The sequence below is a fragment of the Micromonospora sp. NBRC 110009 genome, from assembly GCF_030518795.1.
Classification (GTDB): Bacteria; Actinomycetota; Actinomycetes; order Mycobacteriales; family Micromonosporaceae; genus Micromonospora.
Genome location: NZ_CP130427.1, coordinates 6,322,205 through 6,437,547 on the forward strand (window position 1 = coordinate 6,322,205; position 115,343 = coordinate 6,437,547).

Annotated in this window: 95 protein-coding genes (1 of these 95 cut by a window edge); 40 read left to right on the forward strand and 55 right to left on the reverse strand. The window is 74.6% G+C overall.

From position 1 onward, the window contains the following. Positions 1-122: 122 nt before the first annotated feature. The 3 genes from Q2K19_RS29875 to Q2K19_RS29885 all read left to right on the forward strand — a co-directional run bounded on the left by Q2K19_RS29875 (position 123) and on the right by Q2K19_RS29885 (position 5,918). A complete protein-coding gene (locus Q2K19_RS29875) occupies positions 123-2,231 on the forward strand; it encodes a M14 family zinc carboxypeptidase (protein ID WP_302765499.1) in 2,109 nt (702 codons plus the stop codon). 80 nt (positions 2,232-2,311) lie between these two features. Next, entirely contained in the window at positions 2,312-3,013 is a 702-nt protein-coding gene (locus Q2K19_RS29880; RefSeq protein WP_302765500.1) for a fasciclin domain-containing protein, read from the forward strand. Between the two features lie 94 nt (positions 3,014-3,107). Then, on the forward strand, positions 3,108-5,918 hold the full coding sequence (locus Q2K19_RS29885; protein WP_302765501.1) for a M14 family zinc carboxypeptidase: 2,811 nt from the start codon (positions 3,108-3,110) through the stop codon (positions 5,916-5,918). A 71-nt stretch (positions 5,919-5,989) separates the two neighbouring features. On the opposite strand, the gene Q2K19_RS29890 is transcribed toward Q2K19_RS29885, so the two are convergent. The 4 genes from Q2K19_RS29890 to Q2K19_RS29905 all read right to left on the reverse strand — a co-directional run bounded on the left by Q2K19_RS29890 (position 5,990) and on the right by Q2K19_RS29905 (position 11,078). Continuing rightward, complete coding sequence (locus Q2K19_RS29890) at positions 5,990-7,273, reverse strand: citrate synthase (protein WP_302765502.1); 1,284 nt, start codon at positions 7,271-7,273, stop codon at positions 5,990-5,992. 196 nt (positions 7,274-7,469) lie between these two features. Next, positions 7,470-9,515: a sulfatase-like hydrolase/transferase gene (locus tag Q2K19_RS29895; protein WP_302765503.1), complete on the reverse strand. Its 2,046-nt coding sequence runs from the start codon at positions 9,513-9,515 to the stop codon at positions 7,470-7,472. Further along, a complete protein-coding gene (locus Q2K19_RS29900) occupies positions 9,508-10,923 on the reverse strand; it encodes an SAM-dependent methyltransferase (protein WP_302765504.1) in 1,416 nt (471 codons plus the stop codon). The genes Q2K19_RS29895 and Q2K19_RS29900 overlap by 8 nt, the downstream gene beginning before the upstream one ends. 5 nt (positions 10,924-10,928) lie before the next feature. Further along, positions 10,929-11,078, reverse strand: coding sequence for a hypothetical protein (locus Q2K19_RS29905; RefSeq protein WP_302765505.1), 150 nt, complete (start codon positions 11,076-11,078; stop codon positions 10,929-10,931). A 182-nt stretch (positions 11,079-11,260) separates the two neighbouring features. Between Q2K19_RS29905 and Q2K19_RS29910 the strand changes: the two genes are divergently transcribed. Then, complete coding sequence (locus tag Q2K19_RS29910; protein ID WP_302765506.1) at positions 11,261-11,659, forward strand: VOC family protein; 399 nt, start codon at positions 11,261-11,263, stop codon at positions 11,657-11,659. A gap of 16 nt (positions 11,660-11,675) precedes the next feature. Here Q2K19_RS29910 and Q2K19_RS29915 read toward each other — a convergent pair whose 3' ends face one another. The 5 genes from Q2K19_RS29915 to Q2K19_RS29935 all read right to left on the reverse strand — a co-directional run bounded on the left by Q2K19_RS29915 (position 11,676) and on the right by Q2K19_RS29935 (position 18,425). Beyond that, entirely contained in the window at positions 11,676-12,413 is a 738-nt protein-coding gene (locus Q2K19_RS29915; protein WP_302772830.1) for a helix-turn-helix domain-containing protein, read from the reverse strand. An 81-nt stretch (positions 12,414-12,494) separates the two neighbouring features. Then, on the reverse strand, positions 12,495-13,724 hold the full coding sequence (locus tag Q2K19_RS29920; RefSeq protein WP_302765508.1) for a glycosyltransferase: 1,230 nt from the start codon (positions 13,722-13,724) through the stop codon (positions 12,495-12,497). 2 nt (positions 13,725-13,726) lie between these two features. Continuing rightward, the gene (locus Q2K19_RS29925; protein ID WP_302765509.1) at positions 13,727-16,141 is read right to left on the reverse strand and encodes an ArnT family glycosyltransferase; all 2,415 of its coding nucleotides are present in this window, start codon (positions 16,139-16,141) and stop codon (positions 13,727-13,729) included. Positions 16,142-16,186: 45 nt separating this feature from the next. Next, positions 16,187-17,659, reverse strand: coding sequence for a HAMP domain-containing sensor histidine kinase (locus tag Q2K19_RS29930; RefSeq protein WP_446839782.1), 1,473 nt, complete (start codon positions 17,657-17,659; stop codon positions 16,187-16,189). 25 nt (positions 17,660-17,684) lie between these two features. Then, complete coding sequence (locus Q2K19_RS29935; protein ID WP_302772832.1) at positions 17,685-18,425, reverse strand: response regulator transcription factor; 741 nt, start codon at positions 18,423-18,425, stop codon at positions 17,685-17,687. Positions 18,426-18,598: 173 nt separating this feature from the next. Between Q2K19_RS29935 and Q2K19_RS29940 the strand changes: the two genes are divergently transcribed. Both Q2K19_RS29940 and Q2K19_RS29945 read left to right on the forward strand, forming a co-directional pair. Beyond that, positions 18,599-19,420, forward strand: coding sequence for an FAD:protein FMN transferase (locus tag Q2K19_RS29940; protein WP_302765513.1), 822 nt, complete (start codon positions 18,599-18,601; stop codon positions 19,418-19,420). Between the two features lie 71 nt (positions 19,421-19,491). After that, positions 19,492-20,283, forward strand: coding sequence for an alpha/beta fold hydrolase (locus Q2K19_RS29945; RefSeq protein ID WP_302765514.1), 792 nt, complete (start codon positions 19,492-19,494; stop codon positions 20,281-20,283). Between the two features lie 7 nt (positions 20,284-20,290). Here Q2K19_RS29945 and Q2K19_RS29950 read toward each other — a convergent pair whose 3' ends face one another. After that, positions 20,291-20,515 carry a hypothetical protein gene (locus tag Q2K19_RS29950; RefSeq protein WP_302765515.1) on the reverse strand — a complete coding sequence of 75 codons (225 nt, stop codon included), beginning with the start codon at positions 20,513-20,515 and terminating at the stop codon, positions 20,291-20,293. A gap of 171 nt (positions 20,516-20,686) precedes the next feature. Here Q2K19_RS29950 and Q2K19_RS29955 point away from each other — a divergent pair, with 171 nt between their 5' ends. Next, positions 20,687-21,652, forward strand: a complete 966-nt coding sequence (locus Q2K19_RS29955) for a serine/threonine-protein kinase (RefSeq protein ID WP_302765516.1) — start codon at positions 20,687-20,689, stop codon at positions 21,650-21,652. Positions 21,653-21,739: 87 nt separating this feature from the next. After that, positions 21,740-22,168 carry an OsmC family protein gene (locus tag Q2K19_RS29960; protein WP_302765518.1) on the forward strand — a complete coding sequence of 143 codons (429 nt, stop codon included), beginning with the start codon at positions 21,740-21,742 and terminating at the stop codon, positions 22,166-22,168. 6 nt (positions 22,169-22,174) lie between these two features. Here the strand turns inward: Q2K19_RS29960 and Q2K19_RS29965 are convergent, their stop codons facing one another. Further along, on the reverse strand, positions 22,175-23,125 hold the full coding sequence (locus tag Q2K19_RS29965; RefSeq protein ID WP_302765519.1) for an endonuclease/exonuclease/phosphatase family protein: 951 nt from the start codon (positions 23,123-23,125) through the stop codon (positions 22,175-22,177). A gap of 330 nt (positions 23,126-23,455) precedes the next feature. Between Q2K19_RS29965 and Q2K19_RS29970 the strand changes: the two genes are divergently transcribed. Next, on the forward strand, positions 23,456-24,283 hold the full coding sequence (locus Q2K19_RS29970; RefSeq protein WP_302765520.1) for a hypothetical protein: 828 nt from the start codon (positions 23,456-23,458) through the stop codon (positions 24,281-24,283). Positions 24,284-24,289: 6 nt separating this feature from the next. Here the strand turns inward: Q2K19_RS29970 and Q2K19_RS29975 are convergent, their stop codons facing one another. The 5 genes from Q2K19_RS29975 to Q2K19_RS29995 all read right to left on the reverse strand — a co-directional run bounded on the left by Q2K19_RS29975 (position 24,290) and on the right by Q2K19_RS29995 (position 28,714). After that, positions 24,290-24,826 carry an ATPase gene (locus tag Q2K19_RS29975; RefSeq protein WP_302765521.1) on the reverse strand — a complete coding sequence of 179 codons (537 nt, stop codon included), beginning with the start codon at positions 24,824-24,826 and terminating at the stop codon, positions 24,290-24,292. A gap of 124 nt (positions 24,827-24,950) precedes the next feature. Next, positions 24,951-25,397 (reverse strand): response regulator, encoded by a 447-nt coding sequence (locus Q2K19_RS29980; RefSeq protein WP_302772834.1) that lies wholly within the window; start codon positions 25,395-25,397, stop codon positions 24,951-24,953. A gap of 73 nt (positions 25,398-25,470) precedes the next feature. Further along, a complete protein-coding gene (locus Q2K19_RS29985) occupies positions 25,471-25,818 on the reverse strand; it encodes an STAS domain-containing protein (RefSeq protein ID WP_302765522.1) in 348 nt (115 codons plus the stop codon). 89 nt (positions 25,819-25,907) lie between these two features. Beyond that, on the reverse strand, positions 25,908-26,957 hold the full coding sequence (locus Q2K19_RS29990; protein ID WP_302765524.1) for a cobalamin B12-binding domain-containing protein: 1,050 nt from the start codon (positions 26,955-26,957) through the stop codon (positions 25,908-25,910). Then, the gene (locus tag Q2K19_RS29995) at positions 26,954-28,714 is read right to left on the reverse strand and encodes a PP2C family protein-serine/threonine phosphatase (RefSeq protein WP_302765525.1); all 1,761 of its coding nucleotides are present in this window, start codon (positions 28,712-28,714) and stop codon (positions 26,954-26,956) included. The genes Q2K19_RS29990 and Q2K19_RS29995 overlap by 4 nt, the downstream gene beginning before the upstream one ends. A 248-nt stretch (positions 28,715-28,962) precedes the next feature. Between Q2K19_RS29995 and Q2K19_RS30000 the strand changes: the two genes are divergently transcribed. Both Q2K19_RS30000 and Q2K19_RS30005 read left to right on the forward strand, forming a co-directional pair. Then, on the forward strand, positions 28,963-29,328 hold the full coding sequence (locus Q2K19_RS30000) for an STAS domain-containing protein (RefSeq protein ID WP_302765527.1): 366 nt from the start codon (positions 28,963-28,965) through the stop codon (positions 29,326-29,328). Positions 29,329-29,374: 46 nt separating this feature from the next. Next, entirely contained in the window at positions 29,375-29,722 is a 348-nt protein-coding gene (locus Q2K19_RS30005) for an STAS domain-containing protein (protein WP_302765529.1), read from the forward strand. A gap of 68 nt (positions 29,723-29,790) precedes the next feature. On the opposite strand, the gene Q2K19_RS30010 is transcribed toward Q2K19_RS30005, so the two are convergent. Beyond that, the gene (locus tag Q2K19_RS30010) at positions 29,791-30,105 is read right to left on the reverse strand and encodes a hypothetical protein (RefSeq protein WP_302765531.1); all 315 of its coding nucleotides are present in this window, start codon (positions 30,103-30,105) and stop codon (positions 29,791-29,793) included. A 186-nt stretch (positions 30,106-30,291) separates the two neighbouring features. Between Q2K19_RS30010 and Q2K19_RS30015 the strand changes: the two genes are divergently transcribed. The 3 genes from Q2K19_RS30015 (at position 30,292) to Q2K19_RS30025 (ending at position 33,283) form a co-directional block, all read left to right on the forward strand. Continuing rightward, a complete protein-coding gene (locus Q2K19_RS30015; protein WP_302765532.1) occupies positions 30,292-31,263 on the forward strand; it encodes a DUF2267 domain-containing protein in 972 nt (323 codons plus the stop codon). 65 nt (positions 31,264-31,328) lie between these two features. Continuing rightward, complete coding sequence (locus tag Q2K19_RS30020; protein WP_302765533.1) at positions 31,329-32,114, forward strand: spermidine synthase; 786 nt, start codon at positions 31,329-31,331, stop codon at positions 32,112-32,114. Positions 32,115-32,161: 47 nt separating this feature from the next. Further along, positions 32,162-33,283, forward strand: coding sequence for an AI-2E family transporter (locus Q2K19_RS30025; protein WP_302765534.1), 1,122 nt, complete (start codon positions 32,162-32,164; stop codon positions 33,281-33,283). A 6-nt stretch (positions 33,284-33,289) separates the two neighbouring features. Here the strand turns inward: Q2K19_RS30025 and Q2K19_RS30030 are convergent, their stop codons facing one another. Next, positions 33,290-34,588, reverse strand: coding sequence for an NAD(P)/FAD-dependent oxidoreductase (locus Q2K19_RS30030; RefSeq protein ID WP_302765535.1), 1,299 nt, complete (start codon positions 34,586-34,588; stop codon positions 33,290-33,292). A 342-nt stretch (positions 34,589-34,930) separates the two neighbouring features. Between Q2K19_RS30030 and Q2K19_RS30035 the strand changes: the two genes are divergently transcribed. The 3 genes from Q2K19_RS30035 to Q2K19_RS30045 all read left to right on the forward strand — a co-directional run bounded on the left by Q2K19_RS30035 (position 34,931) and on the right by Q2K19_RS30045 (position 37,235). After that, complete coding sequence (locus Q2K19_RS30035; protein ID WP_302765537.1) at positions 34,931-36,379, forward strand: M20/M25/M40 family metallo-hydrolase; 1,449 nt, start codon at positions 34,931-34,933, stop codon at positions 36,377-36,379. Between the two features lie 89 nt (positions 36,380-36,468). Continuing rightward, entirely contained in the window at positions 36,469-37,080 is a 612-nt protein-coding gene (rpsD, locus tag Q2K19_RS30040; protein WP_302765538.1) for a 30S ribosomal protein S4, read from the forward strand. Then, a complete protein-coding gene (locus tag Q2K19_RS30045) occupies positions 37,077-37,235 on the forward strand; it encodes a hypothetical protein (RefSeq protein WP_302765540.1) in 159 nt (52 codons plus the stop codon). Before rpsD ends, Q2K19_RS30045 begins: the two co-directional genes overlap by 4 nt. 49 nt (positions 37,236-37,284) lie before the next feature. On the opposite strand, the gene Q2K19_RS30050 is transcribed toward Q2K19_RS30045, so the two are convergent. Next, entirely contained in the window at positions 37,285-37,818 is a 534-nt protein-coding gene (locus tag Q2K19_RS30050) for a GNAT family N-acetyltransferase (RefSeq protein WP_302765542.1), read from the reverse strand. Positions 37,819-38,185: 367 nt separating this feature from the next. Here Q2K19_RS30050 and Q2K19_RS30055 point away from each other — a divergent pair, with 367 nt between their 5' ends. The 3 genes from Q2K19_RS30055 (at position 38,186) to Q2K19_RS30065 (ending at position 42,880) form a co-directional block, all read left to right on the forward strand. Beyond that, positions 38,186-39,415, forward strand: coding sequence for an MFS transporter (locus Q2K19_RS30055; RefSeq protein ID WP_302765544.1), 1,230 nt, complete (start codon positions 38,186-38,188; stop codon positions 39,413-39,415). Positions 39,416-39,644: 229 nt separating this feature from the next. Then, positions 39,645-41,210: a glycosyltransferase family 4 protein gene (locus tag Q2K19_RS30060; protein ID WP_302772836.1), complete on the forward strand. Its 1,566-nt coding sequence runs from the start codon at positions 39,645-39,647 to the stop codon at positions 41,208-41,210. After that, positions 41,207-42,880, forward strand: coding sequence for a glycosyltransferase (locus Q2K19_RS30065; RefSeq protein ID WP_302765546.1), 1,674 nt, complete (start codon positions 41,207-41,209; stop codon positions 42,878-42,880). Before Q2K19_RS30060 ends, Q2K19_RS30065 begins: the two co-directional genes overlap by 4 nt. A gap of 108 nt (positions 42,881-42,988) precedes the next feature. On the opposite strand, the gene Q2K19_RS30070 is transcribed toward Q2K19_RS30065, so the two are convergent. The 5 genes from Q2K19_RS30070 to Q2K19_RS30090 form a co-directional block, all read right to left on the reverse strand. Further along, entirely contained in the window at positions 42,989-43,846 is an 858-nt protein-coding gene (locus Q2K19_RS30070; RefSeq protein WP_302765548.1) for a class I SAM-dependent methyltransferase, read from the reverse strand. Positions 43,847-43,930: 84 nt separating this feature from the next. Beyond that, the gene (locus Q2K19_RS30075) at positions 43,931-44,224 is read right to left on the reverse strand and encodes a DUF6510 family protein (RefSeq protein WP_302765550.1); all 294 of its coding nucleotides are present in this window, start codon (positions 44,222-44,224) and stop codon (positions 43,931-43,933) included. Between the two features lie 16 nt (positions 44,225-44,240). Continuing rightward, positions 44,241-45,002, reverse strand: a complete 762-nt coding sequence (locus tag Q2K19_RS30080; RefSeq protein ID WP_302765551.1) for a ferredoxin reductase — start codon at positions 45,000-45,002, stop codon at positions 44,241-44,243. A gap of 1 nt (position 45,003) precedes the next feature. Beyond that, the gene (locus Q2K19_RS30085) at positions 45,004-45,594 is read right to left on the reverse strand and encodes a sulfite oxidase-like oxidoreductase (RefSeq protein ID WP_302772838.1); all 591 of its coding nucleotides are present in this window, start codon (positions 45,592-45,594) and stop codon (positions 45,004-45,006) included. A 111-nt stretch (positions 45,595-45,705) separates the two neighbouring features. Continuing rightward, a complete protein-coding gene (locus tag Q2K19_RS30090; protein ID WP_302765552.1) occupies positions 45,706-46,722 on the reverse strand; it encodes a TerC/Alx family metal homeostasis membrane protein in 1,017 nt (338 codons plus the stop codon). 261 nt (positions 46,723-46,983) lie between these two features. On the opposite strand from Q2K19_RS30090, the gene Q2K19_RS30095 reads away from it, so the two are divergent. Next, complete coding sequence (locus Q2K19_RS30095) at positions 46,984-48,132, forward strand: CaiB/BaiF CoA transferase family protein (protein ID WP_302765553.1); 1,149 nt, start codon at positions 46,984-46,986, stop codon at positions 48,130-48,132. A gap of 9 nt (positions 48,133-48,141) precedes the next feature. Here Q2K19_RS30095 and Q2K19_RS30100 read toward each other — a convergent pair whose 3' ends face one another. Continuing rightward, positions 48,142-48,549, reverse strand: a complete 408-nt coding sequence (locus tag Q2K19_RS30100) for a DUF2267 domain-containing protein (RefSeq protein ID WP_302765555.1) — start codon at positions 48,547-48,549, stop codon at positions 48,142-48,144. A 158-nt stretch (positions 48,550-48,707) separates the two neighbouring features. On the opposite strand from Q2K19_RS30100, the gene Q2K19_RS30105 reads away from it, so the two are divergent. Next, the gene (locus tag Q2K19_RS30105) at positions 48,708-48,977 is read left to right on the forward strand and encodes a DUF2795 domain-containing protein (RefSeq protein WP_302765557.1); all 270 of its coding nucleotides are present in this window, start codon (positions 48,708-48,710) and stop codon (positions 48,975-48,977) included. An 11-nt stretch (positions 48,978-48,988) separates the two neighbouring features. Further along, the gene (locus tag Q2K19_RS30110) at positions 48,989-49,654 is read left to right on the forward strand and encodes a DUF1345 domain-containing protein (RefSeq protein ID WP_302765558.1); all 666 of its coding nucleotides are present in this window, start codon (positions 48,989-48,991) and stop codon (positions 49,652-49,654) included. A 212-nt stretch (positions 49,655-49,866) separates the two neighbouring features. Here the strand turns inward: Q2K19_RS30110 and Q2K19_RS30115 are convergent, their stop codons facing one another. From Q2K19_RS30115 to Q2K19_RS30130, 4 genes are all read right to left on the reverse strand, one after another. Next, a complete protein-coding gene (locus Q2K19_RS30115) occupies positions 49,867-50,532 on the reverse strand; it encodes a hypothetical protein (protein ID WP_302765559.1) in 666 nt (221 codons plus the stop codon). A 32-nt stretch (positions 50,533-50,564) separates the two neighbouring features. Further along, on the reverse strand, positions 50,565-51,536 hold the full coding sequence (locus tag Q2K19_RS30120; RefSeq protein WP_302765561.1) for a pirin family protein: 972 nt from the start codon (positions 51,534-51,536) through the stop codon (positions 50,565-50,567). Between the two features lie 210 nt (positions 51,537-51,746). Continuing rightward, positions 51,747-52,343, reverse strand: a complete 597-nt coding sequence (locus tag Q2K19_RS30125; RefSeq protein ID WP_302765562.1) for a hypothetical protein — start codon at positions 52,341-52,343, stop codon at positions 51,747-51,749. An 847-nt stretch (positions 52,344-53,190) separates the two neighbouring features. Further along, positions 53,191-53,499, reverse strand: a complete 309-nt coding sequence (locus Q2K19_RS30130; RefSeq protein ID WP_302765563.1) for a MazG-like family protein — start codon at positions 53,497-53,499, stop codon at positions 53,191-53,193. 132 nt (positions 53,500-53,631) lie between these two features. On the opposite strand from Q2K19_RS30130, the gene gdhA reads away from it, so the two are divergent. Next, positions 53,632-54,948, forward strand: a complete 1,317-nt coding sequence (gene gdhA, locus Q2K19_RS30135; RefSeq protein WP_446839744.1) for an NADP-specific glutamate dehydrogenase — start codon at positions 53,632-53,634, stop codon at positions 54,946-54,948. A 165-nt stretch (positions 54,949-55,113) separates the two neighbouring features. Continuing rightward, complete coding sequence (locus Q2K19_RS30140; RefSeq protein WP_302765565.1) at positions 55,114-56,481, forward strand: alpha/beta hydrolase family protein; 1,368 nt, start codon at positions 55,114-55,116, stop codon at positions 56,479-56,481. An 87-nt stretch (positions 56,482-56,568) separates the two neighbouring features. Here the strand turns inward: Q2K19_RS30140 and Q2K19_RS30145 are convergent, their stop codons facing one another. From Q2K19_RS30145 to Q2K19_RS30175, 7 genes are all read right to left on the reverse strand, one after another. Beyond that, on the reverse strand, positions 56,569-57,165 hold the full coding sequence (locus Q2K19_RS30145) for a hypothetical protein (protein WP_302765562.1): 597 nt from the start codon (positions 57,163-57,165) through the stop codon (positions 56,569-56,571). 968 nt (positions 57,166-58,133) lie between these two features. Beyond that, the gene (locus tag Q2K19_RS30150; RefSeq protein WP_302765567.1) at positions 58,134-58,877 is read right to left on the reverse strand and encodes a DedA family protein; all 744 of its coding nucleotides are present in this window, start codon (positions 58,875-58,877) and stop codon (positions 58,134-58,136) included. Positions 58,878-59,098: 221 nt separating this feature from the next. After that, on the reverse strand, positions 59,099-60,541 hold the full coding sequence (locus Q2K19_RS30155; RefSeq protein ID WP_302765568.1) for a serine/threonine-protein kinase: 1,443 nt from the start codon (positions 60,539-60,541) through the stop codon (positions 59,099-59,101). Between the two features lie 133 nt (positions 60,542-60,674). Beyond that, on the reverse strand, positions 60,675-60,878 hold the full coding sequence (locus tag Q2K19_RS30160) for a hypothetical protein (RefSeq protein ID WP_302765570.1): 204 nt from the start codon (positions 60,876-60,878) through the stop codon (positions 60,675-60,677). A 2-nt stretch (positions 60,879-60,880) separates the two neighbouring features. Next, a complete protein-coding gene (locus Q2K19_RS30165) occupies positions 60,881-61,945 on the reverse strand; it encodes a LacI family DNA-binding transcriptional regulator (RefSeq protein WP_302765572.1) in 1,065 nt (354 codons plus the stop codon). Positions 61,946-62,028: 83 nt separating this feature from the next. Next, entirely contained in the window at positions 62,029-62,910 is an 882-nt protein-coding gene (locus Q2K19_RS30170; RefSeq protein ID WP_446839781.1) for a helix-turn-helix domain-containing protein, read from the reverse strand. 121 nt (positions 62,911-63,031) lie between these two features. After that, on the reverse strand, positions 63,032-63,286 hold the full coding sequence (locus Q2K19_RS30175) for a DUF397 domain-containing protein (protein WP_302765575.1): 255 nt from the start codon (positions 63,284-63,286) through the stop codon (positions 63,032-63,034). 209 nt (positions 63,287-63,495) lie between these two features. Here Q2K19_RS30175 and Q2K19_RS30180 point away from each other — a divergent pair, with 209 nt between their 5' ends. After that, positions 63,496-64,131 (forward strand): GGDEF domain-containing protein, encoded by a 636-nt coding sequence (locus Q2K19_RS30180; RefSeq protein ID WP_302765576.1) that lies wholly within the window; start codon positions 63,496-63,498, stop codon positions 64,129-64,131. Positions 64,132-64,139: 8 nt separating this feature from the next. Here the strand turns inward: Q2K19_RS30180 and Q2K19_RS30185 are convergent, their stop codons facing one another. Further along, on the reverse strand, positions 64,140-65,144 hold the full coding sequence (locus Q2K19_RS30185) for a phosphotransferase (protein ID WP_302765577.1): 1,005 nt from the start codon (positions 65,142-65,144) through the stop codon (positions 64,140-64,142). 11 nt (positions 65,145-65,155) lie between these two features. Next, a complete protein-coding gene (locus tag Q2K19_RS30190) occupies positions 65,156-65,650 on the reverse strand; it encodes a type II toxin-antitoxin system PemK/MazF family toxin (RefSeq protein WP_302765578.1) in 495 nt (164 codons plus the stop codon). A gap of 91 nt (positions 65,651-65,741) precedes the next feature. Between Q2K19_RS30190 and Q2K19_RS30195 the strand changes: the two genes are divergently transcribed. Together Q2K19_RS30195 and Q2K19_RS30200 are read left to right on the forward strand one after the other, a co-directional pair. Next, positions 65,742-66,344, forward strand: coding sequence for a DUF4291 domain-containing protein (locus Q2K19_RS30195; RefSeq protein ID WP_302765580.1), 603 nt, complete (start codon positions 65,742-65,744; stop codon positions 66,342-66,344). A 64-nt stretch (positions 66,345-66,408) separates the two neighbouring features. Beyond that, a complete protein-coding gene (locus Q2K19_RS30200; protein WP_302765582.1) occupies positions 66,409-66,831 on the forward strand; it encodes an OsmC family protein in 423 nt (140 codons plus the stop codon). Between the two features lie 18 nt (positions 66,832-66,849). Here the strand turns inward: Q2K19_RS30200 and Q2K19_RS30205 are convergent, their stop codons facing one another. Beyond that, on the reverse strand, positions 66,850-67,587 hold the full coding sequence (locus Q2K19_RS30205; protein ID WP_302765583.1) for a class I SAM-dependent methyltransferase: 738 nt from the start codon (positions 67,585-67,587) through the stop codon (positions 66,850-66,852). Between the two features lie 53 nt (positions 67,588-67,640). Between Q2K19_RS30205 and Q2K19_RS30210 the strand changes: the two genes are divergently transcribed. After that, positions 67,641-68,159 carry an NUDIX hydrolase gene (locus Q2K19_RS30210; protein WP_302765585.1) on the forward strand — a complete coding sequence of 173 codons (519 nt, stop codon included), beginning with the start codon at positions 67,641-67,643 and terminating at the stop codon, positions 68,157-68,159. A 31-nt stretch (positions 68,160-68,190) separates the two neighbouring features. Beyond that, complete coding sequence (locus tag Q2K19_RS30215) at positions 68,191-69,432, forward strand: hypothetical protein (RefSeq protein WP_302765586.1); 1,242 nt, start codon at positions 68,191-68,193, stop codon at positions 69,430-69,432. Between the two features lie 103 nt (positions 69,433-69,535). Here the strand turns inward: Q2K19_RS30215 and Q2K19_RS30220 are convergent, their stop codons facing one another. From Q2K19_RS30220 to Q2K19_RS30270, 11 genes are all read right to left on the reverse strand, one after another. Further along, the gene (locus Q2K19_RS30220; protein ID WP_302765588.1) at positions 69,536-75,022 is read right to left on the reverse strand and encodes a non-ribosomal peptide synthetase/MFS transporter; all 5,487 of its coding nucleotides are present in this window, start codon (positions 75,020-75,022) and stop codon (positions 69,536-69,538) included. After that, the gene (locus Q2K19_RS30225; RefSeq protein ID WP_302765589.1) at positions 75,022-78,141 is read right to left on the reverse strand and encodes a non-ribosomal peptide synthetase; all 3,120 of its coding nucleotides are present in this window, start codon (positions 78,139-78,141) and stop codon (positions 75,022-75,024) included. Before Q2K19_RS30225 ends, Q2K19_RS30220 begins: the two co-directional genes overlap by 1 nt. Further along, positions 78,138-78,326: an MbtH family protein gene (locus tag Q2K19_RS30230; RefSeq protein ID WP_302765590.1), complete on the reverse strand. Its 189-nt coding sequence runs from the start codon at positions 78,324-78,326 to the stop codon at positions 78,138-78,140. Before Q2K19_RS30230 ends, Q2K19_RS30225 begins: the two co-directional genes overlap by 4 nt. A 1-nt stretch (position 78,327) precedes the next feature. Then, positions 78,328-79,281, reverse strand: coding sequence for a TauD/TfdA family dioxygenase (locus Q2K19_RS30235; RefSeq protein ID WP_302765591.1), 954 nt, complete (start codon positions 79,279-79,281; stop codon positions 78,328-78,330). Between the two features lie 27 nt (positions 79,282-79,308). Next, positions 79,309-84,774 carry a type I polyketide synthase gene (locus Q2K19_RS30240; protein WP_302765592.1) on the reverse strand — a complete coding sequence of 1,822 codons (5,466 nt, stop codon included), beginning with the start codon at positions 84,772-84,774 and terminating at the stop codon, positions 79,309-79,311. Between the two features lie 55 nt (positions 84,775-84,829). After that, a complete protein-coding gene (locus tag Q2K19_RS30245) occupies positions 84,830-88,354 on the reverse strand; it encodes an amino acid adenylation domain-containing protein (RefSeq protein WP_302765593.1) in 3,525 nt (1,174 codons plus the stop codon). After that, complete coding sequence (locus Q2K19_RS30250; protein ID WP_302765596.1) at positions 88,351-90,660, reverse strand: lantibiotic dehydratase; 2,310 nt, start codon at positions 90,658-90,660, stop codon at positions 88,351-88,353. The genes Q2K19_RS30245 and Q2K19_RS30250 overlap by 4 nt, the downstream gene beginning before the upstream one ends. Further along, positions 90,657-93,749, reverse strand: a complete 3,093-nt coding sequence (locus tag Q2K19_RS30255; RefSeq protein ID WP_302765598.1) for a thioesterase domain-containing protein — start codon at positions 93,747-93,749, stop codon at positions 90,657-90,659. Before Q2K19_RS30255 ends, Q2K19_RS30250 begins: the two co-directional genes overlap by 4 nt. After that, positions 93,746-97,204: an AMP-binding protein gene (locus tag Q2K19_RS30260; RefSeq protein WP_302765599.1), complete on the reverse strand. Its 3,459-nt coding sequence runs from the start codon at positions 97,202-97,204 to the stop codon at positions 93,746-93,748. Before Q2K19_RS30260 ends, Q2K19_RS30255 begins: the two co-directional genes overlap by 4 nt. 336 nt (positions 97,205-97,540) lie before the next feature. After that, positions 97,541-97,936 carry a DUF2267 domain-containing protein gene (locus Q2K19_RS30265; RefSeq protein ID WP_302765601.1) on the reverse strand — a complete coding sequence of 132 codons (396 nt, stop codon included), beginning with the start codon at positions 97,934-97,936 and terminating at the stop codon, positions 97,541-97,543. 74 nt (positions 97,937-98,010) lie between these two features. Then, the gene (locus Q2K19_RS30270) at positions 98,011-99,273 is read right to left on the reverse strand and encodes an MFS transporter (protein ID WP_302765603.1); all 1,263 of its coding nucleotides are present in this window, start codon (positions 99,271-99,273) and stop codon (positions 98,011-98,013) included. Between the two features lie 99 nt (positions 99,274-99,372). Between Q2K19_RS30270 and Q2K19_RS30275 the strand changes: the two genes are divergently transcribed. Further along, positions 99,373-100,686: an aminotransferase-like domain-containing protein gene (locus tag Q2K19_RS30275; RefSeq protein ID WP_302765604.1), complete on the forward strand. Its 1,314-nt coding sequence runs from the start codon at positions 99,373-99,375 to the stop codon at positions 100,684-100,686. A gap of 6 nt (positions 100,687-100,692) precedes the next feature. Here the strand turns inward: Q2K19_RS30275 and Q2K19_RS30280 are convergent, their stop codons facing one another. Beyond that, positions 100,693-101,091: an NUDIX hydrolase gene (locus Q2K19_RS30280; RefSeq protein WP_302765605.1), complete on the reverse strand. Its 399-nt coding sequence runs from the start codon at positions 101,089-101,091 to the stop codon at positions 100,693-100,695. 60 nt (positions 101,092-101,151) lie between these two features. On the opposite strand from Q2K19_RS30280, the gene Q2K19_RS30285 reads away from it, so the two are divergent. After that, positions 101,152-103,296, forward strand: a complete 2,145-nt coding sequence (locus Q2K19_RS30285) for a molybdopterin-containing oxidoreductase family protein (protein WP_302765606.1) — start codon at positions 101,152-101,154, stop codon at positions 103,294-103,296. Between the two features lie 40 nt (positions 103,297-103,336). Here Q2K19_RS30285 and Q2K19_RS30290 read toward each other — a convergent pair whose 3' ends face one another. From Q2K19_RS30290 to Q2K19_RS30300, 3 genes are read right to left on the reverse strand one after another with little or no spacing between them, the layout of a single operon-like run. Further along, on the reverse strand, positions 103,337-104,701 hold the full coding sequence (locus tag Q2K19_RS30290) for an MGH1-like glycoside hydrolase domain-containing protein (RefSeq protein WP_302765608.1): 1,365 nt from the start codon (positions 104,699-104,701) through the stop codon (positions 103,337-103,339). Continuing rightward, the gene (locus Q2K19_RS30295) at positions 104,698-105,516 is read right to left on the reverse strand and encodes a sugar phosphate isomerase/epimerase family protein (protein ID WP_302765609.1); all 819 of its coding nucleotides are present in this window, start codon (positions 105,514-105,516) and stop codon (positions 104,698-104,700) included. The genes Q2K19_RS30290 and Q2K19_RS30295 overlap by 4 nt, the downstream gene beginning before the upstream one ends. Next, positions 105,516-106,553, reverse strand: a complete 1,038-nt coding sequence (locus Q2K19_RS30300) for a zinc-dependent alcohol dehydrogenase (protein WP_302765612.1) — start codon at positions 106,551-106,553, stop codon at positions 105,516-105,518. The genes Q2K19_RS30295 and Q2K19_RS30300 overlap by 1 nt, the downstream gene beginning before the upstream one ends. A gap of 119 nt (positions 106,554-106,672) precedes the next feature. Here Q2K19_RS30300 and Q2K19_RS30305 point away from each other — a divergent pair, with 119 nt between their 5' ends. The 4 genes from Q2K19_RS30305 to Q2K19_RS30320 all read left to right on the forward strand — a co-directional run bounded on the left by Q2K19_RS30305 (position 106,673) and on the right by Q2K19_RS30320 (position 110,580). After that, positions 106,673-108,064: an ABC transporter substrate-binding protein gene (locus tag Q2K19_RS30305; protein WP_302765614.1), complete on the forward strand. Its 1,392-nt coding sequence runs from the start codon at positions 106,673-106,675 to the stop codon at positions 108,062-108,064. Further along, positions 108,061-109,017: a carbohydrate ABC transporter permease gene (locus tag Q2K19_RS30310; protein ID WP_302765616.1), complete on the forward strand. Its 957-nt coding sequence runs from the start codon at positions 108,061-108,063 to the stop codon at positions 109,015-109,017. Before Q2K19_RS30305 ends, Q2K19_RS30310 begins: the two co-directional genes overlap by 4 nt. After that, a complete protein-coding gene (locus tag Q2K19_RS30315; RefSeq protein WP_302765618.1) occupies positions 109,017-109,883 on the forward strand; it encodes a carbohydrate ABC transporter permease in 867 nt (288 codons plus the stop codon). The genes Q2K19_RS30310 and Q2K19_RS30315 overlap by 1 nt, the downstream gene beginning before the upstream one ends. 64 nt (positions 109,884-109,947) lie before the next feature. Then, complete coding sequence (locus Q2K19_RS30320; RefSeq protein ID WP_302765620.1) at positions 109,948-110,580, forward strand: class I SAM-dependent methyltransferase; 633 nt, start codon at positions 109,948-109,950, stop codon at positions 110,578-110,580. Positions 110,581-110,603: 23 nt separating this feature from the next. Here Q2K19_RS30320 and eccB read toward each other — a convergent pair whose 3' ends face one another. Then, positions 110,604-111,986, reverse strand: coding sequence for a type VII secretion protein EccB (eccB, locus tag Q2K19_RS30325; protein WP_302765622.1), 1,383 nt, complete (start codon positions 111,984-111,986; stop codon positions 110,604-110,606). Positions 111,987-112,290: 304 nt separating this feature from the next. Here eccB and Q2K19_RS30330 point away from each other — a divergent pair, with 304 nt between their 5' ends. The 4 genes from Q2K19_RS30330 to Q2K19_RS30345 all read left to right on the forward strand — a co-directional run. Continuing rightward, complete coding sequence (locus Q2K19_RS30330) at positions 112,291-112,560, forward strand: metal-sensitive transcriptional regulator (protein WP_302765624.1); 270 nt, start codon at positions 112,291-112,293, stop codon at positions 112,558-112,560. A gap of 125 nt (positions 112,561-112,685) precedes the next feature. Further along, positions 112,686-114,086: an MBL fold metallo-hydrolase gene (locus Q2K19_RS30335; protein WP_302765626.1), complete on the forward strand. Its 1,401-nt coding sequence runs from the start codon at positions 112,686-112,688 to the stop codon at positions 114,084-114,086. A 92-nt stretch (positions 114,087-114,178) separates the two neighbouring features. Further along, positions 114,179-114,778 carry a rhodanese-like domain-containing protein gene (locus tag Q2K19_RS30340; RefSeq protein ID WP_302765628.1) on the forward strand — a complete coding sequence of 200 codons (600 nt, stop codon included), beginning with the start codon at positions 114,179-114,181 and terminating at the stop codon, positions 114,776-114,778. Next, positions 114,775-115,343, forward strand: the 5' portion of a protein-coding gene (locus Q2K19_RS30345) for a sulfite exporter TauE/SafE family protein (protein ID WP_302765630.1). It continues 340 nt past the right edge of the window; 569 of the gene's 909 nt are visible here — the first part of the coding sequence; its start codon is at positions 114,775-114,777; its stop codon lies off the right edge, out of view. The genes Q2K19_RS30340 and Q2K19_RS30345 overlap by 4 nt, the downstream gene beginning before the upstream one ends.

Genomic DNA, 115,343 nt, shown 5'->3' on the forward strand with positions numbered 1-115,343 from the left:
CCGGCCGGGGTCTCCCCGGTCGATCCTCAGATCATTCTCAAGAAATCCCGCGCTGTCGACCGTGGACGGCGTGGTTGACGTGTGCTGTCCGGACCGTGTCATCCCACTGTTCTGGAGCTTTCATGAGAGACAGACGGACGACGGCCATTCTCTCCGTCCTGCTCGCCGCCAGCCTTGCGGTGGTCACCGGGCCCACGCCCGCGGGAGCCGCAGCAGGGCTGGCCGAGCCGAACCAGGTGCAAGGCCTCACGGTCGTGCAGGGCGACGGCTACGCCACCCTCGCGTGGACGCCGGTCGACGGCGCCACCGACTACCAGATCGAGCGCACCCCGGTCGCCGGCGACGACTCGGCCACCGGCCCCTCGGTGATCACCGGCGTCTGGCGGCCGAACCGCCAGATCAACAACTCCTCGCCGACCTTCGCCGACGCGGGCTTCAACCCGGGCGCCCGGTTCCAGTGGCGGGTGCGCGCCCGCTTCGGGACCACCGCGCAGCCGTACTCGTCACCGGTGGCCGGCACCACCACCCAGCCCTGGGGCGACCCGAACGTCCCGGGCGAGAACCTGCGGACCCAGTGGGAGACCACCCTTGCGGCGCAGTACACCAGCGATGTCAACGAGTACGCCTACACCGCGGAGATCGACGAGCTGAGCGACCGGGTCCGGGTGACCGAGATCGGCAGGACCGCGCTCGGCCGGCCGATCAACATGTTCGTCATCGGCTACCCCACGCCGGCGGCCACCCCGGAGGCGGTGGCGGCCACCTCGCCGCTGATGATCAACTGCAACGTGCACGGCAACGAGCCCGGCGACCGCGAGGGCTGCCTGATCATGGCGCGGAAGCTGGCCTTCAGCAACGACGCCCGGACGATCGACCTGCTGTCGCACACCACCGTCCTCATCGTCCCGACCATCAACGGCGACGGCCGGGCGGCGAACACCCGGGGCAACTCCACCGGGCAGGACCTGAACCGCGACTACTCGCTGATCCGCCAGCCGGAGACGTTCGCGCTGGTCAACATGCTGCGCCAGTACCGCCCGGTGGCCGGCTACGACGGGCACGAGTTCGGTAACTCCAGCGCCGGTGACCTGCCGATGCTGCCGCCGCGGCACCAGAACGTGGCCCAGTCGATCTTCGACGAGTCGCAGCACATGATCGAGGGCCACATGTACACCGAGGGCGCCAAGGACGGCTGGTGGCCGTGCCCGTACGGGTGTAACGGCGGCGGCAACGTGGGCCTGAGCGAGGAGACGATCCTGCGCAACACGCTGGGCCTCAAGAACGTCGTCAACTCCCTGCTGGAGCTCCGGAGCTCCGGTGGCACCACCCGGCCGGACGAGGGCAACACGGCGAACAACCGGCGGCGCAAGACGTACTCCGCGATGTGGACCTTCAACCAGTTCCTCGACTACCACCGGGCGAACCTCAAGGAGATCACCACGGCGCGGGCCGACGCGATCACCTTCCAGGTCTCGAACACCGGCCGGATCGTCTTCCGCGGGTCCCGCCCGATCGAGGCGCACCCGGCGCCGCACCCGGGTGAGGCCCCGCCGCCGCTCGACGCCCCGCGGGACGGCCAGATTCTCGACGACGCGCCGTGTGCGTACAAGCTCACCGAGGAGCAGTACCACGGGGAGCGCACCGACGGCCCGACCGGCCAGCGCACCACCGTGGCCCAGCGCCTCGCCGCGCACGGTTGGAAGGTGGTAAAGGTCGCCGACGGGTACGTGGTCCCGCTGGCCCAGCCGGAGCGGGGGCTGATCCCGCTGCTGCTCGACGGGCAGGGAGTCGAGAACCTGGTCGACGGCGAACGGCTGTACCCGACCGTCACCGGCCCGCACAGCGGTCAACTGGTGGTCTCCGGGGTGACCTGCCTGCGCGACGCGACCGTGACCGGTCCGGTCCGGGTCCGGTCGGGCGGAACGTTGATCGCCACCGGCTCGTCGATCATCGGCCCGGTGGACGCCAGCGGTGCGGCCGGGGTCTTCCTGACCGACACCGCGGTGGACGGCCCGGTCCGGATCGCACAGTCCAGCGGTCCGGTGGTGGTCGTCGACGCCACCGTCACCGGGCCGGTCGAGGTGTCGAACAACCAGGGCGACGCGCCGCTGGTGGCGGCCAACACCGTGACCGGTCCGCTGGCGTGCAGCGGCAACGCGGCGGCACCGGTCGACCTCGAGCTCGGCAACTCGGTGCAGGGCCCGAGAAGCGGGCAGTGCGCGAGCCTCTGACCCGCTGATCGTCGTACCGGCAGGGCCGGCCCATCGGGCCTGCCGGTACGACCCGCCCCCGACCGGACCTGGAGAACACCGTGGACCAGCCCGTCATCCGCCCGCGACCCCGATCCGTCCCCCGGCGCCGGCGGCCGGACCGCCGTCGTTTCCCCCGGCGCCGGCTGACCGCGCTCGCCGCGGTCGCCGTGTCTCTGGTGCTCACCGGCTGCACCCGCAGCAAGCCGGCTGCGGTCGGCGGAACGGCGGCAGCGGCGACGCCCGTCGTGAGCGGACCATTGTGCGATCTACTGCCTTCGGGCAACGATCCGGGCAACCCGGCGTCCCTGGCCGGCCAGCCGGCCGAGGTGGCCCTGCAGTGGCTTCCCGTGCTCACCACGTTCGACGCCGCGGTGCGGGCGTCCGGGCTGGCCGCCGACCTGCACGCCGGGTCGGGCCTGACCATCCTGGCCCCGACGGACGACGCGTTTGCGGCCAAGTTCTCCGAGGACAACCTGGACCAGCTGCTCCTCGTCCAGCAGGACACGCTCCGCGACCTGCTCCGCGAACACCTCGTCGCCGGTTCGCTGTCGCTGTCCGACATGGTGGCCGCCGGTGGGGTCACCACGCTCGCCGGCACCAGGATCACGGTCGCCGGTGGCGGGGGGACGGCGCGCCTGGCCGGCCAGGCCGACACCGTGTGCGCCGACTATCAGGTCGCCGGCGCGCGAATCCACATCATCAACCGGGTGCTCGGCAAGCTACCCACGACGGGCGGCGAGGACGGGCACCGCGCGCACTGACCCCCGCGCGCCCGATCTTGACCGCGGAAAAGCGCAGATCATAGGGTTTCGATCGAGATCGGTTGATCTCACCCAAGCGAAGAGAGGCATCCCGATGCGCCTGTCGAAGCGTCCGCCCGGGGCGGTCCCCGTCAAGAGAACGGCCAGCGCCGCAGCGTTGCTCCTGCTGGCCGGCATCACGCCGATGCTCGGTGGCGCCCCGGCCGGCGCCGCCCCCACTCCCCCCAGCTGCAGCACCGACCCGGCCGCCCGACTGTCCACCGTGCCCAGCCCGGAGTCCGCGCTGGGCTTCCCGCTCGGCGCCGGCCAGGAGCGGGTCGTCACCAACGACGAGGTCCGCAGCTACCTGAACGCCGTCGACGCCGCCTCCGACCGGGTGGTCACCGGCGTCATGGCGACGAGCGTGCTCGGCCAGCCGCTGCCGTACGCCATCGTCTCCAACGAGCGGCACGTCCAGCCGGGCGCCCTGCAGCAGATCGCCAGGGACATCCGCGACCTGCGGGACCCGCGCCGGACCACGGCGAAGAGGGCCGCCGAGACCGCGACCGACCGCCCGGCCATCGTCTGGGTGACCGCGAACGTGCACGGCGGCGAGAAGAGCGGCACGGACGCCGCCCTCAAGACCCTGTACGAGCTGGCCTCCGGACTGTCCTGCGCGGTCGCGGAGCGGAACGACAACCTGGTCACCGTCATCGTGCCAACCCAGAACCCGGACGGCCGCGACGCCACCCGCCGGCAGAACGAGTACGGCTTCGACATGAACCGGGACTGGTTCGCCCGTACCCAGCAGGAAACCGACGGCAAGATCGAACTCCTGCGGCAGTACCCGCCGCAGGTCTTCATCGACGCGCACGAGATGGGCGGCCGGCAGTACTTCTTCCCGCCGAACGCCGACCCGATCCACCACGAGATCGCCAGCGAGAACGTCGACTGGATCAACCGGATCGGCGAGGCCAACAAGGCCGGCTTCGGCTTCAACGGCGCCTGCGGCGAGACCGTCACCACCGAGTGCTACTTCAACTACGCGCGATACGACCTGTTCTACATGGGGTACGGCGACACCGTCCCGGCCGCCGGGTTCGGCGCAGCCGGCATGACTTTCGAGAAGGGCAGCGCGTCGGCGGTGGCCGACCGGGTCCAGCAGCAGTTCCACACCCAGTGGGCAACCCTCGGCTGGGCCGCCGCCAACAAGCACGAGGTGCTGAGCGGCTACTTCAAGATCTGGACGGACGCGCTCGCGGAGGGCAAGGTCGGCACGCTGGAGCCGAACGAGGTGGTCCAGCCGACCAACACCGTCCAGTTCCCGGTGCCGGACGTCAAGATCCGCTCGTACTTCCTGCTGCCCGACCGCCAGCTCGGCGACGTGCGCCGGCTGGTCGAGCGGCTGCGCCGGATGGACGTCGAGGTGTACGAGGTGACCAAGCCGACCACGGTCCCCACGGCCCGCGTCTTCGGCGGGCGCACCGCGAGCGACGTCGCGGTGCCCGTGGGCGCGTACTGGATCCCGATGGACCAGCCGCAGAAGCACTGGATCCAGGCGATCATGGGCGAGGACGCCTACGTGCCGTTCCCGTACTTCTACGACGTGTCGTCCTGGAGCAACCCGCTGCTGATGGGTGTGGACACCATCTACACCGGCGACGACGTCCGGCCCCAGGCCCAACTGGTCCGGCAGATCTCCGGCGGCAAGACCTCAGCGGCGCCGGCGTTCGGCTCGTACGCGTACCCGCTGGACTCCGCGGCAGCGGCTGAACTCACCTTCCGGCTGCTCGGCCAGGGTGTGCCGCTGGTCCGTGACCTCGAGACCAGCGTGGTCGGCTTCCCCGCGAAGAGCCTGACCTCGGAGCTCGACCAGGTCGCCCGGTCGCTCGGGGTGACCCTGGCCCCGAACGACGCGGCAGCCAGCGGGACCCCGGTGGACCTGCCGGACGTCGGGCTGTTCCGGGGCACCGGCATCTCCACCACCTCCGGCTCCCACGGTGAGGCCCGGTACGTGCTGGGCAAGCGGTGGGGCCTCGACCTGAAGCCGGTGACCACCGCCGACATCAACGACAACACCCCCGCGTTCACCGAGCGCACCGTGCTGCTCGTGCCGGACGGCAGCAGCGCGACCGGCGGGCTCACCGCCGCCGGGCAGGCCAATCTGCGGAACTGGATCGCCCAGGGCCACACCTACATCGGGTTGCGGAACGAGGGCACCCGGATGGCCCGGGCCGCCGGACTGACCTCGACGACGGAGAAGGCGAAGCCGGGCGGCTACCAGGTGCCCGGCTCGCAACTGCGGGTCGACGTCGATCAGGACAGCCCGGTCGCGCTGGGCCGCCCGGCGGAGGACTTCGCGTTCAACAACGACGACTCGATCCTGACCCCGAGCAGCACCGGCACCAACGTGCTCAGCTACCCGTCCGACAACACCTTCTGGTCGAACGGCTACTCGGTGGGCAGCGACGCGCTGAAGGGGACGGCCGCGCTGGTTGACGAGCCGACCGGCGCCGGCCGGGCGGTGCTGTTCGCGTTCAACCCGCTCTTCCGGGCGTACATCGAGAACGCGCAGCACCTGGTGGCCAACGCCCTGCTCTACCCGTCGGGTGCGACGAACCGCGCCGGCGCCCGCGCGACCGGCGTCGCCCCCGCCCGGGCGGCGGCCGCAGCCCAGCCGGTGGCCAGCAACCTGGGCGGCGAGTGGCGGCCGATCACGGTCGAGGTGGCGGCCGGCGACCGGGACCGCGCGGCAGCGGTGGTCGCCCGGTACACCGACACCGCCCGGGTCGCCGTGATGAACGGATCGGCCTACCTGGTGATCCCGAACCCGGACGGCCTGCAGGCCGACGAGCACCCGTTCCTGCGTGACCTGGTCAGTGCCCTCCGGGACGCGCAGATCCCGCTCCGCTCCCTGGTGGGCTGAGGCACCGGCCCACAACCGACACGAAGGCCGCCGACCCGCAGGGGTCGGCGGCCTTCGGCGTCAGACCGGGGTCAGCGCTGCTCGGCGGGGACGTAGTCCCGCTCGGCGTAGCCGGTGTAGATCTGCCGGGGGCGACCGATCTTGGTCTCCGGGTCGTTGATCATCTCGCGCCACTGGGCGATCCAGCCGGGGAGGCGGCCCAGGGCGAACAGCACCGTGAACATCTTGGTCGGGAAGCCCATGGCCTTGTAGATCAGGCCGGTGTAGAAGTCCACGTTCGGGTAGAGCCGGCGGGAGACGAAGAAGTCGTCCGCGAGGGCGATCTCCTCGAGCTGCATCGCGAGGTCCAGCAGCGGGTCCGGCTTGGCCATCCGGTCGAGCACGTCCTGGGCGGCCTTCTTCACGATGGCGGCGCGCGGGTCGTAGTTCTTGTAGACCCGGTGGCCGAAGCCCATCAGCTTCACGCCGTCCTGCTTGTTCTTCACCTTCTGCACGAAGGTGCGGACGTCGCCGCCGTCGGCCTGGATCCGCTGGAGCATCTCCAGGACGGCCTGGTTGGCGCCGCCGTGCAGCGGGCCGAAGAGCGCGTTCACGCCGGCGGAGACCGAGGCGAAGAGGTTGGCGTTGCTGGAGCCGACCAGCCGCACGGTCGAGGTGGAGCAGTTCTGCTCGTGGTCGGCGTGCAGGATGAAGAGCATGTCCAGCACCCGGGCCACCACCGGGTCGACCTCGTACGACTCGGCCGGCACACCGAAGGTCATCCGGAGGAAGTTCTCGACGTAGCCCAGCGAGTTGTCCGGGTAGAGCAGCGGCTGGCCGATCGACTTCTTGTAGGCGTACGAGGCGATGGTCGGGACCTTCGCCATCAGCCGCACCGTGGACATCTCCACGTGTTCGGAGTCGAACGGGTCCAGGCTGTCCTGGTAGAAGGTGGAGATGGCGCTCACCGCGGAGGAGAGCACGGCCATCGGGTGCGCGTCACGCGGGAAGCCGTCGAAGAAGCGGCGCATCTCCTCGTGCAGCAGCGAGTGCCGCCGGACCCGCTCGCTGAACTCGGTCAGCTGCGCCTGGGTGGGCAGCTCCCCGTAGATGAGCAGGTAGGAGACCTCCAGGAAGGAGGACTTCTCGGCCAGCTGCTCGATCGGGTAGCCCCGGTACCGCAGGATGCCGGCGTCACCGTCGATGTAGGTGATCGCGGACGAGCATGACGCGGTGTTGACGAAACCGGGATCGTAGGTGGTCATCCCAGTTTCCTTGAGCAGACTGCCCACCTTGATGCCGGCGGGGCCCTCGACCGCGGACTGCACCGGCATCGACAGCTGCCCACCGGGGTGGTCGAGCTTGACTTCCGTCATGTGTTCCTCGCTTCGCCGGCAAGATCTTCGTTGAATTGCCTTCGCTTTTACCGTAGTCACGATAGGGAGGACACCGCTCGTCGTGGTTCGAGGGTGAGGTATGCGTCACCCGATTCCCGACTTGCCGGCTGGGAAACCCTGTGGAAGCGCGCCCAGGTCGGTGCCGGCCCGACCGCCACCGACGGCCACGCGGCCATCAGGAGAGGGTGAGCCGGCGCAGGCCGCCGTCGGCGCCGATCCGGTAGATGTCCAGCCGGTTGACCCCGGCCGCGAAGAGCCGGTCGTCGGGAAGGAAGGCGGCGAACCGCCGGCCGCCCTGGTCCGGCGGGACGACCGGGACGACCGCACCGATCGTGCCGTTGACCGCCACCGCGAGCCTCGTCCCGTCCGGCACCGAGGCGGGCACGGTGCCCCAGACCAGGGCCGGCAGTTCCCCGTGCGCGGGGTCGACGGCGCGGAACGCGTCGAGGTCGGCCACGGTCGCCGTACCCCCGGCGGGCCTGTCCCCGACCCGGGTGCCGACCAGCGGGTCCGGGGCGGGCGCGGCGGGCGGGCTCGGCACGCCGCCGGTGATCTTCAGCGGCTGCCCGGGCCGGTCGTAGAAGCGCTTGTCGGCCCGCGCCCGCGGGGCCTGCTTCGCCGAGCGGCCGTCCATCCGCCAGGGCACCCGGATGTGGGTCTCGTCCAGGATCGTGGGGAGCAGGTCCACGTGCTCCCAGTTCCGGTCGTCGACCTTGCCGGCGCGCTGGCCCGGCTCCTTGACGAACATCGGCACCCAGGCCACCTGGTCGGCGGCGTGGTTGATGGCGTCCAGGCCCCGGCCCTGCCAGTCCTTGCGGAAGCTCACCCCGTGGTCGGCGGTGACCAGGATCAGCGCCTTGTCGTACAGGCCGGTGGCGCGCAGGGTGCGCAGCGTCTCCCCGATCAGCCGGTCGGTGTAGCCGAGCTGGGCCAGATGCCGCGCCCGGGCCAGGTCGACCCAGCCGACGCCGTCGTTGGGCAGGTCCTCCGGGGCGGCGTAGTGCGCCCCCGAGGGCAGGTACGCCCACGGCGAGTGCGGCATCAGCAGGTGCAGGAAGTGCAGGGTGGGCCGGGCGGACGGGCGCAGCCCGGCCAGGAAGCTGGTGAAGCGCGCCGGCTGGTTGTCGTCGAGGGTGTCCCAGCGGAACTTCGGGTCGTCGGGGACCGGTTCGGCGGCGTCCAGCCCCGCCTCGGCCCGGGTCAGTTCCCGGTACGAGTCCTCCGGGTCGGCCCGGCTGTCCACCGGCGCGGTGACCTGGCGCAGCAGCTTGCCGCTCTCCCGGACCAGCACCCCGAGCCCCTGCTGCGGGCTGACCGGCTGGTCGCAGCGGCTGGGCGGGCAGAGCCGGGTGATGCTCTCCTCGGCCTTGACCTCGTAGAGGCCGCCGAGGGCGGTGAACAGGTTGTCCGGGTACTGCGAGTAGTGCGGGGCGAACGGTTCGGCCGGGTAGCGGCCGGTCAGCATGGCCGGCAGCGCGTAGGGCGTCCAGCCGCTGACCCCGGTCGCGTCGCGATACCAGGTCGAGCCGGCGGCCAGCTCGGCGAAGTGCGGGTACCGGGTGGCGTCGATCTTCCCGTCCGGCCCGAGCAGCGAGACCAGGGGCAGCTCGTCCAGCACGATCATGACCACCGGTGGGTGCGCCCCGGCGCCGGCCACCCCGGCGGCGCCGCCGTGGCCGCGCGGCAGCACCACCGCCGAGGCGGGCGAGGCGAACAGGAACAGGCCGACGAAGACCACCGGCCCCACCGCGGCCACCCGCAGCACCCGCGTGAGCGCCCGCCACCGCCGGTGCGCGGCCGCCCCGGCGACCCCGGCCACCGCCGCGGCCAGCAGCAGCGGTACGCCCCGCAGCGGCGTGGTGTGCCGCCCGACCTGCACGGCGAGGGCGGCCAGCAGCAGCCCCACCAGCAGGGTGTGCACGGCCGCCCGGGCGACCCGACCGGCGGGCAGGCTGGCCGCGCCGAGCAGGGCGAGCGGCACCGTCGGCGCGACCGCGACCAGGGCCACCAGAAGCAGCACGTCGAGCCGGGTGGCCTGGTGGAACAGGAAGAAGTCGGGGCTGCGGCCGAGCACGTCCAGCAGCGGCTGGGTGACCACCAGGCCGACCAGCGCCAGCACCTCCGCCAGGCGGCCCAGCTCGGCCCGCCAGGTGCCCCGGCGCCGGGGCGGCTCCGGTGGGGCCGGCCGGACGGGTGGGGGCGCGAGGGTCCGTTCAGCCACCGACCACCACCTGGTAGAGCGTCCGGGTGCCGGAGGGCAGCTGGGCCCGGTGCGCGACCCGGCCGTGCCGGGCGAGCAGCGCCTCGAACGTCTCCCGCCGGTAGTCCGGGAAGAGGCCGTCCGGCTTGTTGGCCAGCAGCCGGCGGGTCATCGGGTCCTGGGGGTGGACGAACTCCACCACCAGCGTGCCGCCGGCCGCAGCCAACCCGACGAGCTGGTCCAGCACCTGGGCCAGCGGGACGTTGCGGCCGATCGCCAGGTGGTGCACCAGCGCCAGGGCGAGCACCACGTCGGCCCGGGCCCGGTCGGCGAAGGCGGCCCGCTCGACGCCCCGCCAGCCGCCGCCGGGCGACGGGTCGGCCAGGTCCATGACCAGCGGCAGGATCCGCCGCTCCCGCTCGTCCCGCAGTGCCCGGTAGAGGGTGTCGACCACGGTCGGGTCCTGCTCGACCGCCACCACGTGGTCGGCGTGCCGGGCGGCGATCCGGGCGTACCGGCCGTCGTTGGCGCCGAGGTCGAGCACCAACCCGGGGCCGGTGGCGGCCACCGCCCGGTCGACGAACTGCTCCTTGACCTGCCGGTCGGCCACCGAGTACGCGCAGCTGCGCTGGTAGTCCGCCCAGTGGCTCTCCCCGGGCCGGTGGTCCAGGCGGCGGACCAGCTTCGCCAGCCCGCGTACCGTCGCCAGGGCCAGCTCCCGGGAGTATCCGGCGGCCCGGAGCTGGTCGCGGACGTCGGTGGTGCTGGCGCGGGCGTTGCGGGCCTGCATCGCGCCGTGCAGGTGGACGTGGGTGAGCACCCCGGCCCGCAGCCGGCGGGCGCCGCCGAAGAGCCGGCGCATCTGGTCCGGCTCGATGCCGTCGATCCGGGCCCGCAGCCAGGGCTGGAAGTCGAGCCCGAGGTGGGCCTGGAGCAGCAGCGGGTAGAGCATGGTCTGGCAGAACTGCCGGTAGCCGGCCCAGGGTTCCCCGTCGCGGGCCGGCTCGAACGAGCCGATGTCGATGAAGACCGGCGCGACGCCCCGCCACTGGAGGTTGTAGGCGGAGCCGTCCTTGGTGGTGAACCCGGCGTCGAGGGCCGCCGCGAGGATCTCCAGGTGCAGCAGGGCGGCGTCGCGCAGCATCCCGTACGACCACTCGTAGGGGTGGGAGACGAACGGGATGCGTTCGTGCCGGAGCACCGCCGCCCAGGGCACGTCGACCGGGGTGGGGATCAGCTCCTCGGTGCCGCAGACCTTCCCGGAGGCGAGCAGCTCCTGGAAGAAGTCGCTGGCGGCGAGGGCCCGCCAGTCGCGGGCGGACCGGTCGTCCAGGCCGCGGAACACCTCGCCACGGCGGTGGAAGACCCGGTTGCCGGGGTCACGGAAGGAGCCCGGCTCGACGCGTACGCCGGGGTCGGAGACGGCCACGCGGGTCAGCCCTGGTCGGTGGGCTGGCGGCGGAACCGGGCCACCAGGCGACGCCAGTAGAGCTTGACGGCCACCGCGGCGCCGGCGACCCCGCCGACCACCGCCTGCACGATCAGGCTGCCGGACCCCGCGTCCAGGTAGGCCAGGTGCGTCACGGCTGCTCCCTTCCCCTCGCCCGCTTGTCGAAGCCCAGCCCGATATACGGGCTTTCGCCCCTCTAAGCCGGACTTGTCATTCACCGTACGCCTTCGGGCGAAACCGTGGGCCACAACGGTCACTCGGCCACCGTCCGATCCGTTCAAGACAACCGGACCCGCCGGCCCCTACCGTGGCCGCCATGACACCGCACTTCGACCTGATCGGCATGGTCGTCACCGACATGGGCCGCACGCTCGACTTCTACCGCCGCCTGGGACTGCCGGTCCCACCCGGCGCGGAACGCGAACCGCACGTGGAGGTCACCCTCGACAACGGCGTCCGGCTGGCGTGGGACACGGTGGAGACGATCCGCAGCTTCGACCCGGGCTTCACCCCGCCCACCGGCAGCCCCCGGGCCAACCTGGCCTTCCGCTGCACCGACCCGGCGGGGGTGGACCGCTGGTACGCGGACCTGACCGCCGCCGGCCACCACGGTCACCTGCCGCCCTGGGACGCCTTCTGGGGCCAGCGCTACGCGGTCCTGCACGACCCGGACGGCAACGGCGTCGACCTGTTCGCCCCGCTCAAGAGCGACTGACCCACCGCCGCGCCGATCAGGCCGGCAGCAGGCGGGACGGGGGTACGCCGGCGAACTCCTTCACGTCCCTCGTGAGGTGGGCCTGGTCGGCGTACCCGGCCAGCGCCGCGGTCTCGGCCAGCGGGGTACCGGCGCGGGCCAGGTCGAGGGCACGGCGCATCCGCAGGATGCGGGCGAGGGTCTTCGGGCCGTACCCGAAGAGGAGCTGGCTGCGCCGGTGCAGGGCCCGCGCCCCGAGGCCGACCTCGGCGGCGGCCGCCGCGACGGTCGCGCCGGCGGCCAGCCGGCCGGCGACCCGGACGCCGAGCGGGTCCGGCCCGCCGGCCGCCCGCAGCCGCGCCGCGGCCACGGTTTCCAGCAGCGCGGCGACCGGTTCCGCGCGGACCGGCCCGGCACGGTGGTGGCGGCCGGGGTCGACGCCGGCGACCCCGGCGATCCGGTCGGCCAGCTCCGCGGCCGCCAGCCCCCACAGGTCGGCGAGGAGCACCCGCTGGTCCCGCAGCTCGTGGGCGGGCGCCCCGAAGACGGCCGGTCCGACGCCGGGCGGGAGGCGCAGCCCCACCCACCGCTCCCCCGGCGCGCTGGCCGACAGGTGGGCGGTCCGATCCGGCCCGGCGACCAGCAGGCCGGCCCGGCTGGACCAGAGCAGGTCCAGGCAGCCGTCCGGCAGCACCCGCGCCGGCGCGCCACCGGCGGCGACGCTCTCCCACACCACCGCGCCGGCGACCCCCACCGCGGCCCGCTCCCGGTACATGCCCCCACCCTCGGCGACCATGAGGTCGTTGTCACGTCCGTCGGCGTGTCGCGACAACAACCTCATGGTGGACCGGGTGGGTCAGCGGCGGTGGTGATGCATGGCCAGGCGCAGGAGGGTGAAGCGGAGCGCGGTGGCCGCCAGGTTCGCCGCGACCAGCACGGCCAGCTCCACGGCCCGGGGTGGGGTGCCGGCGGCCGCGTGCAGGAGGGCCAACGACCCGCTGGTCAGGGCCAGGCCGAGGGCGAAGGCGAGCAGGCCCTGGAGGTGGTGCCGGGCGGCGTGCCGGCGACCCGTGACGCCGAAGGTGAGCCGGCGGTTGGCGGCGGTGTTGGCCACCGCGGTCACCAGCAGCGCCAGCAGGTTCGCCGCCTGCGCCCCGAGCGGACCCCGGGCCAGCACGAACAGCAGGAGGTACGCGAGCGTGCTGGCCACCCCGACGGCCGCGAACCGGGCGAGCTGCCGGGGCAGCCCGACCGGCACCTGGGCCGGCGGCGGGTGCAGGGGCGCCCGGCCGAGCTGCTGGCGCAGGTCCGCCACGGGCAGCGCCCCGGTCACCAGCGCCCGGCCGAGCCGCCAGATGCCGCGCAGGTCGGCCACGGCGGTGGCGACGATGTCCACCCGGCTGTCGGGGTCGTCCACCCAGTCCACCGGCACCTCGTGGATACGCAGCCCGGCCCGCTGGGCCAGGACCAGCAGCTCGGTGTCGAAGAACCAGCCAGTGTCCTGGACCAGCGGCAGCAGGCCCGCCGCCACGTCGGCGCGGATCGCCTTGAACCCGCACTGGGCGTCGGAGAAACGCACCGCGAGCGTCCCGCGAAGCAGCAGGTTGTAGCCGCGCGAGATCACCTCCCGCTTGGCGCCCCGCACCACCCGGCTGGTCCGCGCCAGCCGGGTGCCGATGGCCAGGTCGGAGTGCCCGGAGATGAGCGGCGCGACCAGCGGCAGCAGCGCCGCCAGGTCGGTGGAGAGGTCCACATCCATGTACGCCAGCACCGGCGCCGGGGAGACCGACCAGGCCGCCCGCAACGCCCGGCCCCGACCCTTGGCATCCAGGTGCAGCACGCCCACCTCGGGCAGCTCCGCGGCGAGCGCCTCGGCCACCGCCAGGGTGCCGTCGACGCTGGCGTTGTCCGCCACGGTGATCCGGAACGGGTACGGGAAGTGCTCGGTGAGGTGGGCGTGCAACCGCCGTACGCAGGGACCGAGGTCGGCCCCCTCGTTGTACACCGGGACCACCACGTCCAGCACGGCCGTCGGCGTCGTCGACCGGGCGCCCACCGCCGCCCGGGGTTCCCTCGTCCAGGTCATGGTCACCCCTGCTTTCCGCTGCTGAGGTCGTACACGGTCACGCCGTCGACGGTCGTCGCGGTGAAGTGCTCGGCGACCCAGTTGGCGATCTCCTGGGAGGCGTTGCTGCCGCCGCTGGGCCGGAACCCGCCGCCGCCGATGAAGTAGTGGATCTTCCCCTCGGCGACGTACCGCTGGAACTGGGCCAGGGTCGGGGACGGGTCGCTGCCGTTGAAGCCGCCGATCGGCATCACCGGTTCCTGGGCGGCGAGCTGGTAGCCGGAGGCGTTGTTCGACCCGACGGTCGCGGCCACCCAGGTGTAGCGGTCCGCGTCGGCTTCCAGCAGCGCCTTGAGCTCCGCGCTCGGTTCGCGGGCGTCGAGCAGCCCGCCCATGCCGCCGCCCCGCGACGAACCACCGCCGCCCGGGAAGCCGGGGAACTGCCCGTTCGGGCCGCCCGCCGGGAAGCCGGGGAACTCGCCGTTCTGCGCCGTGCCACCGTTCGCACCGCCGGGCAGTTGGCCGTCCTGGCCGGTGCCGCCGTCGCGGACCCCGCCGTCCCGGCCGCCCGGGAAGCCGCCGGGGAAGCCACCGCGACCCCCGGGACCGAAGGCGCCCTGGACGGCCGGCCCGGCGCTGGGGATCGACCCGGTGTGCGGGGTCGCCGCCGTCTCCAGCGCGTACCCGACCGGGCCGGCGAGGGCGGCCGCCGCGCCGAGCGCCAGCACCACCGGGGCGAACCGGCGCGGCAGCCGGTCGACGAGCAGCAGCAGCGCGGCGGCGGCCAGGCCGACCACCAGGACGGCACTCCGCAGCCACGGGTGCCAGTCGGCGCTGCGGCCGAGCAGGTGCCAGGACCACCAGGCGGTGACCGCCAGGGTGACGGCGAGCGTGCCGGTGGCCGCGAGGGCGCGCCGGCCGGCCGGTGCCGGGCCGCCGCTGGGGGCAGGGCGGGACATACTCGTCGCGGGCGCGGCCCCGGCCGGCGTCGCGGCCGGACCCGCGTCGGCCCCGACCGAGCCGCGATCCGTCGGCGGAACCGGGCCCGACCCGGTCGGGTCGGCGGGGACCGCCGGCGGTACCGGAGCGGAGAGCGCCGGCGGGACCGGGCCGAGCGTCGCGGCCGGCGGAATCGGGCCGGCGGCCGTGGCCGGCGCGTAGCCGGGCGTGCGGACGGTGGCCGGCGGGGTGGTCCGGGCGCGCCACAGCAGGGTCACCCCGATGCCCACCAGCGCCCCGATCGCCGGGGCCAGGGCCACCGTGTAGTACGGGTGGAAGATCCCGGACATGAAGCTGAAGATCAGGCCGGTGACCAGCAGCCAGCCGCCCCAGAGCAGCAGCCCGGCCCGGGTCCGGTCGGTCCGCGCCGCCCGACCGGCCAGCCACACTCCGGCGACCAGCAGGATCAGCGCGGCCGGCAGCAGCCAGGAGATCTGCCCGCCCACCTCGGTGTCGAACATCCGCAGCAGGCCGCTCTGGCCGGAGAACGGACCTCCGCCGCCGCCACCCATCCGGCCGACGCTGCCCTCCTCGTCGCCGGTGATCCGGCCCAGGCCGTTGTAGCTGAGGGTCAGCTCCACAATGCTGTTCTGCTGCGAGCCGCCGATGTAGGGGCGGGCACCGGCCGGGACCAGCTCCACGATCGCCACCCACCAACCGGCGGCGACGACCACGGCCAGCCCGGACAGCAGCAGCTGGCGGATCCGCCGCCAGAGGCCGGTCGGCGCGGCCAGCAGGTAGACCCCGGCGAAGACCGGGATCACCAGGAACGCCTGGAGCATCTTGGTGAGGAAGCCGAGGCCGACCAGCGCGCCGGTCAGCACGATCCACCGGGTGCTGGCCGTCTCCACCGCGCGCACCGTGGCGTACGCGGCCGCGACCAGGAGGAACACCAGCAGCGCGTCGGGGTTGTTGAACCGGAACATCAGCGTGGCCACCGGGGTGACCGCCAGCACCGCGCCGGCCAGCAGCCCGGCGACCGGGCCGTACCAGCGGCGGACGGCCGCGTACAGGACGCCGACCGAGGCCACCCCGAGCAGCGCCTGCGGCACCAGGATGGACCAGCTGCTCAACCCGAACACCCGGACGGAGAGCGCCATCAGCCACAGCGAGGCGGGGGTCTTGTCCACCGTAATCGAGTTGGCCGCGTCGGAGGAGCCGTAGAAGAACGCCTTCCAGCTCGCAGAGCCCGCCTGCACCGCCGCTGAGTAGAAGGCGTTGCCCCAGCCCGAGGCGCCCAGGCCCCACAGGTAGAGCAGCGCGGTGGCCAGCAGCAGGGCGGCCAGGGCCGGTCCCGCCCAGCGCGGGTCCCTTCGCGGCGGTTCGGCGGGCGGGTGGGCCGCCTCAGTCCGGACCGGTTCCGGGGCGGGCGCGGGGGCCGGGTCGGTCGCGGGCGACCCGGCCGTGGGCGCGGTCAGCAGGCTCTCTGTTCTGTCCATGCCGGCAAGCGTCGGGCGGCCCGCTGGTCCGGCCCGATGAACTAGCTATGCGTCGGCTGTGGAATCCGGCAGCCGGACCGTGAGCACGGTCTGCCCGGGGCGGCTGGCCACGTCGACCCGGCCGTGGTGCGCCTCCACCACGGCGGCCACGATGGCCAGGCCGAGGCCGGTGCTGCCGTGCGCGCGGGAGCGCGAGCTGTCGCCCCGGGCGAACCGCTCGAAGACCTCCGGCTGGAGGTCGGCGGGGATGCCGGGACCGTCGTCCGCGACGCTGACTTCGACGCCGTCGGCCACCGGGGTCAGCCGGGTGGTGACGGTGGTCCCGGGCGGCGTGTGCACCCGGGCGTTGGCCAGCAGGTTCGCCACCACCTGGTGCAGCCGGTGGCCGTCGCCGGTGACGCTCACCGGCTCGTCGGGCAGGTCGAGCTGCCAGCGGTGCTCGGGGCCGGCCACGTGCGCGTCGCTGACCGCGTTCACCAGCAGCGCGGTGAGGTCGACCGGCTCGGCCGCGAGGGGCCGGCCGGAGTCGAGGCGGGCCAGCAGCAGCAGGTCGTCGACGAGGCTGGTCATCCGGGTGCTCTCCGACTCCACCCGGCGCAGCGCGTGCGCCACGTCCGGCGGCACCTCGTCCCGGCCCCGGCGGGCCACCTCGGCGTATCCCCGGATCGCCGCCAGCGGGGTACGCAGCTCGTGGCTGGCGTCGGCGACGAACTGGCGTACCCGGGTCTCGCTGGCCTGCCGGGCGGCGAGCGCGGCGGCGACGTGGCCGAGCATCCGGTTGAGCGCGCCGCCCACCTGCCCCACCTCGGTACGCGGGTCGGTGTCGGCCTCCGGCACCCGCACCGACAGCGCCACCTCGCCCCGGTCCAGCGGCAGCTCGGTGACCCGGGCGGCGGTGGCGGCGACCCGGTTCAGCGGCCGCAGGGTGGCCCGGACGATCAGCGTGCCGAGGCCGCCCGCGATGACCAGACCCGCCCCGACCAGCCCCACCTGCGCGACCATCATCCACATGACCGTCTGTTCGACGTCGGAGAGCGGGATGGCGACGCTGAGCACGTCCCCGTCGGGCGTGCGATGGGCCACCGCCCGATAGTCGTCCCGGCCGCCGAGTTCGACGGTGCGGGGCCGCCCGTCGAGCGGGAGCGCGGCAAGCGCGGCGACGTCGGCGGCGGGAACGGTGTCGACCGACCCGGACTCGGCTCGGGAGGTCGCCGTCGTGACCCCGCAGGCGACCCGCATCGCGATCGAGCCGGGCGGAAATCCGCGCGGCGGCTCCGGTGCGGTCTGGTCGCAGTGGTCCACCGGCCGCCGCGGATCCCCCGGCTGACGCAGCCAGGGCGGCAGGTCGTCGGTGTCGGTGCCGGTGCGCCGGTCGCCCATGGTGAGCTGGCTGTCCACCCGGCCGACCAGGAAGTGGCGCAGGGCGACCGTGCTCACCCCGCCGATGCCGACGCTGACCAGCGCCAGCAGCGCCAGCACGGAGAGCACGAGCCGCCGGCGTAGCGACCAGCCGGCCAGCCGACGCCGCAGCCGCCCCGCCGGGTCACTCCGCCGGCTTGAGGACATACCCGGCGCCCCGCAACGTGTGGATCATCGGCTCGCGGCCCGCGTCGATCTTCTTGCGCAGGTACGAGATGTAGAGCTCCACGACGTTGGCCTGGCCGCCGAAGTCGTAGTTCCAGACCCGGTCGAGGATCTGTGCCTTGCTCAGCACCCGGCGCGGATTGCGCATCAGGTAGCGCAGCAGCTCGAACTCGGTGGCGGTGAGCGTGATCAGGTCGCCGCCCCGGCGTACCTCGTGACTGTCCTCGTCGAGGCTGAGGTCGCCGACGGTGAGCACCGCGTCCTCCCGGGCGGCGACCGCGAACCCGGAGCGACGCAGCAGGGCGCGCAGCCGGGCGATCACCTCCTCCAGGCTGAACGGCTTGGTGACGTAGTCGTCGCCGCCGACGGTGAGCCCGGCGATCCGCTCCTCCACCGCGTCGCGCGCGGTGAGGAAGAGCACCGGCACGGTCGGGGCCTCCTCGCGGAGCCGGCGCAGCACCTGGAAGCCGTCGAGGTCGGGCAGCATCACGTCGAGCACCACCGCGTCCGGCTTGAACTGCCGGGCGGTGCCGATCGCGGTGATCCCGTTGGCGGCGGTGGAGACCTGCCAGCCCTCGTAGCGCAGCGCCATCGAGAGCAGGTCGGTGAGCGTCGGTTCGTCGTCCACCACCAGCACCCGCACCGGCTCACCGTCCGGCCGGCGCAGCTCGATCCGGCCCTGCGCGGCCCGCCCCTCCATGACCATGTCCCCCATCGTGGGCCGGCCCGCTGTGCCGAGCCTGTCCCCATCCTGTGTACCAGCTGTGCAGGCCAGTCGGGATGGGTCGCGTCCACCGCCCCGCCGGCCGGAGGCACAGCGTGGTCACAGGTACGCCCCACGTCGCCTCCAGCCTCCCCGGGCACGCTGCCCGTATGAGCGTGGACGGGACCTTCGAGGTCCGCTGGTGGTGGCGGGACCGGCCGGTACGGGTGGCGGTGACCGACCGTACCGCGCTGCCGGCGGCCCGGCGTACGGTGGCGCGCCGGCTGGCCGGGCTGCGCGTGGTCGACCTGGAACTGGCCCGGGCGCACCGGGCCGCCGGCCGGCCCGTGCCGGTCGGCCCGCTGCTGCGGGACCTGCTGTCGGTGGCGCTCGGCGCCGCCGAGGCGACCGGCGGCGCGGTGGATCCGACGGTCGGCGCGGCCCGGCTGCGCCGGGCCGGGGGGCCGCTGCCGGCCTGCGGCTCCGGCTGGGGCGCGGTGGAGCGGGGCCGGGACTGGCGGGCCGTGTCGCTCCGCGGGGACCTGCTGGCGGTGCCGCCGCCGCTCTGGCTGGACCTCGGCGGGACGGCCAGCGCGTACCTGGTGCAGCGCTGCGCCGAGCAGGTGGCGGCCCGGCACGGGACCGGGGTGCTGGTCGCCCTCGGGTCCCGGATCGCCGTGGCGGGCCCGGTGCCGGTGAGTGGTTGGCGGGTGGCGCAGGGGCCGCCGACGCTGACCGGCGGCGCGCTGGTCACCGCCGACGTGCTACGCCCGGACGGCGGCGGGGTACGCGACCCGCGTACCGGTGGGTCGCCGGCCGCGGGGTGGGATGCGGTGACCGTGGCCGCCCCCGACGCGGCGCGGGCCGCGATGCTGGCGGTGGCCGCGCTGGCGCGCGGCGCGGACGGCCCGGAATGGCTGGCCGGGCAGGGCGTCCGGGCGTGGCCGCGGGCCCACCGGACGGCCCTTCCGCAGCCGGCTACCCGGTGGTAACTTGCCGGCATGTCCATCGACGGCCGTCCGCCCCGACCGCGGGCCGGGCACATCCCGCCGCAGGTGCGGCGATGAGCGCTCCCGTCGAGGTGGTCTTCGAGCGGCGCGGCGCCGGGTCGCCGCTGGTCCTGCTGCACGGCATCGGGCACCACTGGGCCGCCTGGCTGCCGGTGCTGGACCGGCTCGCCGAGGCGCACGACGTGATCGCGCTGGACCTGCCCGGCTTCGGCCGGTCCCCGGTGCCGGTGGCCGGGCTGCCGACGGACATGCCCGGCCTGGTCGCGGCCGTCGTCGAGGTCTTCACCGCGCTCGGGCTGCAGCGACCGCACGCGGCGGGCAACAGCCTCGGCGGCGCGATCGCCCTGGAACTCGCCGCCGCCGGGACGGTCTCCTCGGCCACCGCGCTCTCCCCGGCCGGCTTCTGCACCCCGGCCGAGCTGCGCTGGGCGCTCACCGTGCTGAGCCTGCACCGCAACGCCGCCCGGCTGCCCGAGCCGGTGCTGCGGTCGCTGTTCGGCTCACCGGCCTTGCGGACCCTCGCCATGGGAATGATCCTGGCCCGCCCCAACCGGATGGCGCTCGACGCGGCGCTGGCCGACGCCCGGGCGCTGCGCGAGGCGCGGGCCTTCCGCGCGGTGGCGCGCGCGGGACGGGGCTACGCCTTCGCCGGCGCGCCCACCGTGCCGGTGACCGTCGCCTGGGGCACCCGGGACCGGATCCTGCCCTACCGGCAGGCCGCGCTGGCCCGGACCCGCCTGCCCGCGGCCCGGCACCTCGACCTGACCGGCTGCGGCCACGTGCCGATGCACGACGATCCGGAGCTGGTGGCCTCGGTCATCCTCGGCACTACGGGAGCGGCCTGACCGCCGCTCACTCGGTGGCGCCGAACGGTTCGGTCCGCACGTACCGCATGGTCCAGGTGCCGTAGCCGTCGCGGTGGTCCCGTTCGTAGAGGTGGTCGGCCTCGCCTACGGCCCGCCCGTCCGGGTGGCGCAGGATCCACCGGTGCGGCGGCTCGCCGTCCGACTCGGCCGGCACCTCCCGGACCAGCTCGTCGGCGGGTCCGCCGACGAACCGCACGCGTACCAACGCCACCCCGCACCCTCCGTTCCGCAGCCGGCACCCACCGTCACGGCGGCCCTGGAGGCGAAGCTACCCCGCCCCGCCGCGCGCCGGGCCCGAAACCCCCGGCGGTTTGCCCTGCTGGGGGCCGGGGTACCGCGATCCGAAGCAGGTCGGGGGCCGGACGAGGGCGAGGAGTGGTCGATGAGGACGCTGGGCGGGCGGTACGAGCTCGAACAGCGCGTCGGCATCGGCGGGATGTCGGAGGTGTGGCGCGCCCACGACCTCGTGCTGGACCGGACAGTCGCGGTCAAGCTGATCTCCCCCGGGCTGGACGGCGAGGCCACCTCGGTGGAGCGGATCCGGGCCGAGGCGCGGTCCGCGGCCCGGTTGGTGCACCCGAACGTGGCGAGCGTGCACGACTTCGGCACCTCCCCGGCCCCGGACGGACGCGAGGTGCCCTACATCGTGATGGAGCTGGCCGAGGGTGAGACGCTCGCGACGCACCTGCGCGAGGGTCCGCTGGACTGGCGGATCGCGGTCCGGGTCTGCGCCGAGGTGAGCGCCGCGCTGGCCGCCGCGCACGCGCACGACATCGTGCACCGCGACGTGAAGCCGGCGAACGTGATCCTCACCCCGGCCGGGGTGAAGGTGCTCGACTTCGGCATCGCCACCTCGCCCGGGGCGGTCGACCACACGCCGGACGGCATGGTGGTGGGGACCCCCGCGTACCTGGCGCCGGAGCAGCTCGACCGGCAGCCGGCCACCCCGGCGGCCGACATGTACGCCCTCGGCGTGCTGCTCTACTACGCCCTGTCCGGTCGGCTCCCGTACGCCGCCTGCAGCGCGACCCAGTTGCTGGGCGAGCGCCGGCGCCAGCCGCCGGAGCCGCTGCCCCCGATCGAGGGACTGCCGGCGGAGATCGCCGACCTGTGCCGGCGCTGCCTCGCCGACGAACCGGCCGCCCGGCCCACGAGCCTGATGGCGGCGCTGCTGCTGGCCGAGGTGGTGGACGCCCGGGTGTACGTCCCGATGCTGGCGGCCATGCCCCGGCAGCGCTCCGCGGCGGTGTCGCCGTGGACCGAGCGGGCGGCCGCCGAGGCGACCGAGGCGATGGCCGTCGAGGCGCACCCGAGGGACCGGACCCGATCCTCGTCACCGGCGCACTGAGGTTCTCCGGCAGGTCAGAGCGGCCCAGCTGCGGTTTCGCCGGACGGGCGTCGGGTAGCCGGGCGGGTGACTGACGGGAGGAACGCGATGCCGGATCCGAGTTCCTGGCTGCCCGAGACGGCCACGGCGACCGCCGCCGGCGGTCACGTGCGCACCGACGACGGGGGCCTCTCCACCGCCCTGGCGTCCCCGCTGGCGCCGCACTGCACCGGCCTGACGCCCGAGCAGCTGCTGGCCGCCGCCTTCGCGTCCTGCCTGCATCACGCGGCAGTGGAGGCGGCCGGCGAGATCACCGACGAGGCGCACACGGTCGAGGTGACCGCGGAGGCGAAGCTGGGCCGTGACGACGACGGCCGGTACCGGGCCGACGTGCACGCCGAGATCTCCTCCGCCGGCCTCACCCGGGAGCAACTGGCCGACCTGGTCGCGCACGCCGATCGGCTATGGCCCTTCTCCAGCGGCGACAGCAGCCGGCACCGGCTGACCGTCACCCCCGCGGAGAACGCGCGGCACTGACCGCGCTCACCAGCGGAAGCCGGCGGTCACCGCCCGATGGTCGCTGTCCGGGGTGTGCAGCACCCCCGCCGCGGTGGGGGTGAGCCCCCGGTAGAGGACGTGGTCCGGGCGGGTCACCGGGAGGTCCGCCGGCCAGGTGAAGCCGAACCCCTGTCCGGCGTCGGCCTGCGCGTCGCGCAGCAGCCGGGTGAGCGGGACGAAGACCCGGTCGGTGGTGGCGGTGTTGAGGTCGCCCAGCACCACCAGCCGGGGAGCGTCGTCGGCCCGGACCGTGGCGGCGAGCGCGGCGAGGGTCTCGTCCCGGGTGGCGGTGTGTCCGGCCCGGGCGGAGCCCAGGTGCACCACGTAGACGACCAGGTCGCCCTGGGGGGCGGCCACCACCGCGCGGAGCGCCCGGTCCCAGCCCAGGCCGGTGTCCACGCCGTGGGACGCCCGGATCGGCCACCGGCTCCACAGCGCGACCGTCGACACCGCCGCCCGGTGCGGATAGCGGTGGCCGAGCGCCGCCTCCACCCGGTCGCCGTCGTCGACCTCCTGGAGCCCGATCAGGTCCGGGGCCGCACCGACGAGCGCGTCGAGCGTGGCGGCCGGGTCGGGATTCCCGGACCGCAGGTTCTGGCTGGCCACCCGGACCGAGGCGGGGCCGGCGCCGGCCGCGGGCGGCAGCCACACGCCGCCGTAGAGGGCGAGCCAGAGCAGCGCGGGGAGGGCCACCGCGACCAACGCCCACCTGGAGCGGCGCAGCGCCGCCGCAAGCGCGAGCAGGGGTACGCCGAGGCCGAGCAGCGGGGTGGCGCTGTCCACCAGGCTGCCCAGGCCGTGCACGTTGGGCACCGCCCGGTGGCCGGCGAGGAGCGCGGCGAGCAGCACGGCGAGGACGATGACCACCGATCCCCGCCGGCCCCGCCGGCCGGCCGGGTCATCGGCGGCCCGTTCATCGACCATCTGCTCCGTCACCGTCCGCATCGTATAGAGCCGCCCGACCGCCGGCCGCGGTGATCCCGGTACGGCCACCGCCACCGTCCCTGGCCCTCCGGCCCCCACCCGCATCCCCGGCTGAACGAGGTGCTCATGGGCCGAACGGAGGAGGGGCGTGCAGGCCGGCAGGAAAACGATCATCCGCCTGATTCGCACTCCCCTTTCCCATATTCCTGACAAATACGAAAGGCAAGAAGCGCCCCTTTCATGGATCACCGAGCGTAATGCCGGTGCGGATCATGGCAAATTGTGGCGCATGCCACCAACTACCCCGATGGCAACGGCCGGGATGCTTTCTAGCCTCGGCGGGTGCAGCCCGACGACTCCCCTGAGCAGCAGCCGACCGAGAAGCGCCCCGTTCGCCGTACGATCGACCCGGCATCAGCCGAAAGGAGGATCGGGCGGCACCGGGCCCCCGAGCCGCCCCGTCGCCGGCCCTTCTCGTCGGCCCCCGCGCGGATCGCGGTCGCCACCGGTGTGACCTGCTGCCTCGGCCTCATCGGCTTCGTCGGGGCCGAGGACACCGGCCAGCACCACGAGCCCGTCCGCGAGATGATGGCCGACCGCGCGGCCGCCGACGCGCAGCAGCGCGCCTCCCGCGACTTCGAGCGGACCGCGGTACCGGTCACCCCCCTCCCGGTCGCCACCCCGAGCCCCACGCCCACCAGGAAGGCGCCGAAGAAGCCCGTCCGGCCCAAGCACCCCCGCCCGGTCGCCGGTCTCGACCAGCGCCAGATGGACAACGCCAAGACGATCGTCGACGTCGGGCGGGCCATGAAGCTGCCGCGCAAGGCGCTGGTGATCGCCGTCGCCACCGCCATGCAGGAGAGCAACCTCTACAACCTGGCCAGCGACGTGCTGCCCGAGTCCTACGACTACCCGCACCAGGGCAGCGGCTCCGACCACGACTCGGTCGGGCTGTTCCAGCAGCGGCCGAGCAGCGGCTGGGGCACCGTCGCCCAGATCATGCGCCCGGCGTACGCCGCCCGCGCCTTCTTCAGCGCGCTCGAGGAGGTGCCCGGCTGGCAGGACATGAGCCTCACCCAGGCCGCCCAGGCCGTGCAGGTCTCCGCCTTCCCCGACGCGTACGCCCAGCACGAGCAGCGGGCGACCACGGTGGTCGCGGCGCTGGTCTGAGCCGGTTCAGGCGGCCGCGCTGCGCTCGGCGGACCCCGCCCCGGCGTCACCGGACGCGCCGGCGCCCCGGGTCGCCGGCACCCCTGCCGCCGCGGTCGCCGTGTCCGCCGGAACCGTGTCGACCCGCGCCCCGGACAGGATCTCCTCCACCCGGGCCTCCCGCCGCCGGCGGGCCAGCAGCGCCGCCTCGAAGTCGCGGCGCGCCCGCACCGCCTCGGCGTACGCCTGCTCACGCACCCGGTGGGCCTCCTCCCGGGCGGCCTCCAGCTCGCTGCGCGCCGCGGCCAGCAGCGCGGCGGCCTCCCGCTCGACGGCCGCGGCGCCGGCCCGGACGGCGGGGAGGTCGCCTTCGGCCGGCGCGGTGCGGCGGCGGAGGAAGTCGCAGAGGTGGCTCGCCTCCTGCCGGATCTGATCGAACTCGCGGCCGGCACCGGCGGCGCTCTCCGCCCGCGCCGCGAGCCGGACCAACCGGATCCCCAGCTCGTCGAGGCAGGAATCCACCTGCCGCTGGTCGTAGCCGGTCTCAACGACGGAGAACCTCATACTGTCGCCCCCCAGGCAGCTGGTGTTACTTCCCCACCTGCCGATCCTGAGGGGTGACGCCGACTCGCGCGGCCGTTCCCGCAAATTGTTCAGCATCCGCGCGCCGGCGCTACCAGCCGGCAGCTCAGGAGTGCTTGGGGAGCACGACCACGCGGCCGAAGAACTCGTCGATCCGGCGCACCACGTCGTTGAAGTCGTCCAGGTCGATCGGCTTCGTCACGTACGCGTTGGCCTGGAGGGTGTAGCTGCCGAGGATGTCGGTGTCGGCGTTGGAGGTGGTGAGCACGACGATCGGGATGGTCCGCAGGTCCTCGTCCCGCTTGACCTCGCCGAGCACCTGCCGCCCGTCCATCCGCGGCATGTTCAGGTCGAGCAGGATGACGTCCGGCCGCTGGGCCTCGCGGTGCCGGCCCTCCCGCCGGAGGAACTCGATCGCCTCCTGGCCGTCGCCGACCACGTCGATCACCTTGTCGACGTCGGAGTCCGCGAGGGCCTCCTCGATCATCAGGACGTCACCCGGGTCGTCGTCCACCACGAGGATACGAACGGGGCTCGGGGTGCGTGGGCCCATCAGGATTACCTGCTTCGTGTCGAGGGCGGAGCCGGACGCCACGATCGGCTCCCGGCCCGGGGAATCTAGCCGATCAGAGGCCCGCGGAGGAGGCCGGGTCGGGCGCGTCGGCCTCGTATCGGAGGAGGTCGGCGAGCCCGGTTATCTGGAGCACCCGGGCGACCCGGCCGGTCGCCCCGGTGACCCGGAGCCAGCCGTCGTCGGCGGCGAGCAGGTTGTCCCCTCGGACGAAGGCCGCGATGCCGGTCGAGTCGCAGAAGGTCAGCTGGCTGAGGTCCAGCAGCAGCTGCCGGCGGCCCTCGGCGATCAGCCGGTCGATGGCGTCGTTGAGCTGCGGAGCGGTGCTCAGGTCGAGCTCGCCGGCAAGCTGGAGGCAGGCGTCGCCCTCGTCCCGCTGGGCGTACGTGACGGCGAACGCCACCGTGGCCCCCCTCGCTCCCACCACAAGCGGGACGCTTGCAGTTCAGCAAGTATACGCGGATTCCCCCGCCGAGCCTGAATCCAGGCCGGTCACTGGGTCGGCTTCGCCCCCGACCCGGCGACCAGCACCCGGGCCCGCTCCAGGAAGCCCCCCGCCCGGGGAAAGTCGCGCAGCTGCTGTCCATAGTGATCGAGGGTGAGCCCGACCGCGCGCGCCGGGACGTGCCGGCTGGTCAGGATCTCCACCAGCCACTCGGTGAACTCGGTGAACAGCGTCTCGTCGTCGACGTAGAGCGCGGCAGCCAGGAAGTCGACGATGTAGCCGAGGTCGCTGACGGTCGAGTCGAGCTGCGCCGGGGTGTAGTCGCGCACGGCCGGCACCCGCTCGCGCAGGTCGGCGAGCGCGCTGTCGATCAGCTCGCCGCGCCGCTTGACCAGGCTGGCGTACTCGTCGTCGGCCAGGTGGTCCAGCCGGGCGGGCGGCACGGCGTGCAGGGCCCGCTCGTCGGCGACGAGGTCGGCCGCGGCCGGCGCCGCCGGGGCCCACGGCACCCCGAGCAGCCGGGCCCAGCGCCCGTCGTCGCCGAAGCCCCGCCCACCGACCAGCACCGGCACGTCGGAACGGCGGCACGCCTCGATCATCCGGTGCGCGTACGGCAGGCGCATCGGCAGCGCGCAGGCCAGGGCGACCGCGTGCGCGTCGTACCGGTGCAGGTAGGAAACCAGGTGGGCGGCGGGGACGCTGGCCCCGAGGAAGGTGACCTGCCAGCCGCGCAGCCGCAGCACCTCGGCCACCAGCCGGGCCGGCAGCGCGTGCCACTCGCCGTCCATGCAGGCCACCACGATCCGGCCCCGGGTAGGCCGCGGATCGGCGTACGCGGCGACGGCCGCCACCACCCGCTCGCTGATGTGGGTGGCCGCGTGCTCCTGGGCCACGCTCCACTCGTTGCGCGCCCACCGCTCCCCCACCTCGGCCTGCGCCGGGGCGACCAGCTCCAGCAGCACCCGCTCGGCCGGCACCCCGGCCGCCAGCAACGCGGTGGCCACCTCGACCGCGGCGTACTCGTCGGCCTCCTCCAGGCACTCCAGATAGCCCGGGTAGGCGGCTGCCGGGTCGGCGGCCAGGGTCCTCGCGGTCACGCGCGGGCTCCTCTCGTCTCCTGGGCGCCGGCCGGGCCGGGCACCGCGTGCAGATGTCGGGCCGGCCTGGTCGCCGAGCCGGTCGCCCGCAGGGCGAGCACTGCGATGTCGTCGTGGTCGCCGTGGGCCAGCCAGTCACAGGTCACCTGCTCGACCCGCTCGGCCAGCGCCGGGGCCGGCATCCGGTGACAGCCGGTGATCGCGTTCAGCAGCCGGTCGGCGCCGAACTGCTCGTCGCCGCGCCGCCCGCCCCGCGCCTCGGTCACCCCGTCGCTGTAGAGCAGGCACGTCTCGCCGGGCGCCAGCCGCACGGTGACCTCGCCGATGCGGGGATCCGGCACCACGCCGATCAGCATGCCGCTCAGCGGCACCGCCTCGACCTCACCGGACTCGCGCAGCACCAGCGGCGGAAGGTGCCCGCCGCCGGCCATGGTCAGGGCGAGGCTGCCGTCCCGGTGCGGGCGCACCACACCGAGCACCATGGTGGCGAAGCGCCCCTGCCCGTGCGCCTGGGTGGTCTCCAGCAGCGCGTCGTTGAGCAGCTTCAACAGCCGCGCCGGTTGGGACTCGACCCGGTGCAGCGCCTGCAGGCACTGGCGGAGCTGGCCGGTGAAGACGGCCGCTTCGACGCCCTTGCCGGACACGTCACCGAGGAAGAAGACCGAGCCGCCGTCGCCCAGCCGGTGCGACCCGTAGAAGTCGCCGCCGATCCGCAGCCCCGCCTGCGCCGGCCGGTACGCCGTGCCCCACTGCACGCCGGCCGCCGCCGCCGGTTCGACGGGCAGGAGGCTGGCCTGGAGAGTGTCGGCGACCTCCGCCTGGTCGCGGTAGAGGACCGCGGTGGTCAGCGCGGCGCCGGCCCGGGCCGCGAAGGCGCGGAGCAGGTCGACGTCGGCCTCGTCGTACCAGCGGGAGGAGCGGCGGGCGACCAGCAGCACGCCCGCCGGATCGTCCCGGCCCGGCAGCGGCACCACCCGGGCGGTCGTCTCGGCCGCCGCCAGCCCGGGCAGCCAGCCCGCCTCGATGGCCTGCTCGACCAGCCAGTCCACCGCGTGCGGCTCGGCGCCGGCGAGCCCTTCCTGGATCGCGGCGGGCAGGGCCGTGGCGGCGAGCACCCCACCGTCCACGGCCGACGCGCCGTCGTCCGCGCGGGCGGCCCGCCACCAGCGGGCCCGTCCCGAGCGGGGGGCCAGCACCAGCACGGCGACGTCCGCCGTGGTCGGCACCGCGAGGCGGACCACCGCGGCGGCGGCCCGGTCGGGGTGCAGCGGGTTGCCCAGCTTCTCGCCGACCACGGCGAGGAACGCCGAGCGGGCCCGCTCGGCGAGCAGCGCGTCGGCCCGGGTCACGCTCTCCGTGACGTCCTCGACGTACCAGCACCGGCGCCCCTTGGACAGCGGCACCTGACGCACCCGGAGCCGGCGGTCGTGGTGGGTGAACTCGGCCGGCTCGTCCCCGGTCAGCGCGTCCACGCCGGCGGCGGCGAGCACCTCGCCGGGCACCACCTCGGGGATCAGCCGCTCCGCGACGGGGCTCAGGTGACGGACCACCCCGTCGACGTCGTGGACGATCAGGCCCTCGCGGAAGTGCTCCACCACCTCAGACCAGTCGGGGCTGGCGAGACCGCGGTCCGGGGCGAGCGGCGGCAGGGCGGCTGCCGACGGAACGCCGGCGGACCACGCTGGAGCCCGTGCGGTACTCGGCGTGGCGATCCGTCCGTCGCCCGGGTCAGAATCCCTGACGTCGGCAGCAGTCACCAGCTAAGCCCCACTCCTTCTCGATACCCTCGGTCCACCGGAAACGGTGCGTGTGGTCAGATCTCTTCGCCCCACCCTACGCCGGTATGCAGGCACCGCCACCCGCGGCGAGCGGCGGCTCGCCCTGCCCGGCGCCACCGAGCGGGGCGGTTCGGGGGTTGTTACGATCCGGACAACCCTGTCCAACCGGCAGGCTGCGGAAAGGCGTGATGGTGGTATCTCAACGGAGAAGGCCGGACGCGACGCCGTTGAGCATCTTCGTGGACCGGTCCGATCCCGCGGCCCCGGCCATCCGGGTCGGCGGCGACCTCGCGTTCACCACCGCCGCTCCGCTGCGCACCGAGATCGACCTGCTGCTGGCCGACGGCCCGGCCATGCTCGTGCTGAACTTCGCCGACCTGCTGTTCATCGACAGCACCGGCCTGTCGGTGATCGTGCACGCCTGGCGCGAGGCGCAGCACGGCGGCACCGCGATCGAGCTGCGGGAATGCCCGCGCTTCCTGACGAGCATCCTCGACATGACCGGCGTCACCGGTCTGTTGGCCCGCCCGAAACACAACGGCCGCCCGGGGCTGCCCGCCGCCCGACCGTTGGGCGGATCGGCCTCGGCCTGACGACCCCGGGGTCTTCCCCATGGCGCAAGACTGGGAACATGGAGCCATGCCCTCCGAGCTGTTGACCATCCAGGTGGACCGGCTCGACGCCGGGCGGGCCCGACTGCGGCTGACGGGGGAGCTGGACTTCGACACCGCGCCGGACCTCATCGCCGCCGCCGCCGAGCTGCGCCGGGACGGCTACCAGGAGCTGCTGCTCGACTTCGACGGCGTGGCCCTGTGCGACTCCTCCGGGCTGAGCGCGCTGGTGGTGATCCACCGCGCGGGCACCCGCCCGATCCAGCTCACCGCCATGAACCCGCAGGTCCAGCAGTTGCTCGCCCGCACCGGGCTGGCTGAGCTGCTGGCGGCGCCGCCCCGCGCAGCGACCGACGGCACCCGCGAGGTCGGCTGACCCGCCTTCGGCGGGCAAGGGGTGGCCCCCGACCCTGGGACCAGGGGCCGGGGGCCGGGGAGGGTGGCTCAGGCGGCGGGCACGGGCTGCAGGCGCGGGCCGAAGTCCCGCAGCTGCCCCACCGTCGGCGGCTCGGCGTCCGCCGGCCTGCCGGAATCGGGCATCTGGAAGAGATAGCGGACGAACTCCCCACCCGCCTCGTTGTCGTCCGCTCCGGGCCACTGCCCCACGCAGTCGACACCGACGACCTCACGGCCGGTGCCGTCGGACTCCTCCACCAGGGCCCACAGCGTCACCTGGTAGGAGCGGGTGGTCTCGGGGTCGACCTGCCACCGCGCGTACCAGCCGGGTCGGGCGGGGACGATCTCGACGATCTTCTTCATGGCGACCTTCCCTTCCGCGTGCGCCGGAAGTCTCCGGGTCCACTCCGATGGTGGAGGGCCGCCGGGTGAGCGCCCCTCACCCGCAGCGAATGAAGCTCGCCCGCCGCCGACGGCACCGTTTCCTTCCCGGTAGCGCCGGGAAGGCCAGCCGCGGAAGGCGCAACCGACGAGGAACGAGGTGCGACGATGCGCAAGCAGATGGAGGGCGACAACCAACGCCGCCGGACCCTGGCCCGGGAGGCCCGGGAACGCGGTCGACGCCCGAGCCAGACCGGCGCCAGCCTGAGCGCGTCCAAGCAGGTCACCTCGCTGGACCAGCGCGAACGGTCCGGCCCGCCGCCGGCCGGGCGGCACAAGCCGGACACCACGCGCGGCGGTCCCGCACCACCGCCGGCCGGCGTGCCGGAACGCCCGCGGCCGCTGCCCGACCAAGGCCGCGGACGGGTGACCACCCTGGGCTACCGGGATCTCGTCGACGACGTCAGCCGGCGGGCCGGGGTCGACTTCTCCACCGCCAAGGTGGCGGCGGAGGCGACCGTCCTCGCGCTGGCCTGGGCGCTCGACGAGGCCGAGCGCGAACGGCTGCTCGAGGCGATGCCGATGAAGCTGCACGACGTGGTGCCGGTGGACGGCATCGAGCGCCGCCGCGACCTGCCCGGCTTCCTGGCCGAGGTGGGCCGACGCAGCCGGCTCACCCCGGAACAGGCGCGGTACCAGGCCGAGGCGACGCTCGCCGCGTTGGCCGACGCCGACGGCGAGCTGGTCGAGTCGCTGCGCGTACCGGACGGCCTGCGGGACCTGCTCGCACCGCCGGAGCCCGGCGGTGGCCTGGTGGGCCCGACGTCCGCCACCGCGCCGCTGAACGACGCGGAGCTGCGCGACGCGCTCGCCCGGCTGGTGTACTGGTCCAGCGACCGGCAGTCGCTGGTGCGCACCATCGAGCTGCCGGCCGGGAACCTGGACCGGGTGCTCGACCGCCTCGACCTGCTCAAGCTCGAGGTCGGGCGAGGCCCGCTGATCGGCCGGCCGGAACCGGACAGCGCGGTGATCACCGTACGCACCCAGCAGGTCGACGGGGTGACCGCGCTGGACGTGGATCTCGCCGGGCGGGTCGACGACGCGATCGACGAGGTGGGCGCCGGCATGAACTTCGGCTGAGCCGCCCCGGGGCCGGCGGGCGCCCCGCCCGCCGGCCCGCCGCGGTACGGGTAGCGTTGGCGGCCGTGAGCGGCACGGACCTGGAGATCGTCGTGGACCGGGCCCGGCCGACCGGGCGCACCCTGCTCGCCGCCGGGGTCGAACAGTCCTACGTCGACGTCGCCGACCCCCGATACCTGCACTTCGAGTACGTCCGACGGATGGCCGCGGTGATCGACCTGGCCGCCCCGCGCCGCCGGCCGCTCACCGCCCTGCACCTGGGCGGCGGGGCGCTCACCCTGCCCCGCTGGCTGGCCACCACCCGTCCCGGCTCCCCCCAGCGGGTCGTGGAGCGGGACCCTGCCGTGGTCGAGCTGGTCGCCCGCCAACTGGCCCCGGTGCCGCCCGAGGTCGTCGTGACGGTCGGCGACGCCCGGGACGCGGTAACCACCGCGGCAGCCGACGCGTACGACCTGGTGCTCGCCGACGTCTACCGGGCGGCCCGGATGCCCCGGCACGTGGCCAGCGTCGAGTTCGTCGCCGCGGTGGCCCGGGTGCTCCGCCCGGACGGCATCTACCTGGTCAACGTCACCGACCTACCGCCGCTGGTCTTCTCCCGTACCCAGGTGGCGGCGCTGCGCGCCGTCTTCGCCGACGTCTGCCTGATCGCCGACCGGCGGATGCTGCGCGGCCGGCGGTACGGCAACCTGGTGCTCGCCGCCGCCCACCGCCCCGACCGGCTGCCGGTACGCCGGCTGGTCGCCCGCGCGGCGGGCGACCCGGTGCCCGGCGGTGTGCTGCACGGATCGACCCTGGACGCGTTCGTCGGCGGCACCCGCCCGGCCACCGACGCCGACCTCGCCGACGGCTGACCGGACGCCCAGCGTTTCCGCCCCGCCGCGACGGGTAGCCGCGCCGGATGAGCCACGCCGACGACCGGGCGACCGCCCGGCGGGCGCTGATCGTCATCGGTCTGGTGCTGGCCACCGCGGTGGCGCTGGGGCTGGTTTGGGCGACCCGGCGGGTGCTGGTCCTGGTGATCGTGGCGGCGTTCTTCGCGGTCGCCCTGAAACCCCTGGTGGACCAGGTGGAGCGTCGGTTCGTCCGGCGCCGGGCGCTGGCCACCCTGCTGGTCTTCGCGGTGGCCTTCGTGCTGGTCTCCGCGCTGGCCGCGATGATCCTGCTGCCGCTGGTGGACGAGATCACCCGGTTCGCCGACCGGGCGCCGGAACTGCTGCGCGAGGCCCGCGCCGGCCGGGGATCGGTCGGGAAGCTGCTGCACCGGTTCCACCTCGAGCGGTACGCCAACGTCGCGGAGCTCCCGCGCTACGGCGCCCGGCTCAGCCAGCCGGCCCTCGGGGTGCTCCGCGGCCTGCTGGAGACCGTCGTCGCGCTGGTCACCGTGGTGGTTCTGGCGTACCTGATGGTGTTGGAGGCGCCCAGGATCATCGCCGGCACGCTGGCCCTGGCCGGCGACGGCACGGCGGAGCGGCTCCGCCGCATCGGTCGCGGCTCCTCCCGCGCGATCACCGGCTACCTCACCGGCAACCTCCTGATCAGCCTGATCCTGGGCGGGCTGACCTTCCTGCTGCTCTTCCTCCTCGGCGTGCCCTTCGCGGCGGTGATCGCCCTGCTGGTCGCCATCGCGGACCTGATTCCGCTGGTCGGAGCGACCCTGGGGGCGATCATCGCGGCCGGGGCGGGCTTCCTGCACTCCCCCACCACCGGCGGCGTCGTGCTGGTGTCCTTCGTGATCTACCAGCAGATCGAGAACCACCTGCTGGCCCCGGTCATCATGTCCCGCGCCGTCCGGCTGAACCCGCTGACCGTGCTGGTCAGCGCGCTGCTCGCCGCCGAGCTGGCCGGCCTGCTGGGCGCCCTGCTGGCCATCCCGGCGGCCGGCATCGCGCAGATCCTGCTGCGGGAGTTCCTTCCTCGCGGCCGGCGGGCCGTGCCGGCCCCCGAGCCGGCCCGGTCGCCCCGCGACGCGGCCGGCGGCGAGAGCCCCGGGATCGGGGATCCACCGCCGGCCAACGGCTGAACGGGGTCAGCCGCGGCGGACCACCTCGGGTGACTCGCTCTCCAGCGGCACGGCGTTCGCCGGCACCAGCCCGAGCTGCACCGCCGGCCGGGGCGTGCTGGCGTCCAGCAGCCAGTCCGCGCCGACCCGCGCCCGGTTTCCGGGCATGGCCAGCAGGTGGTATCCGCGGGTGACGGTCTTCGCCGGCAGGCCGGACAGCGGCACGTTCAGCGGGTTCGCCGCCGCGTCCTTGCCGCCCAGGTCCACCACCCAGCCCAGCTCGTGGTGCTTGTACGGCTTCCGGACGCCCTGCCCGTACGAGGCGGCGATGTTGCGGGCCGCCAGCTTGCCCTGTCGCTGCGCGTGCTGCGCGGTCATCGCGCAGACCTGGCCGGGCCGGGTGGGGTCGGGCACCGCCGCCGCGTCGCCGCAGGCGAACACCTCGGGATGGCCGGGGACGTTGAGGTACTCGTCGACCACCAGCCGGCCCCGCTCCGTCCGCAGCCCCAGCTCCGCGACGAACGGGTCGGGGCGTACCCCGACGCACCAGACCAGGCTGCAGGTCGGCACGTACTCGCCGTCGGTGAGCATTACCCCGTCCGGCGTGGCCTCGGAGACCGAGGTGCCCATCCGTACGTCTACCCCGCGCCGGCGGAGCACCCGGTCGGCCGTCGTCGACATCCGCTGGCCCAGCTCGGGCAGCACGCGCGGGGCCACGTCCAGCAGCATCCAGCGGGGGCGGACCTTCAGGTGCGGCCGCTGGGCCAGCAGCCGGTCCGTGAAGAGCTGGCCGTGCGCGGCGACCTCGGTGCCGGTGTAGCCGGCGCCCACCACCACGAAGGTGGTGCGCGCGCGCTGCTCGGCCGGATCGTCGGTGAGCTCGGCCAGCTCGATCTGACGCACCACGTGGTCGTGCAGGAAGAGCGCCTCGGGCAGACCGCGGAAGCCGTGCGCGTACTCGGTCACCCCGGGAATGGGCAGCAGCTTGTTGACGCTGCCGACGGAGAGCACCAGCCGGTCGTACGCGAGCTGGCCCTGGTCGCCCTCCTGGGAGCGGTAGCCGACCCACCGGTTCTGCAGGTCCACCCGGTCCGCCTCGCCGATCACCACCCGCACGCCGTTGAGGGTGCCGGCCAGCGGCACGGAGATCCGGGTCGGCTCGACCACCCCGGCGGCGACCTCGGGCAGCAGCGGCAGGTAGAGAAAGTAGTCGGTCGTGTTCAGCAGCACGATCTCCGCACGCTTGCCGGCCAGCCGGTTCAACGTCTTCGCCGCGTGGTATCCGGCGAACCCGGCCCCCACGATCACCACACGAGGTTTCGTCATTGCGGCCCCGTTCCCATCGCCGCCGCGGACAAACGTGGCCGACCAGTCAGTCCGCGGAAAGCCGGACGTACCCCCGCCGGCCCACCGCCTCAAGGTCCCAGCACTGCCCGAAGGCCCGGATCCGGCCGGCGGCGATCCGGCCGACCTACGGCGGGATGTCCGGGTCGAGGACCAGCCGGCCGTCGACCGGGTTGAGGTGTGGGGTCGGCCGGAGTCGGACGGGGTCCCATTCCGTCACCGTAGGAAGCACGCCCACCCGCCGTCATCACCCGCTCCGGGTGAAACCTTCCATCCACCCTCCACGATATAGACATTCACCGTGGTCCCGGCGAGGATGCCCAGATGGGAACCCACGAGACCGCCGAGGGCCGACCCACGAGGCCGACCCGGCGCACCTTCCTGACCGCTTCCGCCGCCGCCACCGCCGCCACCATCGCCGCGCCCCTCGCCGCCAGGCCGGCCGCCGCCGAGGAGACCGTCGCCCCGCCGGGCCCCGGCCACCCGATCACCCCGCAGCCGCCGGACCCCGAACTGTCCGCGCTGCTGCGCGAGGTCGACCGCGACCGGATCGAGGCCACCGTGCGCCGGTTGGCCGCGTTCGGCACCCGGCACACCCTGTCCAGCCAGGACGACCCGGTCCGGGGCATCGGTGCCGCGCGGGACTGGATCTTCGCGCAGCTCTCCGCGTACGCCGCCGCCTCCGGCGGCCGGATGACGGTCGAACTCCAGTCGTACGTCCAGCAGCCCGCCTCCCGGATCCCCACCGCCACCCGGATCACCAACGTGGTGGCCACCCTGCACGGCGATTCGACACCGAACCGGGTCTACGTGATCACCGGCCACTACGACTCCCGCTGCACCGACGTGATGGACGCGGTCAGCGACGCCCCCGGGGCCGACGACGACGCCTCCGGCGTGGCGGTGGTCATGGAACTGGCCCGGGTGATGGCCACCCGGCGCACCGAGGCGACCATCGTCTTCGCCGCCGTCGCCGGCGAGGAGCAGAACCTGTACGGCTCGACGTACCTGGCGGGCCAGCTCAAGGCGGCCGGTGTGGACGTGCAGGGCATGTTCAGCAACGACATCGTCGGCAGTTGCACCGCCGACGACGGCACCCGGGACCCGCGCAGCGTCCGGCTTTTCGCCGAGGGCGTGCCGACGGCGGAGACCCCCGCCGAGGCGAGCACCCGGCAGTCGGTCGGCGGCGAGAACGACTCCCCGTCCCGGCAGCTCGCCCGTTTCGTCAGCGACGTGGCCGAGAACGGGGCGACCCAGATGCGGGTGCGGGTGATCTACCGCCGGGACCGCTACCTGCGCGGCAGCGACCACATCTCGTTCCTGCGGCAGGGCTGGCCGGCCGGGCGGTTCACCGAGCCGAACGAGGACTTCGCCCACCAGCACCAGGACGTCCGGGCGGTCGACGGGGTGCAGTACGGCGACCTGCCGGAGTTCTGCGACTTCGACTACATCACCCGGGTGGCCCGGGTGAACGGGGCGACGCTCTGGTCCCTGGCCCAGGCGCCCGGCACCCCCAAGGGCGTCATCGTCGTCACCACCAACCTGACCAACGACACCGCCCTGCGCTGGCAGCGCGGGACCGAGCCGGACCTCGCCGGCTACGAGGTGGTGTGGCGGGAGACCACCGCGCCCGAGTGGCAGAAGGTGCTCCCGGTCGGGGACGTCACGGAGGTGACGATCGACCTGTCCAAGGACAACGTCTTCTTCGGCGTACGCGCGGTGGACCGGCAGGGGCACCGCAGCCCGGTGGCCTTCCCGAAACCCGGCAGCTGACCCGGCCGGCTCACCCCGACCGGGTGGGGTCGCCTCACCCGGTCGGGACGGAGGGTGGTGGGACCGCGAGAGTCGAAGGAGGAAACGACATGGCGGTCCGCACCACCGTACGTCCCGCGCCCGAGGACGTGATCCCGATCCACCCCGCGTACGGCTACCGGATGCGGCGACAACGGCACCCGGTGGGCGTACGCGGCGGACCCCGGCCCGCCCCCGGCGGACCCTGGTTGGACGACAGCGCACGGCACCAGGTGCGCGCCCGCTACGAGTTGCGGGACCGGCAGCTGGCCCGGGCGCTGGTGGCGGCCGTCAGCCAACCCGGTGACTCGGCGGAGAACCTGGCCGGCCAGTTGGAGCAGCGGATGGACGCGCTGGTGCACCGCGCCGGCTTCGCCCGCTCCATCGACCAGGCCCGGGATTTGATCGCCCACAACACGTACACGGTCGACGGTGGCAAGGTCAACCGGTCCTCTTACCTGGTTCGTCCCGGGCAGACCATCCAGGTTCGCCCGGAGCGGCAGTGCCGCGCCCCGGTCGCGGTCGCCATGGCCGGTCACGTCGAGGGCGACGTCCCGCCGTACCTGGACGTGCGGCCGGACCGTGGCACCGCGACGCTGACCCGGGAGCCGCAGCGCCAGGAGGTGCCGGCGCTGCGGGACGTCGCGCTCGCCGTCCAGTCAATCGGAGGGAGCCCGCTATGAGCATCCTGCCGCCCGACCAGCGCATCTCCAACTACCACCAGCAGCGGGGCAGCCCGCGGCTCACACCCAGGCAGCGCCGGCGCGTCGAGCACAAGCAGGCGAAGCTGCAGCGGCTGACCGGGCAGCGCCCGCAGGCCCGGGGGCCTGGACGCTGAGTCGACGACAACGGTGGCGGTCGCCGCGAGGGCGGCCGCCACCGCGCGCTCAGCCCTGCCCGGGCGCCGGGGCGGTGATCGCCCACCGTTCGTGGTCCCGCCACGCGCCGTCGATGAACAGGTAGTCCGGGGAGAAGCCCTCCAGCCGGAAACCGAGCCGCTCGGCCAGCCGCTTGGACGGCTCGTTGCCGGGCTGGATGTTCGCCTCCAGCCGGTGCAGCCCGAGCGCGGTGAAGGCGTGCGCGATGACCAGGCGGACGCCGGCCGAGGCGTGTCCGGTGCCGGCGTACGGCAGGAAGGCGGCGTAGCCGAGGTAGCCGCCGCGCAGGGCGCCCATGACGATGCCGCTGATGTTCGCGTAGCCGGCGATCTCCCCGGTGGCCCGGTCGCAGAACAGGTACCCCGGGCTGGCCCGTCCCCGGATCTTGCGCAGGTACGCGGCGTACTTCTCCGGGTCGTCCGGGGCGGCGAGCCACGGGTGGTGCAGTTCCCGGCTGCGTCGGGCGGCGGCGATGAACTCGGCCTCGTCGGCCGGGCGCGGGCGCCGGATGCCGACCCGGCCGTCGGTACGCAGATATCTCACGGTGCCTCACTCTCGGCCACCCACCCGGCCGGTGTCCAACCGGGTCGCGCCCGCGCTCGGCGTCCCCTACCGTGGGCCCGGACGACGGGAGGTCGATCATGAGGATTGCTCCGCTCGGCACGGTGCTGGTTTCCGCTTCGCCGCTGGGGGCCACGGTGTCCTGATCCGGGCCGTCGGCGCTCCCCCGCCGCTCCCCCGACACCTCCTTCCTCGCCGCGAAGCGATCAGGTGACCCGCCCCGCGCGGGTCCCCCGTCCTGGCGTGCGTACGCCACCACATCGCTTCCGAGGGAGTTCCTCGTGTTTCCGGAGATCCCGTCCGGGCGCCCTGCCGCGCCCGGACCACGTGTCCCTGTCCGGTGGCCGGCATGACGGCCACCGCTTCCGCCGGCCGGCTCGGCCGGGACTTCCACCGTCTCTGGGCCGCCAACGCGGTCTCCAACCTGGGCGACGGCGTCACCATGGTGGCCGGCCCGTTGCTGGTCGCGTCGCTCACCAGCGACCCGGCCGCGGTGGCCGCCGCGACGCTCGCCCCACAGCTGCCCTGGCTGCTGTTCTCCCTGGTCAGCGGCGCACTCGCGGACCGCGTCGACCGGCGTCGGCTGATCATCGGGGTCAACCTCGGCCGGGGGCTGGTCCTGGCCGCACTGGCCGGCGCGGTGCTCGCCGGGGTGGCCACCGTGCCACTGATCTGTCTGGCGTTCCTCCTCACCGGCATCGGCGAGACCCTGGCGGACACCGCGTCCGGGGCGCTGCTGCCCTCGGTGGTCCCGCCGGAGCGGCTGGAGCAGGCCAACAGCCGGCTGTTCGCCACCTTCGTGGTGGGCAACCAGTTCGCCGCGAAGCCGCTCGGCGCGTACCTGTTCGTCCTGGCGGCGGCGCTGCCGTTCGGGCTCGACGCGGCCACCTTCGGGCTCGCCGCGCTGCTGGTGGCCCTGCTCCGCTGGCGGCCGGTGCCGGCCGCGCCGCCGCGGGTGGCGGACGGCGGCCGGCAGGGCGGGCTGCGAGCGGAGATCATCGCCGGGATACGCGGGCTCTGGCGCGTGCCCGTGCTCCGCATCCTGGCGGTCTGCATCGCGGTGATGAACGTGGCATTCTGCGCGGCGTTCGCGGCGTTCGTGCTCTACGCCCGGCAGCGGCTCGGCCTCTCCCCGATCGGGTACGGCGTCCTGCTGACCGCCTCGGCGCTCGGCGGGCTGGCCGGCAGCGTCCTGGCGACCCGGCTGCGCGCCCGGTTCGGCACCCCGGCGCTGCTGCGCCTCGGGCTCCTCATCGAGGTCGGACTCCAGGTGGTGCTGGCCGTCACCCGGCAGCCCTGGGTGGCCGGCGCGGCGCTGGCGGTCTGGGGCGTGCACACCATGGTCTGGGGCGTGCTCGTGGTGTCGCTGCGGCAGCGACTCGTGCCCGACGAGTTACGCGGCCGGGTGAACAGCGTGTATTCCCTGGCCGACCTGGGCGGGGCGGCGGTCGGCACGGCGCTCGGTGGCGTCGTCGCCCGGGCCACCGGGAGCGTGCTGGCCCCGTTCTGGCTGGCGGCCGCCGCGCTGGCGCTGCTCACCACGCTGGTCTGGCGGCGGCTGGCCGACACCGACGGCTGACCGCCGGCCGCCGGTGGGGAGGGCGCCCGGTCTCCCCACCGGCGTCCCATGTGTCCTGGCTCACAACCGAATCTCCGCCTCTCGGTCACCTCTCCGTCACGTCGACGTCGCTCCGCCGACGGTTGGCTCCACCAGCGTGGTGTCGCGCCGGAGAGGCCGGCCGACCAGCGGAGGGCCAGCAGTGGGACACGACGAGGCGACGACGCCGCCGCGCCGCGGCCGGATCGTCATGCTCGTCGACAACAAGGTCGAGGGCGACTCCCGGGTGCAGAAGATCGCCCGGTCCGCCGCCGAGGCCGGCTGGGACGTGACCCTGCTCGGCCGCTCGCCGGACGAGGTGGGCCGCAGCTGGCGGCTCGGCGCGGCCGAGGTCCGGCTACTGCCGGTGCCGGACCTGCTGGACCGCCGCCGGCACGAGTTCCGCCGGGCATGGCTGCGCTGGCCGCTGGCGTACCGACCGGGGGGTATCGCCGAGCAGCGGGCCCAGTGGGTCCGCGCCTGGCAGGCCGACCTGACCTTCCGGTCCGCGCTGCTCGAGCGGCGCGCCGCCACCGGCGAACTGGGCGGGGCCGCGCTGCGGCGGGCCCGCAGGGCGCTACGGCTGGGCGACACGGCCGCCCACGTGCTGGACCGCTGGGTGTGGCTGCGGACCAAGATGCTGAACCGGGTCCGGTACGGCCGGAAGTTCCGCAGCCCGTGGGACCGGGCGTACACGCTCTTCTGGCAGCTCGTACGGGGTGACCGGGCGTGGCGGCGACTGGAGCCGGGGCTGTGGGACTACGAACTGGCCTACGGCCCCGAGGTCGACCGGCTGCGCCCCGACCTGATCCACGCCCACGACTTCCGGATGCTCGGCGTCGGCGCCCGCGCCAAGGTCCGCGCCGCCGCCGAGGGCCGGCGGGTCGCGCTGGTCTGGGACGCCCACGAGTTCCTGCCCGGGATCAAGCCGTGGCGCGACCACGCCCGCTGGCTGCCCGCGCACCGGGCGCACGAGCGGGAGTACGCCCCGTACGCCGACGCGGTCCTCACCGTCTCGGCCGACCTGGCCGCGCTGCTGCGCCGGGAGCACCGGCTGCCGGCGACCCCGGACGTGCTGCTGAACGCCCCGGCCGTGGAGCACCGCCCGGCCGACGCCACGCCCGCGCCGGAGCTCCGAGTGGAGTGCGGTGTCGGCCCGGACGAGCCGTTGCTGGTCTACAGCGGCGCGGCGGCCCCGCAGCGCGGCCTGGACACGCTGGTCGAGGCCCTGCCCCGGCTGCCGGGGGTGCACGTCGCGCTGGTGGTCAACCCGGCGCTGCGCTACGTCGAGCGGCTCGCCGAGCGGGCCGCCCGCCTCGGCGTCGCCGATCGGCTGCACGTGCTGCCGTACGTCCCGCACTGGCAGGTGGTGCCGTTCCTGTCCGGCGCCGACGTCGGCGTCATCCCGATCCACCGCTGGCCCAACCACGAGATCGCGCTGATCACCAAGTTCTTCGAGTACGCACACGCCCGGCTGCCGGTGGTGGTCAGCGACGTGCGCACCATGGCCGGCGCCGTCCGGGAGACCGGCCAGGGCGAGGTGTTCCGGGCCGGCGACGTCGACGACTTCGTCCGTGCGGTCCGCGCCGTGCTGGCCGACCCCGCCCGGTACCGCGCCGCGTACGACCGGCCGGGCCTGCTCGCCGGCTGGACCTGGCAGGCCCAGGCCGAGGCGCTGGAGGCCGTGTACCGCCGGCTGCTGCCCGACGCGGCGACCTCGGCCATCCCCGACACCGTGGCGCCCGACCCGCCGACCCCACGAGGAGCGCTTCGATGACCGCCCCCGACGTCAGCGTCATCGTCCCGGTCTACAACACCCTGCCCTACCTGCGGCGCTGCCTGGACTCCCTGCTGCGGCAGACCATCGGCCACCAGCGGATAGAGGTGGTCGCGGTGGACGACGGCTCCACCGACGGCAGCGGCCGGCTGCTGGACCGGCTCGCCGCCCGCCACCCCGGCACGATCAAGGTGGCCCACCAGCCCAACTCCGGCGGCCCGGCCGCCCCCTGCAACCGGGGCCTGGAACTGGCCACCGGCCGGTACGTCTTCTTCCTCGGCTCCGACGACCACCTGGGTCCGGAAGCCCTGGAACGGCTGGTCGCCGCCGCCGACCGGTACGGCTCCGACGTCGTGCTCGGCAAGGTCGTCGGGGTCAACGGCCGACACGTCTTCTCCGACGTGTTCGCCGGCGGCAACGCCGCCGACGTGGACCTGTACGACTCCGCCCTGCCCTGGTCGCTGGCGAACACCAAGCTGTTCCGCCGGGAGCTGGTCGACCGGCACGGGTTGCGTTTCCCGGAGGACATGCCGGTCCTCAGCGACCAGCCGTTCACCCTGGCCGCGTGCTACCACGCCCGCCGGATCTCCGTGCTCGCCGACTACGACTACTACCACGCGGTCCGCCGGCTCGACGCCCGCAACATCACCTACCACAGCCGGGTGGAGAAGCGGATGGTCAGCGTGGAGCGGCTGTTCGCGTTCGTGGCCGAGCTGATCCCGGCCGGGCCGCGCCGGGACGCGGTGCTGCGCCGCCACGTCGGGCTGGAGCTGGCCAACCTGGTCGGCGACGACTTCCGCCGGCTGGACCGGGCCGAGCAGGAACGGGTGCACGCGGTGGTCCGCCGGCTGGTCGAGCGGCACGTCACCGACGGGCTGCGGGACCGGCTGGACATCGAGGCCCGGCTGCGGCTCGGCGCGGTCACCACGGGCGGGGTCGACGAGCTGCTCGCCGTCATCGACCAGGACGCCGAACGGGGGGTGCCGCCGACCGTGGTGGCCGGCGAGCGCTGGCACGCCGGCTACCCGGGCACGGGCGCCGGCGACTGGGCCGACGTGACCGAGGTACGCGCCCACTGGCTGGCCAAGCTGGACACCGTCGAGGTGAGCTGGGAGGGCGGGCACACCCTGGCGGTGACCACGCGCAGCCCGTACCCCCGCTTCGCCGCCGAGGCCGGGCCGGTGCGGCTGGTCGCCGGGCAGGTCACCGGCACCACCCTGCTGGACGCGACCGATCCGACCGGCCGGACCGTCCGCACCGACTTCCCGGTCGAGCGGCTCCTCGCCGGCAGCGCGCACACCGGCCAGCGCCACCCGGTCCGGGCCGAGGTGACCGGCACGCACGGCCGGGGCAGTGCGCCGGTCCGCGCGCCGCGGCTGGCTGCCGGCCGTCCCCGGCTGCTGCGGCACGGCAGCCGGCTGTACGGGGTGGCCGCCACCGTCGACCCGCGCAGCGGCCAGCTCGTCCTGTCGGTGGTGCCGGTGACCGTGGGCCAGCTGGTCAGCCGGTTGCGCCGCCGCCTGCGGCGGACCGGGGCGCAGGTCTCCCGCCCGGTCCCCACCCCGGTGCCGGAGACCCGGCCGGCCGGCTCCCCCGCGCCGGTCACCACCCCGACCAACCACGCCGAACCGACCCCGGCCCAACTCGGCCAGCTCACCAGCACGTCCTGAAACCCCTCCCCCCGCCCCGGTCCAGCCGAGTTGATCAAGAGGTTTGCGTCGGGAACGGCCCGGTCCGCGACGCAAACTCCTTGATCAGCACGAAGCGGGGCCGCGGGGTCAGTCGTCGCGGGTGAAGTGCCAGACGATCGCGGCGGGGGTGCCGGTGTAGGCGGCATCGGCGGCGTCGGGGCACCAGCGGCGGGCCGGCGGGCCGCCGGCCTCGTCGCCGGGCGGCCAGCCGGGCTCGGCGCAGCCGCGTACCCGGAAGCCGGCCGGGAGCGCGGCGGCCAGGTGGTCGGCGGCACCCCGACGGTACGCGGGCAGCATGCCCACCCGGCCGTCCGGGCCGGCGGCGTGGGCCACCCCGCCCAGGTAGAGCGAGAGCAGGTGGACGTCGGAGACCACCAGGTGCCCGCCCGGCCGCAGCACTCGGGCGAACTCGGCCAGCACCGCCGGCAGTTCTGCCACGTGGGCGAGCGCCAGCCCGCACACCACCAGGTCGAACGCGCCCTCGGGGACGGGCAGCGCGCACAGGTCGCCGACCAGAAACTCCGCCCCCGGCACCTTGGCCCGCGCCCGGTCCAGCATCTCGGGTGAGCTGTCGACGCCGGTCACCACGTGCCCGCGCCCGGCCAGGTACGCGGCGTGCCGCCCGGTGCCGCAGGCCGCGTCGAGCGCCCGCCCGGGCGGCAGCCCGTCGAGGATCGCCCTGACCACCGGTTCCTCCACCTCGACCAACGGATTGCCCGGCTGGTCGTAGGTGGACGCCCAGGTGCGGTAGCCGTCGACCGTGCCGAGCGGGCCCCGCTCCACCCCGCCACCGAGGGTCGGGCCCGCCTCGTCGAGGAGCCGGCGGACCTCGGCGAGCCGGGCCTCGACGAAGGCCCGGTCCAGCCCGTCGTCGCCCGCGGTGGCCCGCAGCAGCGCCACCCCCTCCAGCCCGAGCAGGAACGCCAGCGGATGCAGGTAGGTCATGTCGCCGGACGCTAGACCCCCGACTGCCTCGCGGCGACCCGATATCCACCGGCGCCGTTCGGGTCGGGGAGCCGCCAGCGAGCCTCAGAGTGGGCGGGGGAAGGGCTGGTCGAAGGGCATCGGCACCTCGAGGAAGGTGGCGCCGCGCAGGTCCAGCCAGGCCCGGTCGGGGGCGCGGACGAGCCGCAGCATCACCTCCGAGCAGGCCGGGCAGCGTCCGATCAGGCCGGGCGCGTGCGAGAACACGTGCATCCCGGCCATCGGACCGGTCATCCCGCAGTTGTCGCAGCGTCCGGTGGCGGCGCTCAGGTCCACGGCGAAGAGTTCCCGCAGCGGCCCGTCGAGCATGTTGCCGTCCAGGTAGGACAGGTCGGTCATGTGTCCTCCTCGCTCGTCACCCGGTGGGGCCGAAGCGTTCGGTCTTCACCCGTCGGGTCGGATGGCCCAGCCCCACCAGTGCGTCCGCCACGGTCTCCACGAAGCCGGTGGGGCCGCACACGTAGCAGAGGGGTTCCAGCTCGGGTGGCCAGCCGTGGCTGTTCACGTCGGCCAGGCTGATCCGGTGCGGCTCGCCGCGCCAGCCCGCCGGCGCCTGCCGGGTGTACACGAACGCCACGTCCAGGCCCTGGTCGTCGCGGGTCCGGCGGCGCAGCTCGTCGGCGTAGAACACGTCTTCGGGGGTGCGCACCGAGTAGATCAGCCGGAACGGCGCCCGGCTGCCGGCGGCACGGCGGGCCCGGACCATCGCCATCAGCGGCACCACTCCGGAGCCGCCGGCCACCAGGAGCACCGGTGCGGTCTCCTCGGTCCGCCAGACGAACCAGCCGCCGACCGGGCCGCGCACCTCCACCGGGTCGCCCTGCGCCCACACGTCGATGAGGTACGGCGACACCTCCCCGTCCGGTACCCGCTGCACGCTCAGCTCGACCCGGTCACCTTCGGCCGGCGCCGCCAGGGAGTACGACCGGGCGGCCTGGTAGCCGTCGGCGGCGGTGAGCCGGACGTCGACGTGCTGCCCGGGCAGGTGCCCCGGCCAGCCGGGCACCTCCAGGACCAGCGTCTGCGCGGTCGGGGTCTCGACCCGCCGCTCGACGAGGCGGGCAACCTGCCAGGTCAGCGGCGCGGCGACCCGGCCCGCCGTCGTGGGCGCGCCCACCTCAGTCGCCCTGGTAGCGCTGCTCGCGCCACGGGTCGCCGTAGTCGTGGTAGCCGGCGGTCTCCCAGAAGCCGGGCTGGTCGTCGACGAGCAGCCGGATCCCGCGGACCCACTTCGCCGACTTCCAGAAATAGAGGTGCGGGACGAGCAGCCGCGCCGGACCGCCGTGCTCGGCGGGCAGCGGGCCGTTGTCGTAGGTGTGCGCCACCCAGGCCCGGCCACCGCGCAGGTCGTCCAGGGGCAGGTTGGTGGTGTACCCGCCGTAGGAGTGGACCAGCGCGTATCGGGCGGCGGTGTCGACGCCGTCGAGCAGCGTGTCCAGCGAAACCCCCTGCCAGCTGGTGCCGAGCTTGGACCAGCGGGTGACGCAGTGGATGTCGACGGTCGGCGTCTCCTGCGCCAGGCCCATCAGCTCGTCCCAGGACCAGCGGAACTCGGCGCCACCGTCGGTGGTGAGGACGAACTCCCAGGTGTCCAGGGGCACCCGCGGCGTGGGGCCGGCGGAGAGCACCGGGAAGTCCTGGGTGAGGTACTGCCCCGGCGGCAGGGCCGGTTCGGCCGAACGGGGCCGGCCCTGGAAGCCGGGCGACACGATTCCCACCGGTCAGTCGTACCACCTGCGCTGGCCCCGGGCAGCCGGTTCGCTGTTAAGAACGGGCCCCTTCCCTACGCCAGGCGTTAAGAAGGGGCCCTTCCTTGCGCCTCAGTGGCGGTCGGCGGCGACGGCGGCGCCGGGTTCCCGGTCGCGGGTGGCGCGCAGGCTGGTCAGGGTGACGACCACCAGCACGCCGATGATGACGCCGAGCGAGACGAGCGTCGGAATCTGCGGCACGCCGGGCCAGATGCTGTGCGCCCAGTGCAGGCCGAGCTTGACGCCGATGAAGGCAAGGATGACGGCCAGCCCGTAGCTGAGGTGCACCAGGCGGCTCAGCGCGGCGTGCAGCACGAAGTAGAGCGCGCGCAGGCCGAGCAGGGCGAACGCGTTGGTGGCGAAGACCAGGTAGGGATCTTCGGTGATGCCGTAGACGGCGGGCACCGAGTCGACGGCGAAGACCACGTCGGTGGCGAGCACCGCGACCACGACGAGGGCGAACGGGGTGAGCGCCCGGCGCCCCTGCTGGCGGACGGTCAGCTTCGTGCTGTGGTACTCGTCGACCACCGGCATGACCTTGCGGAGCAGCTTCACCGACCGCATCTTGTTGATGTCGACCTCCTGCTCGTGGCCGGCGAGGGCGTCCCGGAGCAGCTTGACCGCGGTGGCGATCAGGATGATCGCGAAGAGCAGGAAGGCGAAGTCGAGGGTCTGCAGGGCCGCGGCACCGAGGGCGATGAACACGGCGCGCAGCACCAGGGCGCCCGCGATGCCGTAGAGCAGCACTCGCTGGGCGAGCACGGCGGGCACCGCGAACGCGGCCAGCAGCAGCATGAAGACGAAGAGGTTGTCGACGGAGAGCGACTTCTCGACGAGATAACCGGTCAGGTACTGGACGCCCAGCTCCGACCCGTAGCGGGACCAGACCCAGGCGCCGAAGGCCAGCGGCAGGGCGACGTAGAACGCCGACCAGCCGAGCGCCTCCTTGATCGACACCTCGTGCGGCTTGCGGGTGACCAGGAAGTCCAGCACCAGCAGGGCCAGCACGCCGGCGATGGTCACCGCCCACAGGGAGGGGGTGCCGACCGACGACAGCGAGCCGGCGGACAGGTTAGACAACTCGGTCAATTGAGCCTCCTCGAACACCGTGTCATGTTCGAGGTCTCCTTCACCCACCCTCGGTGGGCAACCACCCGAGGCGCGCCCGGGGCACGCCGTACTGACCGGAATGGTTCGTGGGAAGTACTCCCCTCGCGGACACCAGGTTAGGGCAACCTCAGCCCGCCCGCCAACCCCGCGGGACGCCGGTCGCTCGGATGATTGCCCTGGTCAACAGCTGGATGCGGGGCGGGCATGGTGCCCGCGGCGCCGGGGTCCTATGGTGACGCGATGACCAACCACGGGCCGCTCGCCGGGGTACGGGTGATCGAGCTGGCCGGCATCGGACCGGGCCCGTTCGCCGCGATGATGCTGGCCGACCTCGGCGCGGACGTGGTCCGCGTCGACCGCATCGCACCGGGCGGATTCGGCAGCATCCCCGGCGACCTGCTGAACCGCAACCGCCGCTCGCTCGCCGTCGATCTCAAGACGGCCGAGGGGCGCGAGGTGGTGCTGGCCCTGGTCGCCGGCGCGGACGCCCTGATCGAGGGCTTCCGGCCCGGGGTCACCGAGCGGCTCGGCCTCGGCCCGGACGACTGCCAGGCGGTCAACCCCCGCCTGGTGTACGGCCGGATGACCGGGTGGGGTCAGGACGGGCCGCTCGCCCGGACCGCCGGCCACGACATCGACTACCTGGCGCTGACCGGCGCGTTGCACGGCATCGGCCGGGCCGGCGAGCGCCCCGTGCCGCCGATGAACCTGCTCGGCGACTTCGGCGGCGGCGGGATGATGCTGGCGCTCGGCGTCGTCGCCGCCCTGTACGCGGTCCGCGCCGGCGCCCCCGGGCAGATCGTCGACGCGGCCATCGTGGACGGCGTGTCGGTGCTGGCCACCCAGATCCACGCGCTGCGCCAATTCGGCATGTGGCAGGACCCGCGCGGGGTGAACCTGCTCGACGGCGGCGCGCCCTTCTACGACACGTACGAGTGCGCCGACGGCCGGCACCTGGCCGTCGGCGCGCTGGAGCCGCAGTTCTACGACGAGCTGGTCCGGCTCACCGGTTTCCCGCTCGACGGCGACGAGGCACCGGACCGGACCGACCCGGCGAACTGGCCGGCGCTGCGCGCGGCGTGGGCCCGGCTGTTCCGGACCCGTACCCGGGACGAGTGGACGGAGCTGTTGGCCGCCTCCGACGCCTGCGTGGCCCCGGTGCTGGACTGGGCGGAGGCGCCCGAGCACCCGCACCTGGCGGCCCGGGGCGTCTTCGTCGAGCACGACGGCGTCGCCCAGCCGGCCCCCGCGCCCCGCTTCTCCGCCACCCCCACCTCGGTGCGCCGGCCGCCCCCGCAGCCCGGCGAGCACACCGACGAGGTGCTGGCGGAGGCCGGCTTCGACGCCGAGCGGATCGCCGCCCTGCGCGCCGCCGGTACGGTCGCCTGACCCACCGGCTCAGGTGCGGCGTGCGATGGCCGGCGCCAGGGCCGGCTCCACCAGGTCCCGGTAGTCGCGCGGCAGTTGCACCACCACGTCCTGGAACTCGCCGCCGGTGATCGCCTCGCGCAGCGTGGTGAACACGCCCCGCACCGCGTCCCGGGCGACGTTCTCGTCGCAGCCGGCCCGCTGGGCCACCCGGGCCACGAACTCGGCCGCCCCGAACCGGTCGGCCGCCTCGGTGCGCGGGTGGGGCTTGAGCATCCCCCACAGGGGCTTCGGCAGCTGCGCGGCGAGATCCAGCACCTCGCCGCCGGTCAGCCGTTCGGCCAGGGTCTCCAGCGTGGCCGTGGTCAGCTGCGCCGCCCGATCGTCGGACGTTCCGGTACGCCGGGCGACCCGGTCCACGAAGGTGAGGTAGTGCATCCGTGGTACCCCCTTCGGTCCTCCAGCCGACCGCCTACCCGTCCCGGCCGCCCGGAAACGGTGGCCGGATTTTTCCGCCGGTCCCGCGCGTGACCAGCGGCCCGGCGGGTAACCGCCGCCCGGTCGTGACCGCAACTACAGGCGCGAGGAGCCCACCCATGGCGAGTTACGCGGACGTCCTTGAGTACCTGTCGGCGTTGGACTACCCGGCCGGGAAGGACGACGTCATCCGGGAGGCCGAACGGGAGGGCGCGCCGCCGGACGTGTTGCAGGCGCTGCGGGCGCTGCCCCCGGTGGACTACGCCGACGGCAACCAGGTGGCCCGGTCGGCCGGCATCGACGCCGCGCCCGAGGTGAGCCGCTCGCAGCGCGCGGCGCAGGCCCGGGACAAGCACCTGCGGGTCTCGCAGCACCTCCGCGGCATCTGACGCGCGGGCCGGTGGCACGCCCGACGGCGGCCCGGCGGGCGCACGGCCACGTGCCGGCGGCGCTCCAGCTCGCCGTGATGGGGCTGGTCGGAGTCGCCTGCGGTGCGCTCGCCGGGATGCTGGGATCGCCGGCGCTCGCGCCGCTCGTCGGTTGGGACGCCGCCGCGCTGAGCTGGCTGTACCTGCAGTGGAGCCGGTTGTCGCGGTTGGACGCCGAGCAGACCGAGCGGCTGGCCCAGCTCGAGGACCCCAACCGCGCGATGCGCGACGTGCTGCTGCTGGCCGCCTGCCTGGCCAGCCTGCTGGCGGTCGTCGTGCTGCTCACCAGCGCGCACGCCGCCGGCCCGGGGCTCCCCCGCGACCTGTACGGCGGACTCGGGGTGGTCAGCGTGGTGGCCTCCTGGTTCGTGGTGCACACCGTCTTCACCACCCGCTACGCCCGGCTGTACTACACGGGCGAACCGGGCGGGATCAACTTCCACCAGGACGAGCCGCCCTGCTTCGCCGACTTCGCGTACGTCGGCTTCACCGTGGGCTCCACCTTCCAGGTCTCCGACACCGACCTGTGCAGCGCCGAGATGCGGCGCACCGTGCTGCGGCACACGCTGCTGTCGTACCTGTTCGGGGCGGTCATCATCGCCGCGACGGTGAACCTGCTCGCCAGCCTCGCCAAGTGAATGCCGGAGCAGGCGGGCGCCCCGGGTCACGAACCGCGACCTGGGGCGCCACGCAGCACCTGCTCCTGCCGGTCCGCGCCCGAACCGGGTCGCGACCGCCAGGCGGTGGATGTTCGCCCGAACCGGGCGGGCATCGCTGCCACGATCATCATACGATGGGAGATCAGCCGAACGGGTGACTATCGCGAAAATGTGGCCCGCCGCACGGCCGCTCACGGGGTCAGGTGCGCGTAGCTCTTCTCCAGGTCCACCCGGGCCAGCGCCCCCACCAGCCAGGCCAGCCGCTCCGACTCGCCACTGCCGGCCAGGCCGGCCAGGTCCTGCGCGGACCGGCCCAGGCCCAGCCGGCGTGCCGCGGCGAGCGCCCGGCGGTCCGCCACCGGCGCCACCTCCCGCCACACCGCCTGCGCCTCCCGCAGGAACAGGTCCGCCACCTCGTCGTCGACGCCCGGCAGCGCGGTGAGCAACCGCCGCTCCCGGGCCGGATCCTGGTGCGCCTCCGTGCGGAGCCGACGCAGATCGCCCCGGTAGCGGTCGGCGACGGTCTGCGCGAGGTCGCCCAGGGCGTTCGCGAGGCCGTCCACGTCGCCGCGCTGGCCCGCCGCGCGCAACACCCGTACCCGATCCTCGTGCAGCGAGCGGGCCAGCCGCGCCGCGCTGTCCCAGCCCGCGTCCCGCAACGCCGCCGCGGTGTCGACCGCCTTGCGGAAGTCACCCCGGCGGGCGAGCAGAACAGACAGGTAGAGCACCTGGAACAGCGCGGACGGATTGTTGATGACCCGGAATCCGTACCGTTCGGCGAAACCCCGGCCGTCCCCGGCGAGCCGGCGGACCAGCCGCTTCTTGTCCTCGATGCTGGAGATCGCAGTGGTCGGCATGCCCCGCGTCTACCCGCGCGCGCAGCGGGCATTCAGCCCAGGACGCCGCCACGCCGGTCGCGGGCCTTCAGCCGGGTGGTCGGCAGCGCCGGGGCGGGCAGCGGAGGCGCCGGGTCGTCGGCGACCACGCCGAACCGCCGGCCCGCCATCCAGTCCTCCCGAGCCGCGGCGACCTCGTCGTGCGAGCGGCCGACGAAGTTCCACCACATCACCAGCGGCTCCTCGAACGGCGTGCCGCCGAGCAGCAGCAGCCGGCTGCCCGGCGCCGCCGCCACGACGAGGGTGTCCCGGCCGGCTCCCAGGTAGAGCAGCGCACCCGGCTCCAGCGACATGCCGTCCACCTCGGCGGAGCCCGACATCGCCAGCAGCCCGTACTCGAAGTCCCGGCGCAGCGGCAGCCGGGCCGTCGCCGGGCCGCGGACCTCGAGCTGCGCGCCGACCAGCGGGGTGTGCACCACGGCCGGGGAACGCTCACCGCCGACCTCGCCGACCAGCAGGGTGAAGTCCAGGTCGCCGTCGCGCCACCGGGGCAACTCCGCGTGGTGGGCGAAGTCCGCCGCACCGGCCCGGGCCGGATCCGGCAGTGCCACCCACAACTGCACGCCGTGCATCACCGGGGGATGCGTCGCCGGGGACCGTTCCGAGTGGGCGATGCCGTGGCCGGAGGTCATCACGTTGAGCTGCCCCGGCCGGATGGGCTGCACGTTGCCCAGGCTGTCCCGGTGCATGATCTCGCCGTCGAGCAGCCAGGTGACCGTCTGCAACCCGGTGTGCGGGTGCGGCGGCACCTCCATGCCGGGGCGCTCGGCGACGTCGTCCGGTCCGAAGTGGTCGACGAAGCACCAGGCCCCGACCAGCCGCCGCTGCCGCTGCGGCAGCAGCCGCCGCACCGTGGTGTAGCGGCCGAGCGGCACGTCGTGACCGGGCAGCAGGACGCTCGGCTGCTCGGCGGGAGCAGCGCCGGGCGGGAGGGTTTGCGCAGGCAGGGATTCGGTTCGGTCCACCGCCCGACTCTACGCTCAGCTCTCCCCGACGATCATCGCGTTCGCCGGGGTGGTTGCTGGTGAGGGCTGGGGGCGAGGGCGACCGGCTCCGGGCTCACTGTCAGGCTTGATCCCCGCGCCGGTCACTCTTGCCTTCTGGTACGCACAGATGCCGCTGGCCGGCACCCGTGTTCGGGTGCCGGCCAGCGGCTTGATGCGCTTGTTCGGTTGTCAGCTGTTCCAGTGCTGGGCGACGAGGTCGGCGGCCTGCTGCTCCCACTGGGCGTAGGCGTCCGGGTAGGCCGAGACCTGCACGGTCTGGGCGGCCTCGGTCAGCGGCATGTCCTGCCACCCGTCGACCTGCTTCAGACCCTTCTCGAACGCAAGCGTCGAGTACTCGGGGTTGGTGATCTGCTCCGGCGTACCCCAACCACTGGACGGCCGCTGCTGGAACAGGCCCAGCGAGTCGTGGTCATTGGCGTCGCCGAGGTGGCCCAGGTTCTCCAGCTTCGACTCCTGCAGGCTCGTGGCGATCGAGATCACCGCGGCCCGCTCCGGCAGACCCGCCTTCTTCGTCGCCGCAATGATCGCCTTCGCATTCGCGACCTGCTCATCGTTCAGGTCGATGCGCGACTGGGCGCCCTGCACACCATGCGGAACCAGCTTGGCCTTGTCCACACCCGGCTTGTCCGCCTGCACGGCCACCGCGACCGGCTTGCCCTCGACGGGGCGGGCGTCGGCGTGAGCGGCGATCGGACCGGCGAACACACCACCGGTGAAAGCCACACCAGCGATACCAAGCACGCTCTTACGCAGCATCGAGTTCATCACAAAGCTCCATTCGGGGGTTGGCGTCCACGCCGATGGGGGTCAACAGCAGACGCAAGCACCGTCAGGCGCCCAAAAAGCAAAAAGGGGAAAAGTCTTGGGGGGATCCGGCGTGCGGGGCAGGGCCTCTTCGCGGCGCCGGGACCATGTGTAACGACCGGCGGCCCACCATCATTCCGGCGACCCACGCACCCGCCTCGGCGGCGCGTCTTCCTCGGTCATTCACCCGTGTTCAACGACCCCCGCCCACCCACCATTCCGGCCCCGGGATGCCACCGGTCACACCCACAAACCGGACACACCACCCCGTCACGGGCCAGGCCGCGCAGACCCCGACGCGGTCAGTGGAACACCATGGAGGTCACCGGAGCCCGGAGACAGCCATGACGTTCCACCCAGCACACCCAGCCAGCCCACAACCCGGCCAAAACAGTCCGCCACTCCATATCGAGGATGGCGGCAGCAGGGCCGGGGCGGCGGAAGCAGCGGCATGACGGGCCGGGGCGCCAGACCGTCGCGGGGGACACCGGGAGAGTTGCGCCGCCGTCGGGGCGGCACCGCCGGACGTCTGGCGGCCATCGCGGCGCCGGCCGGGCGGCACCGCCGGATGTCCGGCAGGCCATCGCGCTGGCCCGGCCCCCGAACCCGCGCGTCGTGGGCCGCCGCCGGAAGACCTGGAACCAGACATCCGGCGTACCTCAGACGCCGACCGCGCAGACCGCACGGGTCCGGACCACGACGCGGGTGCGGCCCGCCGAGACCAGCGCAGCGATCAGCCTGACCGCCCGGAGCCGGCACGGCGGGCCACACCCGACAAGAGCAACCACCGAACAAGAGCAGCAGGTAGCTATCCGAGACGAGCCTGCACCTTGGCGGCACAAGCCGAAACCGCGGTCCGCGCATCGAGGCCGAGACTCTCGATCGCCACGAGCGCCGTGAACACGACGTCCGCCAGCTCCGCCGCGACCTGCTCGCGAGTGTGCGTCACCCCCTTGCGGGGGTTCTGCCCGAGCACCCCGATCCAGGCGGCGGCCGCCTCCCCCGACTCCTCGGTGAGTTTGAGGATGCGGCACGTCAACTCCGTGTCGCCGGTGCCGTTGGCGGCGTCCAGCCAGCCCCGGGCGGCCCGGGCCGCGTCCCAGATCAACTCGTCCACCCGATCAGTGAACCGGACGAGGGTGACGATCCGTATCCGGGGGCGGTCGGCGGGATGCCGATCCGGTGGGGGCGACGGGGCCGCCGCCGCGACCGGAAGGGGCGTGCGGTGATGTCGGAGACCGTCGAGACGGTGTTCGCGAGCGTAGTCAAGCGGAACCCTGGTGAGCCCGAGTTCCACCAGGCGGTACGGGAGGTGCTGGAGAGCATCGGCCCGGCCCTGGCTCGTCACCCCGACTACACGCACGCCCGGATCATCGAGCGGATCTGCGAGCCGGAGCGGCAGGTCATCTTCCGGGTGCCGTGGGAGGACGACCACGGCCGGGTCCGGGTGAACCGTGGTTTCCGGGTGGAGTTCAACAGCGCGCTCGGCCCGTTCAAGGGCGGCCTGCGCTTCCACCCGTCGGTCTACCTGGGCATCGTGAAGTTCCTCGGCTTCGAGCAGATCTTCAAGAACGCGTTGACCGGCCTGCCGATCGGCGGCGGCAAGGGTGGCGCGGACTTCGACCCGAAGGGCCGCTCGGACCGGGAGGTGATGCGCTTCTGTCAGAGCTTCATGACGGAGCTGTACCGCCACATCGGCGCGCAGACGGACGTGCCGGCCGGGGACGTCGGGGTGGGCGGCCGGGAGATCGGCTACCTGTTCGGGCAGTACAAGCGGATCACCAACCGGTACGAGTCGGGGGTGCTCACCGGCAAGGGCCTGGGGTACGGGGGCGCGCAGGTGCGGCGGGAGGCGACCGGGTACGGGGCGGTCTTCTTCGCCGAGGAGATGCTGAAGCAGACCGGGGACAGCCTGGACGGCAAGCGGGTGGCGGTGTCGGGCTCGGGCAACGTGGCCATCTACGCGATCGAGAAGGTGCACCAGCTCGGCGGCAGAGTGGTGGCCTGTTCGGACTCGGACGGGTACGTGCTGGACGAGAAGGGCATCGACCTGGAGCTGCTGCGGGAGCTGAAAGAGGAGCGCCGGGCCCGGCTCGACGGCTACGTCCGGCACGTGCCGCACGCGGTGGCGGCCTCCGGTCGTACCGTCTGGGAGGTGCCCTGCGATCTGGCGCTGCCCTGCGCGACGCAGAACGAGATCGGCGGGGCGGAGGCTGCGGCGCTGGTGGCCGGCGGCTGTGTCGCGGTGGTGGAGGGGGCGAACATGCCCACCACCCCGGAGGCGGTGCGCATCCTGGGCCGGGCCGGGGTGCGGTTCGCCCCGGGCAAAGCGGCCAACGCGGGCGGCGTGGCGGTGAGCGCGCTGGAGATGCAGCAGAACGCCAGCCGGGACTCGTGGACGTTCGCCCAGTCGGAGCAGCGGTTGCGGGAGACGATGCGGGACATCCACGCCCGCTGCTGGGCCACCGCGGAGGAGTACGGCCTGCCGGGCGACTACGTGGCCGGCGCGAACATCAACGGTTTCCGCCGGGTGGCGGAGGCGATGCTGGCGCACGGCCTGGTGTGAGCGGCCACAGTGGGCGGACCGGGCGAACGTGGCTGACCGTTCGGTCAGTCAACGATTGACACAGGTCAAGGTCCGGCCTAGGTTCAGGGCGCTACCGGCCGGTAGGCATCCGTCCCGCCTGGCCGCCCCCGTCCCGGGGCGGCACCCGTCCCCGGGGGAGCAACGATGCTGACCTCACCCACCCGCCTGGCCCGCCGGCTGCTCGCCGCCGGCGCCACCCTCACCCTCGCGGTCGGTCTCGCCGGCGCGGCACCGGCCGCCGCCACCGACCGCGACGACGACGGCGGCCAGCCGCTGCCCGGCTACACCATCAGCAACCCGCCGCTCGCGCCGCTGATCGTCGACGGCGCCACCACCACCGTCCGCCAGGGCGTGCACGAGCACGCCGGCTTCATCATCGAGACCCCCGCCCGGTGGAACGGTGAACTCGTCATGTGGGCGCACGGCTACCGCGGCCAGGGCGCCGTCCTCTCCCCCGAGCCGCCCGGCTACGACCTGCGCCAACGGATGCTCCAACAGGGGTACGCGTGGGCGTCGTCCTCGTACGACCACAACGGCTACGACATCCGCTCCGGGGTGCTGAGCACCCGGGCGCTGGCCGACCTCTTCGCTGACACGGTGCGGCGGCCGAAGCGGGTCTACCTGGCCGGGGTGTCGATGGGCGGGCACATCATCGGCCGCTCGCTGGAGCAGTACCCCGGCTATTACGACGGCGCGCTGCCGATGTGCGGGGTGCTCGGTGACCACGAGCTGTTCGACTTCTTCCTGGACTACAACCTGGTCGCGCAGGCCCTCACGGGAGTGCGCGCCTACCCGACGCCGGACGACTACCTCACCGACGCGGTGCCCCGGATCCAGGTCGCGCTCGGCCTCGCCGGCCTCCGGCCGGGCGGCCCGGACACCACCAACGACCTGGGCAAGGAACTGCGCGCCATCACCGTCGCCCGGTCCGGCGGGCAGCGCCCCGGCGCGGACGCCGCCTTCGCGGTCTGGAAGGACTTCCTCTTCAGCATCGCCACCACCAACGGCGGTGACTCCCCCGCCCAGCGGCCCGGCCAGCTCGCCACCAACCTGCTCACCCGGTACTCACCGAACAGCCCGGTGGACGTCAACACCAGCGTCCAGCGGGTCGCCCCGGAGGACCTGCGGCAGCGGCTGTCCCCGACGCTGACCGAGGTGCCGCGGATCAGCGGCCGCCCCACCGCGCCGGTGCTCGGCCTGCACGACCTCGGCGACCTGTTCGTGCCGTTCAGCATGGAACAGGCCTACGCCCGGGACGCGGCGTGGCACGGCCGTAGCGGCCTCGTGGTCCAGCGGGCTGTCCGCGCCGCGCAGCACTGCGAGTTCAGCCCGGCCGAGGCCGGCGCCGCCTGGGACGACCTCGTTTCCTGGGTACGCACCGGGCAGCGGCCGGCCGGCGACGCGGTCACCGATCCTCAGGCGGTGGCAGCACCGGACTTCGGCTGCCGGTTCAGCGATCGGGCGGCTTGGGCTACGGGGTCCGGGACCCGGCGGTTGTACGCGCCCTGCTGAGTCGGTGGTTGCTGCTTCTGCATAGACGCCGCTGGCCGGCACCCGTGTTCGGGTGCCGGCCAGCGGCTTGATGCGCTTGTTCGGTTGTCAGCTGTTCCAGTGCTGGGCGACGAGGTCGGCGGCCTGCTGCTCCCACTGGGCGTAGGCGTCCGGGTAGGCCGACACCTGCACGGTCTGGGCGGCCTCGGTCAGCGGCATGTCCTGCCACCCGTCGACCTGCTTCAGACCCTTCTCGAACGCAAGCGTCGAGTACTCGGGGTTGGTGATCTGCTCCGGCGTACCCCAACCACTGGACGGCCGCTGCTGGAACAGGCCCAGCGAGTCGTGGTCATTGGCGTCGCCGAGGTGGCCCAGGTTCTCCAGCTTCGACTCCTGCAGGCTCGTGGCGATCGAGATCACCGCGGCCCGCTCCGGCAGACCCGCCTTCTTCGTCGCCGCAATGATCGCCTTCGCATTCGCGACCTGCTCATCGTTCAGGTCGATGCGCGACTGGGCGCCCTGCACACCATGCGGAACCAGCTTGGCCTTGTCCACACCCGGCTTGTCCGCCTGCACGGCCACCGCGACCGGCTTGCCCTCGACGGGGCGGGCGTCGGCGTGAGCGGCGATCGGACCGGCGAACACACCACCGGTGAAAGCCACACCAGCGATACCAAGCACGCTCTTACGCAGCATCGAGTTCATCACAAAGCTCCATTCGGGGGTTGGCGTCCACGCCGATGGGGGTCAACAGCAGACGCAAGCACCGTCAGGCGCCCAAAAAGCAAAAAGGGGAAAAGTCTTGGGGGGATCCGGCGTGCGGGGCAGGGCCTCTTCGCGGCGCCGGGACCATGTGTAACGACCGGCGGCCCACCATCATTCCGGCGACCCACGCACCCGCCTCGGCGGCGCGTCTTCCTCGGTCATTCACCCGTGTTCAACGACCCCCGCCCACCCACCATTCCGGCCCCGGGATGCCACCGGTCACACCCGAAAACCGGACACACCACCCAGCGGGCGTCAGGCTGCGCGGGCGGCGGCGCGGTCAGTGGAACACCATGCAGGTCAACCGGAGCCCGGAGACAGCCATGACGTTCCACCCAGCCCACCCAGCCAACCCACAACCGGACAAACAGCCCGCGCCCTGTGCGGAGGAGGGCGACAGCAGGCCGGGATACAGGGGAAGCAGCGGCATGCCTGGAACGGTTGCGCCGCCGGCCGAGCACGGCAGGGCGGCCGGCCGGCGGGGGCTGGAACCCGCGCGGCCTGACCGTCGGCCCTCTGTTCGCCTACCGCGCACAATTCGGGCAGAGCCAAGCCCCGCCGCGTCTTTTACTCACCGTGACCCCCGCCGGGAGCCACATCACGAGTGAGCGATATGCCTCTGAGGCATATTTATGACTCAGCGGCATACCGCTCACGACCCTTTGTCATCCTCCAGGGATGTCCGAGAGCCGCCTGGCCCACCGCGCCCGCGGGACATCCGGCTGGCCGACGGACATTCGGCGCACCGCAGACGCCGACCGCGCAGGCCACACGGTCCGGACGGGGCCACACCCGCCAACCGCAACCACAGACGAGCGGAGCGGCACGGCCGGCCACATCCGAAACCGCAACCCCCGACCGGAGCCGGGGCACGGGCCACACCCGACAACCGCAACCACCGACAGGAACTACCGATCGTCCTCGGGGAGGTACCAACCGCCCCGGTACAGCGTCCCCCGACGCGGCTCGACCGCCGACGCGGATCGGCGTGACCGACGGACCCGGCCGACGACGAACCAGCCGACCGCTCCCACGCAGGCCACGATGACGACGTTCTGGAGCGTGCCGACGTACGACTCGACGAGGTGCCAGTTCTCCCCGAGCAGGTACCCGGCGAGCACGAAGGCGGTGTTCCAGATCAGGCTGCCCAGCGTGGTGTACAGCAGGAAGATCGGCACCGGCATCCGTTCGACGCCGGCCGGGATGGAGATGAAGCTGCGGAAGATCGGAATCATCCGGCCGAAGAAGACCGCCTTGACGCCGTGCCGGAGGAACCATGCCTCGGTACGGTCGACGTCCTCCACTTTGACCAGCGGCAGCTTGGCCACGATGGCGCGCATCCGGTCCCGGCCGAGCGCGGCCCCGACGTAGTAGAGGACGACCGCCCCCAGCACTGAGCCGAGGGTGGTCCAGCCGATGGCGCCCACCAGGCTCATCCGGCCCTGGCTGGCGGTGAAGCCGGCCAGCGGCAGGATCACCTCGCTGGGGATGGGCGGGAAGAGGTTCTCCAGGGCCACCGCGAGGCCGGCGCCGGGGCCGCCGAGCCGTTCGACGAGGCCGGTGACCCAGCCGACGGGTCCGTCGCCGGCCGGCTCCGCGGCCCGCGGAGCACTGACGCGGGGGCCGACCAGGAGCTGCGCGTTTCCGATCATCCGCCCACGTTACGGTGCCTCGCATCGGGCGACCACGGATTCGTCCTGTCCTCAGGCACCGCCCAGGTTGCCGCGCAGACGGCGGCGCTCGGCAGCGACGCGCACCCGGCGGGGGTGCTGGAGGCGACGGGCGACCCGGCGGTGCCGGCGGAGCGCGCCGGGCGGATGGCTCGACCGAGTGCGCCCTGCTCGTGCCGTGACGCGGTGCCGGAACGGAGGGTTCAGCCCTGGTCGCGGCCGTTGCCGCGCAGTTGCCCGTACAGGTCGAGCAGCTGCTGGAGCGCGGCGGCGGTCCCGTCGTCGATCTTGTCGTGGTCGGCGGCCTCGTCGATCCGCTCGCGCAGGTCCTCGACCCGCTTGGCCCGGTCCTTGGGCTTGCCCCGGTCCAGCTCGGCCGCCTTCTCCCGGAGGTCGTTCGCGGTCTTCGGGTCGAGCTGGCCGTCCGCCACGGCCTGGTCGAGCAGATCGGCGAACTGCGCGGCGAGCTCCCGCAGCGTCGCCGGAGCCGGCTGGGTGGTGGTGGGCTCGGTGGTGGCCGGCTCGGGCGCGGCGGACGACTCCGTCGCCGGCTCCGCCGCGGGGGCCGAGGCGGCCGGCCCGGCATCCGTCGGCGACTTGGCGTCGTCGTTGAGCAGCAGCGTGCCGATCAGGCCGAGCAGCAGTACCAGCCCGGCCGCGACCAGCACGCCGATCAGCCGGTTGGACCGGGCGGGCGGGTGCGGCGCCGACGGCGGCACGGGACGCACCGGCGCGGCCGCCCGGTCGATCAGGGTCGGCGAGTGCTCGGGCGGGGCCAGCGTGGGCATGATCGCGGTCGGCGGGTCGGCCGGCGGGCCGCCGCCGAACCGGGCGGCGAGCTGGGCGGCGGTGGGTCGGCGGGCCGGGTCCACGGAGAGGCAGGCCAGGGTGAGCTCGGCCAGGTCGGCGGGGAGCCCGGGGATCCGCAGCGGCGGCACCGCGGGCCGCCGGGCCTGCACGTCGAGCACGTCGTCCCAGGTCTGCACGGGCAGCGGGGCCCGCCCGGTGAGGGTGCGGTAGAGCAGCGCGCCGAGGGCGTACACGTCGCTGGCCGGGTTGGCCGGGCCGGGCGTCATCCGCTCCGGGGCGAAGTAGGCCGGGGTCCCCATCATCAGCTCGCCGGTCTGGCCGGCGAGGGGGTGGCGCGGCCCGGCGAGCGTGGCGATGCCGAAGTCGAGCACCTTGGCGCCGGTCTCGGTGAGCATCACGTTGCCGGGCTTGATGTCGCGGTGCACCACGCCGAGCTTGTGCGCGGCGGCCAGCGCGGCGGCGACCTGGCCGGCCAGCCGGACCGCCTCCGGCCAGGCGAGCGGGCCGCCGGCCAGCCGGTCGGCCAGGGTGCGCCCCTCCACCAGCTCCATCACCAGGTAGGGCACCACCGAGCGGTCGGGCAGCGTCGCCTCGCCGTAGTCGTACACCTGGGTGACGTGTGGGTGGGTGAGCCGGGCCGCGGCCCGGGCCTCGCGCTGGATGGTGGCGCGCAGCTGCGGGTCGGCGGCGAGTTGCGTCGCGAGGGCCTTGACCGCCACGGGGCGGTGCAGCACCTCGTCGTCGGCGCGCCACACCTCGGACATCCCGCCGAGCCCGATGCGCTCGCGCAGGACGTACCGATCGTGCAGGCGCAGCGAGGGCGTGAACGGCGACATGATGGTCCAGTCTGCCTGGCGCCCCGCCGAACCGACCAACCCGGTGCCCGGTTCGGTGTCGGCCAGGCGTTTCTGGGGCGAACGGGGTGCCGTCCGGGTGGCGCCGGCCACCCGGACGGCGGGTCGACGGGGGTCAGGGGTGGCAGGTCGGTACCGCGGCCGGGCGAGGCTCCATCCGGTCGGCGAGCCGGCGCAGAGCCCCGGCGGCGGCCAGCCGGGTGGGCGCCAGCCGGGGCGGGCGCGGCCGGTCGGGGCGGACCGGGGCGTCGGGCCGGGCCGAGTTGACGTGCCGCGTGACCGCGTCGACGGCGAGGACGAAGCCGGTGACGTGTTCCATGATCAGCTCCTGGGGACAGGTCGGGTGGAGGTGCGGACGACGAGATCGGTGGGGAGCAGGAGGTGGCCGTCGGCCGGGGCGGCCGGCGGCTCCAGCAGCAGCTGCGCGGCGAGCCGGCCCTTCTCCTCGGCCGGTTGCCGGACGGTGGTGAGCCCCGCGCCGGCCGCCTCGGCGATGTCGTCGAAGCCGGTGACCGAGACGGGCTGCGCCAGCCGCGGGCCAGCCGCGGCGAGCGCGTCGAGCACCCCGAGGGCCAGCACGTCGGAGCAGGCCAGCACGGCGGTGGGCGGATCTTCGCCGGTCAGGACGGGGGCCACGGCGGCAGCCCCGGCGGCGCGGCTGTTGCCGGTGGCGTTGAGCACGGTGATCGTGGACCAGGGGACGCCGGCGGCGGCGAACGCGTCGGCAAAGCCGGTGAGCCGGCCGCGCGTCGTCGGGTGGGGAGCGTCCGCGGGGCCGGCCAGCCGGAGCGGCCCGGCCGGGGCGTCGGGCAGCACGGCGTCGCCGAGCAGGGCGACCCGTCGGTGGCCGAGGGCGGCGACGTGGTCCGCCACCGATCGGGCGGCGGAGCGCTCGTCGATGCCGACGTACCGGTCGGTGGGGCCGACGTCGGCCGGCGGTGCGGTGGTGACGTAGGGCAGGCCCCGGTCGCGGATGACCTGCAGGGCCCAGTCCTCGTCGCCCACGCAGTAGACGCAGAACCCGTCGACCGCCGCGTTCTCGACGGCGGCGCGGACCCGGCCCCGCTCGGTGGGGAGCGGCACCAGCAGCAGGCTGGTGGCGTGCCGCTCGGCGGCCTGGCTGACCCCGGCTAGGAAGCGGACCGCGAAGGGGTCGGTGAAGGCGTACGACAACTCAGAGGTGAAGAGGACACCGAGGGCGCCGACGAAGCCGCGCCGCAGCGAGCGGGCGGTCGGGTCGGGGCCGGAGTAGCCGAGGCGCTGCGCGGCGTCGAGGATCTTCGCCCGGAGTGCCGCGGAGAGCTGGTCCGGCCGGCTGTAGGCGTTGGAGACGGTGCTCCGGGACACGCCCACGGCGTTCGCGACGTCCTGCAGGGTCGGCTTCACGGTCTCCCCTTCTGGATCGATTCAGTACTGGATCGATCCAGAGACTACCCGTCCGGTTCGGTGCGGGTCAATGCCGGGGGGCGTCAGGCCGGGTAGAGCTCGTCGCGGATCCGGGTGAGCAGCTCGGGGGTGCGCTCCGGCGGGGCGGCCTCCACGCAGAGCCGCTCCATGGCCAGCGCGTAGTAGTCGAGGTCGTCGCGCTTGTCGAGGTAGATGGCGCTGGTGAGCTGTTCGATGTAGACGATGTCGGGCAGCTCCTCGTCGCCGAAGCGGAGGATGCTGAAGGCGCCGCTGGCAGCGGCGTGCCCGCCGGCCTCGAACTGGACCACCTGCAGCCGGACGTGCGGCGCGGCGGTGGCCTCGATCAGCGCGTCGAGCTGGCCGCGCATGACGTCCGGCCCACCGATCGGCCGGCGCAGGGCCGCCTCGTCGAGCACCGCCCAGAGCTGCGGCGGCCTGCTGCGGCGTAGCACGTCCTGGCGCGCCATCCGCAGGCTCACCCGCCGGTCGATCTCCGCGGCCGGGGCGCCCCGGTGGCCGAGCAGGATCACGGCCCGGGCGTAGTCGGGGGTCTGCAGCAGGCCGGGGACGAACTGCACCTCGTACGTGCGGATCAGCGCGGCGGCGGCCTCCAGGCCGAGATAGGACTGGAACCAGCCGGGCAGCACGTCGCCGTAGCGGTGCCACCAGCCGGGGCTGTTGGCCTCCCGGGCGAGCTTGAGCAGCGCGTCGCGCTCCTCGACGTCCTTGACGCCGTAGAGGGTGAGCAGGTCGGCGACATCGCGTTCCTTGAAGCCGACCCGACCCAGCTCCATCCGACTGATCTTCGACTCGGAAGAGCGGATCTCCCAGCCGGCGGTTTCCCGGGTCACCCCGGCGCCCTCGCGGAGCCGGCGCAGCTGGGACCCGAGCAGGATGCGCAGCACCGTCGGCCCGGTGGCCGGACCTCCCTCGGCGGGCACCATCGTCACCTGCTGGTCCTTGGTATGTCGACTGTGGTCGGCCGGGCACCTGGCCCGGCCGACGTGTAAGCATGCCATGGACTCTGCGTGAGGCGTACTCCTCCGGACGGCGGAGTGGGTCCGGTCAGCGGGATCGGCGGTCGGCGATGAGGTTGTCGAAGTCGCCGTCCCGGGCGCCGAGCACGAACGCGGCGATCTCGTCCACTGTGTAGACGAGCGCCGGGCCCTCCGGGTGCCGGGAGTTGCGCACCGCGATGCCGGCCCCGCCGGGCAGTCGGGCCAGCTCGACGCAGTTGCCGCTGGGATTGCTCCGGCGACTCTTCTGCCATCGCAACGGCGGCAACTGGCTGGTGGGTACGCCGTTCTGAGGCTGCTGCATGTGGCGTCTTTCTCTGCACGGGCCAGCCGATGCCGCGGGGAGGGGCGGTGGTGGCGGAGGTGTCTGTCGACTGAGGACTGAGATGCACGTGCATCTGCTATTGCATCTGCAATGGACAGCGAGCATGATAACGCACGTGCGGTGTACCCATCCGTTCACTGTGGGTTACCGCAATCCCGGTCACCACCAGGCTGCGGTGAGGAGGGCGTGTGCCGGATCCGATGACCGTCGCCTCCGGCATCTCCGCCGTCGGTGCCCTGCTCTCCGCCTGGCAGCTGCGCCGCCGCGCGCTGCGCGCCGAGACGGAGATCGAGCTGCTCCAGGCCGAGCTGGAGGCCGAGCGGCACGCCGCCAGTCACGACCCGCTCACCGGGCTGCCCAACCGCCGCGCCTTCTTCCGGCTGGCCGCCACGCTGCTGACCGACACCGCCGGCCAGCCCCTGGTCGCGATCGTGCTCGACCTGGACGGCTTCAAGCAGGTCAACGACCGCTACGGGCACGCCGCCGGCGACCAGGTGCTGATCTGCGTGGCCCAGCGGCTGGCCGCGTTCGCCGGGGACAACCTCGTCGCCCGGCTCGGCGGTGACGAGTTCGCCGGGCTGCTGGCCGGCCCGACGGTGGACCGGCGCTGGATCGAGCACGCCACCCGCCGGCTCTGCGAGGCGCTCGCCGCCCCGATCCCGCTCGGCACCCGGACGGTCCAGGTGACCGCCTCCGTGGGGCTCGCCCCGGTGCACGGGCCCACCCAGTTGACCGAGGCGCTCTGCCGGGCCGACGCCGCGATGTACCAGGCGAAGAGCGTCGGCGCGGCCCGGGCGGCCCGACAGCTCGTGGCCGAATACTGAGCGGCCGGTCAGTCCGCCCAGCGGCCCAGGTCGCGCAGCGCGCGTCGAGCCAGGCTGACCAGACCCAGTGGCGACAGCAGCTCGACCACGATCCGCAGGGCCCGCACCCGGTCGGCCTCCGCACGGCCGGGGTCGGCCGCGTCCGCCGACCAGCTCCAGATGTCGTCCAGCGCCCGCACCCCGAGCTGGTACGCGAGCCGGACCGGATCCGGTTCCACCGGCCCGTAGCCGGCCCGGAAGGCCGCCTCGTCCACCCGTCCCCGCGGCGCGAAGGCCGGCCCGCCGCCGATCACGAACATCAGGTCCCGTTCCCGTGGGGCCAGCACGGCGTCGTCCCAGTCGATCAGCCAGACCTGCCCGTCGGCGCCGAGCAGCAGGTTGCCCAGGTGCGGGTCGCCGTGGCAGACCACCAGCTCCGCCGGCCGGGCCCGCAGCTCCGCGCCGAGCCGGTCCACCGCCGCCAGCAGGCGCGCGAGGTCGGCGGCGGCCGCCCGCCAGTGGCCGGCCGTCTCCCGCGTCCACCGGTCCGCGGCGTCGTCCACCGCGCGCAGCCGGCGGTCGGTCCGCCGGAACGCCGCGGCGACCGCGGCGTGGGTGTGGTCCTCCCGGGGCAGCTCGGCCAGCTCGGCGGTGACCGGGACCGCGTGCGCGGCGGCGAGCAGCGCGCCGTACCCGCGCCAGTGGGCGGGGCGCATGCCGCCGGCGGGGGCGCGTTCGTCGGAGACCCACGGCACCACGGTGAGCCGCCGTCCGTCGTGGACCGCGCCGAGCCGCCCGTCCCGGGTGGTCAGCGGTGCCGCGATGCCCGGTACGCCCTGCCGGACGAGCCGCGCCGTCACCACCGCGCCGGCCGGGGTGCCCCCGCCGGTGAGTTTCACCGCGTAGTCGTGGCCGTCGGCGGTGGTGGCCCGCCACAGCCGGGCGGCCGGGTCCGCGCCGAGGTCCACCGGCACGGTGGTGAGCAGGGTCAGCCCGAACTCCTCGGCGACCCGGGCGGCGAGCCGCGCGTCCACGCGCCGCCCCGTCAGCGCCAGCCGTAACCGGCGCGCAGCGCCTGGCCCACCCGGTCGAACCGGCGCCGGTCCAGCACCGCGCCCTCGCGGCGGATGCAGTCCTCGCGCATGGTGAGCACCCGGTCGAGGCGTACCCAGCTCGGGCGCCGGTCGTGGTCCCACTCCCCCGGGCCGAGGGCCAGCCAGTGCCGCTGCCCGTCCCGCTCGCTCTGGCTGGAGAGCATCAGCCCGAACAGCGTCCGGCTCTGCCGGCCGACCACCAGCACCGGCCGGTCCTTGCCCTGACGCGGGTCGTCCTCGTACGGGACCCAGGTCCAGACGATCTCCCCCGGGTCGGCCTGGCCGTCCAGCTCCGGGGCGTACGCCAGCTCGCGCCGCTGCAGCGCGGCGACCTGGCGCCGCCGGGCGACCTGGGCCGGGATCGGCCCGGCGGTCCGGGCCGGCACGGTCGTGCCCCCGGTGAGCCGACCGAACCGGGACGCCACGCTCCTCAACAGACCTGCCACGGCCGGCAGCCTATCCGCACCCGGGAAGGCGGCCGCGACGCGGGGCGAAACCCGGTGGCCGGGCCGGCCGGTCCTCGGCGACGATCCCCCGGTGACTGTTCCCCGCCACCAGATCCGGGCCGCCTTCACCGCCGACACGGTCACCGTCTACCAGGCGTACGGCCCGGAGGTCGCCGACCCGGCGCTGGCCGCCGGCCGGTTCGTGCCGCCCTTCAGCCGGGACCGGATGACCTGGATCAAGCCGTCGTTCCGGTGGATGATGTACCGCTGCGGCTGGGCGCTCAAGCCCGGACAGGAGCGGGTGCTGGCGGTCGAGATCAGTCGGTCCGGCTTCGAGTGGGCCCTCGCGCACGCCTGCCTCAGCGGCTACGACCCCCGGCTGCACGGCGACCGGGCCGCCTGGCGGCGGCAGCTCCGGTCCAGCCCGGTCCGCGTGCAGTGGGACCCCGAGCGGTCGCTGCGGCTGGCGCCGCTGCCGTACCGCGCGGTGCAGGTGGGGCTCTCCGGCGACGCGGTACGCCGCTACGTCGACGACTGGCTCGTCGGCCTCACCGACGTCACGCCGCTGGCCCGGGCCGTGCACGGCCGGCTCAATGACGGCGACGAGCCCGGCGCGGCCGGGCTGCTGCCGGTCGAGCGCCCGTACCCGCTGCCTGCCGAGGTGGCCCGGGTGGTCGACGCCAGTTCGGACTGAACCGGGGAGGGCGCCCCGCCGGCCCGGGTGGTTGACTCGGCCTGGTCGGGAGGGAGGGGTCGGCATGACCTTCGAGGTGCGCACGCGCAGCCTGCCGGACCGGCCGGCGGCGATCGGCTCGGCCGGTCCGTTCACGCTGGTGCTGGACCGCCCGGCGGACGGCGGCGGGGACGGCCTCGGCTTCAACGGCGGGCAGCTGCTCTACCTGGCCGTGGCCGGCTGCGTCTCCAACGACCTGTTCCGGGAGGCGCGGGCACTGGGAATCACCCTGCACCGGGTCGAGGTCACCGTGCACGGCGACTTCACCGGCGACCCGGCGGTGTCGACGGAGATCAGCTACGACGTGCAGGTGGCCGGCGACGCGGACGACGCGCGGCTGCGCGAGCTGGTGGCCCGGGTCGACGCGATCGCGGAGATCCCCAACTCGCTGCGCCGGGGCACACCGGTGCGGCTGCGGCACGCCGAGGTGACCGGCGACGCGGCCTGACGCGCGGGCTCGCTCGGGTCAGGCCGGGCGGCGGGCCAGGACCAGGGTGGTACGCAGGTCCATGACGACGGTGCCGCCGAACCCGTCGACGGCCGCGCCGACCGCGGCGAGCACCCGCTCGCGCAGCTCGGGCGGGCGTTTGAGCTGCGGCGAGAACGTGCTGACCAACCGCAGGTAGGCGGCGGTGTCCAGCGGCACCGCCCGGCGGAAGGGCAACGACCGCACGTCGGTGAAGAGGCCGCTGGCCACCACGTCGTCGTGGAACCAGCTCTCCGGACGGTCGTACGTCGGCTGCGGATCGGCCGACTCGAACGCCGCCCGCAGCGCCGCGGCGTCGTCCGGGTCGACGTAGTCGTAACGGTGGGCGAAGACGGCCAGGGTGCCGCCGGGGGCGAGCGCGTCGTGGGCCCGCAGGTTGCGGGTGGCCGGATCGAGCCAGTGCCAGGCCATCGCGCAGGCCAGCGCCGGCACCCCACCGGGCGGCGGGCGCCACCCCTCGAAGGGCACGTTCACCACCTCGACCTGAGGGAACCGGGCCGCGAGCACCCGCGCCATCCGCGGGTCCGGCTCGACGCAGGTCATCGGCGCGCCCAGGCCGAGCAGCGCCCGGGTGGCCAGGCCGGTCCCGGCGCCGACCTCGACGAGGGCGCCGGGCCCGCGGCCGTGGTAGGCCCGGATCGCCTCGACGATCTCCGGCGGATAGCCTGGGCGGGCCTCGTCGTAACCGCCGGCCACCTCACCGAAGAGCTGCGACATGGATCGCATCATCGCAGGGCGGGCCGGTCGCCGCCGACCCCTTGGGAGGTGTCGTGCACCCCGAACTGCCCCGGGACCTGCCGCTGCTCGAACGACGCGCGGTCCGGCTGGTGGTCCTCGACGCCACCGACCGCGTGCTGCTGTTCCACACCCGCGACCCGGAGCACCCCCGCCTCGGCACCTGGTGGGAGCTGCCCGGCGGCGGGCTCGACCCCGGGGAGACGTACCTGGAGGCGGCGGTGCGGGAGCTGCGCGAGGAGACCGGGATCGTGGTCGGGCCGAGCGGCGTGGGCGCACCGACCTGGCGACGCCGGGCCAGCTTCATCCACCGGCAGCTGCGCCACCTGCAGGACGAGGTGGTGGTCCCGGTACGGCTGCCGGGACCGGGACCGGACGTGGACGAGACGGACCGGCTCGACTACGAGGTGGAGGACTACTTCGGCTTCCGCTGGTGGCCGGTCGCGGAGATCGTCACCGAACGGCCGCGCTGCTATCCGGGGCGGCTGCCCGAGCTGCTGCCGGCGTTCCTGGCCGGCGAGGAGATCGACGAACCGTTCGAACTCTGGTCGTGACGGACGCCGCGGCAACCGGCACAGTGGAGCGGTGAACCTTCTCCACGTGCCCCTGGCCCGTTACGCACAGCGGCTGCACCGCGCCGCGGGCGACGCGCACCACATCGCGTCCCCGCTCGGCGCCTGGCTGCTCCTCGCGCTCGCCGGCCCCGCCGCCAGCGGCGACGTCCGCAAGGAACTGGAGGAGGCGCTCGGCACCGACGTGGACACCGCCGCCGCGGCGGCCCACGCGCTGCTGGAGGCGCCCCACCCGCTGGTCGCCGCGGCCACCGCGCTGTGGGAGCGGACGCCCTTCGGCGGGCTGGCCGGCTGGCGGGCGAGCCTCCCGGAGCCGACGCAGGCCGGGCCGCTGCCCGACCAGGCGGCGCTGGACGCGTGGGCGCGGCAGCACACCGACGGCCTGATCGACCGGTTCCCCGTCCGGGTCACCCCGGAAACCCTGCTGATCCTGGCCAGCGCGCTGGCCACCAGGGTGTCCTGGGCGGACCCGTTCCAGGTGGCGCCCGCCGAGCGGCTCGGGGCGGACAGCGCCTGGGCCGGTCGGCTGCGTCGGGTGCTCCACTCCCCCCGGCACGGGCACGCGAGCTGGATCGCGGCCACCACGCGGGCCGGTGACGTGGCGGTGCACGCCGCGCCGGGCCGCCCGGTGCCGACCGCGGGCGCCGAGGCCGGCCTGCTGGTGGTGTCCGTCGCCGCCGCGCCGGAGGTGCCGGCGGCGGACGTCCTCGCCGCCGCGCAGGAGATCGCCGCGTCGGCCGCCGCCGCTCCGGACGGGCCCCGCCCCGACCAGCGGTCCCTGTTCGACCTGCCGCTCGGCGACACCCCGCTGTGGACGCTGCGCGAGGAGACGGTGCACACGTTCGCGCGCGACGGGCGGGAGGAACGGAGCACGGCCGTGCTGCCCTGCTGGTCGGCGGAGAGTCGGCACGACCTGGCCGGCGTCGAGTTCGGTTTCGGCGCCGCCGCTCGGGCGCTCGGCACCCGCATCGGTGCGCCGGACCTGCCGTACGAGGCGGTCCAGTCCGCGGTGGCCCGGTTCGGGCGGTACGGCTTCGAGGCCGCCGCGGTCACAGCGTTCGGCATGGTGACCGGGCTGCCGCCGCAGGGCACCGCCCGCGTCGCGGAGCTGCGCTTCGGCCACCCGTACGCGGTGGTGGCGGTGGCCACCGACGACGCCGGCGGGCCGTGGCACGGGCTGCCGGTCTACTCGGCGTGGGTGGCCGAACCGCGGGAACTGCCTGAGGACGAACTGGCCGACCCGCCCCGACAGTAGTGAGCGCGGGGCCCCCGGTCGTGCCGCCGGAGGCCCCGCCGCTGTGCCCGTGAGAAGGGAACCCTTCTCTACCGCAGGCGTTAAGAAGGGGCCCTTCCTTTCGTCACGCCGCGACCGCGGCCCGGGCGGCGAGCCGCCGTTCCCGCTCCTGCGCGCCGATCAGGTCGTCGGGGAGGGAGTCCTCCACCTCGAGGTCGAAGCGGCGCAGCAGCCGGATCGCGAACCCGCCGAGGGTGGTCAGCACCAGGGCCAGCCCGAAGCAGACGTACGCGAAGCCGATGCCCCGGCCGGGACCGGTGCCGATCACGGCGCCCACCGACCCGGCGAGCGCCCCGTCCGGGGCGAGCATCGGCTCGAACAGGGCGGTGGCCCCCGGCGCGAGCAGCGCAAAGCCGATGGGCAGCGTCGACCAGGCGATGGTCTGGTTGAGGCTGAACACCCGGCCGTGGAAGCGTTGCGGCACCTTGACCTGGACGATGGTCGCGTAGATCGACTGCGCGGTGGTCATCGCCATGGCCAGCCAGCACATGCCGACGCAGATCATCGCCACCGAGCCGTCCAGGCCGATCAGCACACAGCCGATCGCGGTGCCGAGGTTCGCGACCAGCACGCCGATCATCCGCCGCCGGCGTGGGCCGCCCCACAGCGACATGAGCACGCCGCCGGCCACCGCGCCGACCGCCTGGGCGAGGGCCACCTGCGCCACCTGGGTCGGGGTGCCGAAGGAGAGCACCAGCGGGGTGGTGAGCACCAGCGCCGGGGCGAGGAAGATGTTGCCCAGCGCGAAATAGCCGAGCATCAGCCGGAAGCCGCGGTGCTGCCAGGAGAAGCGCAGGCCGTTGGCGATGGCGGCCAGCAGCCGTTCCCGGGGCCGCCAGCCCAGCAGGTCGGGGAATCGGACCACGGCCAGGGTGGCCACGGCGACCAGGTAGCTGGCCACGTCGACGAGGAGAATGCCCTTGAGGTCGATCGCGGCGAGCAGGCCGGCGGCGAAGACCGGCATCAGCAGGGTGGCGACCCCGGTGGAGAGCTGGGTGATGCCCATGGCGTGGCCGAGGTAGCGCTTCGGCACCAGCTGGGGCACCGCCGACTGGAACGCGATCCGCTGGAACGACCCGGCGACGGAGCTGAGCGCGACCAGCACATAGATGTGCCAGAGCACCAGGTTGTCCGTCCACAGCAGGGCCGCGAGGATCAGCTGGATCAGCCCGGCCACGGAACTGGTCAGCATCATGACCTTGCGCCGGTCGACCCGGTCGATGACCGCGCCGGCCACCGGGAGCATCAGCACTCCGCAGATCAGCGCGAGCGCCCAGAGCAGGCCGAGGTCGGCCACCGAGCCGGTCCGGTTGAACAGCCAGATCGGCAGGGCGAACGCGGTCAGCGCCGAGCCGGTGCTCGACACGAGCTGGCCGACCGTCACCGCCACGAAGCGAGCCATGCTCGGCTTGACCGTCGCCGTGGCCGGCTGCGGCGTCTCGCCGATCCGCAGGCGGTCCAGGACCGCCCAGCCGGCGTCCTCGCCCCGCGCCTGCGGGGTGAGCGCGCTGACGTCCCCGGCGGTCACCGCCGGGTGCGCCCGGGTGACGATCTCGGCCAGCTCCTCGGCGCGGTACTTGAGGAAGAAGTGGCCGGCCTGGTCGAGGACGACCAGCCCGAGGGTGTCGCTGAGGAACTGCCACTCGGCGTACCGCTCGCGGTGGTAGTCGGTGACCGGGTCCTCCGAGCCGACGACCGAGATGATCGGAGCGCGCAGCTTCGTCGCCCGCTGGTCGAGCAGCCCGGTGAAGTACTCCTCGGAGGCGCGGGAGTCCGCCCGCATGTTGCTGATGATCCGGTCGGCCTGCTCCGGGTCCAGCTCGTCGGTGTCCACCCCCATCGACTTGAGCCAGCTCGCGTAGTGCTTGTTGCTGCGCAGCTGCTCCAGTCGGTTGCGCGCCGTCGCGAAGAGGCCCTTGGGGCGGGCGAACGGGAACATCGCCCCGATGTAGACCGCCTCGAGGTCGCGACCGGCCGCCTCGACCTTGCGGGCCACCTCCGCGATGATCGCGCTGCCCACGCCGCAGTGGCCGTACAGGGCCAGCGGGCCCTCGACGCGTTCCAGGATCTCGTCGGCGACCCGGGTGGTCAGCTCGTCGAAGGGCAGCGCGTCCTCGCTGAGGCCGACATCGTGGCCGGGGATGGCGAGGGACCACAGCGCGTGCCCGGCCGGCAGCGCGTCGGCCAAGGGCTGGTAGACGATCGCGCTGCCGCCGCCGTACGGGACGCAGACGTAGGACAGCACCCGCTGCGCGGCGGGGATCGGCTTGGTCAGCTCGTAGAGCAGCCGGCGCGGGCCCGCCTCGGCGGCGTCGCCGGAGACGAACGCGGCCAGCTCGCGGATGGTCCGCTGCTGGAACAGGTCCATCACGCCGACCGGCCGGCCGCCCAGCTCGGCCTTGCGGATCTTGGCGACCACCTGGGTGGCGAGCATGGAGTGCCCGCCGAGGTCGAAGAAGTCGTCGTCGATGCCGAGGGTGTCGACGCCGAGCACCTCGGACCAGATGGCGGCGAGCGCCCGTTCGGTGTCGTCGCGCGGCTCGACCAGCGCCACGGACGCCTCGCGGGTGACCACCGGCGCGGGCAGCGCCCGGCGGTCGAGCTTGCCGTTGGGGCTCAACGGCAGCGCGTCCAGGGTGACGAACGCGGCCGGCACCATGTACTCGGGCAGGGTCTCCTTGAGCGCCGCCTTCAGTGCGGCGTGCTCGGCGGGCCCGACCAGGTAGGCGGTGAGCCGCTTGTCGCCGGGGCTGTCCTCGCGGACGATCACCGCCGCCTCGGTCACCCCGGGCTGCTCCCGCAGCGCGCTCTCGATCTCGCCCAGCTCGATCCGCAGGCCCCGCAGCTTGACCTGGTGGTCGATCCGGCCGAGGAACTCGACGACGCCGCGCTCCCCCGTCCCCTCCGGGGCGGGCATCCAGCGGGCCAGGTCGCCAGTGCGGTAGAGGCGGGCGCCGGGCTCGCCGGAGTACGGGTCGGGGACGAACTTCTCGGCGGTCAGCGCCGGCCGGCGGTGGTAGCCGCGGGCCAGCCCGACGCCGCCGATGTGCAGCTCCCCGGCGACGCCGACCGGGCACTCGGCACCCGCCGCGTCGAGCACGTGCAGGCGCAGGTTGGCGATCGGCGCGCCGATCGGCACGCTGCTGAGCCCGCCGAGCAGCGCCGGGTCGCAGGGCCAGGCGGTGACGTCGATGGCCGCCTCGGTGGGGCCGTACAGGTTGTGCAGGCCGCACCAGGGCAGCCGGGCGGAGAAGTCCACCGCGGACGCCAGCGGCAGCTCCTCGCCGGAGCAGACAACCCGGCGCAGCGCGGTGGCCGCCTCGATGCCCTCCTCGGCGAGGAAGACGGTGAGCATCGAGGGGACGAAGTGGGCCGTGGTGATCCGCTCGCCGACCAGCAGGTCGCGCAGGTAGCCGGCGTCCTTGTGTCCGCCCGGCTTCGCCAGGACCAGCCGGGCGCCCTCGCGCAGCGGCCAGAAGAACTCCCACACCGACACGTCGAAGCTGGCCGGGGTCTTCTGGAGCACCGCGTCGTCGGCGCCGAGGCGATACGCCTTCTGCATCCAGTCGAGCCGGTTGACGATGCCCCGGTGGGTGTTCGGCACACCCTTCGGCCGGCCGGTGGAGCCGGAGGTGTAGATGACGTACGCCAGGTGCTCCGGGCCGGCGGTCGGCGCCGGATCGGTGCCGGGCTGGTCGGCCCAGACGGCCGGGTCGTCAAGGGCGAGCACGGCGGCGGCGGTGTCCGGCAGCACGTCCCGCAGGTGCTGCTGGACCAGCACCACCGGCGCGTCGGCGTCGGTGACCATGAAGGCGAGCCGGTCGGCCGGATACTCCGGGTCCAGCGGCAGGTACGCCCCGCCGGCCTTGAGCACGCCGAGCAGGCCGGCGACCAGCTCGACGGAGCGTTCGGCGCAGACCCCGACCAGGGTCTCCGGGCCGACACCGGCGGCGCGCAGCCGGTGCGCGATCCGGTTGGCGGCGGCGTTCAGCTCCGCGTACGTGAGACTGCGCCCCTCGATGGTGAGCGCGACCGCGTCCGGGGTGGCCGCGGCGCGCTCCTCGATCGGCCCGTGCAGGGTCTGCGCACGCGGGAAGTCGGCGGCGGTGTCGTTCCAGGCCGCCAGCAGCGCCCGCTCCTCGGCGGGGAGCAGCTCCAGCCGGGACACCGGGGTGTCCGGCGCGGCGACGATCGAGGCGAGCAGGGTGGTCCAGCGCCGGGCCATCCGCTCGACGGTGTCCCGGGTGAACAGGTCGGTGTTGAAGACCAGCTTCCCCCAGAGCCCGCCGGCGGTCTCCACCGCGTGCAGCTCGAAGTCGAACCGGGTGGCTCGCAGCTCCATCGGGGTCCACTCGAAGCGGACGTCGTCGGCGCCGGAGACGCCGGAGAAGCGCCCCATTTCGTAGTTCTGCAGCACGAACATGGCCTGGAACACCGGGGAGCGGCTGACGTCGCGGGGCAGCCCCAGCTCGTGGACCACCTTGGCGAACGGCACCTCGGCGTGCTCGAAGCCGTCCAGCACGCTGCGCCGGGTGCGCTCCAGCAGCTCGGTGAAGGTGGGGTCGCCGGCCAGTTCGGCGCGCAGCGGCAGCATGTTGATGAACATGCCGACGACGTTCTCCAGCTCCGGCGCGGACCGGCCGGCCACCGAGGCGCCGACGGCGAAGTCGTCCTGGCCGGCGTGCCGGGCCAGCAGCACCTGGTACGCGGCGAGCAGGGTCATGAACAGCGTGCCGCCGCCCGCCCGGGTCAGCGCGTTGAGCGCCTCGGTGGTGGCCGGGTCGAGCTGGAACTCGACGAAGTCGCCCCGGTAGGTCTGGGTGGCCGGGCGGGGCCGGTCCAGCGGCAGCGTCAACGGGGTGATCCCGGCGAGCCGCTGCTTCCAGTAGTCGACGTGCGCCCGGGCCTGCGGGCCGTCCAGCTCCCTGGCCTCCCAGGCGGCGAAGTCGCCGTACTGGATCGGGAGGGAGGGCAGCTCGCCGCCCTGGTAGAGGGTGATCAGGTCGCGCAGCAGCACGTCCACCGACCAGCCGTCGCCGACGATGTGGTGCTGGCCGAGGAAGAGCACGTGGTCGTCGGCGGCCAGCCGGACCAGCAGGGCCCGCAGCAGCGGGCCGTGCGCCAGGTCGAACGGTTCGGCGGCGGCCGCCTCCACCAGCGCCTGGGCGGCGACCTCGTCCGGCGCGTCCACGATGGTCAGTGGGACGTCCACCGTCTCCTCGATCACCACGGTGGGACGTCCGTCGGTATCGGCCGGGAAGCGGGTCCGCTGCGACTCGTGCCGGGCGGTCAGCCCGGCCAGGGCGGCCCGCAGCGCGTCGACGTCGAGCGGGCCGCGCACCCGCAGCGGCACGGCGATGTGGTACGCCGCCTCGCCCGGGGCGAGCTGGTCCATGAACCAGACCCGCTCCTGGGCGTACGACAGCGGCACCTCGACGTTGGCGGGCCGGGGCGTGATCCGGGCCGCGGGGGCGGCCCGGCGGGCGCGCAGTCGCCTGGCGATCAGCGCCTGCCGGGCCGCCTCCCGGGTCGGATCCTTCAGGTCGGTCATCAGCGCGTTTCCTCTTCCGCCGCGAGCAGCGCGGCGACCTCGGTGTCGGAGAGTCCGTCGAGTTCGGCGGCGATCCGCTCCTCGATCTGGGCGGCCAGGTCCGCGACCACGGGGCTGCCGAACAGCGCCCGCATCGGCAGGTCGACGTCCACCTCGGCCCGGATCCGGGCCATCGCCCGCATGCCGCGCAGCGAGTTGCCGCCGAGGGCGAAGAAGTCGTCCAGCGCGCCGACCTTCTCCACCTGGAGGATCTCGGCGTACACCTCGGCGACCAGGGACTCGGCGTCGGTGCGGGGCGGGACGTAGCTGTCCTCGGCCGGGACGGCGGCGGCCGGGGCGGGGAGCGCGGCCCGGTCCAGCTTGCCGTTCGGCGTCAGCGGCAGCGCGTCGAGCCGGACCAGCGCCGCCGGGACCAGGTGGGCGGGCAGCTCGCGGGCCAGCTCGGCGCGGACCGACTCCTCGACGGCCGGGCCGACCAGGTAGCCGACCAGGACCGGCTCGCCGCCGTCGGTGCGCACCGCCGCGGCGGCCGCCCGGACGTCCGGGTGGGCCAGCAGGGCCGCCTCGATCTCGCCCAGCTCGATCCGCATGCCGCGCACCTTGACCTGGTCGTCCCGGCGGCCCAGGTAGTCCAGCGTGCCGTCCGGACGCCAGCGGGCCAGGTCGCCGGTGGCGTACATCCGGCTGCCCGGCGGCCCGTACGGGCAGGGCAGGAAGCGCTCGGCGGTGAGGCCGGGCCGGCGGTGGTAGCCGCGGGCCAGCTGGGTGCCCGCGACGTAAAGCTCACCGACCACGCCCGGCGGCACCGGCCGCAGCGCGGCGTCGAGCAGCAGCGCCCCGGTGTTCCAGGTGGGCGCGCCGATCGGCACCGGGCCGGGCTCGACCGGCTCGCCGGGGGCGATCCGGGCGGCCACGCAGCCGACCGTCGCCTCGGTCGGACCGTACTCGTTGATCACCGCCACGTCCGGGTGCGCGGCCCGCCAGCCGGCTAGCTGCTCGCCGGTGAGCGCCTCGCCGCCGATGACCAGGTCGCCGGTGGGCGACAGTTCGTCGTCGAGCAGCGGCAGGTGGCTCGGGGTGACCTTGAGGAAGGTCGGCCGGCCGCCGGCCCGGGCGGCCGGCTCGTCGAGCGCGGCCAGCCGCACCGTGCCGCCGGCGGTGAGGGTGCCGAGCAGGCCGGTGACGGTGAGGTCGAACGAGACCGGCGAGTGCAGCAGCGCCGTGCCGGACAGGCCCGGGTAGGTGTGCCGGGCCCAGGCCAGGTAGGCGGTCACCGCCCGGTGCTCCACCACCACGCCCTTAGGGCGGCCGGTGGAGCCGGAGGTGTAGAGCACGTACGCGGGATGCTCGGGACGCAGCGGGGCGAGCCGGTCGGCGTCGACGAGGTCCTCGTCGGCCTGGTCGGCACCCACCTCCCCGTCCAGCACCAGGGCGTCGGCCGGCACCAGCGCGGCGGTCTCCGGGGCGGCCACCACCAGCGCCGGCTCGGCGTCCGCCAGCAGGTAGGCGATCCGGCCGGCCGGGTACCCGGTGTCCACCGGGACGTACGCGCCGCCGGCCTTGAGCACGGCGAGCACCGCCACCACCAGCTCCAGGCTGCGCGGCAGGGCGAGCGCGACCCGGGTCTCCGGGCCGACGCCGCGGGCCACCAGCAGCCGGGCGAGCCGGTTGGCGGCGGTGTTCAGCTCGGCGTACGTCAGCGGCGCGCCGTCGCAGACCAGCGCGACGGCGTTCGGGCCGGCCGCCGCCTGCCGCTGCACCTCGGCGACCACCGTGGTCGGCGGCACCTCGTGCGCGGTGTCGTTCCAGGCGCCCAGCACCAGGTCCCGCTCGGCGTCGGTGAGCAGCGGCAGCGCGCCGACCGGGCGGCCCGGGTGGGCGACGGCCGCGGCGAGCAGCCGGACGTACCGGTCGGCGACCGCCTCGGCGGTGGCCCGGTCGAACAGGGCCGTCCGGTAGACCAGTCGGCACTCCCCGGTGGTGATGTCGAAGGCCAGGTCGTCCTTGGTGGTGCCCAGCTCCACCGGGTCCAGGCCGGAGTCCGGGATGAAGTTCAGCGCGGTCTGGAAGATCGGCTGGACCGACGGGTCGCGCTGCGGGTGGACCGCCTCCACGATCTTCTGGAACGGGGTCTGCCCGTGCTCCATCGCGTCGACCAGGCCGTCCCAGACCCGGCCGAGCAGCTCGGCGAAGGTGGGATCGCCGGAGACGTCGCAGCGCAGCGCCACCGGGTTGACGAACATGCCGATCAGCGGGCCCAGCTCGGCGGTGTCCCGGCCCGCGGTGGAGACCCCGACGACCACGTCGGGGTCGCCGGAGATCCGGGACAGCAACGCCGCGAAGCCGGCCAGCAGCACCATGTACGGCGTGGCCGCCGCGCCGGCCGCGAGCGCGCCGACCCGGTCCAGCAGCCCGTCCGGCAGGTCGAAGCGCACCTCGTCGCCGGCGAAGCCGAGCTGGGCCGGGCGGGGCCGGTCCAGTGGCAGGCCGGTCACCGGCGGCGCGCCGGCCAGGTGGCCGGTCCAGAAGGCGAGCTGGCGCTCCAGCTCCGCGCCGGTGAGCTGGTCGCGCTGCCAGACCGCGAAGTCGGCGTACTGGATGGGCAGCTCGGGCACGGCGGCGGTGGCGCCGGTCAGCGCGGCCTCGCTGAACGCGGCGAGTTCCCGGGTGAACAGCACCGCCGAGTGGCTGTCGAAGACGGCGTGGTGCGCCACGAACAGCAGCGAAAGCGCGCCCTCGGACCGGATCAGTCGGGCCCGCCACGGCGGCGGCTCGGCCAGCCGGATCGGGGTGCGGGCCAGTTCCTCGTGCAGCGCGTCCAGCCGCTCGGCGAGGGCCGTCTCCGACAGGCCGCGCAGGTCCTCGACCGGCAGCGCGACCCGCTCGTGTGCCCGGACCACCTGCACCAGGGCGCCGTCGTCGACCCGCAGGTAGGTGCGGAGCGACTCGTGCCGGGCCACCACCTGGTTGACGACCTCGGCGGCGGTCTCCGGGTCGATGCCGGCCGGGAACCGCCACGGGTTGGAGACGTTGAACACGGGCGAGTCGGCGTCCACGTCGTTGGCCATCCACACCCGCTCCTGGGCGAAGGAGGCCGGGAAGGTCCACTCCTGCGTCATGACTGCGCCTCGCGGACCGAGCGGGGACGCATGTCCGTCCACACGGTGTCGACGTGGGCCAGGCACTCGTCGCGGGTGCCGGTGAAGCCCGCATCGTGCCAGCCGGCGGGGACGTCCCGGTCGGCCGACCAGATCGAGTACTGCTCCTCGTCGTTGCGGACGACCAGGAATCGGGGTTCGGCCATCTCAGTTCGCTCCAGGGGTGTCGGGGGTGTACGGCTCGGCCATCGCGACGGCGATCTTGCGGGGACCGGTGAACGGCTCCCGCCCGTGCGCGGCGGTCATGTTGTCCACCACCAGCACGTCGTCGCGCTGGTAGTCGAAGCGGACGGTGGCGGCCCGGTAGGCGGCGCGCAGGTGGTCCATGACGTCGGCGGGGATCTCACCGCCGTCGCCGTAGTAGGTGTTCGACGGCAGCCCGTCGGCGCCGAACATCGCCAGCAGCCCCTCCTGGTAGTCCTCCGGCAGGGTGCTGAGGTGGAAGAAGGTGGCGTGGTTGAACCAGCGCGGGGCGTCCGAGCCGGGCCGGTGGTGCACCACGTCCCGGACCGCCCGGGTGCGCAGGCCGTCCTTGCCGATCCACTCCACGGTGATGCCGTTCGCCGTCGCGTACGCCTCGACCTCGGCCCGGTTCTCGGTGTTGAACACCTCCTGCCAGCGGGTGCCGAAGTCGCCGTGGAAGTTGCGCACCAGCATCCAGCGCCGCCGGACGAACTCCTCGCGCACCGCCGGGTCGATCTCGGTGTACACCCGGCGCACGTCGGCGAGCGGGGTGGCGCCCTGGGTCTCCGGCGCGGTGAGGCAGTAGAAGAAGAGGGTCAGCGGCCAGCGCGCCTGGTACGAGTTCTCGTTGTGCAGGAAGATCTCCTCGTCGGGCGGGTAGTCGGTCGAGGTGTAGACCCGGCCCTTGATGGAGTGCCGGGGCGAGGAGCGTTCCGTGTAGGTCAGCGGCTCGCCGCTCAGCGCGCGGACGGCCCGGTCGAAGCCGTCCACCCCGCCGACGTCGAAGCCGCGGAACAGCAGCCCGCCGTGTTCGACGAGGCTCGCGCGCAGCTCGGCGCGCCGGGCGTCGATCAGGTCGGTCAGCGCCCGGCCGTCGTTCTCGATGACCACCGGAAGGGTGGCGGTCGTCTCGCTCATGGTGCGGTCTCTCCTGTTCGCTCGGGGTCAGGCGCGGGGCAGCCGCGGGATGGCCGGGGCGGTCGCCGGCGCGGCCGGCTCGTCGGCGGGCCGGGTGGCGCGCAGCTCCTCGATCCGGGCGGCCAGCCCGGCGACCGTGGGGGTCTCGAAGAGGCTGCGCATCGGCAGCCGCACCCCGGTGGCCTTGCGCATCGCGGCGATGAGCTGCACCGCCACCAGCGAGTTGCCACCGAGGGAGAAGAAGTCGTCGTCCACCCCGACCTCGGTCACGCCGAGGCCGTCCCGCCAGACCTGGGCGATGGTCTTCTCCAGCTCCGTCGCGGGCGCGGCGGAACCACCGCCGGTGGCGGTCGGCGCCGAGACCGCCGGCTCAGCCTCCGCCTCGAGGCTCTCCGTGGTCACCCGGGCGGCCCGCCGGCGAATGTCGGCGACGGTACGGGTGGTGATGACCACCTGCGCGCCCAGCCCGGCGCCGAGGCTGCGGCGGAACGCCTCCGCCCCGTCCACCGGCCGGATGTCCTCGGTGACCGCCGGCACTGCCGGGGCCGCCTCGGCCGGGGTGTCGGTGAGGCCGCCGGTGACCGCGCCCTGGTCCACCCGGCGCAACACGAAGTCGCTGATCGCGACCAGCTCGCGGCCCGCCGCGTCGCGGAGGGACAGGTCGGCGGCGACCACCTCGTCGGTGGCGCTGTCCCGGTGCCGCAGGTGACTCAGGAAGCCGGCCGGCAGCGCGCCGCGCACCACGATCCGGCCGTACGAGAGCGGCAGGTAGGTGCCGGAGCCCTGGCCCCGGCCGAACGCGGTGGCCACGTCCAGCAGCGCCGGGTGCAGGCCCCAGGCGGGCAGGTCACCGAGCGCGGCGGCCGGCGCCTCGACCCGGGCCAGCTCCTCCCGCTCGCCGAGGTGGTGCTCGGCCAGCGCCGCCCAGCGCGGGCCGAAGGTGAGCATGCTGGTCCGGCCCCGGCCGAACGACGCGTCGTCGTCCACCCGCCGCCCGGCGACGGTGGGCGTACCCGCCGGCGGGGCCGGTTCCACCGTCCAGCCAGCGGCACCACGGACGTGGGTGCGGAGCTGGCCGACGGCGAGGCTGGCGACGGTGAAGTCGACGCCGTCGTCGGTGGGGGTCAGTTCGACCCGGTACTGGGCGACCGTGCCGTCCGGCACCGAGAACGGCTCCAGGAAGACCACGTCGCGCAGCTCCACCGCGGCGTCCGGGCCGGGGCTGGGCAGCGCCGCGACCACCGCGGCGCGGACCGACTCCAGGTGGGCGGTGCCGGGCACCACCGGCACCCCGCCGATCCGGTGCTCGTCGAGCAGCCAGTGGGTGCTCGCGGAGACCAGGCCGTGCAGCACGGTGCCGTCCGGGCCGGCCACCTTCGTGGTCAGCACCGGGTGGTCCACCGGGCTGGTGGCGGTGTCCCGGCCGGCGGCCCGGAACGCGGCCGGGGCGTTGGTCTCCACGGCCATGCCGACCTCGGCCCAGCCGCCCCAGTTCTGCGACACCACCGGCGCCCGGAAGCCGACGCCGGCCCGCGCGACCGCATCCAGGAAGTTGTTGGCCGCGCAGTAGTCCACCTGGCCGAAGCCACCGATCACCGCGGTGATCGAGGAGCAGAGGGCCACGAAGTCCAGCGGCAGGTCGCCGAAGACCTGGGCGAGGGCGAGGGTGCCGGCGAGCTTCGGCGCCAGCACCCGCTCCGCCTCGGCCCGGTCCTTGACCTCGGCCATGCCACCGCCCGGCAGGCCGGCCGCGTGCACGATGCCGTCCAGCCCGCCGAACCGGGCCTCCGCCGCCGCGCGCACCCGACGCAGGTCCGCGGGGTCGGTGACGTCGGCGGCGAGCACCAGCACCTCGGCGCCGGCCGCCTCCATCCGGCGGATCGCCGCGATGGCCCGACCGGCCCGGTCGGCGCCGCCGTGCACCGCCAGGTGCTCGTCCCAACGGTCCCGCTCGGGCAGGCCGGAGCGGGCCAGCAGCACCAGCTTGGCGCGAACCCGGCGGGCGAAGTCCTCGGCCAGGGTGACGCCGATGCCGCCGAGACCGCCGGTGATCAGGTAGCGGCCCTCCTCGCGCAGCACGCCCGGCTCGCTCTCGGCGTCCACGGTGACCTGCTCGTACCCGGCCACCCAGCGCCGGTCACGGCGCAGCGCCACCTCCGGGTGCTCCGGGTCGACCGGGCTGCCCAGCTCGGCCACCAGGGCGGCCACGCCGCGCGCGGCGGCGTCCGCGTCGACCAGCCGGACGGTGAGGCCGGGCAGCTCCACCGGCAGCACCCGGGCCAGGCCGGCGAGGGTGGCGTGCTCCGGCCGGACCAGGTCGTCGCCCCGGACGTCGCCGATCCCGGCGGTGACCAGATCGAGGGTGCGGCCGTGCTCGTCGGCGGTCAGGCCGGCGCCGGCGAGCGCCTGCACCAGGTGCAGCGCGCTGAAGAAGCCCCGGTCCTGGGCGGCCCAGGCGGCGGCGATGTCCGTCCCGGCCGGCTCCCCGTCGAGGGCGTAGGCGTGCACGATCCGGCCCGGCAGGTCGGCGCCGAGTGCGGCGACCAGCGTCTCGTGGTCCTCGCGTACCCCGGGGCGCAGCCGGAAGCCGGTGCCGGTGGCGGCGAAGGCGTCGCCGGCGCGTACCTCGACCGGGTCGGCCCCCGCGGCCCGCAGCCCCGCGACCAGCGCCTCGCCGCGCGGGCCGTCGACCAGCACCAGGCAGCGGCCCAGCGGCGCGGTGGTCCGCGCGGGCGCGGCCTGCCGCCACACCGGCACCGCGAACCACTCCGGCAGCGGCCGGGGCCCGGTCTCCACCGGGGCCGCCGCCATCTGCTGCTCCGGGTCCGGCTCCACCCAGTAGCGGCGACGCTCGAAGGGGTACGTGGGCAGCGGCACCCGCCGCGCGTCCGGGTCGACGGCCAGCCGCACCGGGACGCCCGCGCACCAGAGTGCACCGGCGCTGCCGAGCAGGGTGGCCAGGTCGCCGGTGGCCTCGCCCGGCCCGGGCAGGCTGCCCAGCGGGGCGAGCTTGCGCTGCGCCTCGGACGCCTTGGCGACCTGCATCCGGGCCAGGTTGGCCAGCTGCCTGCCGGGGCCGCACTCGACCAGCGCCCAGGTGCCCTCGGCGAGCAGGGTGGCCACGCAGGCGCCGAAGCGGACCGGCTGGCGCAGGTGCGCCGCCCAGTACGCCGGGTCGGTGGCCTGCGCCTCGGTGATCCAGGTACCGGTCACGTTGGACAGGAACGGCACCGCCGGCGCCCGCAGCGGCACGGTGGCCATCAGCGCGGTGAACTCGTCGAGGATCGGCGCCATCATCGGCGAGTGGAACGCGTGCGAGGTGCGCAGCTTCTTGCACTTGCCCTTGAGGGTGGCGGCGAACTCCTCGATCAGGGCGGTCTCGCCGGCCACCACGCAGGTGCCGGGGCCGTTCACGGTGGCCACGGCGAGCCCCTCGGGCAGCCGGTCGGCGACCACCGACTCGTCCAGCGACACGGCGAGCATCGAACCGGCGGGCAGGGAGTGCATGAGCCGGCCCCGGGCGGCGACCACCCGCAGCGCGTCCGGCAGGGTGAGCACGCCGGCCACGGTGGCGGCGACGTACTCGCCGATGGAATGGCCGATCATCGCGGCCGGGGTCACCCCGGCCCGCCGCCACGCGGTGGCGAGGGCGTACTCGACGGTGAACAGGGCGGGCTGGGTGTAGCGGGTCTCGGTGAGCTTCTCCCCCGCCTCCGGGTCGCGGCCCAGGACCAGGTCGCGGATGTCCAGCCCCAGCTCGGGCCGGAGCAGCTCGGCGCACTCGTCCACGGTGGCCGCGAAGGCCTCGTCCTCGGCGTAGAGCTGGGCGCCCATGCCCGCGTACTGGGAGCCCTGCCCGGAGAAGAGGAGACAGATCGCCGGCGCCGGCCCGTCGGTCAGGCCGCGATGTCCGCGCCGCGGATCGCGGAGCAGGGCGGCCGCCGTCGGCAGGTCGGTGGCGACCACGGCGGCCCGGTGCGGGTACTCCTGGCGGCCGGTCCGCAGGGTCTGCGCGACGTCGGCGAGCAGGTCCGGGCCGCCCGCGGTGGCCGTCTCCAGGTGGTCGGCGAGCCGCCGCACGGCGGCGTCGAGCGCGGTGGGGGTCTTCGCCGACACCTGGAGCAGGTGCGCCGGGCGGAGCCGCCGCTCGGTCCGGTACGCCGGCGGCGCCGCCTCCAGCACCACGTGCGCGTTGGTGCCGCCGATGCCGAACGAGCTGACCCCGGCCCGGCGCGGCGCCCCGTCGGTGTCCCACTTGGTCAGCGTGTTCGCCACGTAGAACGGGGTGTCGGCGAAGTCGATCGCCGGGTTCGGCGTCTCGTAGTTGATGGTCGGCGGGATCAGGCCGTGCTCCATGGCGAGCACCGCCTTGATCACGCTGACGATGCCGGAGGGCTGGCTGAGGTGGCCGATGTTGGACTTCACCGAACCGATGCCGCACCAGCCCCGGTCGTCGGTGTCCTTCGTGTACACGGCGGCGAGTGCGGAGATCTCGATCGGGTCGCCCAGCGCGGTGCCGGTGCCGTGCGCCTCGACGTAGCTGATGGTGCGCGGGTCGATGCCGGCCATGCCGACCGCCTGGGCGACCGCCTCCATCTGGCCGTCCATGCTGGGGGCGGTGAAGCCGACCTTGCCGGCCCCGTCGTTGTTGATCGCGTTGCCGAGCACCACCGCGCGGATGGCGTCGCCGTCGGCGATGGCGTCGGAGAGGCGCTTGAGCAGGGTCACCCCGGCGCCGCTGCCCCACACCGTGCCGTTGGCGGCGGCGTCGAACGGGCGGCATCGGCCGTCCGGCGAGGTGAAGCCGTCCATCCCGAGGTAGCCGACGTGCGGCAGCTCCACGTTGACGCCGCCGGCGAGGGCCATGTCGCACTCGCCGTTGCGCAGCGCCTCGCAGGCCAGGTGGAACGCGACCAGCGAGGTGGAGCAGGCGGTGTGCACGGTCATGCTCGGGCCGCGCAGGTCCAGCCGGTACGACACGTTGGTCGCGACGTAGTTCGGCGAGTTGCCGGTGGCGATGGAGACCGCGCTGTGCGGGTTGCCGCCGACCCGCTTGTTGCGCATGACGTACTTGTGCAGGTAGGTGTTGCCGCCGGTGCCCGCGTACACGCCGATGGCGCCGTCGTAGCGGGCGGGGTCGTAGCCGGCGTCCTGCAGCGCGGTGTAGCAGCTCTCGAGGAAGAGCCGGTGCTGCGGGTCGGTGATCTCGGCCTCTCGGGCGGTCATCCCGAACAGGCCGGCGTCGAACTCGTCGTAGCCGTCGACCAGCGGGGCCCGGTTCACCCAGCCCGGGTCGTCGACCTCCTCGGCCGTGGCGCCCCGGGCGAGCTGTTCCTCGCGGGTCAGCTCGGTGACCGACTCGACGCCGTCGACGAGGTTGCGCCAGAACTCGCCGGCGTCGGCGGCGCCGGGCAGGCGGGCGGCGAGCCCGACGATGGCGATCGGCTCGATGCCGTCCTCGGTGGGGTGCGCGGTGGGCGTGTCGTTCTGCATCGGGGTCGTCCTTAGTCGCGTGGTGCCGCTTGTGGCGGCGGGGAGGGAGCCGGCGTCACGGTTGGTTCGGTCGTCGGGGCGGGGTACGGCGGGCCCGGCTGCGCCGGGCGGCGGCGCGCAGCGCGGCGCGGGCCAGTTCCGGCCGCTCGGCGGTGCCGTCCAGGCTGGCGGCGAGGGCCCGCACGGTCGGGTGGCGGAACAGGTCGAGCATGGTGATCGAGCGGCCGGTGGCCTCGGTGAGCCGGGCGTGCACCGCGGCGAGGGCCATCGAGTGGCCGCCGATGTCGAAGAAGTTGTCGGCGACCCCGACCCGGTCCTTGCCGAGCACCTCCCGCCAGATGCCGGCGATCAGCTCCTCGGTGTCGGTCAGCGCGTCCGGGCCGGCCGGCAGCGTCACCGCCCGGTTCGGTTCGGCCACGACCGTCATCGCGCCGAGCTGCGGCACCCGTACGGCGGGGCGGGGCAGGCCGGTGGCCACCTCGGCGGTCTTCGCGTCGGGCGCCTCGGCCAGCGCGCCGACCAGCGCGACGAGGTCCGCCAGCAGCCCGTCGATCCGGTCGGCGTCGAAGAGGTCCGGGTTGTAGACGAGCTCGACGCCGAGCCGGCCGGCCCGCTCGACGACGTAGACGGTGATGTCGAAGGGCGAGCCCGGCCGGGGCACCGGCACCGGCTCGCCGGTCAGCCCGGTGAGCGCCAGCCGGGGCTGGACGAAGTTCAGCACGTTGAACAGCACCTGCACGAGCGGGGCGCGGGAGGTGTCGCGGCCCACGCCGAGCGCCTCGACGACCCGTTCGAGGGGGGCGCCGGGGTGCTCGCTCACCTCGTGCAGCTCGGCGGCGCAACGGTCGACCAGGTCGGCGAAGCTGGCCTCGCCGGTGCGGACCCGGACCGGCACGGTGTCGATGAAGAAGCCGACCACGTCGTCGAAGGCGGCCAGCCGCCGGTCGGCCATCACCGCGCCGAGCACGTGGTCGTCGCCGCCGGTCACCCGGCTGAGCAGCTCACCGAAGCCGGCCAGCAGGACCGCGGCCACGGTGGTGCGGTGCCGGCGGGCCAGCCGCCGGACGGCCTGGTCGGCCGCCTCGGTCAGGGCGGCGCGGGCCTCCGCCCCGGTGTACGTCTGCACCGCCGGCCGGGGCCGGTCCCGGGGCAGGTCCAGCACGGTCGGCGCGGCGTGCAGGTGCGCCGTCCACCAGTCCAGGTCCGCCGGGCCCCGCCGCCGGTCACGCTCGGCCCGCCAGACCGCGTAGTCGGCGTACCGGGCGGCCGGCTCGGGCAGCCGCGCCGGTTCGCCGACCACGGCCCGCTCGTACGCGGCGGCGAGGTCCGCGGCGAAGACCGCCTCGGACCAGCCGTCGAAGACCGCGTGGTGCAGGGTGACGGCCAGCACGTGCTCGTCCGGCCCGAGCCGGTAGACGGTCACCTGCCAGGGCGGGCCGGTGGCCAGGTCGAAGGCGTGCGCGGCACCGGCGGCCAGCATCGCGGTCAGCTCGGTCTCGGCGTCGGCGCGCCCGGTCAGGTCCACCACCGGGACCGCCACGTCGGTGGGCTCCTCACAGACCGCGTACGGCATGCCGGCGGTCTGCGGGATGCGCCAGCGCAGCACGTCGTGCCGCTCGGCCACGGCCCGCAGCGCGGCGCCGAGGGCAGCGGTGTCCAGGTCGCCGCGGAGCCGGTGCGCCAACGCGATGTTGTAGGGGGCGCTGGACCGGGCGATCTGGTCGACGAACCAGAGCCGCCGCTGCGGCGGGGAGAGGGTCGGCGGGTTCCCGGTGGTCAACTCCCGCTCGGGGAGGCGTTCCGCCCGGCGCGTCCGGTCCACCAGGTCGGCGAAGGTGCGGGCGGCGAAGACGTCCGCCACCTCCACCCGCCGGCCCAGCGCGTCGCGGATCGCGGCGACCAGCCGCATCGCCGCGATCGAGTCGCCGCCGTCGGCGAGGAAGTCGCTCTCCGGGCGGGCGGCCACCCCGACCATCCGCCGCCAGATCCGGGCCAGCGGCCCCCGTACCGGGTCGTCGTCGCCGTCGCCGGTCGGGTCGGCGGCGGCGGACGGCGCGGCCAGGGCACGCAGCGCGGCCCGGTCGAGCTTTCCGGTCACCGCGCCGACCGGCAGCCGGTCCAGGCGGACCACCCGGCTCGGCCGCATGGCGGGGGTGAGCCGGTCCTGCAGGTATTCGCGGAGCTGTTCCTGGTCGGGTGCGCCGGCCGGGGTGAGGAAGGCGACCAGCTCGATGCGCTCCGGGCCCGGCACCGCCTCGACCACCGCGGCGTCCACCTCGGGGTGCTCCCGCAGCACCGCCTCGACCTCGCCGGGTTCGATCCGCTGCCCGTGGATCTTGACCTGCCGGTCGGCGCGTCCGAGGTAGACCAGCGTGTGGTCGGGATGCTGGCGGACCAGGTCGCCGGTGCGGTAGAGCCGCTCCCCGGGCAGGCCGGAGAACGGGTCCGGCACGAACCGCTCGGCGGTGAGGCCGGGCCGGTTGAGATACCCGGTGGCCAGGCCGGGGCCGCCGATCAGCAGCTCACCCACCGCGCCGGGCTCGACCAGCCGCAGCTCGGCGTCGACCACGTAGGCCCGGTGGTTGGGCACCGGGCGTCCGATGGACACCGGATCCGTCAGCGGCCCGGTCAGCTCGGCGGCGACCGCCGTCACGGTCGTCTCGGTCGGTCCGTAGGTGTCGACGAACCGCCGGTCCCGGGACCACCGCCGGGCCAGGTCGGCCGGGACCGCCTCCCCGCCGCACATCACCAGCCGCCAGCCGGGCAGGTCGGCGGGGTCGAGCAGCGCCAGCACCGGGACGGTGAGGTGTCCCCAGTTGACCTCGTGCGCGGCGACGAACCGCCGGATCCGGTCCGGGTCGGCCCGGTCCGCCTCGCCGATGAGCTGCACCGCGCCGCCGACCACCAGCGGCACGAAGAGTCCGATGACGACCGCGTCGAAGCCGAGCGACGCGTAGCAGAGCGCCCGGACGCCCTGGTCGGCGTCGGTGTCGGCGGCGCAGCCGAGGACGAACTGCACCAGGTTGCGGTGGGTGGTGAGCACGCCCTTGGGCCGACCCGTGGAGCCGGAGGTGAACAGCACGTACGCGGTGTTGTCCGGGATCGCGGGGCAGGGCGGCGGGCCGGCGGGGGCCACCGGCTGCTGCGCGGTGGCCGCCGGCGCGAGGGTCCGGATGCCGGGCAGCGCGCCGAACTCCGCCTCGGCCAGGTCACCGACCACCAGGCGCACACCCGCGTCGGCCACGATGTCCCGCAGCCGGTGGCCCGGGCCGCCCGCGTCCAGCGGCACGTAGCAGCCGCCCGCCAGCAGCACGCCGAGCACGGTGACCACCAGCTCCGGCCGGCGGGACGCGCAGACCCCGACCCGGGTCTCCGGTCCCACGCCCTGCTCGCGCAGGACCGCCGCCAGCCGGGCGGCCCGCTCGACCAGCTGCCGGTAGCTGAGCGCGTCGTCCCACTGGCGCACGGCGACCGCGTCCGGGGTACGGGCGGCCTGGTCCAGGATCAGCTCGACCAGCGTCACGTCCGGGTACGGCAGTGGCACCCCGTGCAGGGCGGAGGTGGGCGGACTCGTGGTCACCGGGACTCCTCTTCGGTACGGAAGGCGGCGGGGTCGGTGACCTGCAGCCGGATCTCGCTCACGTAGCCCGCGCCGTGGGCGTCGGTCACCCACGCCTCGTCCGGGCCGGGCAGCAGCTCGCCGACCACCAGGGAGACGTCCGGGCCGGACCGGGCGGCGGCGTCGACCATGGCGCAGAGCGACTGCGCGTAGAGCGGGCCGGTCAGGTCGACGTAGCAGGGCTTGACCTCGGTGCCGATCTTGACGAACACCCGCTCGGGCAGGCCGTGCCGGGCCCGGAAGCGGCGGACGGCCAGGAACCGGTCGGACTCGGTGGCGTGGCCGGCCAGGCCGGACTCGCCGACGGTGGTCCGCCAGGTGCGGCGGGCCACGACGAGCCGGTCGATCGTGATGCGCGGGGTCACCGCAGCCGGGGCCACCAGCTTGAAGCTGTCCAGCAGCACCGAGCCGAGCAGGTTGGCGAAGACCTCCACCAGCGGCCAGCGGGACCCGTCGGGCAGCACCGCGGTCAACTCGCCCGCGGCGGACTCGACGCGTACGCCGGTCGCCGGGACCAGCCGGTCGAGGTCGGCGCCGCGGGCGGTGTCGATGCCGAGCTGGCGGTCCCGCGGGCCGGCGAAGAACCAGGTGGTCCGGGTCGCCTGCCGGGGGAAGTCGGCCGGGTAGAGCAGCCGGATCCGGGCCGGACCGAGGTCGGCGTCGATCCCGGCGCGCAGCTGCGCCGGGTCCGGGTGGAACGGGCTGAGCACCGCGCTGTCGAACGGCACGGTGGCCGGATGCAGCTCGCCGAGGACGAGCAGGAACTCCCCCCGGTTGAGCGCATCGACGCTGTGCGCGCTGATCTGCACGTCCGGGCTGTGGATCCGGGCGGAGGGCCAGCCGGGCCGGTCGGCCGGGAAGAGGGCCCGGACCCGCTCGGCCAGGTCGGCGCTGTCCAGCCGCACCTCGGTGCGCTCCGGCGGCACGTCGGACAGCCCGAACAGCTCGGCCCAGCGGGCGGTGAAGGTGGCGCCGGCCGCGGCGACCGGGCCGTCGGGGGCCACCAGCAGCCCCTGCGCCAGCGACCAGATGTCGGCCAGCCGCACCGGTCCGTCGGCGGCGAGCTCGGCGTACAGCTCGGCGAGGATGCGTTCGCAGCCGGCGCCGATCTCCGCGGTCAGCCACCGGGCGGCCTGGAGCACCACCGCGAGCGGGGCGGCCAGCGCGTCGAGGACCGCCGTCCCGAGGGTGAAGTCGAGGTCCCGCCCGGTCTCCTCGTAGACGATGGTGCGTCCGGTGTACATCTGCCCGCCGTGCCGCGTCGCCGCCCGGCCGGTGACGGCGGTGAACTCGGCGTTCAGCGCGGCGAGCGCCGCCCTGAGCCGGTCCGGGTCCCCGGCGGCCGCGGCCACCTCGTCCCGGGCCGCGCGGAGCCGGTCGAAGTCGGCGGTCACCCGGGCCCGCACCGCCGGGTCGCCGATCGCGGCGATCCGCTGGTCGAGCACCCGCTGGGCGCGCGGATTGTTCGGCAGGCCGGCGTCCCACGTCAGCTGGCCCCGCTCGACCAGCCGGTCCAGCAGCAGAAAGCCGTCGCCGGCGGTCCGCACGCCGCCGTCGGCGCGGACCCGCTCCACCAGTTCGACCGCCGGCGTCCGGCCGTCGCAGCCGGCGAGCGTCCGAGCCTCCACCGGGGACAGCTCGATCGGCGGGTGCAGCGGCCGGCGCAGCTGCCGTCCCTCGACGGTCAGGTGGGGCGGCAGCGCCGGGGCCCACCACCGGCGGACCGCCAGGTCGTCGGCGAGCCGGTCGGCGTACGCCAGCAGCGCCCACGCCTCGAAGCACACCTCCCGGCGGGCGACCAGGCCGGGCCCCGGGGCCAGCCGGGTGTCGGGCTCGGCGGGGTCGACGGCGCCCCAGCAGACCGGGCCGAAGAAGCCGATGGTCTCCGCCTTGCCGCAGTAGCGCTGCCAGTACCGCAGCACCGCGATCTCCCGCTTGCGGCGGGGCTTGTTGCGCACCGCCGGGTCGGTGCGCAGCAGGCCGTCGAGCGCCACCAGCATGTCCGGGTTCTGCCAGGTGACCGCCTCGCGCACCAGCGGGTCGGCGGCGATCTCCCCGGCCACCGCGGAGGACTCGGCGAACGCCTCACGCAGCGCCTTGTCGAGCAGCTCCGGGCTGCTCTCGCCAGCGAGCAGGGCGTCGGCGACGGCGGCCGCCTCGGGCGCGGCGAACCGGTCGAGCCCGGCGGCCGGGAAGCCGGCGGTACGCAGCACCAGGTCCCGCCACACCGACCAGCCGGTGTCGCCGAGCGGCAGCAAATGGCTCATCGGGCCGCCTCCCGGTGCTCGTCCACGATCTGCAGGCGCAGCTCGCTGAAGTACCGCCGGCCCTCGCCGTCGGGCACCCACGCCTGGTCCGGGGTGGGCAGCATCTCGCTGACCACCAGCGACACGCCGTCCCCGCCGTCGATCCGGGCGGCCCGGACCATCGCGCAGAACATGTTCGCGAAGGCGGGGCTGCCCAGGTCGACGAAGCAGGGCTTGGTCTCGGTGCCGAGCTTGATGTAGACCTGCTCCGGCAGGGCGAGCCGGCGCCGCCAGTCCCGGACCGCGAGGAAGCGCTCCCGCTCCCCGGTGACCGTGGCCAGGCCGCTCTCCCCCACCGTCGTTCGCCAGGTCTGCCGGGCCACCACCAGGTTGTCCAGGGTGATCCGCGGCGTGTACGGCGCGGCGGCGACCAGCTTGAAGCCGTCCACCGCGTGCGCGCTGAGCAGCTCGGCGAAGACCTCGGTGAGCGGCCAGCGCTGGCCGTCCGGGGCGGTGGCGACCAGCCGGCCGTCGGCGTCGCTGACGGTGAGGTCCACGGTGGGCAGCACCCGTTCCGGCTCCCCGCCCGGCGCCGGCTGGAACGCCAGGTGCCGGTCGGTCGGGCCGGTCAGCGACTCGGCGGTGCGGCTGGTCCGGCGGGGCCACTCGGAGGGGAACAGCAGCCGGATCCGCCGCTCGCCGAGGTCGGCGGCGAGCGCCGCGCGCAGCCGCTCGACGTCCGGGTGCGACGGGGTGAAGACCGCGCAGTCGAACGACGACCAGGCGGCGTGCAGCTCGCCGAGGACCACGGTGTACTCGCCGCGGCGCAGCGCGTCCACATCGGTCGCGCAGATCTGCAGGTCGGGGCTGTGCATCAGGGCGTTGGACCAGTCCGGGCGGGTGCCGGGGAAGACCTCGTCGATCCGGGCGGCGAGGTCGGCGACCCGCAGCCGGACCTCGGTGGTGCCCGCGGGGAGCGAGTCCAGCCCGAACAGGCCCGCCCAGCGCGCCGCGAACTCGGCGGACACCGCGTCGACCGGCCGCTCGCCGGCGCCCCAGAACAGGCCCTGCACCAGGAACCAGAGGTCGGAGAGGGCCACCTGCCCGTCCCCGGCCTCGGCGCGCAGCTCCTCGTAGAGCCCGCGGAACACCTCCCCGTACGCCTCGGCGAGCGCCTCGACCATCCACCGGGCGGCGCGCAGCAGCACGTCGAGCGGGGCGGCCAGGTCGGCGAGCAGCGGCGCGCCGAAGACCACGTCGAGGTCGCGGCTGGTGTCCTCGTAGCAGACGGTCCGGCCGGCGTACATCTGGCCGTCCCGGCGCCGGGGCGCCGCCCCGGTCAGCTCGGTGAAGGTGGTGTTGAGCGCGTCGAGGGCCGTGCGCAGCCGGTCGGGGTCGCCGGCGGTCGCGGCGACCGCGTCCCGCGCGGCGCGCAGCCGGTCCCACCCGGCCCGCGCCGCCGCCCGCACCGGCTCGTCACCGATCGCCTCGATGCGGGCGGTGAGCACCGGTTCCGCCTCGGGGCTGACGGGCAGCGCGGCGTCCCAGGTGATCAGCTCCCGGGCCGCCAGCCGGTCCAGCAGGGTGTAGCCGTCCTCGGGGCGGCGCAACCCGACCGCCGGGTCGGTCACCAGCTCGTGCGCGGGGCGGCGGCCGTCGACGGCGCCGAGCAGCGCCGCCTCCACCGGGGACAGGGCCACCGGCGGCCGGCCGGGCCGCAGCACGGCGCGGTCCCGCAGGCTCAGGTGGGAGCAGAGCATCGGCGGCCACCAGCGGCGCACGGCCAGGTCCGCGCCGAGCGTGTCGGCGTACGCGGTGAGCGCCCACGACTCGAACCAGACCCAGCGGCGGCGGGTCAGGCCGGGCCCCTGGCTGATCCGGGCGACCTCCGGCAGGTCCGGGTCCACCGTCACCCAGCAGCCGGGGCCGAAGAAGCCGACCGTCTCGTTCTTGCCGGTGTAGCGCTGCCAGTACTTCAGCAGGGCCCGCTCCCGGTCCCGGCGCCGGACGTTGCGGGCCGCCTCGCCACCGCCGCGGACCAGGCCGTCCAGCGCGACCAGGGCACCGCCGTTCTGCCACGTGACGGCCTCGCGCAGCAGCGGCTGGCCGGCCAGCTCGCTGAGCTGGTGGGCGCCCGCGCGGACCGCCTCGTCGAACTCCTTGTCGAACCGGTCCGCGCCGGAGCCGGCGGCGAGCAGCTCGTCGGCCGCGGCGGCGGCGCGCGGGGCGTGGAACAGGGTCAGCCCGTCGGCCGGGAACCCGGTGCCGCGCAGGATCGCGTCCCGCCACACCGACCAGCCGGTGTCGCCGAGGGGCACCCGGTGCGCGCCCGCCGGGGCGACGCCGGCGGCCGGCGGCGCGGCGTCGGGCCGGGCGGCGGCGAGCGCCTCGGTGAGGTCGGCGCGGATCGCGGCGAGCAGCTCGGGGAGCTGGTCGTGCAGGAAGAAGTGCCCGCCGGCGATCTCCCGCAGGGTGAAGCCGGCGGCGGTGTGCTCGGCCCAGGCCGCGCTGTGCGCGGGAGTCACCGCCCGGTCCCGGGCGCCGCTGAAGGCGACGATCGGCACCGGCAGCGGCTCGCCGGGCACGTACCGGTAGCTGTCGACCCGGCCGAAGTCGGCCCGCAGCAGGGGCAGCAGCAGCTCCACCAACTCGGGGTGGTCCAGCAGCTCGGCGGGGAGGCCGCCGCCCTCGCCGAGACGGCGCAGCAGCTCCTCGTCGCCCACCTGGGACAGCCCGTCGAAGAGGCTGGGCGCGGTGACGTGCGGGGCGCGGGCGCCGCCGACATACAGGCGCAGCGGCAGCGGTCCGCCGGTGCGGCGCAGCTCGCGGACCACCTCGAAGCCGACCCGGCCGCCCATCGAGTGGCCGTAGACGGCGTACGGGCGATCGGCCCGGGACGCGATGGCGGCGGCCACCTCGGCGATCTCGAAGCGTGGATCCTCGCTGATCCGGTTCTCCCGGCCGGGCAGCTGCACCGGCAGCACCTCGACGTCCGGGCCGATCCCCTCCTGCCAGCGCCGGAACGCGCTCGCGCCGGCTCCGGCGTAGGGCAGGCAGAACAACCTCACCGGCGCCTGGGGTCGGCTTCCGGCGGAGACGAACCAGTTCAACGCGGGCCTTTCGGGACGGGGTCGATCCAGTACCGCTGGCGCTGGAACGGATAGGTGGGCAGTCCGGTGCGGCGGACCGTGCCCTCGGGGTGCAGGGCATTCCAGTCGACGTCCCGCCCGGCCACCCAGTCGGCGGCCAGTTCGCGGAGCCCGCCACCGTCCCCGGCGATCCGGGCTTCGGTGTCGAGCAGCACGTCCAGCGCGGCGAGCGCGCCGGGCAGGTCGGTGGCGACCACGGCGGCCCGGTGGGCGAACGCCCGCCGGCCCAGCGCCAGGGTGGCGGCCACCTCGGGCAGCGCCGGGGCGGCGCCGGTCAGGTGGGCCCGCAGCCGGGTCAACGCGGCCCGCAGCGCCGCCGGGGTACGCGCGGAGACCGGCAGCAGCCACGGCCCGGCACCCGGGTCGTCACCCGGTTCGGCCGGCGGGGGCTGCTCCACCACCACGTGCGCGTTGGTGCCGCCGAGCCCGAAGGCGCTCACCCCGGCCACCCGGCGCGGCCCCTCCGGCCAGTCCCGCGCCTTGGTGGGCACGTAGAACGGGCCGGCGGTCAGGTCGATCTCCGGGTGCGGGCGGGTGAAGTGCAGGTTCGGCGGGATCACGCCGTGCCGCACGGCGAGCACCGCCTTGATCAGCCCGGCGATGCCGGCGGCGGTGTCGAGGTGGCCGATGTTCGTCTTCACCGAGCCGAGCGCGCAGGACTCGGCCGGGGCGGACCCGGCGTACACCTCGTGCAGCGCGGCCACCTCGATGGCGTCACCGAGCGGCGTGCCGCTGCCATGGCCCTCGATGAGGCGGACCTCGCCGGGGGCGACCTCGGCGGTGGCCAGGGCGTTGGCCACCGCGGCGGCCTGACCGGCCGGGCCGGGTACGGCGAAGCCGGCCCGGTCCGGGCCGTCGTTGGTGACCGCCCAGCCGGGCAGGACGGCGTAGATCCGGTCCCCGTCGGCCTGGGCGTCGGCGAGCCGGCGCAGCGCCACCACGCCGACTCCGGAGCCGAATCCGGCCCCGTTGGCGCCCTCGTCGAAGGCGCGGCAGCGGCCGTCCGGGGAGGCCATCCCGCCGGGGGTGTGCCGGTGCCGGGGCCAGGTGACGGTGACGCCGCCGGCGAGGGCCAGGTCGCACTGGTAGTCGGCGAGGCTCTGCGCGGCGAGGCAGACCGCGACCAGCGAGCTGGAGCAGGCGCTCTGCACCGCCAGGGCCGGCCCGGTCAGCCCCAGCCGGTACGCGACCTGCCCGGGCAGGTGGTCGGTGAGCTGCCGGCCGATCAGCCGGGCCTCCCAGTCGTCCGGGTCCACCTCGCCGACCACGGCCGGGTTGTCGAGGAGGTGGAACAGGAAGTACCGGTTGGCGGAGGTGGCCGAGTAGACGCCGACCAGGCCGGGGAACCGGGTGGGATCGTGGCCGGCGTCCTCCAGGGCCTCCCAGGCGGTCTCCAGGAAGAGCCGGTGCTGGGGGTCGGTCCGGGCGGCCTCGTCGGCGCCGAAGGAGAAGAACTCGGCGTCGAAGTCGGCCACCCCGTCGAGTCGACCGCCGGCCCGCACGTGGCGGGGGTCGGCTCGCAGCCCCGGCCCGATGCCGAGTTCGGCCAGTTCGGCGTCCGGGTAGTCGTGGATCGAGTCGACGCCGGTGCAGAGGTTCCACCAGTAGGTGGCCACGTCGGGCGCGCCGGGGAAGCGGCCGGCGAGGCCGACCACGGCGATCTCGTCGCCGGTGTACTCCCGGGCGGCGGTGGCCGGCGCGGCCGGCGCGGGCAGCACCGGCGCGCGGACCGCCTCGGGCGGGGCGTCGAGCAGCGCCGCCTGGGCGGCCACCGTGGGGTGGTCGAAGAGGCGCAGCAGGGGCAGCCGCACTCCGAAGTGGTCGGCCAGCCGCTGCTGGACCTGGCCCAGCAGCAGGGACTGGCCGCCTGAGTCGAAGAAGCCGGCGGTGCGGCCGACGGCCTCCCGGCCGAGCACCGCGCACCAGATGTCGTGCACGATCCGCTCGGTCCGGGTGGCCGGGGCCTCGCCCGCCGGCACCTCGCGCGCCGGGTCGGGCAGCGCCCGCTCGTCCACCTTGCCGGTCACGGTGAGCGGGAACTCGTCGAGCACCACCACCGCGCGGGGCAGCGCGTAGTCGGGCAGGGCCGCGGCGAGGGCGGCCCGCAGCGACGCACCGTCCGGCCGGATCCCGACGGCCGGACGGGCGTACGCCAGCAGCTCGCCGTCGCGGGCGACGGCCCGGACCCCGGCCACGCCGGGCTGGGCGGCGAGCACCGCCTCGATCTCGGTCAGCTCGACCCGGTGCCCGCGCACCTTGACCTGGCGGTCGAGTCGGCCGAGGCAGACCAGGTCCCCGCCGGGCAGTCGCCGCCCGAGGTCGCCGGTGCGGTACGCCCGGACCCCGGCGGCGTCCACGGTGAACCGGTCGCTGTTCTGGTTGAGGTAGCCGGGCGCGAGGTGCGGGCTGCGCACCACGATCTCGCCGGTGCCCGGGGCCAGGTCCACCTGGTAGCCCGGGAACGCGGAGCCGATCGGCAGCGGGCCGGTGGCGGCCGGGTCCACGGTGGCCAGGGGCAGCGCGTACCGGGCGGCGAACGTCATCTCGGTGGCGCCGTAGCCGTTGACCAGCTCGCAGTCCGGGGCGAACCGGTCCCGGCCGCGGGCCGCGTCGGCGTAGGTGGCCTGCTCGCCGCCGAGCAGGACCACCCGGACGGCGTCAAGCCGCCGCTCGCCGAGGGCGTCCAGCAGGAACCGGTAGACGGTGGGCGTGCAGTGCAGCACCGTCACCCGGTGCCGGTCGAGCTGCTCGACGGCGTACGCGAGCCCCTGCCGGCGCAGGTCGACCGGGACCACCGCGGCGCCGGTGAGCAGCGCCGGGTAGAGGTCGGGGATGGCGGCGTCGAAGCTGAACGAGGCGAGCAGGCTGAGCCGGTCGCCCGGGCCGACGGCCAGCGCGCCGATCTGGTTGTCGACGACGTGCGCGAGGTTGCGGTGGGTCTGCCCGACCGCCTTGGGCACCCCGGTGGAGCCGGAGGTGAACAGCACGTACGCGAGCGCGTCCGGGTCGATCGGGACCGGCCGCAGCGGCGCGGGCGGCACGTCGTCCAGCGCCACCACGGTGCGGTCGCCGGCCAGCTCGCGGGCCAGTTCGCGGTGCGCGGCGGCGCAGCCGACGAGGTCGACCTCGGCGGCGGCGAGCAGGTGGCGCAGCCGGTCGACCGGGAATCCCGGGTCGAGCGGCACGTACGCGCAGCCGGCGGCGAGGGCGCCGAGCAGCGCCGCGACGGTCGGGGTGCCGTGCGGGGTGAGCAGGGCGATCCGGTGGCCGGGTCGGGCGCCGGCGGCGACGAGCGCGGCGGCGTGCCCCCCGGCCGCGCCGGCCAGCTCGGCGTAGCTGACCTCGTGAGTCTCGCCGAGTAGCGCCGGACGATCACCCTGACGTGCCGCGACCTCACCGAAGCGATTGATGATCATCGGTTGTGCCATGTCAGGGAGCTGGTGTCTCTCCACAACCGACAGGCGCGCAGCAATCGACGAATGTGATCATGATCCCCCCCAGGACTTCACATTGGAAGCAGAATAAAGCTCAATCTCTCGATGGGAAGGGCATCGATCGCGGTCAGCCCGAACAGAGGACGACCCCCTGGAACCTCGGACGGAGGATTTCGTCCGATCATCCCTCTAGCGCGAAAACGATTTTCAGCGTAAGCGCATACCGGGCAGTAATTTTACGGTGAAAATACTTCCGCGCCGTGAAATCTTCCGTCCGGTGGCGCCTCTGCCGCAGCTCAGCCCGGCCGGAGAGGGTGCTCAGCGATCGTACGGTGGCCGGGGAATCGGATCCACCATCGCGTCGAACCCCTTCGGCAACTGCGCCACCAGATCCTGGAACTCGTCGACGGTGACCGTCTCCCGCAGCGTGTCGAGCACCGCGCGGGTGCCGACCTCGGCGACCGCCGGGTCCACCGCCGCCCGGTCGGCGACCCGGTGCAGGAAGGTGACGACTCCCCCGGTCGTCGCGCCCTCGGCCGGGGCGGTCAGGTAACCGCTCAGGTCGTCGGGCAGCTGCGCGGCCAGGTCGGCCGACTCGCCGCCGCTCACCCGCTCGGCCAGGGTCTGCAGCACGGCGCGGGAGATCGTGGCGGCCAGCTCCGTGGGCAGCTCGGCGCGGCCGGCCACCGCCTCGACGAATCGGGGAAACCGCACGCCCGCCTCCTGTCCTCGCCGGCCGCCGCGGACCGCAGGCGGGCATACCCGCGGCCGGCGGCGGCAAACGGCGGTCACCGCCCGGCGGGCACCGCGGGCTCGGCCGGTGCGGGCAGGTCCTGCGGGGTCGGGAAGTCCCGGGTACGCCAGACCGGCGAGCAGCGGGTGACCAGCGCCGCCGCGGCCATCCCCAGCGCGGCCAGCGCCAGGTAGGCCGGAGCCCCCGCCAGCGCGGTGAGCGCCCCGCCGAGGGCGGCCCCGAGCGGCATCGCGCCCCAGATGACGAACCGGCTGGTGGCGGTCATCCGGGACAGCATCGCCGGGGGTGTGGCGGCCTGCCGGAGGCTGACCGCGTTGACGTTGTAGAGCCCGCTGGCGAACGCGTTCACGGCCAGACCGGCGGCGACGCCGAGCGGGTGCGGCACGAGCACCAGCGCGGCGCCGGCCTGGAGCACGGCCGCCGCGGTGACCGCCCGCCCGACGCCGAGCCGGGCGCGGGCCCGCCCGGCCACCGCCGCGCCGAGCAGGTAGCCGACGTTGGCGGCGGCGACCAGCAGGCCGACCGTGGCGGCCGGCAGGTGCAGCCCGCGGACCGCGTACACCAGCAGCATGGCCAGGAAGCCGGCGTGCCAGACGTTGGTCAGCCCGGAGCAGAGGGTGAGGGCCCGGACCACCGGGTCGCGGAACACGAAGCGGATCCCGCCGACGGCGTCCCGCCACATCCCGCCGGCGCCCGGCGCCGAGGAGCGCGCCAGCCGGGGCGTACCGGCGAGGAAGAGGGCCGAGACCACGAAGCTGGCCACGTCGACCAGCAGCGCGACCGGCGCGCCGAGCGCCCCGACCAGCACGCCGGCCAGGCCGGGACCGGCGGTCTGGCCGACCGCCCGGGTCGCCTCCAGCCGGGCATTGGCGTCGGCGAGCCGGCCGGCCGGCACCACCGCCGGCACCGCGGCGAAGTACGCCACGTCGAACAGGACGGTGGCGCAGCCGGTGAGCAGCGCCACCGTCACCAGCTGGGTGAGGCTCAGCAGCCCGGCCGCCCAGGCGAGGGGCACGCTGGCCAGCAGCAGGGCGCGGGCCACGTCGGCGGCGACGAGCACCGCGCGGCGGGGCAGCCGGTCCACGATCGCCCCGGCGGGAATGCCGAGCAGCAGGTAGGGCAGGGTGGTCGCGGCGGTCAGCGCGGCCACCCCGGTCGACCCGGCGCCGAGCACGGTCAGCGCGGCGAGGGGCAGCGCCACGGTGGTGACGTGGGTGCCGAGGGTGCTGACGGCGTCGGAGAGCCAGAGCCGGCGGAAGGTGGCGTGCCGCCAGAGGGCGGCGGTGGTGACGGTCATGGGGGCAGCCTGCGGCGCGCATCCCGGGAGCCACGTGGACCGAATTGTCACGGTGACAATCCGGCGGCGACCGGGCCGCGCGGCGGCTACATTGTCACGGTGACAATCTGGGAGCCGGTGGGCCTGTCCGGGGCCGGACCCCGCTACCTGGCCCTCGCCGACGCGATCGGCACGGACATCGCGGCCGGCCGACTCTCCCCCGGCGACCGGCTGCCGCCGCAGCGCGAGCTGGCCCGGCGGCTCGGCGTCACGATCGCCACCGTGGGCCGCGCCTACCAGGTGGCCGCCCGGCGCGGCCTGCTCAGCGGCGAGGTCGGTCGGGGCACCTTCGTGGCCGCCGCGCCCACCCCGCCGACCGCCGGTGCGGCGCCCGCGCTCGACGTGGCCGCCGTGCACCCGCCCGGGCACGGCCCGGTGCACCGGGCCGTCGCGCCGATCCTGCACCGGATCGCCGCCGACCCCCTCGCGGTCGGCGCGGAGGACGCCGACGCGGTGCGGCACCGGATCGCCGGCGCCCGCTGGATGGCCCACGCCGGTTGGCGGCCCGACCCGGACACGGTCGAGGTGACCGCCGGCGGGCAGCACGGCCTCGCCGCCGCGCTGGCCGCCGTCGCCCAGCCCCGGCAGGTGGTGGTCACCACCGAGCTGACCAACCCCGGGCTGCTCGCCGCCGCCCGGCTGCTCCGCGTCGAGCTGGCCACCGTGCCCAGCGACGCGGCCGGGGCCCGCCCCGACGCGATCGACCGGCTCTGCGCGCGCCGCCGGGTCGCCGCGCTGCACCTGCATCCCACCCTGCACAACCCGACCGGGGTGACCATGCCGGCCGCGCGCCGCCGGGAGATCGCCGCCGTCGCCGCCGCCCACGACCTCGTGGTGATCGAGGAGGACCCGTTCGGCGCGCTGCTGCCCGACCGACCGCCGCCCGTGGCCGCGTGGCATCCCCGCACCGTGCACCTGACCGGCATCACCAAGACCCTCGCCCCCGGCCTGCGGATCGGCTACCGGTACGCCCCGGCGGCCCTCGCCGACCCGCTGCGCGCCGCCGCCCGCGCGCTCGCCTGGGCACCCGCGCCGCTGATCGCCGAGGTTGCCACCCAGCTCGTGCTGAGCGGGACCGCACACCGGCTCGCCGCCGCCCGGGCCGCCGAGCTGGCCGGCCGGGCCGCGCTCGCCCGGGACCTGCTCGGCGACCGGGTCACCGCCCCCGGGCCGGCGCCCTTCGCCTGGGTACGCCTGGACACCGACGCCGAGGCGGCCACCGCGCTCGCCCGCCGCCGGGGCGTCGCGGTCGCCGGGGTGGACGAGTTCGCCGCCCGGCGCGGCGCCCCGCCCGGGCTGAGGGTCAGCCTCAGCGCCGACGAGGAGACGGTACGCACCGCCCTGCGCGCCCTGGCCCGGCTGCTGCCGCGCTGAGCGTACTCAGCGCAGCGCGCCGGTGGACCGCAGGTGGTCGAAGATGAGCTGGTCCACCGGGGAGATCCGGAGCCGGTCGGCGTAGCCGAGCCAGGCCAGCTCCTCGATCTCGCTCGCCGGCCGCAGCGTGCCCCGGTAGTCCGCGGCGTAGCAGGTCATCCGCACCAGCGTCCCGGCGGCGTGCCCGTGGGCCTGGGCGCTGAACGTGCCGACGGACACGACCGACTCCGGCACGATCGCCACGCCCAGCTCCTCGGTGATCTCCCGGGCCAGGGTCTGCAGGTCGGTCTCGCCCGCCTCCCGCTTGCCGCCCGGCAGGTACCAGGCATCCTTCCCCCGGGAGCGGGTGCTCAGCACTCGACCGTCCTCGATCCGGATCCAGGCCACCTTGTCGATCTCGCGCACGGCGCTCCCCTGCCTCGACTGCGGCACCACGCTATCGGACCCGGTCGGTAGGCTCGCCGCATGGCCCGCACCACCCATCCCGGCGCCTGCCCGCTCGACTGCCCGGACACCTGCGTCTGGCAGCTCACCGTGGAGCACGGCCGGGCCGTCGCGCTGCGCGGCGACCGCGACCACCCGTTCACCCGGGGCGCGCTCTGCGGCAAGGTCAACCGCTACCTCGACGCGGTCAACGGGCCCGACCGGCTGACCACGCCGTACGTGCGGACCGGGCCGAAGGGCGTCGGGCGGGTCGCCTACCGGCCGGCGAGCTGGGCCGAGGCGATCGACCGGGTGGCCGCCGGGCTGCGCGCCAGCATCGAGCGGGACGGCCCCGAGTCGATCCTCCCCTACTACTTCGCCGGCACGATGGGCCACGTGCAGGGCTGGACGATGGGCCCGCGGCTCTTCGCCCACCTGGGCGCCTCCCGGCTGGACACCACCATCTGCACCGGAGCGGCGCGGGCGGCGCTGAACTCGATCTACGGCGCCTCGGTCGGCTTCGAGCCGGAGTCGATCGTCGACGCGAAGCTGATCGTGCTCTGGGGCGCCAACCCGCTCGCCACCAACCTGCACCTGTGGCCGTTCATCCAGCGGGCCCGGGAGCGGGGTGCCTGTCTGGTCACCGTCGACCCGCTGCGCACCGAGAGCGCGGCGCGCAGCGACGAGCACGTCGCCCCGCTGCCCGGCACCGACGCGGCCCTGGCGCTGGGGCTGATGCGGCACGTCCTCGACGCCGGCGCGGCCGACGAGCAGTGGCTGGCCGCGCACACCGTCGGCTGGCCGGAGCTGGCCGCCCGGCTCGGCCAGTGGCCGGTGGCGCGGGCCGCCGCCGAGTGCGGCCTCCCCGTCGAGGTGGTACGACGGCTCGGCGAACGCATCGCCACCACCCGGCCCACCGCGATCCGCGTCGGGCTCGGCCTGCAACGGCACCACGGCGCCGGGCAGGCGATCCGGGCCATCTGCGCGCTGCCCCTGGTCACCGGCGACTTCCGGCACCCGGGTGGGGGCGCCCTGGTGTCGACCAGCGGGCACCACCCGATCGACGAGGGGCCCGTGGTCCGGCCGCCGGACATGCCGGCCCCCCGGGCGCGGTCGGTGAACATGAGCCGGCTCGCCGCCGTGCTCACCGGGGAGGCCGATCCGCCGGTGACCTCGCTGGTGGTGTTCAACGCCAACCCGGCGGCCACCGCCCCCGACCAGAACCGGCTGCTCACCGGGCTACGCCGCGCCGACCTGTGCACCGTGGTGCTGGAGCAGCGCTGGACCGACACCTGCGACTACGCCGACGTGGTGCTGCCGGCCACCATGCAGCCCGAGCACCTCGACCTGCTGACCTCCTACGGGCACCACTACACGACGCTGAACCTGCCGGCCATCGAGGCACCGGGCGAGGCACTGCCGAACACCGAGATCTTCCGGCGGATCGCTGCCGCGCTGGGCCTCGACCACCCCCGGCTGCGGGACAGCGACGAGGACCTGGCCCGGCAACTGCTGCGCGGCGCCCCGGTCAGCTTCGAGGAGCTGCGCGAGCGGACGTACGCCCGGACCACCGGGGTGGCCGTCGGCACCGCCCCGTACGCGGCGGGCGGCTTCCCCACGCCGGACGGCCGGGCGCGGCTGCACGACCCGGCGCTGGCCCGGCTCGGGGTGGATCCCCTCCCCGGCTACACCCCGCCGGTGGAGGCCGCCGATCCGGAACTGGCCCGCCGGTTCCCGCTGGTGCTCGTCGCGCCGGCCGGGAAGTTCCTGATGAATTCCACCTTCGCCTCGCTGCCCTGGCACGCCCGGCGGACCGGGCCGCCCCGGGTGCACCTGCACCCCGACGACGCGGCGGCGCGCGGCCTCACCGACGGGGACGCGGTGCGGGTGCGCAACGACCGGGGCGCGTTCCTGGCCGGGGTCGCGGTGGACGACGCGACCCGGCCGGGGCTGGCGTTCACCTACAAGGCGTACTGGGCGCGGCTGAGCCCGGGACGGGCCACGGTCAACGCGGTCACCGCGGTCCGCGACACCGACCTGGGCGGGGCGCCGACGTTCCACGACTGCCGGGTCGAGGTGGAGCCGGTGCCCGCCGAGCTGCTGATCCCCGAGCCGCCCGCCGACGCGGCCGCCGCGCCGCAGCCCGCCGGGCCGGCCCGCGAGGTGGCGCCCGCCCCGGCGGGCTGAGGCCGCCGCCGGCCCGCTCGTGCCGGGCGAGGCGGGCGGCTCACCCGTCGGCGAGCACGTCCAGCAGCAGCGCGGCGGTCCAGCTGAACGCCGGCGAGCCCAGCCCTTCCCCGGTGTCCGGGTGGAAGTACTCGTGGCAGCCGGCGCGGGCGACCACGGCGAGCATCGACTCGCGCAGCCCGGCGGCCAGGTCGGGGCGGTGGTGGGCACGCAGCCCCCGCCACAGTAGCCAACTGGTGTTCAGCCAGCTCGGGCCGCGCCAGTAGCGCACCGGCTCGAAGTCCGGCGCGGTGCGGTCGTAGCTGGGCAGTGGACGGTCCATCCGGGCGGCCAGGCCGAACCGGGGCGAGCACGCCTCGGCGAGCACCGCCCGGACCTGGCCGGCGGGCAGGTCGGGCAGGATCAGCGGGATCAGCCCGAGCACCGTCCGGGCCGGGACGAGCCGGTCGGTGCGCAGGTCCCGCGGGCGGAAGGTACCGGCGACCGGGTCGTAGAGCCGGGCCACCAGGGCCTCGGTGATCCGCGCCGCGCGATCCCGGTGCGGTCCGGGGTCGGCGCCGACCACCGCGGCGATCCGGGCCAGGGCGTGCTCGGCCGCCCCGAGCGCCGCGTTTACCAGCGGGCACTCCACCAGGAACGGCTGCCGCCCGGCCAGCCCCTCGTCCCGGTAGCGACCCGCCCGGTAGGCGGCGACGATCGCGACGTAGCGCGCGTAGTCCAGGTCCGTGGGGCGGTGGGCGGCGTCGACGTGCGCGGTGTCGTGCCGGCGGTACGCGCGCATCACGGCCGCGTCGGCCGGCACCGCGGCCATCGGGTCGTCCCAGGCGGGGCTGTTGTCCAGCCCGGACTCCCACGGGTGCACGATGCAGGCCAGCCCGGCGCCGCCGACGTCGCGCCGCCCGGTCAGGTAGCGCTGCTGGGCGACCAGGCGCGGGTAGAGCCAGCGCAGCGCCTGCACCGACGCCGCGGAGGGGGCCCGGCGGTGCATCAGCCAGGCGGCCGAAGCGTGCACCGGCGGCTGGACGATCCCGGAGGTGGCCACCGGCGGGGCGCCGTCGGCGTGGCCCGAGTCCCAGAACTCGGGTCCCGGGAAGTACGAGCCGACCCGCAGCGCCGGGTTGAACACGATGTGCGGCACCCGCCCGTCGGCCCACTGGGCGGCGAACAGGGTCCGCAGCTCCCGCCAGGCCCGGTCGGGGCGGACGTGCGCCAGCCCGACGGCGATGAACGCCGAGTCCCAGCTCCACTGGTGCGGGTAGAGGGTGCGCGACGGGACGGTGTGGTCGTGCTCCCAGTTGGCGTCGAGGGTGGTGAGCGCCAGGCGGCGCAGCGTGGCGGCCCGTTCCGCGTCGGACGGGTCGCCGACGCGCAGCGGCGTCGGCCCCGTGGGAGTGCCGCCGTTCACGCGGCCGCCCGGGTCGGCCGGGGCTGGGCGAGGACGGTGGCGGCCTGCCGCAGGGCGGCCACGGGCTCGCCGCGCAGCCGGCACTCCAGGGCCAGCCAGCCCGGGTAGCCGAGGTCGTGGAGGGTTTGCAGCAGCGCCGGCCAGTCCAGGTGACCCGCCCCGGGCTGGTAGCGGTTGGAGTCGCTGACCTGCACGTGGCCCAGATACGGCGCGGCCGCGCGCAGCGCCGCGTGGACGTCGTCCTCCTCGATGTTCATGTGGAAGGTGTCGGCAACCACCCGGACCGAGGGCAGGTCGACGGCCCGGCAGAGGGCGACCGCCTCGTCGAGGCGGTTGACCATGTGGTCCTCGTACCGGTTGAGGGGTTCGAGGAAGAGGGTGACCCCCTCGGCGCGGGCGTGCTCGCCCAGCTCGCCCAGGGCGTCGACGAGCACCTGCCGGTCGCCCTCGGGCGGGCGGGGCGGCTCGAACGGCGGCAGCCGGCGGGAGAACATGCCCCAGGCGGCCGGGGTCATCGCGCCGATCCCGCCCAGCTCGGCGATCACCGAGAGCTGGGAGCGGAGGTTGCGTACGGCGTCCCGGGAGCGTTCCGGGTCGAAGTCGCCGATGAAGTGGTCCATCTCAACGCAGACGGTCGGCAGGACCACCCCGTCGGCGCGGGCCCGGCGCAGCTCCGGCAGCCGCCGGGCGAACGCCAGGTCGCCCCGGCCGCGCAGCTCGATGCCCTGGTAGCCGAGGGAGACGGCGAGGGCGTACTTGTCGGACAGGCTGGTGCCCGGGAGCAGCTGCTCCTGGCAGGCGAGTGGGATGGCCATCAGAACCTCAGCACCACTTGGAGGACGTCACCGTCACCGCGGTCGAGCAACGCCAGCGCGTCGGCCACCGCGCCCGCGTCGACGACGTGGCTCACCAGCGGCAGCGGGTCGACGCTGCCCTCGGCCACCAGGTCCATGAAGGTGTGGGCGATCCGGGCCCCGGTCCACCGGCCGGCCGTGCCGGGCGCCGGGGTGGACCCGGACACCTGGGCCGCCACCAGCTGGATCCGGTTGTGGTGGAACTCCTCGCCGAGCCCCAGCCCGTGGGCGTACCCCTGGTAGAAACCGGCGGCGACGACCCGGCCGGCGTGCGTGGTGGCGCGGATGGCCTCGTGCAGCGCCGGGTACGACCCGGACAGCTCCAGGCAGACGTCCGCGCCGCGCCCGCCGGTGGCCTCGCGCAGCACGCTGGCGGCCGAGTCGGCGGCGGCGTCGACGAGCCGGCGGGCGCCGAACCGGCCGGCGTGGTCGAGCCGGGCCGGCACCCGGTCGACGGCGACCACCCGGGCTCCGGAGAGGACGGCGAGCCGGGTGCCGAGCAGCCCGATGACCCCCTGGCCGAAGACTCCGACCCAGTCGCCGAGGTGCAGGTCGCCGGCGAGCACGGCGGTCAGCGCGATGGCGCCGGGGCGGGCGAACACGGCGGCGAGCGGGTCGAGCCCGGGTGCGAGCGGGGTGACCGCGGAGGCCGCCACGACGGCCTCCGCGCGGTGCCCCCAGATGCCCCAGACGACCTGCCCCGGGCGGCGGTCGGCGACGTCCCCGGCGACCTCGACGACCTCGCCGACCTCCTCGTAGCCGAAGCCGACGACCGGGTACGCGGGCGCGGCCTGCCGGGGGACGAACATCCGGGCGGCGTCGTCCCAGTCCTTGCTGAGGCGGGGGTTGCTGCCGCGGTAGAGGGTCAGCTCGGTGCCGGCGGAGATGCCGGAGTAGCAGGTGCGGACGCGGACCTGGCCCGGGCCGAGCGGGTCCGGGGGGCAGGGCTCCAGGCTGACGCGCCGGGGTCCGGCCAGAGAGACAACCCAGTTGGCCATGGCGTCGCTCCGAGGAAAGTGCCGGACCCAATTCTAAGCCGAAATATTCATAAATGTCTTGTAAATGATCAATCGAGGGCGTTGAATCCCTGATGTACCCTTCGAGAGGAGTGCCACCGATGTCATCACCCTCGATGCGGATCCTCGCCTCCACCCTGATCATGGCATTTGCCGGGACGACCCTGCTGGCCTGCGGTGACGACGAGCCGAAATCCGACAGTTCCCAGATAACCGTGTGGAGCCTGGAAGACGTGGCGGACCGGGTCAACGCCACGAAGGCGATCATCGCCGACTACACGGCGAAGACGGGCGTGAAGGTCAATCTGGTCACCGTCAACGAGGACCAGTTCCCCTCCCTGATCGCCTCCAGTGCCGCCGCCGGCGACCTGCCCGACGTGGTCGGCTCGGTGTCGCTCGCCGGAGTGCGCACGCTCGGCGGCAACGACCTGCTGGACCCGGACGCCAACAAGCGGGTCGTCGACAAGCTCGGTCGCGACACCTTCTCGGCCCGTGCCCTGGAACTGACCAGTGAGGGCGGCAAGCAGCTCTCCGTCCCCAGTGACGGGTGGGGCCAACTGCTGGTCTACCGCAAGGACCTGTTCGCCGCCGCCGGCCTGCCCGCCCCCGACACGTACGAGAAGATCGCCGCCGCGGCGGCGAAGCTCAACACCGGCGGCGTCGCCGGCATCACCGCGGCGACCGCCCCCGGCGACGTGTTCACCCAGCAGACCTTCGAACACCTCGCGCTCGCCAACAACTGCCAGCTCACCGACGACTCCGGCAAGGTCACCCTCGACTCCCCCGAGTGCGTCGAGGCGTTCCGCTTCTACGGCGAGCTGATGCGCGACCACTCGGTCAAGGGCGCGCAGGACGTGGACACCACCCGGGCCACCTACTTCGCCGGCAAGGCGGCCATGCTGATCTGGTCGCCGTTCATCCTCGACGAGCTGGCCGGGCTGCGGAACGACGCCAAGCCCACCTGCCCGCAGTGCCAGTCCGACCCGGCCTGGCTGGCCAAGAACAGCGGCTTCGTCACCGGGATCAAGGGCCCGAACGGCACCGAGCCGGCCCAGTACGGCGAGATCAGCTCCTGGGCGGTGCTCGACGGGGCGGCCGACTCGGCGACGTCCTTCGTGGAATACATGCTCTCCGACGGCTACCCACGCTGGTTCGGCATGTCCCCGGAGGGGCGCTTCCCGGCGCGCACCGGCACCGCGGAGGACAAGCAGAAGTTCCTCACCGCCTGGAACACCAGCCAGGCCGGGGTGGACCGCAAGCAGCCCCTGTCCGCGGTCTACGGCGAGGACGTGCTCGCCACCCTGCGCAAGAGCCCGGACACCTTCCAACGCTGGGGACTCCCCCAGGGCCAGGGGAAGCTGGTCGGGGCGATCCTCGGCGAGTTGCCCGTGCCGAAGGCACTGGCCGACGTGATCTCCGGAAAGTCCGACGCCGCGGCCGCCGCTGGCCGGGCGAAGAAGGACGTCGAGGCGATCGCCAAGGGCGTCAATTGACCACCACCGCGCCGGAGGCCGGCCGCTCCCCCGCCCGGGAGCGGCCCCGCCCCGGCAGACGCCCGCTCACCCTGCGCCGCCGCGAGTCCCGGGCCGGGCTCGCGCTGGTCACCCCCACCCTGCTCGTCGTGGTCGCGGTGATCGGCATCCCCATCGTCTGGACCGTGGTGCTGGCCTTCCAACGGGTACGCCTGGCGACCCTGCGCCGGACCGGCCTCTTCGGCGAGCTGACGCTGGACAACTTCGACCGGGTGCTGCACACCCCCGGCTTCGCCGACACGCTCTGGACGACGGTGCTCTACAGCCTCGGCGGCACCGTCGGGTCGATCCTCGTCGGCCTGGTCGCGGCGCTGGTCGTCCGCCGGCCGTTCCGGGGCCGCACCGTGGTCCGGGCGTCGATGCTGCTGCCGTACGTGGCGCCGGTGGTCGCGATGGCGTTCGTCTGGCAGGTGATGCTCGACCCGCAGCTCGGCATCGTCAACGACTGGGGGCGGCGGTTCCTCGGCTGGGACGCGCCGATCCCCTTCCTGTCCCAGGACTCCACCGCGCTCTGGACCGTCATCGCGTTCGAGGCGTGGCGGTACTTCCCGTTCGCCTTTCTGTTCCTGCTGGCCCGGCTCCAAGCGGTGCCGGGCGAGCTGGAGGAGGCGGCCCGGGTGGACGGGGCCACCCCGACCCAGCGGTTCCGGCACATCCTGCTGCCCCAGCTCCTGCCGGTGATCGCGCTGCTCGGCGTGCTGCGCTTCATCATGACGTTCAACAAGTTCGACGACGTCTACCTGCTCACCGGCGGCTCCGCCGGCACCGAGGTGGTCAGCGTCCGGGTCTACCAGTTCCTCACCGCGCGGACCGACATCGGCGCGGCGGCGGCGCAGGCGGTCGTGCTGGCCGTGGTGCTGATCGTGTTCGTCGCGATCTACCTGCGTTTCTTCAGCGGACGACGGGAGGCGTGATGGACCGGGACCGGATCGAGACGGTGAGCCTGCGCTGGCTGCGCCGGCTGGTGATCGCCGTCTTCCTGCTCGTCACCCTGCTGCCGTTCTGGTACATGCTGGTGCTGTCGGTGCGCCCCATCGAGCGGCTGCTGCTCGACCCGGGCTCGCTGCTGGTGCCGTTCGGCGAGCTGACCGTCGCCACGTACACCGAGGTGCTCAAGGCCACCGAGGACGGCGGCCAGGGCTTCCTCACCTTCATCCGCAACAGCGGCCTCGTCGCGCTCTCCGCCACGGTGCTCACGCTGCTGGTCGCCATCCCCGGCGCGTACGCGGTGTCCCGGCTGCGGTTCTTCGGCCGACGGCAGGTCAGCGCGCTCTTCCTGGCCGTCTACCTGTTCCCGTCGATCGTCATCGCGATCCCGCTCTTCGTGGTCTTCACCCGGGCCGGGCTGCGCGGGTCGCTGTTCGGGCTGGTGCTGGTCTACATCTCGCAGACCCTGCCGGTCTCGGTCTACATGCTCAAGAACTACTTCGAGACCATCCCGGTCAGCCTGGAGGAATCCGCCGCGATCGACGGCGCCAGCCGGCTCGGCATCATCCGCCGGGTCAGCCTGCCCCTCGCGGCCCCGTCGGTGATGGCCGTCGCCCTATACGACTTCATGATCGCCTGGAACGAGTTCCTCTTCGCGCTGCTCTTCCTGGTCGACCGGCCCAACCGGTGGACCGTCTCGCTGGGGCTGTCGCTGCTCTCCGACGGCGTCGAGGTGCCGAAGACGGTGCTGATGGCCGGGTCGGTGATCCTCACCCTGCCCATCGTGGTCCTCTTCTTCGCCAGCGAACGGCTGCTCACCGAGGGACTCACCAGCGGCGCGGAGAAGGGTTGACCTCGCCTGCCGCCGAACCGACCGTTCCCGGCACGCCGCCGGCAAGATCAGCTACGGTGACGGCATGGGCAAGCCGACCCGCTGGGTGACCGAGACCAACCCCGGGCACTCGCAGTGGTACATCGACCGGTTCCGCCGGCTCGCCGCCGAGGGGGCCGACCTGGCCGGCGAGGCGCGGCTGCTGGACACGCTCGTCCCGCCGGGCGCGCGGATCCTGGACGCCGGCACCGGCACCGGCCGGGTCGCCGCCGCGCTGGCCGCCCGGGGGCACTCGGTGCTGGGCGTCGACGCCGACCCGGCCCTGATCGAGGCGGCCCGGGCCGACCACCCCGGGCCGCGCTTCCTCGTCGCCGACCTCGCCGAGCTGGACCTGGCGGCGCAGGGCGAACCGGCGCCGTTCGACGCGGCGGTGGTCGCCGGCAACGTGATGGTGTTCGTCGCGCCCGGCACCGAGCGGGCGGTGCTCGCCCGGGTCGCCGCCCACGTCCGCCGGGACGGGTTGGTGGTGGTCGGCTTCGGCACCGACCGGGGCTACCCGCTCACCGACTTCGACGCCGACGCGGTGGCCGCCGGGCTCCGCCTGGAACACCGGTTCGCCACCTGGGACCTGCGCCCCTGGCGGGAGGACGCCGACTTCGCGGTCACCGTGTTCCGCCGCCCCGCCGGTGAACCTACCGACCCCGACGTGCCGGGCTGAGCGGCGGCCCGGCTCTTCCCCGGTCAGGCCGGGGCGGCGACGGCGCGGGCGGCGGCCGGGTCGAGCGGGCTACCGGCCGGGACCAGGCTGACCAGGCCCGCCGGCAGCCGGACCGGGCGGACCCCGGCGTAGCCGAGCATGCCGAGCACGTCCGCGCCGGCCAGCACGTACCGCCGGCCCAGGTCGGTGACGACGGAGATCGCGCCACCGGCAGCGCCCGGCGCCGCCGCGGACTCGACCACCGCGCCCCGGCCCGGCTCGACCACCACCCGGTCGGCGAGGCCGCCACCGCCGGCCGAGGTCCGCGCGGCGGCCGACAGGTCCGGCGGGGCGACCTCCACCCGGATCTCCCGTACGCCGGTGTCATCGCCGACCCGGGCGCAGAGCGCGCCGCCGGCCACGCCGGCCAGCCGGGGCGGCACGGCCGGCGGGGCGGTCGGCCCGGTGGGCACCCGGTCGGGGCGCTTGGGCAGGGCGGCGAACCGGCCGAGGGTGATCGGCTTCGGGTCGCCCTGACCGGTGCGGGCGAGCAGCAGGGCGGCCTGGAGTTCGGTGATGCCGGCCAGGCCGTCCCGCTCCGCGACCGCGTACTGGCGACCGCCCCCGGAGTTGCGGACCAGGTAGACGTCGCCGACGGTGGCGCCGGTGACCCGGTCCGACGGCGTGCCCAGGCCGGGGACCGGGGGCGGCACCAGGTCGACGCCGGCCGGCACGGTGTTGAGCAGCGCCGCGGCCGCCGGAACGGCCCGGTCCCGGGTGGCGGCCAGCGCGGCCAGCACCCGGTCGGTGTCGCGCAGCAGGTAGCGGTGGTCGTGCCAGAGCAGGTGCAGGCTGCCGTCCGGGTGACGGAGCAGCAGACCCTGCTCGCCCAGCGGCCGGCCGCCGGCGACCTCCCGCCCGATCAGCACCGCCGAGCGGCCCGCCGTGGGCCCCGACTCCGGGTCGGCGAGCGAGCAGACGGTCCATGGACCGCGCGCGAGCCGACCGGGCGCGGGCAGCGAGTCCGGCGCGTCGGCGATGCCGCGCGGCCGGCCGCGCGGCACACCGTCGATCGACCGGCGGGAGACCAGGACCGTCTTCGGGTGCTCCGCCCCGATGATCAGCAGCGCGGAGGCGTAGTTGAGCACCGGGTGCAGCGTCTCCTCCCGGTAGACGAACCGCGCCCCGGACTCCTTCTCCACGACCACCGCGCCCGGGTCGCGCCAGGAACTGCCGCCGCCGGCGAAGAGGCCGTACAGCGCGACCCCGCCGAGCGCGATCGCGGCGACCAGCACGCTGGCCAGGCCCGCGCCGGCCAGCCGCCGGAAGGGCGACTGGGCGGGGTCGGTCTCCCGCATGACGAGCGCCGCGACCGCCCGCTGGACGGTGAACTGGTACGAGTGGAGCTGGTCCTGCCGCGACGGCATCGGGTCCCTTTCGCCTGGTTCGTCGGCGCACAGGATAGACGCTCCGTCGATCCCCTGTGGACCCTGCGTGTCGTCAGCCGGCCGGGGCCGATCGGGCGTGCGTCTCGTCCATCCGCACCGCGACGAGCAGGCCGGAGGCGGCGGTGAGTCCCGCCACCGCCCAGGTGGCTCCCCGGATGCCGGCAAGATCCGCGATCTGAAGCCGGGGAATCCACCGGTGGAGGGCGTGGTTGGCGATACCCGTGGGGGTATATGCTGGCGAGGCGGTACCCCCTGGGGTATCTTGAACGCAGGAGGTAAGGCCGTGAAGCTTCAACCCGAGATGACCAGCGAGGCGCTGACCCGGCTCAAGCGGGCCCGCGGACAGCTCAACGCCGTCATCGACATGATGGAGAACGGCGAGGACTGCCGGGCGGCCCTGACCCAGCTGGCCGCCGTGTCCAAGGCCATCGACCGGGCCGGCTTCAAGATCATCGCGTCCGGTATGCGGCACTGCGGCACCGCCCGCGACCGGGGCGAGGAGCCGGAGATGACCGAGGAGGAGCTGGAGAAGCTCTTCCTCGCCCTGGCCTGAGCGAGGAATCCTCCGCCCCCGCCGCCTGATCGCGGCGGGGGCGGGTAAGCGCGCCCGTGACCCGGGCCGAAGTCCGCCTCCTACATACCCCCAGGGGTGTGTAGGGAATGGAAGGAGAACGGCATATGTCAGTCGAGGTGTCCGTCATCGCGACGTCCTCGCTCGGCGACCGCAGCTACCTGGCCTCCGACGGTCAGGCGGCGATCGTGGTCGACCCGCAGCGCGACATCGACCGGATCCTGTACCTCGCCGGAGCCAAGGGGGTGCGGATCACCCATGTGGTGGAGACGCACGTCCACAACGACTACGTCTCCGGCGGACTGGAGCTGGCCCGGATCACCGGCGCGCGGTATCTGGTGGCCGCGGCCGACGAGGTCGGTTTCGACCGGCTGCCGGTCGCCGACGGCGACGTGCTGCCCGTCTCCGACACGCTGCGACTGCGGGTGGTCGCCACCCCGGGCCACACCTTCCACCACCTGTCGTACGTGCTCGACGAGGCCGCCGACGGGGGCTGGCAGCCCGCGGGCGTCTTCACCGGTGGGTCGCTGCTGTTCGGCACCACCGGACGCACCGACCTGCTCGGCCAGGAGCACGCCCACGAGCTGGCCCACCACCAGCACGCCTCGGCGCGGCGCCTCGCCGACCTGCTGCCCGACGGGGCCCAGGTGTGGCCGACCCACGGCTTCGGCAGCTTCTGTTCGGCCAGCCAGGCCGACGCCCCCGACTCCACCATCGGCCGGGAGAAGCGGGCCAACCCGGTGCTGCGGCTGGCCGCCGACGAGTTCGCCACCGAGACCCTGGCGGGCCTGGACGCCTACCCGGCGTACTACGCCCACATGGGCGTGGCGAACACCGCCGGCCCCGCCCCGGTCGACCTCACCCCGGTCACCCGCGCCGACGCGGACCAACTGCGCGAGCGGATCGCCGCCGGCGAGTGGGTGGTCGACCTGCGACACCGCAAGGCGTACGCGGCCTCGCACGTGGCCGGCACGGTCAGCCTCGGGCTGGACGGGCCGATGTCCACCTGGCTCGGCTGGCTGATCGACCGGGGCACCCCGGTCACCCTGCTCGCCGAGACGCCGGAGCAGGTCGCCGACGCCCAGCGGGAACTGGTCCGGATCGGCATCGACCGGCCCGCCGCGCAGGCCACCGGAGCAGCCGAGCAGTGGGCCGCCGAGCCCGGGCAACTCCGCGAGCTGCGGCTGGCCGACTTCCCGGCCCTCGCCGCGGCCCGTACCGGAAACACCCCGGCCGGCCTGCCCACCCCGGACGTCGTCCTTGACGTGCGGATGACCAACGAGTGGCGCTCCGGCCACGTCGAGAACGCCTTGCACATCCCGCTGCCGGACCTGCCCCGGCGGCTCGCCGACGTACCGGCCGGCGCGGTCTGGGTGCACTGTGGCTCCGGTTACCGCGCCACCGCCGCCGCGTCGCTGCTGGCCAACGCCGGCCGCGAGGTCGTCGTCATCGACGACAGGTTCGACCGGGCCGAGGCGGCGGGCGTCGCCATGGCCGACAACGCCTGACCCCGTGCCCGAGACCGGCCGGCGCGCCCTGCGCCGGCCGGCGTCCCACCCTGCCCGCCAGCCACGGCGGTTCGTCCCCCGAAAGAGGAGAAATGAGCACTTCCGAGTCCACCCGCCCGGCCACCCTGGACGCCCTCACTCTCCGTGAACTGATCGGCGCCGGGCGCTCCCCTCGACTGCTCGACGTGCGCACCCCGGCCGAATTCGAGACCGTGCACATCCCCGGCGCCTACAACGTTCCGCTGGACCTGCTCAAGGAGCACCGCGAGGAACTGCGTAACCACCTGGCCGAGGACGTGGTGCTGATCTGCCGGTCGGGCGCCCGCGCCAGGCAGGCCGAGCAGGCCCTCGCCGAGGTCGGGCTGCCGAACCTGAAGGTCCTCGACGGCGGCATGCTCGCCTGGCAGACGGCGAACGCGCCGGTCAAGCAGGGCACCTCCCGCTGGGACCTGGAGCGGCAGGTCCGCCTGGTCGCCGGTTCCATCGTGCTGGCCAGCATCCTCGGCTCGGTGTTCGTGCCGGGCCTGAAGTGGGTCGCCGGGTTCATCGGCGCCGGCCTCACCTTCGCCGCCGTCACCAACACCTGCGCGATGGGCATGCTGCTGAGCAAGCTGCCGTACAACCGAGGCGCCAGCTGCGACCTGGACACCATCGTGGGCCAGCTGCGCGAGGGCACCGGGGGCCGGGCATGACCACGTCCCTGCTGCTGACCGTCGGCCTGGCCGTGCTGATCGGGGTCAGCCTCGGGCTGCTCGGCGGCGGCGGGTCGATCCTCGCCGTGCCCCTGCTGGTGTACGTCGCCGGGCTGCCGGCGAAGGAGGCCATCGCGACTTCCCTGCTCGTCGTCGGGGTCACCAGCGCGGTCGGGGTGCTGCCGCACGCCCGCGCCGGACGGGTCCGCTGGCGCACCGGCCTGACCTTCGGCCTCGCCGGCATGACCGGCGCGTACGCCGGCGGCCGGTTGGCCGAGTTCATCCCGGCCGGGTTTCTGCTCACCGGCTTCGCGGTGATGATGCTGGCCACCGCCATCGCGATGATCCGAGGCCGCCGCGCCACCGCGGGTCGACCGGTGCCGCACGAGCTGCCAGCGTTCCGGGTGATCCTCGACGGGATCGTGGTCGGACTGGTCACCGGCCTCGTCGGCGCGGGCGGCGGCTTCCTGGTGGTGCCCGCCCTCGCCCTGCTCGGCGGCCTGCCGATGCCGGTCGCGGTCGGCACCTCGCTGGTGGTCATCGCGATGAAGTCCTTCGCCGGCCT

What these genes read in the sequence shown, in the direction of transcription:
- Q2K19_RS29875 (WP_302765499.1), top strand. Translation starts at nt 123, where the DNA reads ATGAGAGACAGACGGACGACGGCCATTCTCTCCGTCCTGCTCGCCGCC.
- Q2K19_RS29885 (WP_302765501.1), top strand. Translation starts at nt 3,108, where the DNA reads ATGCGCCTGTCGAAGCGTCCGCCCGGGGCGGTCCCCGTCAAGAGAACG.
- Q2K19_RS29890 (WP_302765502.1), bottom strand. Translation starts at nt 7,273, where the DNA reads ATGACGGAAGTCAAGCTCGACCACCCCGGTGGGCAGCTGTCGATGCCG.
- Q2K19_RS29910 (WP_302765506.1), top strand. Translation starts at nt 11,261, where the DNA reads ATGACACCGCACTTCGACCTGATCGGCATGGTCGTCACCGACATGGGC.
- Q2K19_RS29915 (WP_302772830.1), bottom strand. Translation starts at nt 12,413, where the DNA reads ATGTACCGGGAGCGGGCCGCGGTGGGGGTCGCCGGCGCGGTGGTGTGG.
- Q2K19_RS29920 (WP_302765508.1), bottom strand. Translation starts at nt 13,724, where the DNA reads ATGACCTGGACGAGGGAACCCCGGGCGGCGGTGGGCGCCCGGTCGACG.
- Q2K19_RS29925 (WP_302765509.1), bottom strand. Translation starts at nt 16,141, where the DNA reads ATGGACAGAACAGAGAGCCTGCTGACCGCGCCCACGGCCGGGTCGCCC.
- Q2K19_RS29935 (WP_302772832.1), bottom strand. Translation starts at nt 18,425, where the DNA reads ATGGAGGGGCGGGCCGCGCAGGGCCGGATCGAGCTGCGCCGGCCGGAC.
- Q2K19_RS29940 (WP_302765513.1), top strand. Translation starts at nt 18,599, where the DNA reads ATGAGCGTGGACGGGACCTTCGAGGTCCGCTGGTGGTGGCGGGACCGG.
- Q2K19_RS29945 (WP_302765514.1), top strand. Translation starts at nt 19,492, where the DNA reads ATGAGCGCTCCCGTCGAGGTGGTCTTCGAGCGGCGCGGCGCCGGGTCG.
- Q2K19_RS29955 (WP_302765516.1), top strand. Translation starts at nt 20,687, where the DNA reads ATGAGGACGCTGGGCGGGCGGTACGAGCTCGAACAGCGCGTCGGCATC.
- Q2K19_RS29960 (WP_302765518.1), top strand. Translation starts at nt 21,740, where the DNA reads ATGCCGGATCCGAGTTCCTGGCTGCCCGAGACGGCCACGGCGACCGCC.
- Q2K19_RS29975 (WP_302765521.1), bottom strand. Translation starts at nt 24,826, where the DNA reads ATGAGGTTCTCCGTCGTTGAGACCGGCTACGACCAGCGGCAGGTGGAT.
- Q2K19_RS29980 (WP_302772834.1), bottom strand. Translation starts at nt 25,397, where the DNA reads ATGGGCCCACGCACCCCGAGCCCCGTTCGTATCCTCGTGGTGGACGAC.
- Q2K19_RS30005 (WP_302765529.1), top strand. Translation starts at nt 29,375, where the DNA reads ATGCCCTCCGAGCTGTTGACCATCCAGGTGGACCGGCTCGACGCCGGG.
- Q2K19_RS30010 (WP_302765531.1), bottom strand. Translation starts at nt 30,105, where the DNA reads ATGAAGAAGATCGTCGAGATCGTCCCCGCCCGACCCGGCTGGTACGCG.
- Q2K19_RS30015 (WP_302765532.1), top strand. Translation starts at nt 30,292, where the DNA reads ATGCGCAAGCAGATGGAGGGCGACAACCAACGCCGCCGGACCCTGGCC.
- Q2K19_RS30025 (WP_302765534.1), top strand. Translation starts at nt 32,162, where the DNA reads ATGAGCCACGCCGACGACCGGGCGACCGCCCGGCGGGCGCTGATCGTC.
- Q2K19_RS30030 (WP_302765535.1), bottom strand. Translation starts at nt 34,588, where the DNA reads ATGACGAAACCTCGTGTGGTGATCGTGGGGGCCGGGTTCGCCGGATAC.
- Q2K19_RS30035 (WP_302765537.1), top strand. Translation starts at nt 34,931, where the DNA reads ATGGGAACCCACGAGACCGCCGAGGGCCGACCCACGAGGCCGACCCGG.
- rpsD (WP_302765538.1), top strand. Translation starts at nt 36,469, where the DNA reads ATGGCGGTCCGCACCACCGTACGTCCCGCGCCCGAGGACGTGATCCCG.
- Q2K19_RS30045 (WP_302765540.1), top strand. Translation starts at nt 37,077, where the DNA reads ATGAGCATCCTGCCGCCCGACCAGCGCATCTCCAACTACCACCAGCAG.
- Q2K19_RS30055 (WP_302765544.1), top strand. Translation starts at nt 38,186, where the DNA reads ATGACGGCCACCGCTTCCGCCGGCCGGCTCGGCCGGGACTTCCACCGT.
- Q2K19_RS30060 (WP_302772836.1), top strand. Translation starts at nt 39,645, where the DNA reads ATGCTCGTCGACAACAAGGTCGAGGGCGACTCCCGGGTGCAGAAGATC.
- Q2K19_RS30065 (WP_302765546.1), top strand. Translation starts at nt 41,207, where the DNA reads ATGACCGCCCCCGACGTCAGCGTCATCGTCCCGGTCTACAACACCCTG.
- Q2K19_RS30070 (WP_302765548.1), bottom strand. Translation starts at nt 43,846, where the DNA reads ATGACCTACCTGCATCCGCTGGCGTTCCTGCTCGGGCTGGAGGGGGTG.
- Q2K19_RS30075 (WP_302765550.1), bottom strand. Translation starts at nt 44,224, where the DNA reads ATGACCGACCTGTCCTACCTGGACGGCAACATGCTCGACGGGCCGCTG.
- Q2K19_RS30095 (WP_302765553.1), top strand. Translation starts at nt 46,984, where the DNA reads ATGACCAACCACGGGCCGCTCGCCGGGGTACGGGTGATCGAGCTGGCC.
- Q2K19_RS30100 (WP_302765555.1), bottom strand. Translation starts at nt 48,549, where the DNA reads ATGCACTACCTCACCTTCGTGGACCGGGTCGCCCGGCGTACCGGAACG.
- Q2K19_RS30105 (WP_302765557.1), top strand. Translation starts at nt 48,708, where the DNA reads ATGGCGAGTTACGCGGACGTCCTTGAGTACCTGTCGGCGTTGGACTAC.
- Q2K19_RS30115 (WP_302765559.1), bottom strand. Translation starts at nt 50,532, where the DNA reads ATGCCGACCACTGCGATCTCCAGCATCGAGGACAAGAAGCGGCTGGTC.
- Q2K19_RS30125 (WP_302765562.1), bottom strand. Translation starts at nt 52,343, where the DNA reads ATGAACTCGATGCTGCGTAAGAGCGTGCTTGGTATCGCTGGTGTGGCT.
- Q2K19_RS30140 (WP_302765565.1), top strand. Translation starts at nt 55,114, where the DNA reads ATGCTGACCTCACCCACCCGCCTGGCCCGCCGGCTGCTCGCCGCCGGC.
- Q2K19_RS30145 (WP_302765562.1), bottom strand. Translation starts at nt 57,165, where the DNA reads ATGAACTCGATGCTGCGTAAGAGCGTGCTTGGTATCGCTGGTGTGGCT.
- Q2K19_RS30150 (WP_302765567.1), bottom strand. Translation starts at nt 58,877, where the DNA reads ATGATCGGAAACGCGCAGCTCCTGGTCGGCCCCCGCGTCAGTGCTCCG.
- Q2K19_RS30155 (WP_302765568.1), bottom strand. Translation starts at nt 60,541, where the DNA reads ATGTCGCCGTTCACGCCCTCGCTGCGCCTGCACGATCGGTACGTCCTG.
- Q2K19_RS30160 (WP_302765570.1), bottom strand. Translation starts at nt 60,878, where the DNA reads ATGGAACACGTCACCGGCTTCGTCCTCGCCGTCGACGCGGTCACGCGG.
- Q2K19_RS30170 (WP_446839781.1), bottom strand. Translation starts at nt 62,910, where the DNA reads ATGGTGCCCGCCGAGGGAGGTCCGGCCACCGGGCCGACGGTGCTGCGC.
- Q2K19_RS30175 (WP_302765575.1), bottom strand. Translation starts at nt 63,286, where the DNA reads ATGCAGCAGCCTCAGAACGGCGTACCCACCAGCCAGTTGCCGCCGTTG.
- Q2K19_RS30200 (WP_302765582.1), top strand. Translation starts at nt 66,409, where the DNA reads ATGACCTTCGAGGTGCGCACGCGCAGCCTGCCGGACCGGCCGGCGGCG.
- Q2K19_RS30205 (WP_302765583.1), bottom strand. Translation starts at nt 67,587, where the DNA reads ATGTCGCAGCTCTTCGGTGAGGTGGCCGGCGGTTACGACGAGGCCCGC.
- Q2K19_RS30220 (WP_302765588.1), bottom strand. Translation starts at nt 75,022, where the DNA reads ATGACCGACCTGAAGGATCCGACCCGGGAGGCGGCCCGGCAGGCGCTG.
- Q2K19_RS30225 (WP_302765589.1), bottom strand. Translation starts at nt 78,141, where the DNA reads ATGACGCAGGAGTGGACCTTCCCGGCCTCCTTCGCCCAGGAGCGGGTG.
- Q2K19_RS30230 (WP_302765590.1), bottom strand. Translation starts at nt 78,326, where the DNA reads ATGGCCGAACCCCGATTCCTGGTCGTCCGCAACGACGAGGAGCAGTAC.
- Q2K19_RS30235 (WP_302765591.1), bottom strand. Translation starts at nt 79,281, where the DNA reads ATGAGCGAGACGACCGCCACCCTTCCGGTGGTCATCGAGAACGACGGC.
- Q2K19_RS30240 (WP_302765592.1), bottom strand. Translation starts at nt 84,774, where the DNA reads ATGCAGAACGACACGCCCACCGCGCACCCCACCGAGGACGGCATCGAG.
- Q2K19_RS30250 (WP_302765596.1), bottom strand. Translation starts at nt 90,660, where the DNA reads ATGAGCCATTTGCTGCCGCTCGGCGACACCGGCTGGTCGGTGTGGCGG.
- Q2K19_RS30260 (WP_302765599.1), bottom strand. Translation starts at nt 97,204, where the DNA reads ATGATCATCAATCGCTTCGGTGAGGTCGCGGCACGTCAGGGTGATCGT.
- Q2K19_RS30270 (WP_302765603.1), bottom strand. Translation starts at nt 99,273, where the DNA reads ATGACCGTCACCACCGCCGCCCTCTGGCGGCACGCCACCTTCCGCCGG.
- Q2K19_RS30285 (WP_302765606.1), top strand. Translation starts at nt 101,152, where the DNA reads ATGGCCCGCACCACCCATCCCGGCGCCTGCCCGCTCGACTGCCCGGAC.
- Q2K19_RS30295 (WP_302765609.1), bottom strand. Translation starts at nt 105,516, where the DNA reads ATGGCCATCCCACTCGCCTGCCAGGAGCAGCTGCTCCCGGGCACCAGC.
- Q2K19_RS30300 (WP_302765612.1), bottom strand. Translation starts at nt 106,553, where the DNA reads ATGGCCAACTGGGTTGTCTCTCTGGCCGGACCCCGGCGCGTCAGCCTG.
- Q2K19_RS30305 (WP_302765614.1), top strand. Translation starts at nt 106,673, where the DNA reads ATGTCATCACCCTCGATGCGGATCCTCGCCTCCACCCTGATCATGGCA.
- Q2K19_RS30315 (WP_302765618.1), top strand. Translation starts at nt 109,017, where the DNA reads ATGGACCGGGACCGGATCGAGACGGTGAGCCTGCGCTGGCTGCGCCGG.
- Q2K19_RS30320 (WP_302765620.1), top strand. Translation starts at nt 109,948, where the DNA reads ATGGGCAAGCCGACCCGCTGGGTGACCGAGACCAACCCCGGGCACTCG.
- eccB (WP_302765622.1), bottom strand. Translation starts at nt 111,986, where the DNA reads ATGCCGTCGCGGCAGGACCAGCTCCACTCGTACCAGTTCACCGTCCAG.
- Q2K19_RS30335 (WP_302765626.1), top strand. Translation starts at nt 112,686, where the DNA reads ATGTCAGTCGAGGTGTCCGTCATCGCGACGTCCTCGCTCGGCGACCGC.
- Q2K19_RS30340 (WP_302765628.1), top strand. Translation starts at nt 114,179, where the DNA reads ATGAGCACTTCCGAGTCCACCCGCCCGGCCACCCTGGACGCCCTCACT.